Annotated in this window: 102 protein-coding genes and 3 pseudogenes (2 of these 105 only partly in view); 65 read left to right on the top strand and 40 right to left on the bottom strand. The window is 67.2% G+C overall.

Annotated features, from left to right (window positions below):
• From AC5P8J_RS06235 to AC5P8J_RS06225, 3 genes are all read left to right on the top strand, one after another.
• Positions 1-3,108 carry the 3' portion of a YadA-like family protein gene (locus tag AC5P8J_RS06235; RefSeq protein ID WP_495216702.1) on the top strand. The gene continues 1,899 nt to the left of window position 1, outside the view, so only the last 3,108 of its 5,007 coding nucleotides appear in the window; its start codon lies beyond the left edge, outside the window; its stop codon occupies positions 3,106-3,108.
• Between the two features lie 61 nt (positions 3,109-3,169).
• Positions 3,170-4,012: an OmpA family protein gene (locus tag AC5P8J_RS06230; protein ID WP_227853813.1), complete on the top strand. Its 843-nt coding sequence runs from the start codon at positions 3,170-3,172 to the stop codon at positions 4,010-4,012.
• 119 nt (positions 4,013-4,131) lie between these two features.
• Entirely contained in the window at positions 4,132-4,422 is a 291-nt protein-coding gene (locus AC5P8J_RS06225; protein ID WP_019659952.1) for a DUF6959 family protein, read from the top strand.
• A gap of 85 nt (positions 4,423-4,507) precedes the next feature.
• Here AC5P8J_RS06225 and AC5P8J_RS06220 read toward each other — a convergent pair whose 3' ends face one another.
• Positions 4,508-5,335 carry a class I SAM-dependent methyltransferase gene (locus AC5P8J_RS06220; RefSeq protein WP_021204280.1) on the bottom strand — a complete coding sequence of 276 codons (828 nt, stop codon included), beginning with the start codon at positions 5,333-5,335 and terminating at the stop codon, positions 4,508-4,510.
• A gap of 63 nt (positions 5,336-5,398) precedes the next feature.
• Here AC5P8J_RS06220 and AC5P8J_RS06215 point away from each other — a divergent pair, with 63 nt between their 5' ends.
• Positions 5,399-5,806 (top strand): MerR family transcriptional regulator, encoded by a 408-nt coding sequence (locus tag AC5P8J_RS06215; RefSeq protein ID WP_019659950.1) that lies wholly within the window; start codon positions 5,399-5,401, stop codon positions 5,804-5,806.
• A gap of 72 nt (positions 5,807-5,878) precedes the next feature.
• Here AC5P8J_RS06215 and AC5P8J_RS06210 read toward each other — a convergent pair whose 3' ends face one another.
• The 3 genes from AC5P8J_RS06210 to AC5P8J_RS06200 form a co-directional block, all read right to left on the bottom strand.
• Positions 5,879-6,595, bottom strand: coding sequence for an MgtC/SapB family protein (locus AC5P8J_RS06210; RefSeq protein WP_494539930.1), 717 nt, complete (start codon positions 6,593-6,595; stop codon positions 5,879-5,881).
• 128 nt (positions 6,596-6,723) lie between these two features.
• Positions 6,724-8,496 (bottom strand): chloride channel protein, encoded by a 1,773-nt coding sequence (locus AC5P8J_RS06205; RefSeq protein ID WP_494539929.1) that lies wholly within the window; start codon positions 8,494-8,496, stop codon positions 6,724-6,726.
• Between the two features lie 62 nt (positions 8,497-8,558).
• Positions 8,559-10,640: a TonB-dependent siderophore receptor gene (locus AC5P8J_RS06200; protein WP_134731552.1), complete on the bottom strand. Its 2,082-nt coding sequence runs from the start codon at positions 10,638-10,640 to the stop codon at positions 8,559-8,561.
• 130 nt (positions 10,641-10,770) lie between these two features.
• Here AC5P8J_RS06200 and AC5P8J_RS06195 point away from each other — a divergent pair, with 130 nt between their 5' ends.
• Positions 10,771-11,691, top strand: coding sequence for a M14 family metallopeptidase (locus AC5P8J_RS06195; RefSeq protein WP_134731554.1), 921 nt, complete (start codon positions 10,771-10,773; stop codon positions 11,689-11,691).
• A 68-nt stretch (positions 11,692-11,759) separates the two neighbouring features.
• On the opposite strand, the gene AC5P8J_RS06190 is transcribed toward AC5P8J_RS06195, so the two are convergent.
• On the bottom strand, positions 11,760-12,611 hold the full coding sequence (locus AC5P8J_RS06190) for a LysR family transcriptional regulator (RefSeq protein ID WP_495216701.1): 852 nt from the start codon (positions 12,609-12,611) through the stop codon (positions 11,760-11,762).
• A gap of 151 nt (positions 12,612-12,762) precedes the next feature.
• Between AC5P8J_RS06190 and AC5P8J_RS06185 the strand changes: the two genes are divergently transcribed.
• The 4 genes from AC5P8J_RS06185 (at position 12,763) to betT (ending at position 16,092) form a co-directional block, all read left to right on the top strand.
• A complete protein-coding gene (locus AC5P8J_RS06185; protein WP_134735563.1) occupies positions 12,763-13,116 on the top strand; it encodes an SMR family transporter in 354 nt (117 codons plus the stop codon).
• A complete protein-coding gene (locus AC5P8J_RS06180) occupies positions 13,116-13,439 on the top strand; it encodes a DMT family transporter (protein ID WP_134731558.1) in 324 nt (107 codons plus the stop codon). Before AC5P8J_RS06185 ends, AC5P8J_RS06180 begins: the two co-directional genes overlap by 1 nt.
• Before the next feature lie 96 nt (positions 13,440-13,535).
• Complete coding sequence (locus AC5P8J_RS06175; protein WP_058982339.1) at positions 13,536-13,916, top strand: VOC family protein; 381 nt, start codon at positions 13,536-13,538, stop codon at positions 13,914-13,916.
• Between the two features lie 196 nt (positions 13,917-14,112).
• The gene (gene betT / locus AC5P8J_RS06170) at positions 14,113-16,092 is read left to right on the top strand and encodes a choline BCCT transporter BetT (protein ID WP_227853819.1); all 1,980 of its coding nucleotides are present in this window, start codon (positions 14,113-14,115) and stop codon (positions 16,090-16,092) included.
• A gap of 76 nt (positions 16,093-16,168) precedes the next feature.
• Here betT and AC5P8J_RS06165 read toward each other — a convergent pair whose 3' ends face one another.
• On the bottom strand, positions 16,169-18,796 hold the full coding sequence (locus tag AC5P8J_RS06165) for a TonB-dependent receptor (protein WP_495216726.1): 2,628 nt from the start codon (positions 18,794-18,796) through the stop codon (positions 16,169-16,171).
• A gap of 259 nt (positions 18,797-19,055) precedes the next feature.
• On the bottom strand, positions 19,056-20,033 hold the full coding sequence (locus tag AC5P8J_RS06160; RefSeq protein WP_495216700.1) for a zinc-binding dehydrogenase: 978 nt from the start codon (positions 20,031-20,033) through the stop codon (positions 19,056-19,058).
• Positions 20,034-20,464: 431 nt separating this feature from the next.
• Here AC5P8J_RS06160 and AC5P8J_RS06155 point away from each other — a divergent pair, with 431 nt between their 5' ends.
• The 4 genes from AC5P8J_RS06155 to AC5P8J_RS06140 all read left to right on the top strand — a co-directional run bounded on the left by AC5P8J_RS06155 (position 20,465) and on the right by AC5P8J_RS06140 (position 24,759).
• Complete coding sequence (locus AC5P8J_RS06155) at positions 20,465-22,828, top strand: ribonucleoside-diphosphate reductase subunit alpha (RefSeq protein WP_495216699.1); 2,364 nt, start codon at positions 20,465-20,467, stop codon at positions 22,826-22,828.
• Positions 22,829-22,927: 99 nt separating this feature from the next.
• Complete coding sequence (locus tag AC5P8J_RS06150) at positions 22,928-23,968, top strand: ribonucleotide-diphosphate reductase subunit beta (protein WP_134731568.1); 1,041 nt, start codon at positions 22,928-22,930, stop codon at positions 23,966-23,968.
• 25 nt (positions 23,969-23,993) lie between these two features.
• Entirely contained in the window at positions 23,994-24,461 is a 468-nt protein-coding gene (locus tag AC5P8J_RS06145) for a flavodoxin (protein WP_111098153.1), read from the top strand.
• On the top strand, positions 24,433-24,759 hold the full coding sequence (locus tag AC5P8J_RS06140) for a thioredoxin family protein (protein WP_111098131.1): 327 nt from the start codon (positions 24,433-24,435) through the stop codon (positions 24,757-24,759). The genes AC5P8J_RS06145 and AC5P8J_RS06140 overlap by 29 nt, the downstream gene beginning before the upstream one ends.
• Positions 24,760-24,877: 118 nt before the next feature.
• On the opposite strand, the gene AC5P8J_RS06135 is transcribed toward AC5P8J_RS06140, so the two are convergent.
• Positions 24,878-26,209 (bottom strand): Nramp family divalent metal transporter, encoded by a 1,332-nt coding sequence (locus tag AC5P8J_RS06135; RefSeq protein ID WP_021204265.1) that lies wholly within the window; start codon positions 26,207-26,209, stop codon positions 24,878-24,880.
• Between the two features lie 117 nt (positions 26,210-26,326).
• Here AC5P8J_RS06135 and mntR point away from each other — a divergent pair, with 117 nt between their 5' ends.
• Positions 26,327-26,803, top strand: a complete 477-nt coding sequence (mntR, locus tag AC5P8J_RS06130) for a manganese-binding transcriptional regulator MntR (RefSeq protein WP_021204264.1) — start codon at positions 26,327-26,329, stop codon at positions 26,801-26,803.
• A gap of 63 nt (positions 26,804-26,866) precedes the next feature.
• Here the strand turns inward: mntR and AC5P8J_RS06125 are convergent, their stop codons facing one another.
• From AC5P8J_RS06125 to fabR, 3 genes are all read right to left on the bottom strand, one after another.
• Positions 26,867-27,427, bottom strand: a complete 561-nt coding sequence (locus AC5P8J_RS06125; protein WP_495216698.1) for a thioredoxin-like domain-containing protein — start codon at positions 27,425-27,427, stop codon at positions 26,867-26,869.
• Positions 27,417-29,576 carry a TonB-dependent receptor plug domain-containing protein gene (locus AC5P8J_RS06120; protein ID WP_227853040.1) on the bottom strand — a complete coding sequence of 720 codons (2,160 nt, stop codon included), beginning with the start codon at positions 29,574-29,576 and terminating at the stop codon, positions 27,417-27,419. Before AC5P8J_RS06120 ends, AC5P8J_RS06125 begins: the two co-directional genes overlap by 11 nt.
• 230 nt (positions 29,577-29,806) lie before the next feature.
• Entirely contained in the window at positions 29,807-30,463 is a 657-nt protein-coding gene (gene fabR, locus AC5P8J_RS06115) for an HTH-type transcriptional repressor FabR (RefSeq protein WP_021204261.1), read from the bottom strand.
• 92 nt (positions 30,464-30,555) lie between these two features.
• Here fabR and AC5P8J_RS06110 point away from each other — a divergent pair, with 92 nt between their 5' ends.
• Entirely contained in the window at positions 30,556-31,626 is a 1,071-nt protein-coding gene (locus AC5P8J_RS06110) for a ferredoxin reductase (protein ID WP_050563255.1), read from the top strand.
• Positions 31,627-31,637: 11 nt separating this feature from the next.
• A complete protein-coding gene (locus AC5P8J_RS06105) occupies positions 31,638-32,786 on the top strand; it encodes a fatty acid desaturase family protein (RefSeq protein WP_134731576.1) in 1,149 nt (382 codons plus the stop codon).
• A gap of 5 nt (positions 32,787-32,791) precedes the next feature.
• Here AC5P8J_RS06105 and AC5P8J_RS06100 read toward each other — a convergent pair whose 3' ends face one another.
• The 5 genes from AC5P8J_RS06100 to AC5P8J_RS06080 form a co-directional block, all read right to left on the bottom strand.
• On the bottom strand, positions 32,792-33,127 hold the full coding sequence (locus AC5P8J_RS06100) for a tetratricopeptide repeat protein (protein ID WP_053498539.1): 336 nt from the start codon (positions 33,125-33,127) through the stop codon (positions 32,792-32,794).
• Positions 33,124-33,702 carry a flavin reductase family protein gene (locus tag AC5P8J_RS06095; RefSeq protein WP_164144729.1) on the bottom strand — a complete coding sequence of 193 codons (579 nt, stop codon included), beginning with the start codon at positions 33,700-33,702 and terminating at the stop codon, positions 33,124-33,126. Before AC5P8J_RS06095 ends, AC5P8J_RS06100 begins: the two co-directional genes overlap by 4 nt.
• Positions 33,699-34,328, bottom strand: a complete 630-nt coding sequence (locus AC5P8J_RS06090) for a superoxide dismutase (protein ID WP_049480884.1) — start codon at positions 34,326-34,328, stop codon at positions 33,699-33,701. The genes AC5P8J_RS06095 and AC5P8J_RS06090 overlap by 4 nt, the downstream gene beginning before the upstream one ends.
• A 440-nt stretch (positions 34,329-34,768) precedes the next feature.
• Positions 34,769-36,289: a thioredoxin family protein gene (locus AC5P8J_RS06085; protein WP_227853849.1), complete on the bottom strand. Its 1,521-nt coding sequence runs from the start codon at positions 36,287-36,289 to the stop codon at positions 34,769-34,771.
• Between the two features lie 97 nt (positions 36,290-36,386).
• Positions 36,387-36,836 (bottom strand): GNAT family N-acetyltransferase, encoded by a 450-nt coding sequence (locus AC5P8J_RS06080; protein ID WP_021204255.1) that lies wholly within the window; start codon positions 36,834-36,836, stop codon positions 36,387-36,389.
• 66 nt (positions 36,837-36,902) lie between these two features.
• Here AC5P8J_RS06080 and AC5P8J_RS06075 point away from each other — a divergent pair, with 66 nt between their 5' ends.
• The 10 genes from AC5P8J_RS06075 to AC5P8J_RS06030 all read left to right on the top strand — a co-directional run bounded on the left by AC5P8J_RS06075 (position 36,903) and on the right by AC5P8J_RS06030 (position 48,626).
• Positions 36,903-37,838: a TIGR03571 family LLM class oxidoreductase gene (locus AC5P8J_RS06075; protein WP_021204254.1), complete on the top strand. Its 936-nt coding sequence runs from the start codon at positions 36,903-36,905 to the stop codon at positions 37,836-37,838.
• A gap of 145 nt (positions 37,839-37,983) precedes the next feature.
• Positions 37,984-38,295, top strand: coding sequence for a DUF3817 domain-containing protein (locus tag AC5P8J_RS06070; RefSeq protein ID WP_010485221.1), 312 nt, complete (start codon positions 37,984-37,986; stop codon positions 38,293-38,295).
• 154 nt (positions 38,296-38,449) lie between these two features.
• Positions 38,450-39,646, top strand: a complete 1,197-nt coding sequence (locus AC5P8J_RS06065; RefSeq protein ID WP_021204252.1) for an MFS transporter — start codon at positions 38,450-38,452, stop codon at positions 39,644-39,646.
• Positions 39,643-40,836 carry an isochorismate synthase gene (locus tag AC5P8J_RS06060; RefSeq protein ID WP_134732370.1) on the top strand — a complete coding sequence of 398 codons (1,194 nt, stop codon included), beginning with the start codon at positions 39,643-39,645 and terminating at the stop codon, positions 40,834-40,836. The genes AC5P8J_RS06065 and AC5P8J_RS06060 overlap by 4 nt, the downstream gene beginning before the upstream one ends.
• Positions 40,833-42,485 (top strand): (2,3-dihydroxybenzoyl)adenylate synthase, encoded by a 1,653-nt coding sequence (locus tag AC5P8J_RS06055; RefSeq protein ID WP_494539924.1) that lies wholly within the window; start codon positions 40,833-40,835, stop codon positions 42,483-42,485. The genes AC5P8J_RS06060 and AC5P8J_RS06055 overlap by 4 nt, the downstream gene beginning before the upstream one ends.
• Complete coding sequence (locus AC5P8J_RS06050; RefSeq protein WP_495216696.1) at positions 42,485-43,117, top strand: isochorismatase family protein; 633 nt, start codon at positions 42,485-42,487, stop codon at positions 43,115-43,117. Before AC5P8J_RS06055 ends, AC5P8J_RS06050 begins: the two co-directional genes overlap by 1 nt.
• Positions 43,117-43,374 carry a phosphopantetheine-binding protein gene (locus AC5P8J_RS06045; RefSeq protein ID WP_111102404.1) on the top strand — a complete coding sequence of 86 codons (258 nt, stop codon included), beginning with the start codon at positions 43,117-43,119 and terminating at the stop codon, positions 43,372-43,374. Before AC5P8J_RS06050 ends, AC5P8J_RS06045 begins: the two co-directional genes overlap by 1 nt.
• Complete coding sequence (locus AC5P8J_RS06040; RefSeq protein ID WP_495216695.1) at positions 43,371-47,261, top strand: enterobactin synthase subunit F; 3,891 nt, start codon at positions 43,371-43,373, stop codon at positions 47,259-47,261. The genes AC5P8J_RS06045 and AC5P8J_RS06040 overlap by 4 nt, the downstream gene beginning before the upstream one ends.
• Positions 47,252-48,010: a 2,3-dihydro-2,3-dihydroxybenzoate dehydrogenase gene (locus tag AC5P8J_RS06035; RefSeq protein ID WP_111102402.1), complete on the top strand. Its 759-nt coding sequence runs from the start codon at positions 47,252-47,254 to the stop codon at positions 48,008-48,010. The genes AC5P8J_RS06040 and AC5P8J_RS06035 overlap by 10 nt, the downstream gene beginning before the upstream one ends.
• 169 nt (positions 48,011-48,179) lie before the next feature.
• Positions 48,180-48,626: an REP-associated tyrosine transposase gene (locus tag AC5P8J_RS06030; protein ID WP_111102401.1), complete on the top strand. Its 447-nt coding sequence runs from the start codon at positions 48,180-48,182 to the stop codon at positions 48,624-48,626.
• A gap of 479 nt (positions 48,627-49,105) precedes the next feature.
• Here AC5P8J_RS06030 and AC5P8J_RS06025 read toward each other — a convergent pair whose 3' ends face one another.
• The 4 genes from AC5P8J_RS06025 to AC5P8J_RS06010 are packed head-to-tail and all read right to left on the bottom strand — an operon-like array spanning position 49,106 to position 53,027.
• Entirely contained in the window at positions 49,106-49,474 is a 369-nt protein-coding gene (locus AC5P8J_RS06025) for a DUF2894 domain-containing protein (protein ID WP_099487947.1), read from the bottom strand.
• Positions 49,464-50,102: an OmpA family protein gene (locus AC5P8J_RS06020; RefSeq protein ID WP_478435866.1), complete on the bottom strand. Its 639-nt coding sequence runs from the start codon at positions 50,100-50,102 to the stop codon at positions 49,464-49,466. Before AC5P8J_RS06020 ends, AC5P8J_RS06025 begins: the two co-directional genes overlap by 11 nt.
• Positions 50,099-52,363, bottom strand: coding sequence for a DUF802 domain-containing protein (locus tag AC5P8J_RS06015; protein WP_478435865.1), 2,265 nt, complete (start codon positions 52,361-52,363; stop codon positions 50,099-50,101). Before AC5P8J_RS06015 ends, AC5P8J_RS06020 begins: the two co-directional genes overlap by 4 nt.
• A gap of 10 nt (positions 52,364-52,373) precedes the next feature.
• Positions 52,374-53,027, bottom strand: a complete 654-nt coding sequence (locus AC5P8J_RS06010; protein ID WP_134732382.1) for a DUF3348 family protein — start codon at positions 53,025-53,027, stop codon at positions 52,374-52,376.
• Between the two features lie 146 nt (positions 53,028-53,173).
• Here AC5P8J_RS06010 and AC5P8J_RS06005 point away from each other — a divergent pair, with 146 nt between their 5' ends.
• Complete coding sequence (locus tag AC5P8J_RS06005; protein ID WP_206621428.1) at positions 53,174-54,094, top strand: M14 family metallopeptidase; 921 nt, start codon at positions 53,174-53,176, stop codon at positions 54,092-54,094.
• 18 nt (positions 54,095-54,112) lie between these two features.
• On the opposite strand, the gene AC5P8J_RS06000 is transcribed toward AC5P8J_RS06005, so the two are convergent.
• The 11 genes and pseudogenes from AC5P8J_RS06000 to AC5P8J_RS05950 all read right to left on the bottom strand — a co-directional run bounded on the left by AC5P8J_RS06000 (position 54,113) and on the right by AC5P8J_RS05950 (position 64,123).
• Positions 54,113-54,415 (bottom strand): hypothetical protein, encoded by a 303-nt coding sequence (locus AC5P8J_RS06000; protein WP_227853028.1) that lies wholly within the window; start codon positions 54,413-54,415, stop codon positions 54,113-54,115.
• Between the two features lie 61 nt (positions 54,416-54,476).
• Positions 54,477-56,303, bottom strand: a complete 1,827-nt coding sequence (gene eptA / locus AC5P8J_RS05995; RefSeq protein WP_227853830.1) for a phosphoethanolamine transferase EptA — start codon at positions 56,301-56,303, stop codon at positions 54,477-54,479.
• 73 nt (positions 56,304-56,376) lie between these two features.
• Positions 56,377-56,763, bottom strand: a complete 387-nt coding sequence (locus AC5P8J_RS05990) for a diacylglycerol kinase (RefSeq protein ID WP_021204238.1) — start codon at positions 56,761-56,763, stop codon at positions 56,377-56,379.
• A 59-nt stretch (positions 56,764-56,822) separates the two neighbouring features.
• Positions 56,823-58,055 carry a HAMP domain-containing sensor histidine kinase gene (locus AC5P8J_RS05985; RefSeq protein ID WP_111102398.1) on the bottom strand — a complete coding sequence of 411 codons (1,233 nt, stop codon included), beginning with the start codon at positions 58,053-58,055 and terminating at the stop codon, positions 56,823-56,825.
• Positions 58,052-58,726 carry a response regulator transcription factor gene (locus tag AC5P8J_RS05980; RefSeq protein ID WP_019659910.1) on the bottom strand — a complete coding sequence of 225 codons (675 nt, stop codon included), beginning with the start codon at positions 58,724-58,726 and terminating at the stop codon, positions 58,052-58,054. The genes AC5P8J_RS05985 and AC5P8J_RS05980 overlap by 4 nt, the downstream gene beginning before the upstream one ends.
• Before the next feature lie 117 nt (positions 58,727-58,843).
• Positions 58,844-59,065: pseudogene (locus AC5P8J_RS05975) on the bottom strand (nuclear transport factor 2 family protein); the annotation flags it as partial.
• A 72-nt stretch (positions 59,066-59,137) separates the two neighbouring features.
• Complete coding sequence (locus AC5P8J_RS05970; protein WP_021204235.1) at positions 59,138-59,485, bottom strand: RcnB family protein; 348 nt, start codon at positions 59,483-59,485, stop codon at positions 59,138-59,140.
• 134 nt (positions 59,486-59,619) lie between these two features.
• The gene (locus AC5P8J_RS05965) at positions 59,620-61,056 is read right to left on the bottom strand and encodes an efflux transporter outer membrane subunit (protein WP_111102397.1); all 1,437 of its coding nucleotides are present in this window, start codon (positions 61,054-61,056) and stop codon (positions 59,620-59,622) included.
• Complete coding sequence (locus AC5P8J_RS05960) at positions 61,053-61,937, bottom strand: HlyD family secretion protein (RefSeq protein WP_111102396.1); 885 nt, start codon at positions 61,935-61,937, stop codon at positions 61,053-61,055. Before AC5P8J_RS05960 ends, AC5P8J_RS05965 begins: the two co-directional genes overlap by 4 nt.
• 1 nt (position 61,938) lies before the next feature.
• A complete protein-coding gene (locus tag AC5P8J_RS05955) occupies positions 61,939-62,148 on the bottom strand; it encodes a DUF1656 domain-containing protein (protein WP_058981710.1) in 210 nt (69 codons plus the stop codon).
• A 4-nt stretch (positions 62,149-62,152) separates the two neighbouring features.
• Complete coding sequence (locus tag AC5P8J_RS05950; protein WP_495216694.1) at positions 62,153-64,123, bottom strand: FUSC family protein; 1,971 nt, start codon at positions 64,121-64,123, stop codon at positions 62,153-62,155.
• Positions 64,124-64,193: 70 nt separating this feature from the next.
• Between AC5P8J_RS05950 and AC5P8J_RS05945 the strand changes: the two genes are divergently transcribed.
• Positions 64,194-64,988 (top strand): AraC family transcriptional regulator, encoded by a 795-nt coding sequence (locus AC5P8J_RS05945; RefSeq protein ID WP_049426760.1) that lies wholly within the window; start codon positions 64,194-64,196, stop codon positions 64,986-64,988.
• Positions 64,989-65,023: 35 nt separating this feature from the next.
• Here the strand turns inward: AC5P8J_RS05945 and AC5P8J_RS05940 are convergent.
• A pseudogene (locus tag AC5P8J_RS05940) lies at positions 65,024-65,161 on the bottom strand (alpha/beta fold hydrolase); the annotation flags it as partial.
• On the opposite strand from AC5P8J_RS05940, the pseudogene AC5P8J_RS05935 reads away from it, so the two are divergent.
• Both AC5P8J_RS05935 and AC5P8J_RS05930 read left to right on the top strand, forming a co-directional pair.
• Positions 65,149-66,678: pseudogene (locus AC5P8J_RS05935) on the top strand (RHS repeat-associated core domain-containing protein); the annotation flags it as partial. The pseudogenes AC5P8J_RS05940 and AC5P8J_RS05935 overlap by 13 nt on opposite strands.
• A gap of 747 nt (positions 66,679-67,425) precedes the next feature.
• On the top strand, positions 67,426-67,716 hold the full coding sequence (locus tag AC5P8J_RS05930) for a DUF6984 family protein (protein ID WP_111098099.1): 291 nt from the start codon (positions 67,426-67,428) through the stop codon (positions 67,714-67,716).
• Positions 67,717-67,806: 90 nt separating this feature from the next.
• Here AC5P8J_RS05930 and AC5P8J_RS05925 read toward each other — a convergent pair whose 3' ends face one another.
• The 3 genes from AC5P8J_RS05925 to AC5P8J_RS05915 form a co-directional block, all read right to left on the bottom strand.
• Entirely contained in the window at positions 67,807-68,640 is an 834-nt protein-coding gene (locus tag AC5P8J_RS05925; protein ID WP_495216693.1) for a hypothetical protein, read from the bottom strand.
• On the bottom strand, positions 68,619-69,119 hold the full coding sequence (locus AC5P8J_RS05920; protein ID WP_111102394.1) for a hypothetical protein: 501 nt from the start codon (positions 69,117-69,119) through the stop codon (positions 68,619-68,621). Before AC5P8J_RS05920 ends, AC5P8J_RS05925 begins: the two co-directional genes overlap by 22 nt.
• 206 nt (positions 69,120-69,325) lie before the next feature.
• Positions 69,326-69,703, bottom strand: a complete 378-nt coding sequence (locus AC5P8J_RS05915; RefSeq protein ID WP_111102393.1) for a hypothetical protein — start codon at positions 69,701-69,703, stop codon at positions 69,326-69,328.
• Between the two features lie 574 nt (positions 69,704-70,277).
• Between AC5P8J_RS05915 and AC5P8J_RS05910 the strand changes: the two genes are divergently transcribed.
• A complete protein-coding gene (locus AC5P8J_RS05910) occupies positions 70,278-70,607 on the top strand; it encodes a hypothetical protein (RefSeq protein WP_005416862.1) in 330 nt (109 codons plus the stop codon).
• Here the strand turns inward: AC5P8J_RS05910 and AC5P8J_RS05905 are convergent.
• A complete protein-coding gene (locus AC5P8J_RS05905) occupies positions 70,601-71,005 on the bottom strand; it encodes a hypothetical protein (RefSeq protein ID WP_032954242.1) in 405 nt (134 codons plus the stop codon). The genes AC5P8J_RS05910 and AC5P8J_RS05905 overlap by 7 nt on opposite strands.
• A 194-nt stretch (positions 71,006-71,199) precedes the next feature.
• Between AC5P8J_RS05905 and moaA the strand changes: the two genes are divergently transcribed.
• From moaA to AC5P8J_RS05810, 19 genes are all read left to right on the top strand, one after another.
• Positions 71,200-72,180 carry a GTP 3',8-cyclase MoaA gene (gene moaA, locus AC5P8J_RS05900; protein WP_111098102.1) on the top strand — a complete coding sequence of 327 codons (981 nt, stop codon included), beginning with the start codon at positions 71,200-71,202 and terminating at the stop codon, positions 72,178-72,180.
• Positions 72,181-72,188: 8 nt separating this feature from the next.
• Positions 72,189-73,184, top strand: a complete 996-nt coding sequence (moaCB, locus tag AC5P8J_RS05895; RefSeq protein WP_111098103.1) for a bifunctional molybdenum cofactor biosynthesis protein MoaC/MoaB — start codon at positions 72,189-72,191, stop codon at positions 73,182-73,184.
• Positions 73,184-74,437, top strand: a complete 1,254-nt coding sequence (locus AC5P8J_RS05890) for a molybdopterin molybdotransferase MoeA (RefSeq protein WP_111098104.1) — start codon at positions 73,184-73,186, stop codon at positions 74,435-74,437. The genes moaCB and AC5P8J_RS05890 overlap by 1 nt, the downstream gene beginning before the upstream one ends.
• Positions 74,437-74,697, top strand: a complete 261-nt coding sequence (locus AC5P8J_RS05885) for a MoaD/ThiS family protein (protein WP_005416856.1) — start codon at positions 74,437-74,439, stop codon at positions 74,695-74,697. Before AC5P8J_RS05890 ends, AC5P8J_RS05885 begins: the two co-directional genes overlap by 1 nt.
• A 3-nt stretch (positions 74,698-74,700) precedes the next feature.
• Positions 74,701-75,201 (top strand): molybdenum cofactor biosynthesis protein MoaE, encoded by a 501-nt coding sequence (locus tag AC5P8J_RS05880; RefSeq protein ID WP_227853833.1) that lies wholly within the window; start codon positions 74,701-74,703, stop codon positions 75,199-75,201.
• A 213-nt stretch (positions 75,202-75,414) separates the two neighbouring features.
• The gene (gene mobA / locus AC5P8J_RS05875) at positions 75,415-75,957 is read left to right on the top strand and encodes a molybdenum cofactor guanylyltransferase (RefSeq protein WP_111096226.1); all 543 of its coding nucleotides are present in this window, start codon (positions 75,415-75,417) and stop codon (positions 75,955-75,957) included.
• A complete protein-coding gene (locus AC5P8J_RS05870) occupies positions 75,954-76,319 on the top strand; it encodes a DUF7009 family protein (RefSeq protein ID WP_099495776.1) in 366 nt (121 codons plus the stop codon). Before mobA ends, AC5P8J_RS05870 begins: the two co-directional genes overlap by 4 nt.
• A gap of 145 nt (positions 76,320-76,464) precedes the next feature.
• On the top strand, positions 76,465-77,883 hold the full coding sequence (locus tag AC5P8J_RS05865; RefSeq protein WP_111096227.1) for a NarK family nitrate/nitrite MFS transporter: 1,419 nt from the start codon (positions 76,465-76,467) through the stop codon (positions 77,881-77,883).
• A gap of 72 nt (positions 77,884-77,955) precedes the next feature.
• Positions 77,956-81,750: a nitrate reductase subunit alpha gene (locus AC5P8J_RS05860; protein ID WP_495216691.1), complete on the top strand. Its 3,795-nt coding sequence runs from the start codon at positions 77,956-77,958 to the stop codon at positions 81,748-81,750.
• On the top strand, positions 81,750-83,294 hold the full coding sequence (gene narH / locus AC5P8J_RS05855) for a nitrate reductase subunit beta (RefSeq protein ID WP_049439033.1): 1,545 nt from the start codon (positions 81,750-81,752) through the stop codon (positions 83,292-83,294). The genes AC5P8J_RS05860 and narH overlap by 1 nt, the downstream gene beginning before the upstream one ends.
• On the top strand, positions 83,294-83,974 hold the full coding sequence (gene narJ / locus AC5P8J_RS05850) for a nitrate reductase molybdenum cofactor assembly chaperone (protein ID WP_049439032.1): 681 nt from the start codon (positions 83,294-83,296) through the stop codon (positions 83,972-83,974). Before narH ends, narJ begins: the two co-directional genes overlap by 1 nt.
• The gene (gene narI, locus AC5P8J_RS05845) at positions 83,971-84,678 is read left to right on the top strand and encodes a respiratory nitrate reductase subunit gamma (RefSeq protein ID WP_010485313.1); all 708 of its coding nucleotides are present in this window, start codon (positions 83,971-83,973) and stop codon (positions 84,676-84,678) included. The genes narJ and narI overlap by 4 nt, the downstream gene beginning before the upstream one ends.
• A gap of 3 nt (positions 84,679-84,681) precedes the next feature.
• Complete coding sequence (locus AC5P8J_RS05840; protein ID WP_134729014.1) at positions 84,682-85,581, top strand: peptidylprolyl isomerase; 900 nt, start codon at positions 84,682-84,684, stop codon at positions 85,579-85,581.
• A 23-nt stretch (positions 85,582-85,604) separates the two neighbouring features.
• Entirely contained in the window at positions 85,605-86,936 is a 1,332-nt protein-coding gene (locus AC5P8J_RS05835; RefSeq protein ID WP_012480466.1) for an MFS transporter, read from the top strand.
• 218 nt (positions 86,937-87,154) lie between these two features.
• A complete protein-coding gene (locus AC5P8J_RS05830) occupies positions 87,155-88,369 on the top strand; it encodes an oxygen-independent coproporphyrinogen III oxidase (protein WP_010485316.1) in 1,215 nt (404 codons plus the stop codon).
• 11 nt (positions 88,370-88,380) lie between these two features.
• Positions 88,381-89,157, top strand: a complete 777-nt coding sequence (locus AC5P8J_RS05825) for a helix-turn-helix domain-containing protein (RefSeq protein WP_010485317.1) — start codon at positions 88,381-88,383, stop codon at positions 89,155-89,157.
• Between the two features lie 19 nt (positions 89,158-89,176).
• Positions 89,177-89,920, top strand: coding sequence for a molybdate ABC transporter substrate-binding protein (gene modA, locus AC5P8J_RS05820; RefSeq protein WP_227853834.1), 744 nt, complete (start codon positions 89,177-89,179; stop codon positions 89,918-89,920).
• Between the two features lie 3 nt (positions 89,921-89,923).
• Positions 89,924-90,607, top strand: a complete 684-nt coding sequence (gene modB / locus AC5P8J_RS05815) for a molybdate ABC transporter permease subunit (protein ID WP_019659885.1) — start codon at positions 89,924-89,926, stop codon at positions 90,605-90,607.
• Positions 90,597-91,265 (top strand): sulfate/molybdate ABC transporter ATP-binding protein, encoded by a 669-nt coding sequence (locus AC5P8J_RS05810; RefSeq protein WP_134729019.1) that lies wholly within the window; start codon positions 90,597-90,599, stop codon positions 91,263-91,265. The genes modB and AC5P8J_RS05810 overlap by 11 nt, the downstream gene beginning before the upstream one ends.
• Positions 91,266-91,358: 93 nt before the next feature.
• Here the strand turns inward: AC5P8J_RS05810 and AC5P8J_RS05805 are convergent, their stop codons facing one another.
• Positions 91,359-92,888 (bottom strand): diflavin oxidoreductase, encoded by a 1,530-nt coding sequence (locus AC5P8J_RS05805; protein WP_495216690.1) that lies wholly within the window; start codon positions 92,886-92,888, stop codon positions 91,359-91,361.
• Positions 92,885-93,313, bottom strand: a complete 429-nt coding sequence (locus AC5P8J_RS05800) for a PAS domain-containing protein (protein WP_134729023.1) — start codon at positions 93,311-93,313, stop codon at positions 92,885-92,887. The genes AC5P8J_RS05805 and AC5P8J_RS05800 overlap by 4 nt, the downstream gene beginning before the upstream one ends.
• A 439-nt stretch (positions 93,314-93,752) precedes the next feature.
• On the opposite strand from AC5P8J_RS05800, the gene glgA reads away from it, so the two are divergent.
• Genes glgA through glgX form a run of 7 tightly spaced genes read left to right on the top strand, consistent with a single transcriptional unit; the run spans position 93,753 to position 105,882 of the window.
• A complete protein-coding gene (gene glgA, locus AC5P8J_RS05795) occupies positions 93,753-95,279 on the top strand; it encodes a glycogen synthase GlgA (RefSeq protein WP_134735850.1) in 1,527 nt (508 codons plus the stop codon).
• The gene (locus AC5P8J_RS05790; protein ID WP_134735849.1) at positions 95,276-97,510 is read left to right on the top strand and encodes a 1,4-alpha-glucan branching enzyme; all 2,235 of its coding nucleotides are present in this window, start codon (positions 95,276-95,278) and stop codon (positions 97,508-97,510) included. Before glgA ends, AC5P8J_RS05790 begins: the two co-directional genes overlap by 4 nt.
• Positions 97,507-99,225, top strand: a complete 1,719-nt coding sequence (treZ, locus tag AC5P8J_RS05785) for a malto-oligosyltrehalose trehalohydrolase (protein WP_495216689.1) — start codon at positions 97,507-97,509, stop codon at positions 99,223-99,225. Before AC5P8J_RS05790 ends, treZ begins: the two co-directional genes overlap by 4 nt.
• Positions 99,222-101,066 (top strand): 4-alpha-glucanotransferase, encoded by a 1,845-nt coding sequence (locus AC5P8J_RS05780; protein WP_134729029.1) that lies wholly within the window; start codon positions 99,222-99,224, stop codon positions 101,064-101,066. The genes treZ and AC5P8J_RS05780 overlap by 4 nt, the downstream gene beginning before the upstream one ends.
• Positions 101,063-103,636 carry a malto-oligosyltrehalose synthase gene (treY, locus tag AC5P8J_RS05775; protein ID WP_227853837.1) on the top strand — a complete coding sequence of 858 codons (2,574 nt, stop codon included), beginning with the start codon at positions 101,063-101,065 and terminating at the stop codon, positions 103,634-103,636. Before AC5P8J_RS05780 ends, treY begins: the two co-directional genes overlap by 4 nt.
• Positions 103,605-103,775: a DUF2934 domain-containing protein gene (locus tag AC5P8J_RS05770; RefSeq protein ID WP_080352942.1), complete on the top strand. Its 171-nt coding sequence runs from the start codon at positions 103,605-103,607 to the stop codon at positions 103,773-103,775. Before treY ends, AC5P8J_RS05770 begins: the two co-directional genes overlap by 32 nt.
• Entirely contained in the window at positions 103,762-105,882 is a 2,121-nt protein-coding gene (gene glgX, locus AC5P8J_RS05765; RefSeq protein WP_155029670.1) for a glycogen debranching protein GlgX, read from the top strand. The genes AC5P8J_RS05770 and glgX overlap by 14 nt, the downstream gene beginning before the upstream one ends.
• Positions 105,883-105,934: 52 nt before the next feature.
• Here the strand turns inward: glgX and AC5P8J_RS05760 are convergent, their stop codons facing one another.
• The gene (locus AC5P8J_RS05760) at positions 105,935-106,249 is read right to left on the bottom strand and encodes an AzlD family protein (RefSeq protein WP_111102601.1); all 315 of its coding nucleotides are present in this window, start codon (positions 106,247-106,249) and stop codon (positions 105,935-105,937) included.
• The gene (locus AC5P8J_RS05755) at positions 106,246-106,977 is read right to left on the bottom strand and encodes an AzlC family ABC transporter permease (protein WP_227853838.1); all 732 of its coding nucleotides are present in this window, start codon (positions 106,975-106,977) and stop codon (positions 106,246-106,248) included. The genes AC5P8J_RS05760 and AC5P8J_RS05755 overlap by 4 nt, the downstream gene beginning before the upstream one ends.
• A gap of 127 nt (positions 106,978-107,104) precedes the next feature.
• Here AC5P8J_RS05755 and AC5P8J_RS05750 point away from each other — a divergent pair, with 127 nt between their 5' ends.
• The 8 genes from AC5P8J_RS05750 to gspK all read left to right on the top strand — a co-directional run.
• Positions 107,105-107,569: an Lrp/AsnC family transcriptional regulator gene (locus AC5P8J_RS05750; protein WP_005413654.1), complete on the top strand. Its 465-nt coding sequence runs from the start codon at positions 107,105-107,107 to the stop codon at positions 107,567-107,569.
• Between the two features lie 677 nt (positions 107,570-108,246).
• The gene (locus AC5P8J_RS05745) at positions 108,247-108,927 is read left to right on the top strand and encodes an STN domain-containing protein (RefSeq protein ID WP_155029668.1); all 681 of its coding nucleotides are present in this window, start codon (positions 108,247-108,249) and stop codon (positions 108,925-108,927) included.
• A gap of 16 nt (positions 108,928-108,943) precedes the next feature.
• Positions 108,944-109,474: an RNA polymerase sigma factor gene (locus AC5P8J_RS05740; protein WP_026347004.1), complete on the top strand. Its 531-nt coding sequence runs from the start codon at positions 108,944-108,946 to the stop codon at positions 109,472-109,474.
• Between the two features lie 69 nt (positions 109,475-109,543).
• Positions 109,544-110,524, top strand: coding sequence for a FecR family protein (locus AC5P8J_RS05735; RefSeq protein WP_227853839.1), 981 nt, complete (start codon positions 109,544-109,546; stop codon positions 110,522-110,524).
• A 58-nt stretch (positions 110,525-110,582) separates the two neighbouring features.
• Entirely contained in the window at positions 110,583-111,134 is a 552-nt protein-coding gene (locus AC5P8J_RS05730; protein WP_111098548.1) for a hypothetical protein, read from the top strand.
• 120 nt (positions 111,135-111,254) lie between these two features.
• Positions 111,255-111,836 (top strand): hypothetical protein, encoded by a 582-nt coding sequence (locus AC5P8J_RS05725; protein ID WP_227853840.1) that lies wholly within the window; start codon positions 111,255-111,257, stop codon positions 111,834-111,836.
• Between the two features lie 57 nt (positions 111,837-111,893).
• Positions 111,894-112,331: a type II secretion system major pseudopilin GspG gene (gspG, locus tag AC5P8J_RS05720; RefSeq protein ID WP_005416799.1), complete on the top strand. Its 438-nt coding sequence runs from the start codon at positions 111,894-111,896 to the stop codon at positions 112,329-112,331.
• 9 nt (positions 112,332-112,340) lie between these two features.
• Positions 112,341-113,221, top strand: the 5' portion of a protein-coding gene (gene gspK / locus AC5P8J_RS05715; protein WP_031270524.1) for a type II secretion system minor pseudopilin GspK. Its footprint extends 25 nt past the window's final position; the window shows 881 of its 906 coding nt (coding positions 1-881); its start codon is at positions 112,341-112,343; its stop codon lies off the right edge, out of view.

The following is a 113,221-nucleotide window of genomic DNA, read 5'->3' as shown; positions in this document are numbered from 1 at the left end:
CTCGGGCTGCTGCTGCCAACGGATTCGCCGGAATGGGCGGCGAAGTGCCTGGACATCGCGCTGGCCGACATCTCCTGCTGGGCCGTCAACGCGGCACAGGACTACCAGGTGCTGATGGGTGACGGCGCCTTCGCCAACGGTTCGAAGGAAGTGGTGATCGGCGCCAATGCACGGCACGAACTGCCCAGGGTCGATGCCAACGTTGCCTTCCCGGGCGATGGCGTGAACGATCCCACCAACCCGACCGGCGTCCCGACCGCAGACTACGCTGCGCGCATGGGCCATTCGGTGATCGTCGGTGACAGTGCCGTCGGTACCGCCAACGGCCAGACCCTGCTGGGTGCTGAAGCCACCTCCAACCAGGCGAACTCGGTCGCACTGGGCTACCGTTCGGCTGCACTGCGCGGCGCGCAGGCCAGCTACAGCGCTTATGGCCTCACTGCACCGCAGGTCTCGGCCGGCGAAGTATCGGTGGGCACCGCCGGTGGCGGCGAGCGCCAGATCACCAACGTGGCTGCCGGCAGCGTCAACACCGATGCGGTCAATGTGGCCCAGTTGAAGGGCGCCATCAGCCTGATCGATGATGTGGCGGCAGCTGCGGTGACCTACGATCTGGACGGTGCCGGCAACCCGAACTACCGTCGGGTGACGCTTGGCGCGGGCACTGGCACCACCACCATCGGCAACCTGGCCGGCGGCGCGGTCACCGCGGGCAGCCTGGAAGCAGTCAACGGTGGCCAACTGGCTGCGACCAACGCCGCCATCGCCAGCTTCTTCGGTGGCCGCGCCGCGTTCGATCCGGCCAGCGGTGCCTTCACTGCGCCGCTGTTCGAGATCAGCACGATCTCCACCACCGGCGCCATCGCCCAGGGCCTGTACACCAACGCCACCGATGCCTTCGCGGCGGTGGATGGTTCGCTGGTCAACCTCAACACGCAGATCACCGATATCCGCAACGGCGGTACCAAGTACCTGCGGGTGAACTCGACCGGTACCGAGGCCGTGGCCACCGGCGCCGACTCGATCGCGGTTGGTACCAATGCCCGCGCCACCGCCTCCAACAGCATCGCGGTGGGCGCCGGCAGCCTGGCTGACCGTCCCAACAGCGTATCCATCGGTGCCGCCGGTGCCGAGCGCCAGGTCACCAACATGGCGGCCGGTACCGCAGCGACCGATGCGGTCAACCTGGGCCAGCTGCAGGCCTCGGAGCAGGGCGCCCTGCGCTATGACCTCAACGGCGACGGCAGCGTCAACTACGCCAGTGCCACGCTGGGCCAGAGCGGCACCGCCACCACGCTGCGCAACCTGGGCCCGGGCCAGGTCAGTGCCACCAGCAGCGAGGCCATCAACGGTGCCCAGCTGTTTGCGGCCAACCAGGCCGTTGCCACCCACCTCGGAGGTGGCGCGGCGGTCAACGCCAGCGGCGTACTGACCGCGCCGACCTATTCGATCAATAACGTTGCCGCCAACGGCACGATCACCAAGGGCAACTACAACGACGTCGGTACCGCCTTCGACGCGGTCAGCAATTCACTGGCCAATGTGGCCGACCAGACCGGCGAGATCGACAAGCTGGCCGTGAAGTACGACGTCGACGGCAGCGGCAACGTGCTCAACAGCGTGACGCTGACGGGCACCGGCAGCGGTGCGGTGAAGATCACCAACGTCGCCGCCGGCAGCATCCTGGCCGGCAGCAGCGACGCCATCACCGGCGACCAGCTGTTCAGCACCCACAGCACCATCGCCAACTACTTCGGCGGCACCACTGCCTACAACGGCACCACCAACGCGTGGACCGCGCCGACGTTCAGCATCTCCAGCATCGCCACCGATGGCACCTTCAGCAGCGGCGATTACAACAACGTCACCGCCGCCTTCACTGCCGTCGATGGCTCGCTGAAGGTCCTCAACCAGCGCATCACCAACGGTGGCGGTGGCAGTGCCTACCTGGCGGTGAACTCGACGGCGGCCGCAGCCACCGCGGCCGGTGCGGAAGCGGTGGCGGTCGGCCCGCAGGCCAGTGCGGCCGGTGCCAACAGCGTGGCGGTCGGCAACGGCGCCAGCGCCAGTGCCGGCAACAGCGTGGCACTGGGTGCAGGTTCGGTGGCCAGCGTCGGTGCGCAGAGCGGCTATACCGGTGCCTACGGCCAGACCGGCGCCAGCAACTCGGCCGGTGAGGTCTCGGTCGGCAGTACTGGCAGCGAGCGCAAGATCACCCATGTCGCCGACGGCTCGGACACCTACGACGCGACCAATGTCGGCCAGCTGAAGAACGGCGTGAACTACGCCATCGACGAATCGAAGAAGTACACCGACCAGAAGATCCAGAACATCACCAACGTGGCCGGCAGCTTCCGCGCCAACAACACCAACAACCTGGCCGACCCGTCCGCCAGCGGTGCCAACTCGGCCGCCGGCGGTGCAGGCTCCACCGCCGCCGGTACCAACTCGACCGCGCTGGGCAATGGTTCACAGGCGCAGGCCGACAACTCGGTGGCATTGGGTGCGGGTTCGGTGGCGAACCGGGCCAACACGGTCTCGGTGGGTGCGAGCGGCGCCGAACGCCAGGTGGTCAACGTGGCTGACGGCTCGCAGGCCACCGACGCGGTCAACGTGCGCCAGCTGCAGGCCTCGCAGCAGGGTACGCTCCGCTACGACACCACGGTGAACGGTGCGACCAATTACAACAGCGTCACGCTGGGATCCACCGGCAGCGGCCCGACCACGGTGCGCAACGTTGCCGCTGGTACCGCCGGTACCGACGCGGTCAACGTGGATCAGCTGAAGTCGGGGATGGCGCAAACCCTGGACTGGTCCAAGGCCTACACCGACGAGCGCATGGGTGGCTTCGAGCGCGACCTGCGCAAGACCGACAACCGTGCTTCGGCCGGTATCGCCTCGGCGATGGCCACCGCGGCGCTGCCGCAGCCCAGCGAGGCGGGCCGCAGCATGGCCTCGATCGCGGCTGGCAGCTACAACGGCGAATCGGGCGTGGCGCTGGGCATCTCCGGTGTCTCCGAAGGCGGTCGCTGGATCTACAAGTTCAGCGGTTCGACCAACAGCCGTGGCGAGGCCGGCGTGGCCGTCGGTGCCGGCATCCAGTGGTGATCCCCGCCGCCGGGCCGCACGCGCGGCCCGGCATCGCGGAAACGTCTACAGGGGGAATGACATGAAACAGCATCGTATCGCCCGCGCCGGCCAACATGCCGCTACGCTGGGCCTGATCCTGGGGATGGGCCTGCTGGCCGCCTGCCGCAGCCATGCGCCGGCCACCGACGGTCCTGCCGAAGCCACCGCCGTGCAGTTCCCGGAGGCGTCGAAGGCTTCGTTGAAGGAGGGCATCTATCCCGACGTCGCCGACCTGCGCCGCTTCGCGCCGGGCATGAGCAAGCGGCAGTTGTACACGCTGCTGGGCACGCCGCATTTCAATGAAGGCATGTGGGGCGTGCGCGAGTGGAACTACCTGTTCAACTTCCGCACCGCGCAGGGCGCGGAGTACTTCACCTGCCAGTTCCAGGTCCGCTTTGACAGCAAGGGCATTGCCCAGGCGGGGTACTGGAAGCCGGAATCGTGCGCGGCCGTGCTGGAGCCGCCGCGGCCACCGGCCCCGCCGGCACCGGCACCGGCACCGCTGCCAGAACAGCCGCTGCGGCTGTCTGCCGACGCGCTGTTCGGCTTCGACAGCGCTGTACTCAGCGCCGAGGGCCAGCAGGCGGTGCAGGGCATCCTGGCGCAGGTGCGTGAAGCCGCACAGGTGCAGTCGATCCGGGTGACCGGCTACACCGACCGTATCGGCAGTGCCAGCTACAACCAGACCCTGTCGCAGCGCCGCGCCGAGGCCGTGCGCAGCGCGCTGGTGCAGGGCGGCGTGCCTGCAGCCAGCATCAGCGCCGAAGGACGCGGCGCGGCCGAGCCGATCGTGCAGTGCGAGCAGCGCAATCGGCGCGAGCTGATCGCCTGCCTGGCGCCAAACCGTCGCGTGCAGATCGCCGGAGTGGCACAGCCGCGCTGAAATTCCCTCACCGGGGCCAGGCCCCGGTCCCGAGTCCCCCCTGACCGCCGGCAGGCGTGGCAACGTCTCCCCCGTCGTCCACGCCTGCCTGCGGCTCAGGTTTTCTAACGGTGCACGCGATGAACGCTCAATTCCTGCCTCTTTCCATGAAGACGGAAACCACACTCAGCGTGTACGGCCAGCTCGGCAACCATGCCGTGGTACGCATTCCCGGCCGGCGCCTGCCAGGCCTGATCCTGCAGGCCGATACCGTGGCCGGGTTCCTTGCCCAGCTGCAGGAAGCCCAGGCCTGCCTGCGCAGCGGCCGCGCGCAGCGTACCGATGCGGAGCTGGACATGCTGATCGACGTGCTACAGCAGTGGTATGCGCTGATCGAATCGCGCCTGGCCGACGCCGGCGAGGCACTGTAGAAGAAAAAGGGGACGGAGGGGATTAAGTCGTTCCCGGCACGGCAGGGACATGGACGACTTAATCCCCTCCGTCCCCTTTTCTGTGTCATGCGCGTGCGCGGATCAACCAGCAGGCAGCACCCACGCGGACCCGATCGCCCTCGATGAATGGTGTGAATGCTGCCAGCGCCTGGTCGCGCAGCCCGGCGGCCTCCGCTTCGGGCAGCGCCCGCAGCGCCTGGCCCACCGGGCCCAGCTGGCCGACGTAGGTCGGCAGCTCATCGCGTGCGATCGAACACGGAAGGTCCACCGCAACCACCTCCACATCCTTCCAGCCGGCAGCCTGCAACAGGCGCTGCACGCGTTGGCCATCTGCGAAGGCGAACTGTCCCGGGGCACCGGGTGCGCGCGGCGGAAGCTCAAGCGCATCGCCGATCGCGCGCTCGGCCGTGGTCATGAATGGATTCTCGTCAGCGCTGCGCCAGGCAATGAAACGCAGGCCGGCACCGGGCCGCGTGGCGCGGTGCAGGTTGGCGAAGGCCGCACCGGTATCCTCGAAGAACATCACGCCCAACCGAGATTGGATCCAGTCGAAGTGCGCGGTGGGCAACGGATGCTGCTGTGCGTCGGCGACGATGAAGTCTGCGTCCAGCCCTGCCGCCTCGGCGCGTTGACGGGCCAGCGCCAGCATCGGCGCGGAGATGTCCAGGCCGGTGCAGTGCGCCGACGGGCGTGCGGCGGCTGATGCCAGCAGGCTGGCCCCGGTACCGCAGCCGATGTCGAGCAGTTGCGTGACGGTTTCCGGAAGTTCGGCCACGAGCAGGTCGGCCATCGGCTGGAACAGGCCATCGAGAAGGGCCTGCTGCGCAACCCAGACCTGGCCGCCAGGGCCGTTCCACAGGGCGTTCTGATCAAGGGGGGGGGTGCTGGCCATGGCCTTGCCTCGGTGGGTAGTTGCCCATAGGTTGGCGCTTGAAGGTCACTTGAGGTCAAGCCCGTGCGCGAACTGGATATTGGCGAGGTGGTCAAGCGCAGCGGCGTGCCGGCCTCGACCCTGCGCTACTACGAACAACTTGGGCTGCTGCAGGCACTGGGCCGTCGCGGCCTGCGCCGGCAGTACGACGAGCAGGTGCTGGAACGGCTCGCGTTGATCGGCCTCGGCCAGGCGGCCGGTCTGTCGCTGCAGCAGATCGGGGCATCGCTGCCACTGCAGCGCGGGTGCATCTCCCTGGATCGGGAGGCCCTGCTGGCGCAGGCCGATGTGCTGCAGCGGCAGATCACCCGGCTGCAACGGGTGCGCCGGCACCTGCAACGCGCGGCGGCCTGCCCGCAGGCGGAGGACGCCCGGAAGTGCGGTTCGTTCCAGAAACTGCTGCGTGCGCAGCAGCGCATGGCGGGTCGGTGAGAGATGCATCCACGCATGGCGTGGATCTACTTCACCACGACCTCGGTAGATCCACGCCATGCGTGGATGGAATCAATCGCGGGTACTGACTTCCCAGGTGGCATGCAGCACGCCCGGCACGTGCTCCATCCGCGCCAGCACCACGTCCAGCTCATCGGCACTCACCGCCGTACTGACCAGCACCGCGATCACATCGGTAGGCGCGTCGGCATGCTCGACCAGCTGCACATCACCGACCGGATACTGCGCTGCTTCCAGCGCGTCGACCAACCGCTCGCGCACGCGCGGCACGGCTTCGGCATCCACGCTCAGGCGCACTTCGTAGGTCGCCTCGGTGGCGGCCTCATTGATCGGAATGCGGTTGATCGCATTCACCAGCGGCCGCAGCAGGGTGTTTCCGGCGATGATCAGCACGGTCAGCAGCACGCCTTCGGCCAGCATGTCCGCGCCGGTGCAGCTGCCCACCGCCGCAGAGCACCACAGGGTGGCGGCGGTGTTCAGGCCGCGCACGTTCATGCCTTCCTTCATGATCACGCCGGCGCCGAGGAAGCCGACGCCGGAGACCACGTAGGAGATCACCCGCACCGCCTCGGCACTGCCGGCGATGAGCATGCCCAGGTCGACGAAGGCAGCGGCGCCGACGGCCACCAGCACATTGGTGCGCAGGCCGGCGGTGCGTTGCCGGTACTGGCGCTCGGCGCCGATCAGCGTGCCCAGCACGAAGGCGGCCAGCAGGCTGACCACGGTGTCGGCGAAGGGACCGGCCTGGAAGGTCTCAATGAAGCGCATGGCCGGAGTCTACCCGGTCGAGGTGACAGTAGATCCACGCCATGCGTGGATTTCCAGCGGTCCACGCCACGCGTGGTTAGTCAGCGTGCCAGAAACGACTTAATCCCCTCCGTCCCCTTTTTGCGGGGTCAGTCGGTGTCCTCGACGCGCTCGCCCATCAGCTCGCGCTGGCGCTTGTCCAGTTCCTCGGCGTAGCGCTTGCGCACGAAGGCTTCGGAGACGACGCCCAGCACCTGGCCGTCGGCGCCGACCACCGCCAGTTCGTCGGCCTGGGTCTGGTCGAAACGCTGCATCACGCTGACCACGTCCGCGGCCGGTGACAGTGAAACGTCACGGTTCTCGGCCAGCTCGCCGATCATGGTCTCCGGCTTCACGCCATCGCCGTAGACCCGTGGAATCTGCACGATGCCAGCGTAGTGGCCCTCGCTGTCGATCAGGATCACCCGGGTGCCCGAGCCCAGCGGGAAGCGCTGGCGGAACGCGGCGGCATCGAGATCGGCCGGGGCGGTCGCCACGCCCTTGCGCATCAGCCGGCCGGCGTTGAGGTTCTGCACCCAGCCCACGTCGCGGGCGCTCTTGATGGTCTCGCCGCGCAGGTGCATGCGCCAGGTCGAGAACGAGTAGCCGAACCACTGCCGCACCAGCGTGCTGGACACCAGTACCGCGCTCATCACCACGCTGGTCAGCAGGAAATCGTGCGTGCCTTCCAGCACCAGCATGGCCATGGTCATCGGCGCGCCAACGACGGCAGCAGCCAGCGCGGCCATGCCGGCCAGCGCGGCCGAGGTGGCGTCGATCACCGGAACGCCGGTGGCCATGCCCAGCAGTCCGGCGAACAGCGCGCCGACCAGGGTGCCCATGAACAGCGAGGCGAAGAACAGTCCGCCACGGAAGCCGAAGCCCAGCGAGATGCCCGAGGCCAGGCACTTCAGGGTCAGCAGGCCGCCGATCCAGATCAACGGCAGGTGGGTAGTCAGGTCCAGGTGCAGCGCGCCATGGCCGGACGACAGCACCTGCGGGCTGGCCAGTGCCAGTGGAATCAGCAGCAGCCCACCCACCACCGGCCGTCCCCACGCGGGCAGGGGGCTGCGCTTGACCGTGCCTTCGATTGAGGCGATCAGGCGCATGATGGCGATGCCGACCATCGCGCAGCAGCAGCCCAGCAGGCCGTAGATCGCGTAGTCGGCGGCGCGCACGTCGATGGTCGAGGCCGCTGGCAGTAGATAGGCTTCGATGCCGGCCTGGTCGGCCACGAACGCGCCGGCCAGCGCTGCGACGGCCACCGGTGCCAGCGCAGCGGGGGTGTAGGCGCCGATGACGATCTCGAAGGCGTAGAACGCACCGGCCAGCGGCGCACCAAACGCAGCGGCGATGGCACCGGCGGCACCGGCGCCGACCAGGATGCGCACGTCATTGCGGCGCAGGCGCATCACCCGGCCCAGCTGCGAACCACTGCCGGCGCCCATCTGCGTATACGAAGCCTCCAGACCCACCGAGGCGCCGCAGCCGTTGGACAGCAGGGTCTGGGTCAGCACGATCAGGTTGTCGCGCATCGACATGCGGCCGCCGTGCAGCGCATTGGCTTCCACCGCATCGAGCAGGGGCCGCTTGAGCCGGGTCGCGGCCAGGCTGACCAGGCCGACCAGCAGGCCACCCAGCGGCAGCACCAGCAGCGCGGTCCATGTCAGCGAGGGCAGGGAGCTCAGGCGCATACCGTCGTCCAGGCCATACAGCGTGCCCTGCAGCCAGCGCGCGATGCCCGACTGCAGCAGGGTCAGGTAGCCGGCGATCAGGCCGACCAGCAGGGCAAGCGCGATGAACCACAGGTCGCTGCCGCGCAGCCGCAGGCGCAGGCCCTGGAAGGCCAGATGCAGGCGCGATGGCGAAACGGGCGAAGACATGGTGGCGGCATGATACGCCGCCACCGTGAGCGCCACCGTCACCGCATCGGGTGGCTACCGGCTCAGAAGCGGTAGCGGCCCTGTACGTAGAAGGTGCGCGGCGCGGCCACCATGCGGCCTGCGTTGCCATCGACGTTGCGGGTGTACCAGCGCTTGTCGGCCAGGTTGTTCACGCCCAGCGCGATCTCGCTGTCGCCCAGGCCCGGCACCTGCCAGGCCACCTGCGCGTTCCACAGGCGCACGCCCGGCACGCGGCCCACGCGCGCATCGGCGGTTTCTTCCCAGGTGTTGGCGGCGTCGGAGAACTGGCCGCTCTGGTGGGTGCTGGAGACGTTGAAGGTCCAGCCGGCCAGCGCGTAGCGGGCGCCGATGCTGTCGGTGTCGCGCGAGTAGAACGGCACGTCCAGGCCACGGTTGTCGCCGGACTGCTGGATCGCCTTGGTCCAGGTGTAGTTGGCGTACAGCTCCAGCCCGGCCAGCGCGCCGTCCTCGGCGAAGTGGTACTCCAGTGCGCTCTCCACACCCTTGTGGTCGGTGGCACCAATGTTCTGGAAGGTGGGCGGGGTGATGCCCGGTACCTGCAGGATCTGGTTGTCGAAGCGCATCTTGAACACGGTCACTTCCGCGCGCAGGGCGCCGTCCTGCCAGCGCGCGCCCAGCTCGGTGGTCCTGGCGATTTCCGGGTTCAGCGGGTTGTTGGCCGTCTGCGAATTGAGCTGGATGTTCTGCACCGGCCCGAACGAGGTGGTGTAGTTGCCGAACACGGTCAGCTGCGGGGTCAGCAGGTAGGCGATGTTGAGCGAGGGCAGGGCCTTGTCGTTGCGGCTGCTGAAGGTTGCCGCGCCACCGGCCTGGCGGCGGTCCATGTCGATCCATTCCATGCGCACGCCCGGAGTGATCCGCCATTGGCCGATCGCGATGCGGTCGTCGATGTAGAACGCATGCGCATCGGTGGCGTTGTCGAAGCGGGTGGTGGCGCTGGCCACGCCGGTGCGGCGGGTGACGGTGTAGCTGCGGTCGTTGCCGCGCTCGCGCAGGAAGCGATAGCCCGCGGTGATGTCATGCACGCTGCTGCCCCAGTGCAAGCGCTGGGTGTAGCGCGGCTCGATGCCGAGCACGCGGTAGTCGCGCGGCTGCACGGTCAGCTGGGTATTGGCGGCGTTGATCAGCGAGCTGGCTCGGCTGCTTTCGTTGTAATAGGCCAGTACCTCGAACTCGCTGTTGGCCGACAGCGTGTTGGTGTAGCCCAGGTCGACGCCGGTGCGGTGGCCCTTCCAGAAATCGGTGGGGCGGGTGTTCTGGAACGGATCGGCCTCGTACTGGTTGCGGGTCAGGCCGCCCGGGGTCAGCGAGCGCACATCGTAGTAGGACAGCTTGGCGCGCAGTTCCTGCTGTTCGTCGATCGCGTAAGCGAACTTCAGTGCGAGATCGTTGAAGCGGTCATCGCTGCCCTGGCGCCAGCCGCGGCCGTCCTGGCCGGAGTAGAGCAGGGCGGCGCCCAAGCCGTTGTCGCCGGTGCCGCCGAGGAAGGCGTTGTACTGGGCGCTGTCGCCGCCGCCATGGTCGTAGGCGGTGTAGCGCACGCCGGCTTCGCCGTGCAGGCCGGCCTCGGTGGGAATGGCGCGGGTGCTGAAGTTGATGATGCCACCGACGTTCTGCGGCCCGTAGCGCACCGCGCCGCCGCCGCGCACCACGTCGATCGACTCGATGTTGGACAGGCTGGTCGGCGCGAACGACAGCTGTGGCTGGCCATACGGCGCCACCGCCAGCGGCACGCCGTCCAACAGGACGGTCGAGCGCGGCGAGTAGCGCCCGGTGAGGCCGCGCACGCCGATGTTCAGCGACACCGAACTGCCAGCGGTGCCGGAGTTGTCGGTGACCTGCACACCCGGAATACGGCGCATGGCATCGCCGATGCTGGCCGCGCCGCTGGCCTCGATGCGCTGGCGGTCGACCACGGTGCGCGCGCCGGCAAAGCGCTTGACGCTGTCATGCAGGCCGGTACCCAGCCAGCTGCCGGAGACCTGGATGCTGTCCAGCGTGGTGGCGCCGTCCTGGGCGAAGGCACGGGTGGTCGGGAGCAGGCACAGGGCGAGGGCGGCGGCCAGGGGCAGGCGGGCCGGTTGCAGGGCGAGGATGGGCATCGGTGCAGGCTGTGGAAGGTCGTAAATGAGAATTATTGCTGATTCCATTCGCTATTGGAATGCGCCTTCGGTTCATGCCGATGCCCGGTGATACAGTGGGCGATTGCTTTCTGACTCGCTGAGATCTGCCATGTCCCAAGCCGCTTTCTACCCCGTCGGAACCCCTGGCCAGCCGTGGGGAGCGGCGGAACGGGAGGTGTGGCGTGGCCGCCAGCAGCGCCTGCGTCGCTATGACGAGGAGGTGCTGCCCCGCATTGAGGCGCTGGCTTCGCGCTTCGACAAGGTGGCCTATGGTCAGCTCGACTACGCTGGCGAGACCTACACTCTGTTCGCCCTGCGCAGCCGCGATTGGAACCCGGCGCTGCCGGCTGCCCTGGTTACCGGTGGCGTGCACGGTTATGAGACCAGCGGCGTGATGGGCGCGCTGGAATTCCTCGAAAGGCACGCCGCCGACTACGCCGGCAAGGCCAATCTGCTGGTGGCACCGTGCGTGAATCCGTGGGGCTTCGAGCGCATCAACCGCTGGAACTTCGATGCGATCGACCCGAACCGCAATTTCCGCGCCGATGGCCCGGCCCGCGAGTCGACCGCGCTGATGGAGCTGATCGCACCGATCAAGGACCAGTTCGTGCTGCACATCGACCTGCACGAGACCACCGACAGCGACGAGAGCGAGTTCCGCCCGGCGCTGGCCGCGCGTGACGGCAAGCCGTTCGAGCCGGGCCTGATTCCGGATGGCTTCTACTTGGTGGACGACAGCGAGAACCCGCAGGCGGCGTTCCAGCAGGCAGTCATCGCCGCGGTGGAGAAGGTCACCCACATCGCGCCGGCCGACGACAAGGGCGAGATCATCGGTTCGCCGGTGGTGGCCCACGGCGTGATCGAGTACCCGCTGGTGAAGCTGGGCCTGTGTGCCGGCATCACCGGTGCGACCTACACCACCACCACCGAGGTCTACCCGGACAGCCCGCGGGCGACCCCGCAGCAGTGCAACGACGCCCAGGTGGCAGCGGTGTGCGCGTCGCTGGATTACGCGCTCGCCCATCGTTGACCGGTAGTGCCGGCCGCTGGCCGGCAACCACGCGACAACAGGATTGCCGGCCAGCGGCCGGCGCTACCTCACCCCAACGCGTCGGCCCACCACAGCGCCGCTGGCCCCGGCGGCGTGTCGCGGCGCCACAGCAGGTCGCTGTGGATGCGCCGCGGCCACCCGGGCAGGGTCAGTTCCACCAGTTGCCCGCGGTCGTAGCGCTGCACCAATGCGCGGGGCAGCTCGGCCCAGCCGATGCCATCCTCGGCCATCTCCATCACCATCAGGTAGTCGGTGGCGGTCCACGCCAGCCCGGTAACCGCCCGCGCATGGTCGACCTCCGCGCTCAATCGCACCTGCCGGTACCGTGCCAGCTGGGAAGCTGCGCGACGGCCGGCGTCGGCCAGCGCATGGTCGCGCGCCACATACACCGACAGTTCGCTGTGATGGGTCAACGGCCGTGCCACCAGACCATCCCGGTAGTTTTCCTGGCGCGGCAGCAGGCCCAGCGCGGCGCGACCACTGCCGACCAGTTCCAGCACGTCTTCGCCTTCGGCATCCAGCCATTCCAGTTCGATCTCGGGGAACGCTTCGGCAAAGCGCTGCAACACGCGCTGCTCCGGATCGAGCTGATACACGTCGGAGAACACCACGGTCAGCCGCGCTTCGACCGGCGCGGCCAGGCGCACGCTCAACTGCTGCAGGCGGGTATCGGCGGCGAGGATTTCCTGGGCATGGGCGAGCACCTGGCGCCCGGCTTCGGTCAGCTGCGGGTAGCGTCCACTGCGGTCGAACAGGCTGACGCCCAGGTCCGCCTCCAGGTGGGCGATGGCGGTGCTGACCGTCGATTGGGTCTTGCGCAGGCGACGCGCCGCCGCCGAGAACGATCCGAGCGCGGCCGCTTCGACGAACGCCTGCAGGGATTCAGGGGAATAGGGCATTTATCCATCGCTCCTATCGATGGTATCCATTTTGAATCGACCGTAAAAGGCGATGATACTGTCCGCCGTCGCCCCCTGTCTGCGGGGCATCCACGCACGGCGTGGATCTACTGAGGGCGGGGCGCTGTCCGCGTCCCGCAAGGAGTTTCACATGTCCCGTACTGTTCCCGCCCGTGGCGCGCTGGTCGCCTGGGCCTGCCTGACCGTGGCGATCGTTGCCGAAGTGGTCGGCACCTCGTTCATGGCCCATGCCGCCCGCGATGGTGGCTGGACCGGCTACCTGATCATGGCCGGCGCGCTGGCGTTGTCCTACTTCTTCCTGGCGCAGTCGGTGCGCCGCATTGCTGTGGGCGTGGCCTACGCGGTGTGGGAAGGCCTGGGCCTGACCCTGCTGACCGTGGTCGGCCTCACCGTGTTTGGCGAGAGTCTGTCGCTGCAGCAGCTGGCCGGCCTGATGCTGGCCGTGGCCGGCATCGTCTGCGTCACCCTCGGGGAGGCGCACTGATGAATACCCTGGCCCTGTTTTTCGTGATCTGCTCGGCGCTGATCGACGTTGCCGCCAACATGATGGTCGCCAAGTCGGAGGGCTTCCGCCGCTGGCGCTGGGGCGTCGGCGCGGTCGTCATGGTCTGGATCGCCTTCGCCCTGCTGGGCCAGGCGGTGCGCTACATGGACCTGGCCACCGCCTATGCGATGTGGGGAGCGATCGGCGTGATCGGTACCGCCACTTGCGGCCGCGTTTTGTTCGGCAACCGCCTGCGGCCGATCGGCTGGGTTGGCATCGCCCTGGTCACGGCGGCGGTACTGCTGCTCAGCACCGCCAAGTAGCAGCACGCCTTGTCGCGAGCTGGGCGGCGATTGTGCAGCGATTTGCGAAGTCGCCCCTGCTCATCGACACTGCGGTTTTCCACATGGAGTGCCCGCATGTTCAGCCACATCACCGTAGGAACGAACGACATGGAGGCCGCGCGTCGCTTCTACGACGCCCTGTTCGCCGCTATGGGGGCACGTGCGGGCGTATTCGACGAGAAGGGACGGCTGCTGTACTTCAAGGATGGGCGGATGTTCGGTGTAACCGCGCCGATCGATGGGCAGCCAGCGTGCCATGCCAACGGTGGCACCATCGGTTTCAGTCTGGGCAGTGCAGAGGCCGTGCGTGCCTGGCAGGAAGCTGGAGTGGCTCACGGTGGTACCGCCATCGAAGATCCGCCCGGCGTCCGCAACATGTCCGGTCGGCAGGTGTTCCTGGCCTATCTGCGTGACCCGGATGGCAACAAGCTGTGTGCGGTGCATGTAATGTCGTGATCGGACAGGATGCGCGTGGCCGCGCCGCAGGCGGTGCGCGCGGCCCGCGCAAGCAAGGGTGCGTCGCAGCGCGCGCGTGATACCACGGAATGAGCGGACGGGCCTGCGACCACAGGCCGCAACTTCATGCTCTGTCCACTGCGGTTCAGCCAGAATCGGTCGGCTAACCCTTTGATCTACCGGAGAACGCCGCCCCATGGAAGTACTGGAGCCGCAACAATCCCCGGTGCGCACCCTTCGGCCTGTGTTCGCCTTCGCGGCGATCGTTGTCGTGGCGTTCGCGCTGTTCGTCAGCCTGTTTCCGCTCGGCGCGGGCCGCCTTCTGCTCAAGGCACAGGACTGGGCCGCCCTCAACGTCGGCTGGTACTACCTGCTGGCCATGACCCTGTACCTGGTGTTCGTGGTGGGCGTGGCGCTGTCCAAGTACGGTGGCATCAAGCTGGGTGCCGACCATGACGAGCCGGAGTTCAGTTACCTCTCATGGGCCGGCATGCTGTTCGCCGCCGGCATCAGCATCACCCTGTTCTTCTTCTGCGTATCCGAACCGCTGACCCACTACCTGCAGCCGCCGCAGGGCGATCCGGCCGCAGGCGAGGCTGGCGCGCGCCAGGCCATGCAGCTGCTGTTCCTGCACTGGGGCCTGCACGGCTGGGGCGTGTTCGCGCTGGCGGCGATGGCGATGGCCTACTTCGCCTATCGCCACAGCCTGCCACTGGCCCTGCGCTCGGCGCTGTACCCGCTGATCGGCAAGCGCATCAATGGCCCGATCGGCTACACCGTGGATGCGCTGGGCATCGTCGCCACCGTATTCGGCATCGGTGCCGACATGGGCTTCGGCGTGCTGCACCTCAATGCCGGGTTGGCGCACCTGTTCAACATCCCGCATTCCAACCTGGTGCAGATCATGCTGGTGGTGGCGATGATGGGTGCGGCAGTGGCCGTGGCGGTCTCCGGCGTGGAGAAGGGCGTGCGCTGGATGGCCAACATCAACATGCTGCTGGCGATCGCGCTGGTGCTGTTCATGCTGTTTGCCGGGCCGACGCAGTACCTGTTCAGCACCTTGATGCAGAACCTGGGCGACTACCTGGGCAGCGTGGTCGGCAAGAGTTTCGATGTGTACGCCTATGGCGGCCGACCGGAATGGCTGGGCGGCTGGACGGTGTTCTACTGGGCCTGGTGGATCGGCTGGGCACCGTTCGTCGGCCTGTTCATCGCGCGCATCTCACGTGGCCGCACCATCCGCGAATTCGTGTTCGGGGTGCTGCTGATCCCGCTCGGCTTCACCCTGGCCTGGCTGTCGATCTTCGGCAACAGCGCGCTGGACCAGGTGCTCCACCACGGCCAGCAGCAACTGGCGCAGCTGGCGGTGGATGACCCACCGACCGTGTTGTATGCACTGCTGGATGGCTACCCGTGGAGCCGCACGGTGATCGCGGTGACGGTGCTGGTGAGCTTCATCTTCTTCGTGACCTCCGCTGACTCGGGGGCGGTGGTGTTGTCCACGCTGTCCTCGCATGGCGGCGCACCCGAGGATGATGGTCCGCGTTGGCTGCGGGTGTTCTGGGGCACGGTGATCGCGGTGCTGACCGCGGGCCTGTTGCTGGCCGGCAGTATCGACGCACTGAAATCGGCGGTGGTGCTGGCGTCGTTGCCGTTCTCGGCGATCCTGTTGTTGATGATGTGGGGGCTGACCCGCGCCTTCAGTGACGAATCGCACCGCAAGCGCGCGCTGCAGTACCGGCCATCGCCGTTGATCGGAGACGATCGCCATCACCAGGGCTGGCGCCAGCGCCTGAGCCAGGCGATGCATTTCCCGGTGCGCGACCAGGTCTACCGCTTCATGGATGACACGGTGAAGCCGGCGATGGAAGCGGTGGCCGAGCAGCTGCGCGGGCAGGGCTGGGACGTGGCCACGCGCTTCGAGGCGGGCGACATGGAGTTGACGGTCAACCATGGCGAGCAGCAGGACTTCCTGTACCGGGTGATCCTGAGCGGTTACCTGACCCCGTCGTTCGCCGCACAGCAGCTGCGCAACCAGCGCTACTACCGCGCCGAGGTGCACCTGTTCGAAGGCAGCCAGGACTACGACCTGGTGGGCTACAGCCGCAAGCAGATCATCAACGACATCATCAGCCAGTACGAACGGCACCTGCAGTTCCTGCACCTGAGCCGGTGATGCACATTGATGGTAGTGCCGGCCGCTGGCCGGCAACGCGTACGGGGCGGCGCATCACCGCCGCCCCGTTGGTGCATCAGAACCGGTAGCGCGCGCCCAGCGAGACGAACTGCCCGCGCAGGTTGTACTGGCTGATGTCGAAGCCGTTGGAGCCACCGGCCGGGTCGAACGGCGGGTCCTTGTCGGTCAGGTTCAGCACCGACAGCGACAGCGTGGTGTTGGCAATCCCTTCGTACGCCACGTACAGGTCCAGCTGGTGGTACGGCTTGACGCGGTCGCGCAGGCCCGGGTTGCTGGTCGCCGTCGCCACGCGCTGGTCGTAGCCGCTCACGTACTGCAGGCTCAGCGTGCTGCTCCAGTCACCGACCGCCCAGTTCAGCGACGTGGTGCCGCGGGTGCGCGGCAGCGCGCCGTGGCGGTTGTTGCCGGCCCCGTCATAGGGCGACTGGCCGGCCACCAGCGGCTGCTTGAAACTGAGCAGGTGGGTCCAGCTGCCGGCCACGGTGAAGTTGCCCCAGCCGTCGGTACGGAAGATGCGGCTGGCGTCCAGATCCAGGCCCGAGGTGGTCAGTTCGCCCTGGTTGGCGTACTGGTTGGTGATGAACTGGATGCGTCCCTGCGCATCACGTTGCACGCGACCGGGGAACAGCGTCGGGTTGTCGACGATGAACTGCGCGCTGTCCGGCTTGACCAGGTTGTCCTGCTCGATGCGGTACCAGTCCACGCCGATGCTGGTATCACCATCCGGCGACCACACTGCACCCACGTTGAAATTGCGCGAGCGCTCCGCCTTCAGATCCGGGTTGCCGGTGCGGATATTGGTCACGCCACGGCTGCCGCCCGGTTGCAGCGGATCCAGCGGATCGATCACCGAGCCGTAGCTGACGGTCTGGCCCGGCGCGATCTCCGGCAGCGAGGGGGCGCGGAAGCCACGCGAGAACGAACCACGCAGCAGCAGGCTGTCCAGCGGCTGCCAGCGCAATGCCACCTTCGGCGAGAACGCCTTGCCGAAGTCATCGTAGTGGTCGCCGCGGCCCGCAACCTGCAGTTCCAGCGTGCGGTGCAGCGGCACGCTCAGTTCGGCATAGGCGGCGCTGATCTGTCGTTCGCCGTTGACCACGTTGATCGCCGGGCGCAGTTCGGTGCCCGACAGCACCTGTGCACTGGTACGCGCATCCAGCGACTCCTTGCGGGACTCGGCGCCCCAGGCGAAGCCGACCGCACCGGCCGGCAGCTCCCACAGCGAGGTCGAGGCCTTCACGTTCAATGAGTGCAGCCTGTACCAGCCCGGGCGCTTGGTCTGCAGGCGCAGTGCATCCAGCGCGCCCGGCGTGCTGGACGGGTTGAGGAAGTTGTAGCTGCCATCGCGCAGGATCTGCTCGAACGCATAGCGATTGACGAAGTTGTCGACGTACTCGCGCTGTGCACTCTGCGAGGTCAGCGCTGCCACTTCCCAGTCCCAGCGTTCGCCGCTGCCGCGCACGCCCGCCAGGGCACGGTAGAACACCTGCGTGTTGTGCTTCAGGCGCGGGCCGAGGTCGAAGAAGGTGTACTCGAACGGCAGTGGCGTGCTGCCAGGGTTGTTGGGATGGCCGACCGGCAGCACCGCCGGCACGTCGATCAGCGTGCCGGTGGCCGGGTTGTAGGCACGCAGGCCGGGGCCAAAGGTCAGCGGCGCACTGAAGATCTGGTCGGCCTTGTTGTGGCTGTACAGCACGTCGGCGAAGGCTTCGACGCTGTCGTTGAAGCGGTAGGTCGCGCTCAACGACGCCTGCAGGCGCTCGGCGCCGGGCTGCAAGGTCTTGAACGGCTGCGCGTTGAAGGCGCAGGCCTGGCCGGGCAGGGTGCTGCCGAAATCGCTGTAGGGACGCAGCTGACTGCCATCCGGGCAGTTGGCGAACGGTTGCGGCGCGCGCGGGTTGGACAGCCAATTGCCACCGGCGGTGGACCAGCCGGCCAGGCGTCCGCCGGGCTTGTCGCGGAAATCGCCGCTGCGGGTATAGGCGCGCTGGTCGGCGTCGAGGCGATCACGCTTGAGCAGGTCCAGCCCGAACAGCACGTTCCAGCCCTGCTGCTCCAGGTCGCCGAAGCCGGCCAGCAGGTTGGCCTTGCGTTCGTCCAGGCCGCCCTGGGTGGCGGTACCGAAGCCGCCGCCCACTTCCACGCCCTGGAAGTTCTTGCGCAGGATGATGTTGATGACACCGGCGATGGCGTCGGAGCCATACACCGCCGAGGCGCCGTCCTTCAGCACTTCGATGCGTTCCACCGCGCTGATCGGCAGCGCGTTGAGGTCGACGAAGGTGTCCTGGGTATTGAGCGCGAAGCCGAAGTTGGACACGCGGTAGCCGTTGACCAGCACCAGTGTGTTCTTCGGCGACAGGCCACGCAGGCCGATCGAGGCGGAGCCGGCGGCGAAGCTGCCGGTGTACTGCTCGTCGAAGCTGTTGCCGGCATTGGCCGACAGGTTGCGCAGTACGTCGGTGAGGGTGGAGCGGCCGGTCTGCTCGATCTGTTCGCGGCTGACGATCTGCACCGGGTTCGGCCCGGCGGTATCGCTGCGCTTGATGTTGGAACCGGTCACCAGCACGGTGCCCAGGGTGGTGCTGTCCTTGCCGGTGTCGGCGGATTCAGCGGCGCTGGCAGCGCCGGCGGTGAGGCCCAGCGCGATCGCGCCGGCAAGCAGGTTCAGGGTGGTGCGGTACATGGAAGCGACAACGCCGAACGGGGGAGGAGCCGTCAGTACCGCATGCAGGTACATGCACCTTCCAATGACGAAAGCGCATTCAGTTATACATCACAGGTTCTTAACGAAAGTAAGCGCTCTCGGCGGCGCGGTCTGTGCTTCGGTGGGTGCGGACCGTCGGTCCGCACGCCCCTGTAGAGCCGAGCCTACGCTCGGCTCCACACACTGGCCGGAAATCAGCCGAGCATGGCTCGGCTCTACAGAACGCAATGTCAGACGATCACGGCCGCAGCAGCACCTTGCCGTTGCGGCCCGAACCGGCCCCGGCCTTCGCCGCTTGGGCGATGTCGTCCAGCGCGAAGATCTGCTCCACCGGCAAGGTCAGTTCGCCGCTCGCCGCACGCTTCAGCAGTTCGCCAACCAGCCGGCGCTTGTCCTCCACGGCCATCGCCTGGCTGACCTTGCTGCCCCAGAAACCCTTCACCGTGGCCTCCTTGTAGATCAGGCCGCCGGCTGGAATGTGCATCGGCTCGCCGCTCATCACCCCGAACGACACCAGCGTGCCGTGGTGGCCGAGCAGGTCGACCAGGTCACCGCTGGCGTCGCCGCCGATGGAATCCACGGCGGCCGCCGCCTGTGCTTCGCCGGTCGCTTCACGAACGCGATCCTTCCAGCCGTCCACCGAGGTGTCGAACACATGATCGATGCCCAGCGCCTGCAACTGCGCGACCGCATCGGCGTTGCGCACCAAGTTGGCCACATGCACGCCACGCGCCTTTGCCAACATGGCCAGCGACTTGCCGACCGCGCCGTTGGCGGTGTTCTGCACGATCCACTGGCCCGGCTCGACGTGCAGGAACTCCAGCAGCATCAGCGCGCTCAGCGGCATCGCAATCAGCTGCGCGGCCATTTCGTCCGGGATCGCCTCCGGCATCGGAATCACCATGCGTACCGGCGCGATGAAGGCCTCGGCCCAGGTACCGTGTACCGAGGCTGCGGCGACGCGCTGGCCGATCTGCAGGCCGTCGACACCATCGCCGAGTGCATCGACCACGCCCAGCGCTTCACTGCCACCGATCGCCGGCAGGGTCGGCTTGTAGCCGTAGAGGCCGCGCACGGTCAGCAGGTCGTGATTGTGGATCGAGGCCAGCACGGTGCGGATGCGCACCTCGCCGGGACCAGGCTCGGGCAGGGCGGCATCGGCAATGGCGAGGACGTCGGCCGGGTTGCCGAAGGAGGAGTACTGGGCAGCGCGCATGGGCGGTGTTCCGGGGAAAGTGGATGTTGTACCGAACTGGGGACGCAGGGCATGTCGACAAGGCGTCGCTGCTGCAACACGGCATCCTGCGACTGATCGTCGCGACATGTGCTGATTACCGCATCTTGTGTTGACGGTTCGGGATATCCCCACTATGTTGTGGCCGTCACTCCCGGTCAGCCGCCGCCGCCGGACATGCAGCAAACGTCCCGCGGCCCGCCCCTGAAGGCTTGCCGTGTCGACGCGGCCGCCATCGTGCGGACGCAGGTCGCCCCCACGGCCCGGATACCGGCCGCAGGCGCAGGCAGATGCCGACGACCTACGTTCCCGTGCCCTGGCAATCCACCCGTTCGCCCCGTGCGCCGGTATCGCGTTCAGGGCCGCCATGGCATCGACCGCCAACGCGCGTGCGAGCCTGGAGTTTCACCACCATGACCGACAGTACCTTCCGCGTGGCCGATCTGGCCGGCGCCGGCGACGCCTTGCGCGCCGGTGGCGAGCGCGTGCCGACCTGGATCACCAAGGAGGCCGGCAACCGCCGCCTGCCGTTCGAGGCCGAGCGCCTGCAGCGCAGCATCGACGCCGTGCATGCCGAGTTCCCGCAGCTGGACGTGAGCGACTATCGCCGCGTGGTGCAGGCGATGGTCGAGCGCAAACCGAGCATCAGCGCCGACGACCTGGTCGATCTGCTGATCCGTGAGGCCGAATCGCGCGTGGACCTGGTTGCACCCGAGTGGGAACAGTTTGCCGCGCGCATCTACCTGCGTCGCCTGTACAAGCGCGCCAGCCGCAACCGCTTCTACGATGTCGGCCTGAAGTACGGTTCGTATGTGGGCCTGCAGGAGAGCCTGGCTGACCGCGGCATCTACAGCAACGACATCCTGCGCTGCTATTCCAAGGAAGAGCTGCAGCAGGCCGGCGAGATGATCGACCCGGAGCGCGACCGCCTGTTCGCGTACAACGGCCTGTACCTGCTGGCCACGCGCTACCTGGCCAGCGATCGCAGCCGCGAGGTCTACGAACTGCCGCAGGAGCGCTGGCTGACCATTGCGCTGTACCTGATGCAGGAGGAAAAGCCGCGCGAACGGCGCATGCAGCTGGTCGGTGAGGCGTACTGGGCGCTGTCCAACCTGTACATGACGGTGGCCACGCCGACCCTGGCCAACGCCGGCAAGGTCGGCGGCCAGCTGTCCAGCTGCTTCATCGACACGGTGGACGACAGCCTGCAGGGCATCTATGACTCCAACACCGATATCGCCCGCGTGTCCAAGCACGGTGGCGGCGTCGGCGCCTACCTGGGCTATGTGCGCAGCAGCGGCGCGCCGATACGGGGCGTGGCCAATTCCTCCGGCGGCGTGGTGCCGTGGATCAAGCAGCTCAACAACACCGCGGTGTCGGTCGACCAGCTTGGCCAGCGCAAGGGCGCGGTGGCGGTGTACCTGGACATCTGGCACCGCGATATCGAGGCCTTCCTGGATCTGCGCCTGAACAACGGCGACCAGCGCCTGCGCGCGCACGATGTGTTCACCTCGGTGTGCGTGCCCGACCTGTTCATGGAAGCGGTCGAGCGCCGCGCCGACTGGTACCTGTTCGACCCGCACGAGGTGAAGCAGGCCAAGGGCTGGTACCTGCAGGACTTCTACGATGAGACGCGCGGCGCGGGCAGCTTCCGCGACCGCTATGCCGAGTTGGTGGCCGATGAGCGCATCAGCCGCCGAACGGTGAAGGCGATCGATCTGTTCAAGCGGATCATGCTCAGCCAGTTGGAGACCGGCAATCCGTTCCTGTTCTACCGCGACGAGGTCAACCGCCGGAACCCGAACAAGCACGCGGGCATGATCTATTCCAGCAACCTGTGCACCGAGATCCTGCAGAACATGAGCCCGACGCGGATGATCCAGGAGATCGTCAGCGGCGACCAGATCGTCACCACGCGCCGCGCCGGTGACTTCGTGGTCTGCAATCTGTCCTCGATCAACCTCGGCCGGGCAATCAGTGCGCCGGATGACCTGCTGGCCACCGACGTGCTGGAGCGCCTGATCCCGATCCAGGTGCGCATGCTCGACAACGTGATTGACCTCAACGCGCTGCCGGTGCCGCAGGCCACCATCACCAACCGCAAGTACCGCGCCATCGGCCTGGGCACGTTCGGTTGGCACCACCTGCTGGCGCAACAGGCGATCCAGTGGGAATCACCGGATGCCGAGGATTTGGCCGACCGTCTCTACGAGCGCATCAACTTCCTGACCATCCAGGCCAGCGCGCAGCTGGCGAAGGAGAAGGGCAGCTACCCGATGTTCGCCGGCAGCGATTGGCACAACGGATGCTATTTCAGTGACCGCGGCTACAGCGGCGCCGCGTGGGACAGCCTGGCCCGCGAGGTTGCCACGCACGGCCTGCGTAACGGCTGGCTGCTGGCCGTCGCGCCGAACATGAGCACCGCGCAGATTGCCGGTTCCACCGCGTCGATCGACCCTATCTACAGCGCGTTCTACTACGAGGAAAAGAAGGACTTCCGGCGGCCGGTGGCGGCTCCGGGCCTGTCGCTGGAAACCTGGCCGTACTACGAGAAGGGGGCGTACAAGGTCGACCAGTTCGCCAGCGTGCGCCAGAACGCGCGCCGCCAGCGCCATGTCGACCAGTCGATCAGCTTCAACCTGTATGTGCCGAGCACGATCCGCGCTAGCACCCTGCTGGAGCTGCACCTGAGCGCCTGGCGCGAAGGCCTGAAGACCACCTACTACGTGCGCTCCAACGACATCGACATCAGCGATTGCGAGTGGTGCGCCAGCTGACCATCCACGGTAGCGCCGGGCCACGCCCGGCGAGCGCATCGCGCGGCCGTCGCACATTCCGCCGGGCATGGCCCGGCGCTACCCCCTGCAGGTAAGACCATGGCAACTCCCCTCGACCGCATCAAGATCCTCGAACCGCGCCATCCCAACCGCAGCACCGGCATCATCAACGGCCGTACCAGCGGCATCCTCAACTGGAACGATATCCCGTATCCGTCCTTCTATCGGGCCTACAAGGAGCTGTCGACCAACTTCTGGATTCCCGACGAGGTCGACATGAAGCTCGATGCCCGCCAGTACGGCGAGCTCAACGCACGTGAAAAGAACGCCTACGATTCGATCATCGGCCTGCTGGCCACGCTCGACTCACCGCAGACCCGTTTCATCTACAACGTCGCCGAGTACATCACCGACCCGGCCGCGCACGCCAATGCCGCGATCATCGGCCAGCAGGAAGTGATCCACAACGAGAGTTACAGCTATGTGCTGGCCTCGATCACCGACCTGCCGAACCAGAACCGCATCTTCGAGATCGCCCGCACCCACCCGACCATCATCAAGCGCAATGCGCCGATCATGGGCGCGTATGACGATTTCATGCGCGAGAAGACCGCCGAGACCCTGCTCAAGTCGCTGATCCAGTCCTCGATCCTGGAGGGCATCAATTTCTATTCCGGGTTCGCGTACTTCTACAACATGGTGCGGCAGAACCGCATGAACGGCACCGGCAAGATCATCAGCTTCATCAACCGCGACGAGCTGGCGCATACCAAATTCATCAGCGAGCTGATCCGCGCCATCATCGGCGAGAATCCCGAGCTGCAGACCAACGAGCTGACCGCCTACGTACACCAATCGTTCGAGCATGCCATCGAGCTGGAGACGCAGTGGTCGTCGGAGGTGCTGGATGGTATCGACGGCATCGACGTGGACGAGATGGTGCGCTACGTGAAGTACCGCGCCAACAAGATGGCCGGCATGCTCGGCATCGAGCGCCTGTACATCGACACCACCGACAACGTGATGCCGTGGATCAAGGCCTACGCCGACAACTTCACCGAGACCAAGACCGACTTCTTCGAGATGCGCAATGCAAGTTACAAGAAGACCAACGTCGACAACGGCTTCGACGATCTCTGAGCCTGGCGCCGTGCTGAGCATCCTGGTGGTGGTCGCCTCCCTGAGCGGCAACACCCGCGAACTCGGCCGGCAGATTGCCGAACGCTGCCGCGTTGCCGGTCATGCGGTGTACTGGCAGGAGGCCGACGACCTGCGCCAGGCACCGCCGCTGGCGGCCGATGAGGCCGACCTGGTGCTGCTGGGCTGCTGGACCGACAACGCCGGCCGCACGCCGGCGGAGATGAAGGCATGGGTGGCCGGCATCGCCGAGCGCGGCGAGCGGCCACGGCAGCTGGCGGTGTTCGGCACCGGCGAAACGCAGTGGGGGCAGGAGTACTACTGCGGCGCCGTGCACCGGCTGATCCGCTATTTCCGCAGCGACTATCCGCCGCTCGAGATCGAGCAGATGCCGCATGGCGAGCGTCACGCCGCAGCCATCGACGCCTGGACCGATACGGTCCTGGCCCACTACTGGAGCAACCCCGATGCAGATCATCGACGCCACCACGCCTGAGCAGTTCCAGCAGCTGCTGGCCGAACATCCGCGGGTGCTGGTGGATTTCCACAAGGACCAGTGCCCGGGCTGCCGGATGCTGGAGATGTCGTTGCATCGCGTGGCCAACAGCGTGGCGGGACAGGGCACGACCCTGCTGCGCGTGCAGCTGGAGGTGCTGGGTGAGGCGTTCTTCAGGGAGCTGGGACTGCGGCAGACGCCGACGCTGTCCCTGTTCCGTGATGGTAACGAACGCACGCGCCTGGCCGGGTTCCAGTCGCCGCAGCAGATCGAGGCCGCGATCGCGTTGCATTTGTAGAGCCGAGCCCATGCTCGGCTGCCGTTCGCGCGGTGAGCGATGAGTCGAGCATGGCTCGACTCTACAAGGGCATCCACGCGTGGCGTGGATCTACCGGGGCAGGGTCCGTGGTTTGGCGTCAGGCTCCGCTGAAGGTATCCACCAGCAGCTTCACGTTCAACACCACGATCACCAGCGCGATCACCCAGGCGATCGCGCCGAGCCAGCGCGGTGCCACCAGCGCCCCCATCGTCACCTTGTCGGTCACGATCCGCACCAGCGGGATGATCGCAAACGGCAGCTGCATCGACAGCACCACCTGGCTCAGCACCAGCAGCTTCACCGCGCCCTGGTCGCCGAACAGCAGGATCACCACCACCACCGGAATGATCGCCAGCGCGCGCGTGATCAGCCGACGCAGCCACGGCGGCAGGCGCAGGTGCAGGAAGCCTTCCATCACGATCTGGCCGGCCAGCGTGGCGGTCACTGTCGAATTCAGGCCCGAGGCCAGCAGGGCAATCGCAAACAGTGTCGCCGCCGCGCCCACGCCCAGCATCGGCGCCAGCAGCTGGTGCGCCTGCTCGATGTCTTCCACATCGAAACGGCCATTGGCATGGAACACCGCCGCCGCCAGGATCAGGATGCTGGCGTTGATGAACAGTGCCAGCGTCAGCGCGAGGGTGCTGTCGGTCACCGCCCAGCGCAGCGCGCTGCGACGGCCCTCGTCGGTGCGCGGATAGGCGCGGGTCTGCACGATGGAAGAATGCAGGTACAGGTTATGCGGCATAACCGTGGCGCCGATGATGCCGATGGCGATGTACAGCGCGTGCGGATCAGTCACTACCTGCGCGCGCGGAATGAATCCGCCCAGCACGTCCATCACCGGCGGTGCGGCCAGCGCGATCTGCACCATGAAGCAGCCGAAGATCACCATCAGCAGCGCGATCACGAAGGCTTCCAGCGCACGGAAGCCGCGGTTCATCAGCAGCAGGACCAGCAGCGTATCCAGCGCGGTGATCACCGCGCCCCACAGCAGCGGCAGGTCGAACAGCAGCTTCAATGCGATCGCGGTGCCGATCACCTCGGCCAGGTCGCAGGCGATGATCGCTGCCTCGCACAGCGCCCACAGCGCCAGGTTCACCGGCTTCGGGTACCGCGCGCGGCAGGCCTGCGCCAGATCCATGCCGGTGGCGATGCCCAGCCGTGCCGACAGCGCCTGCAGGATCACCGCCATCAGGTTGGAGATGAGGATGACCGACAGCAGCAGGTAGCCGAAGCGCGAACCGCCGGCGAGGTCGGTGGCCCAGTTGCCTGGGTCCATGTAGCCGACCGAGATCATGTAGCCCGGGCCGAGGAAGGCCAGCAGGCGGAACCACCAGTGCCCCTTGTCGGGTACCGCCACCGAGGCATTGAGCGCGCCCAGGCTGGCCGGGGTGGAGGCCGAAGGGTCGTGGGGCGCCAGGGTGTTCATGGGTCCGAATATAGCTCCTGCTATAGTCATTAGCAATGTGAAACAATCGTCTTTATCGCGTTACTGGTCCAGAATTCAGTTTCAAACCCGGAGTAGACCGGAAGGACAGGCGCAGGCGTGGGCAAGACCGACGATTCGACATCGCTGAAAAGCACCCCCTTGATCGAGGCTGAGCGCCAGGTCGAGAGCTTCCGGCAAGTGCGCGAAGCGCACCGGATGGAGCTGGTGGAGGACTATGTCGAGCTGATCTCGGACCTGCTGGCCGACGGCGGCGAGGCCCGCCAGGTCGACATCGCCACCCGCCTGGGCGTGGCCCAGCCCACCGTGGCGAAGATGCTGCGGCGCCTGGCCCGCGATGGCTGGGTGGTGCAGCGACCGTATCGCGGCGTGTTCCTGACCCCGGAAGGCGAGGCGCTGGCCCATGCCAGCCGCCAGCGGCACCAGACCGTGGAGCGTTTCCTGCTGGCGCTGGGCGTGGACCCTGACACGGCACGGCGTGATGCGGAGGGTATCGAGCACCATGTGAGCGAGCAGACGCTGGCGCTGTTCGAGGCGTTCGTGCGCAAGGCCGAGGGCGAGGCGCCGTATCGTTAGCGCCGGGCCATGCCCGGCGGGCGCGTCGCCGTGTTCATGCCTTTCGCCGGGCATGGCCCGGCGCTACCGTGGTTGGATGGCGCCGTTGGGGCAGCGCGCCTGTTCCTGCGCGCAGGCCCGTTTCGTCCATTCCTTCAACACCGCTTGCAGGCCTTCATAGCGCAGGCCTTGCCAGCCATTGGCCAGCACCGTGCCGTCGGCATCGATCAATACCAGATTCGGCGGTGCCAGCCCGGCCAATGCCTGCAGGGCCGGCATGCGCGCAGCGCGGCGCGGGTCAAGCACCGGCCACGGCATGTCCTGCGCGTGCATGTAGCGGCGCAGCGCGCTCTCGCTCTCATCCTGGCTGACGTACACCGCTTCGGTATCGGCGCCGGCTTGGCGCAGGGCATCACGCACGCTGCGCAGCGTGGGTACGAAGGCATGGCACGGTGCACACCAGTCGGCACCGAAGTACAGCGCCACCAGTTTCGGCGGCTGTGTCCATTGCATCGGTCGCAGCGAGCGCTGTTCCGGCCGCATCAGCGAGGCCGAGACCTGCGCGTGCAGGTCCGCAGCCATCGCCGGTGCGGCCAGCAGCACGGCACAGGCCAGCAACAACGCTCGCAGAGCTTCAGAACGCATAGCGCAGGTTGACGTACCACGAACGCGCGAAGCGCGGCCCGTAGACATAGTCGCTGTCACGCAGCGCGCCCACTTCCAGATCTTTCTGGCGCTGATCGAACACGTTCTTGACACCCGCGGCCACCGACACTTCCTGCTGCGCCTGCGCGCCCAGATGGCGGTGCCAGCGAGCACCAAGATCGGTGACCAGGAAGGAACGCGTACGGTGCAGCTCGCCCAACCGGTTGTTCAGCACCGACATCGGCCCGGTATGGCGCAGCGCGACGAAGGTTTCCCACGGCTCGGCGGGCATCCAGCTGAGCTGCGCCAGGCCGGTCCAGCGCGGGGTCTTCAGGTAGTCGCGGCTTTCGATGATGGTGTCGCCACCGTCGCCGGTGTCGTCGAAGATGCGCTGCGGTTCGCGGAAGCGCGAGCGGTACCACGAGGCACCGGCGGTCAGGCGCCACTGCGGCGACGGCTGCCAGCCGAGGTTGGTTTCCGCCCCCAGCACGTTGGAGCCGGAGGCGTTGTAGCGCAGCTGGCTCAGTTGTCCGTCATCGCCGCGCTGGATCTCGCCCAGCGCGAAGGTGTCGCGGATGCGTGCATAGGAGGCGGTAGCATCCCAGCTCCACACTGGATTGGCCGGGTCCGAGCGCCAGTCGAAGCCGAACAGGGTGGTCAACGCGCGCTCTTCCTTCAGGCCATCGGTGTTGCGCACGCGCACCTGCTCGCCACCCAGCGTATCGACGTGCACGTCCTCGACGAAGATCTCCGGTGCACGGAAGCCGGTGGCGATGCCGGCGCGCCATTTCAGGTTGGGCGTGGCCTGCCAGGCCAGGGCGATGCGCGGCGAGAACACCGCGCTGTCCAGTTCCGAGCTCTTGTCCACGCGTGCGCCCAGTACCAGGTCGACGTTGTCACGCAGGCTCCATTCGTCCTGGATGAAGGCGCCCAGGTTGTGGAAGGTTGCATCTTCCAGCACCGCCAGGCGCTGCCCGTCACCGGTGCGGTTGTCGTCGCGCAGCGCCTCGTGCTTGTACTGCACGCCGAAGGCCAGCGCGTGCGCGCCCAGCCGCCAGTTCAACTGGCTGTCGATGTAGTGCAGCGGGTTGTGGGTGCGGCCGTATTGGCGCCACGAACGCGAGGCCGCGCTGCCGGCCACGTTGGGATCCAGCTGCGACGGGTCATAGCCGGGTGCAGACGGATCGGTAACCACGTCGCCAAGACCGCCGTAGAAACTGTCGCGGTCGATGTCGGCGAAGGCGTAGGCCAGGCGGAAATCGACGTCGGCATTGACTTCCTGATCCCACGATACGCTGCCGCGCCGGTATTTCGTATCCAGCGATTCGGCGATGTTGGCCAGGTATTCGGGCTGATCCAGTCGATTGCCGCCACGCCGGGTTTCATCGGTCACCTGCAGGTCCAGGCGCAGCCGCGTGCCCGGCGTGGGCGCGTACCAGGCCTGCAGCCCGCCGACCTTGAGGTTCTTGCGGGTGATCTCGGTGTAGCCGTCACCGTTGTAGTCGATGCCGCTGTTCCAATTGCGCTGGGCAATCACTGAAAGCCCGGCGTCGGCATCTTTCGCCACCAGGTCCAGGCGCACGTCGGCATTCTTCTGCGGTGTGCCCTTCAGGACATCCACGCCGGCCTGCACATGGCCGCCGCTGCGCGCCGGCAGCGGCGGAATCAGGTTGATCACACCGGCCACCGCACCCGGGCCGTACAGCGCCGAGCCGCCGCCCTTGACCACTTCGATGCGGTCGACGAACCCGGCCGGGATCTGTTCCAGGCCGTACACGCTGCCCAGCGTGGACAACAGCGGGATGCCATCGAACAACAGCTGGTTGTAGGAACCGGGCAGGCCCAGCAGCTGTACTTCGCTGGTGTTGCAGTTCTGGCAGTTGCTTTCCACGCGCAGGCCGTTGATCAGTTCGGCGGCGCGCGAGAAGTCGGTGGCCGCGCGCAGCGCGATGTCTTCCTTGCGCAGCACTTCGGTGCGGATCGGGACATCGGATAGCAGGCGTTCGCTGCGGGTGGCGGTGCTGACCTTGACCTGCACGCGGTCCAGCTCGGTCGGCTTCGAGGTGGCGGCCAGTGCAGGCAGCGGCGCGGCCAGGGCAATGGCGGCGGCCACGGGCAGCCGATGGAAGAGGGGCGTGGCAACGGGCATGAGGGCGTCGTCCTTGGGAGAAGAAAGGCGGCGAGGGCGACCTGGCTGACGCATATTAAAGCAGCGGCTTATTAACATAGCAATTGCTATATAACGAGGCCGAGGCCATTGCGCGTGGGGCACCAGTCGAGTCAGATCATGCGAGTGTTATAACATTACATAATGCAACCACACCCCTGCCGGTGGTCATGTCCATAGGATGGAGTTGCCGTGTAGGCGCGGTCGGATCGTCAGCCGCGACGGAATGCGGCGGGGGTCCGGGCGCCAACGATGATCATGCGGATCATCGTGGAGATCTGTTCGACCAGTTCCGGATCCTTCTCCGGCGGCAGGTCCATGGCGGTGGCACCCATCGCGAACACCAGCCGGGTGATGGCCTTGGCCACCAGTTCCGGGGCATGCAGCACGGCGCCGTCCAGTGCAGCCAGGCGCACCAGGTCGTGCTGCAGCTCTTCTTCGAAATAGTGCAGTTCGCGTTCGACCGCATGCTTGAAGTCGTCCGAGCCGACCGCGCCTTCGCGCAGCAGCACGTGCAGCAGCTTGTCGTCGGCGCGCAGCTGTTCCATGAAGGTCTCCACGGAAACGCGCACCACGCTGGTGGCGGTAGACGTGGCGCGCTGGCGGGCCTCGCCGATGATGGTGCGCAGCGAGCGGCCGGCGGCGTCGATCAGCGCCACGGCCAGTTCGTCCATGTCGCGGAACTGCCGGTAGAAGCTGTTCGGCGCAATGCCGGCCTCACGTGCCACTTCGCGCAGGCTGAGCGTGGACAGGCTGCGGTGCGGCCCGATCAGCTTCAGGGCGGCGGCCAGCAGATCCTCGCGGCTCACCGTACGGCGGGCCGGGCTGTTGGCATCTTCAGACGTCGACAAGGCAGTGGCGGCGGCCATGGGGGTTCCGGTGGGGCGAGGCTGAATCATACCCAATCCGGTTCAATATACACATGTATACACAGGTGTATGTGCGCCCGTATAGTGCGCCCATGAGCGCTGTCGTCCGTCCGTCCCTGTTCTCTCCGTACCGCTGGGTCTCGCCGTCGCTGTTCGATTTCTGGGCGGGCCAGCTCAATCCCCTGTGGACCCTGCGCGAGCCGGTGGCCCGACTGGTCCGGCGCGAGCCGGCCGGCGAGGGCGCGGCGACCCTGGTCCTGCGCACCAACCGGCACTGGGCCGGCATGCGCGCCGGCCAGCACGTCACCCTGGGCGTCGAGATTGAGGGGCGCCTGTGGCAGCGCAGCTACAGCCCTACCGCACTGGGTCGGCGCGAGCTGGCGATCACCGTCAAGGCGATCGATGGCGGCCGGGTCAGCCAGCATCTGGTAAACCATGCACAGCCGGGCGAACTGTTCCGCCTCGATGCCGCCTTCGGCGAGTTCCATATGCCGGCCGCGGCGCCGGTGCTGCTGCTGGCTGCCGGCAGTGGCATCACGCCGATGCGCAGCCTGTTGCGCGACGCCTGCCAGCGCCCGCTGGCAGCACCGGTGGACCTGTTCTATTGGGAGCGCACCGCCGCCCATCTGCAGTTCCGTGATGAACTGCAGGCGCTGGCCGCGGCGCATCCGAACCTGCGCGTACATCTGCTGACCACCCGCGAGGGTGAGGCGCCGGCCGCGCGCATCGATACCCATGATCTGCAGGTGGCCGGCGATGACACGCCGCTGGCGCAGCGCCATGTGTTGGCCTGCGGTCCGGATGGCTTCGTTGCCGCTGCGCGTGAACGCCTGGCGCACCAGGTGGCTGGCTTCCAGGCCGAAGCCTTCACCCCGCCGGCGCCGCTGCGCGATGCCAGCAGCGAAGGCGAGGTGTCGCTGACGCTTGCGCGCAGTGGCCGCCAGCTGAGCGTGCCGCGAGGCCGCTCGCTGCTGGAAAGCCTGGAAGCGCATGGCATCAAGCCCAAGCACGGTTGCCGCATGGGCATCTGCAACACCTGCACCTGTGATCGCGTCAGTGGCGCCACCCGCCACCTTCGCACCGGCGACCTGCAGTCCGAATCGGCACAGCCGGTGCGGATCTGCGTGAGCGCACCGACCACCGACCTGACTCTGGATCTCTGAGGACGCCTGCCATGACCCGCGCTACCGACCGTGCCCTGAGCACCGCCGAGATGCATGCCTTCGGTGAGGAACTCGATGCGATCCGCGACCGTGTGATCGGCAGCCTCGGCGCCTCCGATACCCGCTACATCCGCCGTGTGGCTGCCGCCGTGCGATGGTTCGGCGTGGGTGGCCGTGGCCTGCTGTTCCTGGCAGCATTCTCGCCGCTGTTCTGGATGCCGCTGCTGTGGCCGGCCGCGATCACTGGCACGCTGCTGCTGGCGCTGTCGAAGATCCTGGAGAACATGGAGCTGGGCCACAACGTGATGCACGGCCAGTTCGACTGGACCGGTGACCCCAAGCTCAATGGCAACACCTACGAGTGGGACATCGTTGCCACCGCCGACAACTGGCGCAAGACCCACAATTTCCGCCACCACACCTACACCAATGTGCGTGGCATGGACGATGACATCGGTTATGGCCTGCTGCGCATCTTCCCGGAACAGCGCTGGAAGCCGTTCTACCTGCTGCAGCCGATCATCGCGCCGATCTTCGCGCTGCTGTTCCAGTGGGGTGTGGCCGCGCAGGACCTTCGCCTTGGCCGCTGGCTGAAGGGCCGCATCAGCGGCCGTGCGATGTGGCTGCAGACCCGCCCGGTGGCGCGGAAAATGGCTCGCCAGGTGCTGAAGGACTACGTGTTCTTTCCGCTGCTGGCCGGCCCGTTCTTCCTCACCGTGATGCTGGGCAACCTGGTGGCCAACGGCCTGCGCAACATCTGGACCTACGTGATCATCTTCTGCGGCCACTTCACCGCCGAGTCGGAAACCTTCCCCAAGGAGTGCCTGCGCAATGAGTCGCGCGGCCACTGGTACCTGCGCCAGCTGCGCGGTTCGTCCAACATCAGCGGTGGCTTCCTGATCAACGTGCTGTCGGGCAACCTCAGCCACCAGATCGAGCACCATTTCTACCCGGATCTGCCGGCCAACCGCTATGCGGCCATCGCCAAGGAAGTGAAGGACATCTGCCGCCGTTACGGCCAGCACTACAACAACGGCTCGCTACCGCGTCAGTTCGGCCAGGTGGTCTGGCGCATCCTGCGTCACGCGTTCCCGAGCAAGCCGCGCCGCCTGCCGATGCCGGACATCATGTCCGCACCGGCATCGGCCAACGCGGGCTGATCGACTCAGCCCGCCTTCGCCAGGGCCGCCTGTTCGCGGTCCAGGCGTCGCAGGAACACCTGCATTTCCTTGCGTGCCTGCTGGTCGCCCTTGCTGCCGGCCACGCTCAAGCCACGCTGCCATGCTTCGCGCGCCGCCTGCGGCTGGCCACTGGCCAGCCAGGCCTTGCCCAGCAGCTTCCACGCCGCCGAGTACTGCGGATCAAGCACCACGCAACGGCCCAGATGGGTGGCCGCGCGCACAGGGTTGCCGGCATCCAGCCAGCCCTTGCCCAGGCCGAAGCGCAGCAGCGCGCCGTCCTTGCCGGCGGCGAGCATGCATTCCAGGGCTTCGATGTTCATCCGCGCACCTCCACCAGCAGTTCGGTGGGGCCGGGCTGGAAGCGGCCACGATGGAACAGCAGCGGCGCGCCGCCGTTCTCGTGCACTTCGATGATGCGGCCAGCCAGCAGCAGATGATCACCCACCGGCCACTGTGCGTGGCGGGTACAGGTGAGGTGGGCGACCGCACCGGCGATGCGTGGTGGGGCATCCTCGTCATCATCCAGCAATGCCAGGCCGTCGAAGCGGTTGCGTACCTGCGGATCGGCAAAGCGCCGCGCCAGTGCTTCCTGGTCGGCCGCCAGCACGCTGATCGCAAAGCGGGTGGCGCGCTGGAAGGTGGACAGGCTCTGCGCGTGCAACGCCAGGTTCCACAGCACCAGCGGCGGCTGCAATGACACCGGCACGAACGAATTGATGGTCAGGCCGATGGGTTTGCCCTGCGCATCGCGGGTGCAGACGATGGCCACGCCGGTAGGAAAGTGGCCGAGCAGCCGCCGCAGGGCCCGCGGCGGCATCTCGACCGACGGCACCGGGGCCGGGGAGGGGAAGACCCCCGCCCACGGCCCGGCGTACGGCAGTGTCTCGCCGCTCATGAGGCCCTGGCCTGGCGGTAGCGCCGGCCGACCTCGGCCCAGTTGATGATGTTGAAGAACGCACCGATGTAGTCCGGGCGACGGTTCTGGTAGTGCAGGTAGTAGGCGTGTTCCCAGACATCCAGTGCGAGGATCGGGGTGTTGCCGGACAGGCCCACGGCTGCACCCATCAGCGGGCTGTCCTGGTTGGCGCTGCTTTCCACCTGCAGGCGGCCATCGCGATCGCTGGTCAGCCAGGCCCAGCCGCTGCCGAAGCGGGTCTGCGCCGCCTTGGTGAAGGCCTCCTTGAAAGCATCGAAACCGCCGAGGTCACGGTCGATGGCGGCGGCCAGTTCGTCATCGGGTGCACCACCGTTGGTGCTGAGCACGGTCCAGAACAGGCTGTGGTTGGCGTGGCCGCCGCCGTTGTTGCGGATGGCGCCGCGCTGCGCCTCGGGCACGGCATCGAGGTTGGCGATCAGCGCCTCGACCGGCTGCTCGGCGATGCCGGCCTGCTCGATGGCGGCGTTGAGGTTGTTGACGTAGGCCTGGTGGTGCTTGCTGTGGTGGATCTCCATCGTGCGCGCATCGAAATGCGGCTCAAGGGCGTCGTAGGCGTAGGGGAGCGGGGGAAGCGAGTACGACATCGAAGCAATCTCCGTGGGGAAGGCCAGAGGGCAGGCCGTGGGGAGACTGTTATCGCACCTCAACATTGGTTGAGGTCAAGGGGCGGGATTGAGGTGCGTGCGCGTTCATCGCTTTGATTCTTCCTGCAGGACAGCACGAGCGAAATGGTAGTGCCGGCCGCTGGCCGGCATGCCGGCAAGGTCGGGTTGCCGGCCAGCGGCCGGCACTACCAGAACCCGCTTTTCGAACCTCACCGGCGCGCTGAAGTGCTGCCCGCGCTCGCAGGAAACGGTCCGGTGGCGGGGGGGGAGGGGCTGGCCGGGACCGTTGGCGCCATGGATGGCGCCATCGAGCCCCCAAGGATGGGATTACGGCGTGTCCCGGCCAGCCCCTTCCCCCGCCACAACCGGTATCAACAAAGGCGCCGGCAGGCGAACCAGCCGCCGGCGTTTTCATCAACTCAACTCAACCAATCCTTGCAGGCGCCATCCACCTGCTCCCCGCACGCCTGCTGCATCCGCTGCTGCAACCGCGCCAGCGTCTCCGCGCCCTGGTGCTTGCCGCTCCACGCCTTCAACTGCCCGGCCAAGCGCTCGAAGCGTTGGCGGGTGCGCTGGTGGTAGCCCGACGGCTGTGCCTCCAGCTCGGCGATCAGCGAGGCGGTCGCCTGCTCGATGCGTGGTGCATCGTCCGGTGCCAGCTTCAGCAGGCCTTCCACATACAGCACGCCCCACTGCACGCGGGTGGCCGGGCCCTGCGCACCGTCGTAGGCACGCTTCAACCACTCCAGCGCACCGGCGGTGTCGCCGCGCTGCTCGGCCAGTTCGGCCAGCTCGGGCATGTAGTAGTACGGCTGTTCGCTGCGCTTCAGTTCCGCCAGCAACAGCGACTCGGCGCCTGCGTCGTCGCCGACCTGGCGTAGTGCGTAGACCGCGCTGCTGATCGTGGCCTGGCGCGCATGCGCATCGGTGGCGGCAGCGTCGGCAGCAGCCACGCGCTGCTTGACCCGATCAACCAGGGCCGCGGGCAATGCGCCCTTCGGCTGCTGCTGGCGGGCCAGCGACACTTCGGTCAACGCACGCGACAATGCGTCGTCGGCGCGGTCGCCGCGCTCGGCGTCTGCCCGCTCCAATGCCACCAGCAGCTGCTGTCCCAGCGTGTTGCTGGTGGCCGGCCCGGCACTGGCCTGCTTGACCAGCTGCACGCCTGCATAGCCCAGCAACTCACGGTTGCGGCGGACTTCGGCGGGCTGCGCCAGCACGGCCTGCAGCAGCTCGCGTACTTCGGTGGGCGAGGCATCGGGCTTTTCGGCCGTTGCCAAGGCCAGCAGGGCGAAGCGGCGCTGCAGGGCAGCGTCGGGTGCGGCCTTGGACAACTGGCGCAGCACATCCTCGCTGCTGCGCTCGCCGGCCAGGCGGTTGGCGTCCACTTCCCAGCCGTAGTCGCCCAGCACCTGCCAGTCTTCTGCGGCCAGTCGGTCCGGCGTTGCCAACGCGGTGGCCAAGGTGGCGGCAACAGCACTGCGGCGGCCTGCGGCGACGGTCAGTGCCCGGGTCAGTTCGGTGGCATCATTGCCGCCGGCCACGCGGGTGATTTCGTTGCGCTTTGGGTCCAGCACGATCAGGGTCGGATAGCCGCGTACGCCGAAGCGCTCACCCCAGGCTTGCGCACCTTCCTCGTCGCCATCCAGGTAGACGGGAACGAATTTGCTGGTCAGCGCGATGAAGGCCGGGTCCTTGAACAGGCCGGCCTTGAGCTGGTTGCACGGCGGGCACCAGACCGCGCCCCAGTACAGCAGCACCGGCTTGCCGCTGTCGGTGGCCTCGGCGAAGGCATCGTCCACATCGTCTTGGCGCCAAGCGATTGCCTTGGCCGGCGCGGGCACCTCGGCGGAGTTGGCGATGGAAACCGGGGCCGGGGTGCAGGCGCTCAGCGCCGAAGCCAGCAGCAACACGGAAAGCGCGACGCGCATCGGCGGCATCTCGAAGGGGGGACAGTCCATTGTAGGAATGGCCGGGGAGTGTGCTGATTCAGTTTGTTTATATCGGCCGTGCAGCGGGGCATGACACCCGCTGCCCTCAGGCGGCTGCCCGCACCATCTGCTGGTACACCAGCCCGTTGAACTCGCCGACATCACCATCCAGCACGAAGCCATAGCGCAGGTAGGTAGGCACTGCGTTGAGCGAGGCGCGCACGGTCAGCACCGGTGTGCGCAGGTGCGGCAGCACGGCTTCGAACAGGGCATGGCCGATGCCCTGGCCCTGGCAGGCGGGATCGACGAACAGCATCGCCAGGTGGCGGCCTTCCTTCAGCTCTACCACGCCGACGATGCGGCCATCCTGCTCCGCCACCAGGATGTGGTTGTCACCCTGCAGGCGTGCAGCGAACGCATCGGCGGCGGCGACACCGCCGAACGTAGCAATGCCGGCCGCGCTGAGCGAGGGCGCGACGGCCGCAGTGAATGCGGCCAGGCATACCGCGCTCATCGCGGGCAGGTCATCGATGTGGGCGGGGCGGATCCTCGGCATGCAGCGTTTTTCCTGTGGCGTGTGGCGTGTCATCGTCGCCGGTTGCCTGCACGCTAAGCTGGTCCCATGAGTGAATTCAATCTCGCCTACGATTCGTTGTTTCCGCAACAGGGACTGAGCCTGGGCCTGATGACGCCCGTTGCGGCGCATGGGCTGGCCGATCCGCGTGAGGCGCGACGTATCGCGCGACTGGCCGATGACCTGGGCTTTGCCGCGTTGTGGACGCGCGACGTGCCGCTGATGGTGCCGCAGGGTCCGGACGCGACAACGAGCGCGTTGGACGACCCGTTCCTGTGGCTGGGCATGCTGGCTGCGGCGACCGAGCGCATCGTGGTCGGCAGCGCGGCCATCGTGCTGCCATTGCGCCATCCGCTGCAGGTGGCGAAGTCGGCCTTGAGCCTGGACCGGATCAGCGACGGCCGCTTCGTGCTGGGCCTCGGGTCTGGCGATCGGCCGGAAGAGTTCGCGGCATTCGGCGAATACCTGGAGGGCAGGGCGGCGACGTTCCGTGAGCGCTGGACCTTGTTGCGCGCGGCGTTGTCACCGGAGGCTGAAGAAAGGGTCGCGGTAGTGCAAGCCACCGGTGGCTTCGACGTACTGCCGGCCCCGGCCACGCGCATTCCGATGCTGGTGGTGGGCACTGCGCGGCAGAGCCTGCAGTGGATCGCACGCGAAGCCGAAGGCTGGGCCACCTATCACCGCGAAGAGGCCGCGCAGGAAGGGCGCATCGGCCTGTGGCAACAGGCGCAGGCGCAAGGCGCTGGGCCAGGCAAGCCGTTCGTGCAGTCGATGCTGCTGGATCTGCAGGCCGATCCGCACGCACCGCCCGAGCCGCTGCCACTGGGCCTGAAGGTCGGCCGCGACGGCTTGCGTGACTACCTGCTGCGCGTGCATGCGCAGGGCGTGGGGCACGTGATGTTCAACCTGGTCGACAACGGGAGGCCGATGGACGCGGTGCTGCGCGAAATTGGAGAGCAGGTGCTGCCGGATGTGCTTCGGTAGGTGTCCACCTTGGTGGACACGCCGTGTTGCTGATGACGGTGCGCCCGCCGGGCATGGCCCGGCGCTACCTGCCGCGGCGTGCATCTGCGTATCATTTGCATTTGATATCCCGATGCCGGAGTCCCTTGTGACCCAACGTTCCCCCATGCACCCGACCGGACGCCTGTTCGCAGCGGTCGCTTTCATCGAGGCCGTAACCTGGGCCGGCCTGCTCATCGGCATGTGGATGAAGTATGGCCCCATGACCAACGTGGCGCTGGTGAAGCTGTTCGGGCCCCTGCACGGCGTGGCCTTCCTGGTGTACGTGGCGGTCACGCTGTTTGCGGCGGTGCGCCTGCGCTGGCCGTGGTGGGCCAGTGCCTTGGCCCTGCTGGCGGCCATCCCGCCGTTGGTGACGCTGCCGCTGGAGTGGTGGTTCAAGCGCCGTGGCCTGCTGGGCCTGCGTGCAATGCGCTGAACCCACTGTTGCATGCTCATTCAAGAGAATGGGTATCAAATGCAAATACGAGCCGTTATCATTTGAGGGTGGCATCCGGTCCTGAGTGGGGCGGGTGCCGGGCGGGGCGTGCAGACGCGCCCGGCCAATCCTTTCCTGTTACGGCTGGTGTTTCATGCACGCACGTCCCGTCGTTCCCGGCTTGCCGGCGCTGGTGTTGGCTGCCCTGATCGGCACCATGGCGATGATGTCCTTCGTCGCTGTGATCGGTCCGGTGGTCCGCATGCTCGGGCTGTCCGAGTGGCATGCCGGACTGTCGGTCACCGCCGCGGGCGTGTTGTGGATGCTGGCCGCGCGCCCCTGGGGCCAGCTCAGCGACCGCATCGGCCGCAAACGCGTGCTGATGCTGGCGATGAGCGCCTACACCGTGGTCTATATCGCGCTGGCGGTGTTCATCGATGTCGCCCTGCAGGCAGTGCCGCCGGTGCTGGTGTCAGTGCTGGTGCTGGTCGGTGCGCGTGGCCTGATCGGCCTGTTCTACGCGGCTGTGCCTCCTACCGCAGCGGCGCTGATCGCCGACAGGGCACCCACCGGACAGCGTGCAAAATTCCTCGCCCGCCTGGGCAGTGCCAACGCGCTGGGCATGGTGCTCGGCCCGGCCGCCGCGGGCTGGCTGGCCTATACGAACCTGTCGCTGGCGCTGTACGTGGCCGCGCTGCTTCCGTTGCTGGCACTGGCATTGCTGGCCTGGCGCCTGCCGGCTACACCGCCCGTGGTGGGCGCGTCCGCACAGCGCCGCACGCCGATGAGCCGCCTCGACGCGCGCCTGTGCCTGCCGCAGCTGGCAGCGTTCATCGCCATGGTCTCGGTGACCATCGCGCAGGTCACGGTCGGCTTCTTCGCAATTGATCGCCTGGGTCTGGATGCGGCGACCGGCGCGCGCATGGCCGGCATTGCACTCACCGCCGTTGGCGTCGGCCTGATCCTGGCGCAGGCGCTGGTGATGAAGCTGGAGGTGCATCCACGTCGCTGGATCGTCCTCGGCGCTCTCATTTCCGGCATCGGCTTCACTTCGGTGGCGGGCGTGCAGCAGGCCTGGCAATTGCCTGCGGCGTATGCGCTGGCTGCGTTCGGCATGGGCTTCGTATTCCCCTCGTTCCAGGCGCTGGCCGCCGATGCGGTAGAGGCGCACGAGCAGGGCGCCGCCGCAGGCACCGTGGCGGCCGCGCAAGGGCTGGGCATGGTGGCCGGGCCGATGCTCGGCACGCTGTTGTATCGCGGCGGGCCAAGCCTGCCTTACCTGCTGGTGGGCGCGCTGCTGCTGTTGCTGTGCGCGCTGGCTGCAGCGCATCGGATGAAGGAGACCCCATGAACGATTCCCTGATGCAGGGCGCGTGGCCGGAGGCTGCGCCAGCACCACAGCAGAGCACCGACGACGCGTCGCTGTTCCTGCTGCAGCATGCCGGCCAGCACGTGCACGCCCGCGGTTGCCGCGCCACGTTGCCAGCCGGTGCACTGGCGACGTTGGCAGAACGCGTTTCGGCGTTCTTTGCCCAGCAGCGTGGCGGCCCGGGCCTGCTGGTTGGCGCGGTGCCGTTCGAGCCGCGTGCCGACGATGCGCTGTACCAGCCCGAGCGCCTGCTGCCGGCGCTGGCACTGCAGCCGCAGGCCGCACCGCCGCTGGACGGCGCCCTGCGGGCCGAACCTGTGCCGCAGGACTATGCCGCTGCAGTCGCTGCGGCAGTGCAGGCCTTGCGTGCGCCCGAGCAGAACCTGCACAAGGTGGTGCTGGCGCGCAGCCTGCTGGCACGCACCCGCCAGGCGCTTTCTCCGGACGTGCTGCTGGCACGCCTGGGCGCGGATCCGTCGGTGGCGACCTACGCGGTGCCGCTTCCGGTGGAGCTGGGCCAGGCGCCGGCCTGGCTGGTGGGCGCGACGCCGGAACTGCTGCTGCGCAAGCGAGGCGCCGAACTGTTGTCGCATCCGCTGGCCGGTTCCGCGCGGCGCAGTGCCGATGCCGCCGAGGACGAGCATGCGGCGCAGGCGCTGCTGGCCTCGACCAAGGACCACGACGAGCACCGCCACGTGGTCGAAGCCATCGTCGAAGGCCTGGCACCGTACTGCAGCCACATCGATGCACAGCCGCGCCCGTTGCTGCATGCCACCGCCAGCATGTGGCACCTCGGCACCCGCATCCACGCCACGCTGAAGGATCCGCAGACGTCAGCCGCCGAACTGCTGGCGCAGCTGCACCCTACGCCGGCGGTCTGCGGTACGCCGCGGTTGGCGGCGCTGCAGCGCATCCGCGAGCTGGAACCGGTGCCGCGTGGCTTCTATGCCGGCGCCGTGGGTTGGTTGGACGCGCAGGGTGACGGCGACTGGTACGTGGCGATCCGCTGCGCGCGCCTGCAGGGCACGCAGCTGCGCCTGTATGCCGGTGCCGGCATCGTCGCCGAGTCACACCCCGAGGCCGAGGTGGCCGAAACCGCAGCGAAGTTCGCTGCCCTGTTGAACGCGCTGGGTGTCCATGAATCCGCGCCCGCCATCGAGCCTGCCGCATGAGTACCTCCACTGACGCTTCCCGCCTGCCGCTGCAGCAGGTGTGGCCCGACACGCTGGTGGCGCGCTATCGCGAAGCCGGTCACTGGCGTGGCGAGACCTTCCCGGGTTTCCTGCGCGAGCGTGCAGAACGCTATGCCGATGACATCGCGGTGGTCGCCGGCGACGTACGCCTGAGCTATGCGCAGCTGTGGCATGAGGCTGGCCGCATCGGTGCGGGCCTGCTGGCGCTCGGCCTGCAACCTGGCGAACGGGTGCTGGTGCAGCTGGGCAATACCGCCGGGTTCATCGCCACGGTCTGCGGCCTGTTCCGCGCCGGCCTGGTGCCGGTGTATGCGTTGCCGGCGCACCGCATCACCGAGCTGGTCCACTTCGCCAACAAGGCGGAAGCCAGTGCCTACATCACCACCACACTGCACGATGGCTTCGATCATCGCGGGTTGGCAAGGGCGCTGCAGGCCGAAGTGCCGGCGGTTCGCCATGTGGTGATCGACGGCGATGCGGCGGAGTTCATCGCGCTGGAGGCACTGCAGGGCGATCGCAGCCAGCTGCCGTCCGATCCGGACCCGCAGTCGGTGGCGTTCCTGCAGATTTCCGGAGGCAGCACTGGGCTGTCCAAGCTGATTCCACGCACGCACGACGACTACATCTATTCGTTCCGTGCCAGCAATCAAATCTGCGGCATCGACCGCGACAGCGTCTATCTGGTCGCGCTGCCGGCCGCGCACAATTTCCCGATGAGCTCGCCCGGTTTCTTCGGCGCGTTGTACGCCGGCGCCCGCGTGGTGCTCAGCCCGGGCCCCGGCCCGGATGCGGCCTTCCCGCTGATCGCACGGGAGCGGGTGACCTGCTGTGGGCTGGTGCCGCCGCTGGCGTTGCTGTGGGCGCAGGCCGCCGCCACCAGCAGGCATGACCTGACCAGCCTGCAGGTATTGCAGGTAGGCGGCGCCAAACTGGTGCCGGAAGCCGCACGACGGGTGATCGATGGCCTTGGCTGCACGCTGCAGCAGGTGTTCGGCATGGCCGAAGGCCTGGTCAACTACACACGGCTGGATGACCCGGAAGAACTGATCGTGGCCTGCCAGGGGCGACCGATCAGCCCGGATGACGAGGTGCGCGTGGTCGATGACCATGACCAGCCGGTGGCCGAAGGCGAGGTGGGGCGCCTGCTCACCCGTGGCCCGTACACCATCCGTGGCTACCACAACGATGCGGTGGCCAATGCGCGCTCGTTCACCGACGACGGCTTCTATCGTACCGGCGACCGTGTGCAGCAGCTGCCCGGAGGCTACCTGGTGGTGCAGGGCCGTGCGGGTGACCACATCAACCGCGCTGGCGAGAAGATCTCCGCCGAAGAGATCGAAGATCATCTGCTGGCGCACCCCGGCGTGTTTGACGCCGCCGTGGTCTCCATTCCCGATGAGTATCTGGGCGAGCGCAGCTGTGCCTTCGTGATCGCGCAGGGCGAGCCGTTCAAGGCCCCGGCACTGAAGGCCTGGATGCGCGGGCGCGGCCTGGCGGCGTTCAAGGTGCCCGACCAGGTCGTGTTCGTCGACAGTTTCGATACCACTGCGGTCGGCAAGATCAGCCGCCGCGAACTGCGCGCGCAATTGCGTGCGCGTCATCTGCAACAGACAGGAGGAACGCGCTGATGGCGCTGCCCCGTATCACCGATTATCCCTTGCCGACTGCCGCCGAACTGCCGCAGGCGCGTGGCCCGTGGCGCCCGCAGCGCGATCGTGTCGCGCTGTTGGTGCACGACATGCAGCGTTACTTCCTGGCCGCCTTCGACGCCGGCAATGCACCGCTACGGCCGGCCGTGTACAACATCGCACGGCTGCTGGCGCATTGCCGCGCGCACGGCATTCCGGTGTTCTACACCGCCCAGCATGGCGACCAGGACCGCCGTGACCGTGGCCTTCAGGCTGACCTGTGGGGGCCGGGCATGCGCCGCAGCGCCGATCACGAACCGATCATCGAAGCACTGGCACCGCAGCCAGGGGAGCACGTGCTGGTGAAGCACCGCTACAGCGCGTTCCAGCGCAGCAACCTTGAAACGCTGATGCGGGTGCGCGGCCGTGACCAGCTGCTGGTGACGGGCGTGTATGCCCATATCGGCTGCACCGCGACCGTCGTCGAGGCCTTCCAGCGTGATATCGAGGCCTTCATCGCCGCCGATGCGGTGGCGGACTTCTCGCGCGCCGACCACGATCAGGCGCTGCACTGGATCGCACGCACCAGCGGGGTGCCGATGACCACCGGCCAGCTGCTGGAGGTGCTGTGATGGCTGCCACGGGTGAGGTGCTGGATCTGGAGCGGATGCGTGCCGATGTGGCGCGCGTGCTGGAGTGCACACCGGCCGAGATCGGTGACGACGACAACCTGATCGACCTGGACCTGGATTCGATGCGCATGCTCGGCCTGGTCCTGGCCTGGGGCAACACCGGCCTGCCGCTGGAGTTCTCGCAGTTGGCCGAACACACCACGCTGCGCCAGTGGTGGAACGTGGTGCAGGCGCTGCAGGCCGCGCAGAACGCATGAACGCCGCCGCGCTGGCCACGCCGGTGGCATTGACCGAGGCCCAAGCGGGACTGTGGTTCGCACAGCGGCTGGCACCGGACAACCCGTCATTCAATACCGCGCACGCGGTGTGGATCGATGGCCCGCTGGACGTGGCCGCGTTCGTCGCAGCGGCAGACCAGGCTGCAGGCGAGGCCCAGGCCTTAGCACTGCGCTTTGCTGAAGGGGCCGGTGGCCAGCCGCTGCAGTGGCATGACCCCGCACACGTGCCGTTGCTTTCGGTGCGTGATGTGTCCACCGAGACGGATCCCGCCGCTGCGGCACGCAACCTGATGCACGCCGACCGGCTGAGCCCGGTCGATCCCACCCGCGACCGGATCAGCCAGCAGGTGCTGCTTGAACTGGGCGGGCAGCGTTGGGTCTGGTACCTGCGCGTGCATCACCTGGCGGCCGATGGTTACGGCATGGCGCTGTTCACTGATCGCGTGTGCGCGTTGTATGCCGGTCGTACGGGTGAGCCTCTGCCGGGGCTGGCGGGGGTGCTGGCCGACGATGCTGCTTATCGTGCCGACCCGCGCCGCACGCAGGCCGGGCAATGGTGGCGCGAGCACATGCAGGGTGCACCGGCGGGCATGGGCCTGGCCGGTACGCTCGCGGCCAGTGACGACGCGCTGCGCTGGGTGCAGCCGCTCGATGCGGCATTCCGTGAGCAGTTGCTGCAGGCATCGGTACGTTGGTTGCAGCCCTGGCCAGACGTGCTGGCCGCGTTGTCGGCCGAGTACCTGCGGCGGATGAGCGCGGCCGATGAAGTGGTGCTGGGCGTGCCCTACATGGGCCGGCTCGGCAACGCGTCGGCACGGGTACCGGCGATGGTGATGAATGTGTTGCCGCTGCGCGTGGCCGCCGGCGAGGGCAGCGTCGAATCCTTTACCCGCAGCCTGGGCCGGCAGCTCAGCCAAGGGCGCAAGCACGGCCGTTACCGAGGCGAGCAACTGCGCCGGGATCTGGGCCTGGTGGGCGCGCAGCAGCGCCTGCACGGTCCCATGGTGAATGTGCAGCCGTTCTACAAGCCGCTGGCGCTGACGGGCGTGCAGGCGACGCTGGAGGTGCTCTGCACCGGGCCGGTGGATGACCTGACGCTGGGCTTCCGTGGCGATGGCCAGCGTCTGCTGGATCTGGAGATCGAGGCCAATCCCGCGCTGTACAGTCGCGAGGATGTCGAGGCACACGCGGCACGGTTGCTGCATTTCGTGTCGGCGGCACTGCAGGCTGACGATATCGCAGCCGTGCCTCTGGCAACGCCCGAGGAGGCGCAGCAGGTGCTGCAGGAATTCAATGCCACCGCGCACGCGCTTCCTGAGACCACACTGGTTGAACTGCTGCAGCAGGGCATGGATCGGGACCCGCACGCGCCTGCGCTGGTGTTCGGCGACACTACGCTGGACTACGTAGCGCTGGAAGCGCGCAGTTTCGCGCTGGCGGCACAGCTGCGGGCGATGGATGTCGGCCCGGGCAGCGTGGTGGCGGTGGCATTGCCGCGCTCGCTGGAGCTGGTGACCGCGCTGGTCGCGGTGCTGCGCGCAGGCGCGGCCTACCTGCCGTTGGACCTTGCTCATCCGGACGAGCGCCTGGCGCGTATTCTCGCCTCGGCACAGCCGGTGTGCGTACTGGCTGCGGCGGACGTATCGGCGCGCGTGGCCGGCGTACCGGTGCTCGCGCCGGAGCAGTGGACTGCGCTGAGTTTTGCCGCACCGTGGGCCGATCCGGCACCTGACGATGCGGCCTACGTGATCTATACCTCCGGCTCGACCGGCGAGCCCAAGGGCGTGGTCATCGAACACCGTGCCATCGTCAACCGCCTGCTGTGGATGCGCGAGCACTACGACATCCGCGCCGATGACCGCGTGCTGCAGAAGACCCCGGCAACCTTCGATGTGTCGGTCTGGGAGTTCTTCCTGCCGCTGCTGTGCGGGGCCACGCTGGTGGTCGCCGGGCCGGACGCGCATCGCGATCCCACTGAACTGGCGCGGCTGATCCGCGAGCATGGCATCACCACGGCGCATTTCGTGCCATCGATGTTGGATGCCTTCCTCGCTGCACCGGCCTCCGAAGGGCTGCAGCTGCGACGGGTGTTCACCAGTGGCGAGGCGCTGGATGCTTCGTCCCGCGACGGCTTCCACGCGCGTGTGCACGCCGAGCTGCACAACCTGTATGGCCCGACCGAAGCTGCGGTGGACGTCAGCTACTGGCCGGCGTCGGCGCAGGATCGTTCGCGGCCGGTGCCGATCGGCTTCCCGGTCTGGAATACCCGACTTTACGTGCTGGACGCGCGGATGCAGCCGGTGCCGGTCGGGGTGGCCGGTGACCTTTATCTGGGCGGTGTGCAGCTGGCGCGCGGCTATCTCGGTCGCGAGGACCTGACCGCCGAGCGCTTCCTCGCCGATCCGTTCCTGCCTGGCGAACGCATCTATCGCACCGGCGACGTGGCGCGCTGGCGCGCCGATGGCGCGGTCGAGTACCTGGGCCGCAGCGACCATCAGGTGAAACTGCGCGGCCTGCGCATCGAGCTGGGCGAGATCGAGGCGGCACTGCGCGAGCTGCCTGGCATGGAGCGCGTGGAAGTACTGCTGCGCCAGGACGCGCCCGGCGATGCCCGGCTGGTGGCCTATGTGCCAAGCGCGCTTGCCGACCCCGTCATGCTGCGCAGCCACCTGGCCACGCGCGTGCCGGATTACATGGTGCCTTCGGCGTTTGTCGGCGTGGACTACTGGCCGGTGACCGCCAACGGCAAGCTCGACCGCAACGCATTGCCGAAGCCACCGCAACTTGAAGTTGCCGGCTTGGCGCCGCGCACGCCGTTGGAAGAGGAGCTGGCGTTGCTGTTCGCACAGGCGCTTGGGCGTGAGGCGCCGGTGGTGGTGGATGCGGACTTCTTCAGTCTCGGCGGTGACTCGCTGTCGGCGGTGCACCTGCTGCTGGCCATCGAGCAGCGCTGGCGCTGTGATCTGGGTCTGGGTGCCTTGTTTGCCCAGCCCACCGTGGCCGCGCTGGCAGTTCGCATTGCCGAGCCGCCCGCGCTGGCCGATCACGCACTGGGGCCGGTAATCGCGCTGGCCGCGACCGAAGCGGCCGGGTCCACGCCGCTGTTCGTGCTGCACCCGGCCGGTGGCATCGCCTGGAACTACCGCACCCTGGCCCGGGCACTGCAACCAGCCCGCCCGGTGTATGGCCTGCAGTCGCCGGCACTGGACGCGCGGCTGCCACTGCCGAGCAGCATCGAGGCGATGGCCAACGATTACGTACAGCGCGTGGTCGCACTACAGCCGAAGGGGCCGGTGCATCTGCTGGGCTGGTCGGTGGGCGGCATCCTGGCCCAGGCGATGGCGGTGCGGCTGCATGAGATCGGCCGCGACGTCGGAGAGCTGGTGCTGCTGGACGCCTATCCCAGCGAGTGCTGGCGGGCCGAGCCGGAACCCGATGCCATCGCTGCATTGCGGGCACTGCTGGCGATTGCCGGTCATGACCCGGATGCGCATCCGGAACTGGACAGCCGGGAACGCATTCTCGCGTTCCTGCGACGTGGTGGCAGTGCACTCGGCAGCTTGCCGGATGTGGTGCTCGATGGCGTGGTGCGCGCCGTGACCGGCACCAATCGACTGATCCGTGAACATATCCACCGGCCGTTCGATGGCACGCTGGTGCATGTGCGTGCGGGCCGGGATCACCAGGCGCGGCCACAGTTGCAGTCGGCGTTGTGGCGGGCACACGCGCGCAGGGTGCAGTCGTTGGAACTGCCGTTTCTGCATGCAGAACTGACCGGCCGCGATGCGGTGGCGCAGCTGGCGCCGTGGTTGTCGGCGCGGTTGCGCCAATGGGACGAGCAGCAGGAGATCGCAGCATGCAGTTGACCGGCTTTGAAGGCCGCGTGGCACTGGTGACCGGCGCTGCCGGCGGCATCGGCGAGGCACTGGTACGGTTTCTGGCCGTGGCCGGTTGCACCGTGGTGGCGACCGATCGCGAGGCGCCGCGCGTGTCAGATACCCGGGTGACGTCGTTTGCACTCGATGTAACCGACAGCGCCGCGGTGGACGCCCTGGTGGACCAGGTCGAGTCCAGCATCGGACCGATCATGTTGGCCGCCAGCGTGGCCGGCGTACTGCATGTGGGCGGTGTCACCGAGACCGGCGACGACGACTGGCGCCGTGTATTCGCGGTCAATGCCGATGGCGTGTTCCATGTCGGTCGTGCGCTGGCGCGGGTGATGTCACCGCGCCGGCAGGGCGCAATCGTTACCGTCAGCTCGAATGCGGCTGCCGTGCCGCGGCACGGCATGGCGGCGTATGCTGCGTCCAAGGCCGCCGCCACGATGTTCACCCGCTGCCTTGGGCTGGAGCTGGCGCCGTTGGGCATCCGCTGCAACATCGTCGCCCCGGGGTCCACGCTGACCCCGATGCAGACCGGCATGTGGCAGGACGAGCACGGCGCCGAACGGGTGATCGTCGGCAGCCTTGAGACCTACAAGGCCGGCATTCCACTGCGCAAACTCGCTACGCCGGAAGACATCGCGCAGTCGGTGATGTTCCTGCTCTCCGAGCAGGCCGGGCACGTAGCGATGAGCGACCTGTACGTGGACGGTGGCGCCACCCTGCGCGGCTGAGCCCCGACGGCCGCGGGCCGGCAGTGGTAGTGCCGGCCGCTGGCCGGCAACCCACAGCCCCGGTAGTGCCGGCCGCTGGCCGGCAACCTCATTCACCTTCAGACATCTCCCAACCACTGTCGAGCCATGGCCCGACAGCCAACGCGCAGTGATCGACCCACCATGGGGCATGAGCAGCCATCGCCTTCGCCTGGGCCGTCACTCGATCATCGGCCAGGTCTACGTTCTGACAACCACGACACACCAGCGCAGCCGGCTCCTTGAAAGCGAAGCTGCAGCAGCATGTGTAATCGACCAGTTCCACTACATCGAACAGCGCGGGCTCGTACGGTCACACGCATGGGTCGTCATGCCGGATCACGTCCACTGGATGTTCGAGCTACGTGCAGCTGACCTTCCCGACATCGCGCGCCGGATGAAATCGTCAAGCGCCCTTTCCCTGAATCGCCTGGCGGGCCGTCGATGTACGGTGTGGCAGCCCGGCTACTTCGATCATGCAGTGAGGACCGAAGAGTCGCTGGCGCGGCAGGCGCTGTACATCCTGGGGAATCCGGTACGCGCCGGTCTTGCTGGGCAGATTGGCGAGTATCCGTATGCGTGGTCGGCCTGGGGGTGATGCCGGCCAGCGGCCGACACTACCACAGCGCAGATCCCGTTCCGGTGCACAGAGCATCCGTAAGGGTAGTGCCGGCCGCTGGCCGGCAACCGCAGGAACCCGCGAGGAGATGCGTAGCTGCCGGCCAGCGGCCGGCGCTGCCATTCAGTGTTCAGCGCGGCCATTCGCTGTTCAGCGGCGCTTGCGCGCGCTTTGGGCGTGGTCGGCCTGGATGTGATGCCGGCCAGCGGCCGGCACTACCAATCAATGTTCGGCACGGCCATTCGTTGTTCAGCGCCGCGTGCGCGCTTCGGCCGTGGTCAGCCTGGATGTGATGCCGGCCAGCGGCCGGCACTACCACAGCAGAACGGAAGCGAAGCGCAGATCGCGTTCCGGCGCACAGCGCCCGCGATGGTAGTGCCGGCCGCTGGCCGGCAACCGCACGAACCGACGCGGAGATGCGTAGCTGCCGGCCGGCGACCGGCACTACCATTCAGTGTTCAGCGCGGCTTGCGTGTCCGTTTCGGCTTTGCGGTCTCACCGCCGCTGGCGGCGCCATCCTGCAGCGCCTGCAGCCAGGACAAGGTGTCCACATAGTCGATGAAGTGGCGCAGGTAGCCGGGGCTGGTGGCCTGCATCGTGTCCAGCATGCGCTGCACCAGCACCGCCGAGTTCAGCGGGCCGCCGTCAGCCGGGGCCTCGGCGCGTAGCGAGCGGCGCACCTGCAGTTCGCTGCGCAGCTCCGACCATTCGCGCTGCACCTGTTGCAGCATCGGCACCTGCGGGTAATGCGGCAGCGAGCGCGACCCCGCATCGAGGTCACGCACCAATGCGCGCAGGCCTTCCAGGGCGGGCGGCTTACTTGCCATCCGCCGCCTTGGGCTTGGGAATCGGCGCGATCTCCACGCGACGGTTGCGTGCGCGGCCTTCCTCATTGGCATTGGAACTGACCGGCTGCTCGCTGCCGAACGCGGCGGCGAACACGGCATCAGCGGGTACGCCGTCGGCAATCAGGGTGCGGGTCACGGTCAGCGAACGCTGCGCGGACAGCTCCCAGTTGTCGGCAAAGCGGCGGTTGCCTTCGCGCACGGGCGCATCGTCGGTGAAGCCGCTGACCATCAGGATCTCCTCGCGGCTGCCCAGGTAGGCGGCCAGCGGTGCCGCCAGGCTGCGCAGCAGCTCTTTGCCTTCCGGCTGCAGCTGGTCGGAGTTGAGCGCGAACAACACGCTGCCGCTGATGCCGATGCGGCCGTCGACCAGCGTCACGCGACCGGCAGCCAGCGGGCCAGCCAGTGCCTGTTCGAGCGTCTGCAGGCGCTTGGCTTCGGCCTGGCGCTGCTTCACTTCCTGGTCCAACCGCTGCGACAGCTCCAGCTGCACCGCGACCACACCCACCAGGATCAGCACGAACGCGCCCAGCAGCACCGACATCAGGTCGCCGAAGGCGGCCCAGATCGGGGCATGCGAGCCGCCATCGACCTCCAGCTCGTCGCTCATGCGCTGCCGGCCTTGCCGCGGCGCGTGGCCAGCTGCTGCAGTTCTTCCATCACTTGCTTCTGCGACAGCAGGCTGAGGTCGACCACCTCGCGCGCCTGTGCCACGTAGTACGCCAGCTGCTCATCGCTGCGGGCCAGCGAGGCGTCCAGTGCGCCGCCAATCTGTTCCAGGCGGCCGGAAAGCGCGGTGGCGGCACTGCCGAACTGCGCGACTGCTTCACCAAAGGTGCTGGCCAACTGGCCCACTTCACCGGCGCTGCCGTGGAGCGCTGCGGCGATGCCGTCCAGCTTCCCGGTCTCGGCGGCGATATGGTCGGTAAAGCGATTGCCAACGCGCTCCAGCAGCTCGGCCGAACCGCCAACCAGCGCGTCCACGGCGGTGCGCTGTTCGTGCGACGCATGGTTGACCGCATCGAGCAGCGTCTGCACGGTGGCCAGCAGGCGGCCGCGTTCTTCCAGCATTGCGTTGTCGCGTACCAGGCTCTCGGACAGCGTGCTGCGCAGCTCGTTGATGACATCGGCGGCAGCCTTTGGCGCGGCCGCGGCGGTCTGCAGCAGGGTAGACACCTCGGCCAGCGTGGCACTGGCCTGCGCGCGACCGTTCTCGCCGATCTGCTGTGCGGTGGCCGCCAGCGCGTCGCAGACCTGTTGCTGCTGTGCAGCCAGGCGTTCGCCATTGGCCTGCAGGCGCTCGGCCAGCTCGGTGGAAACATGCTGCAAGGCATCGCTCCAGCGCCGCAGGCGCTGTTCGTCGCCAGCCTGCAGTTGCGTCTGCAGGGCGGCGTGGGCCTGCTGCAACTCGGCGCTGACCGCGTCCCAGCGCGCCTGGCGCTGCTGCTCGCGGCTGTCCAGGTTGGCCTGCAGTTCGGCGTGCGCAGTCGCGGCGGCGGCCTGCGCGGCCTGCCACTGCTGCGAGCGCTGCGCTTCATGATCCTGCAGCAGTGACTGGTTGGCGCTGTGCTGCTGTTCCAGTGCCTGCAGCAGCGCCTGCGCACGCGCATCCAGATGTTCGCTGGCGGCGATCAACGCCTGCTGCTGGCGCTCGACCAGCGCGCTGTTGAGGGCCTGCTGCTGCTCGGCGGCGGCACGCAAGGCGTCTGCATTGCTCTGTGCATCGGCCTGCAGGCGCTCGCCGATACGCGCGACGAGTGCTTCGGCGTGCGTGCCCTGGCCATCGCTGAAGGCCTGCAGGTGCTGGCGCAGATCACTCACCAGCGCCTGCTGCGCCTGGGTCTGTTCACTCACCACCTTGGCCCAGCTGGCTTCGGTGGCGACCCGGCTGCGTTCGAAACCGTCGCTCAGGCCCGCCAGCTGCTGTTGCACGGCCCGTTCGACACGGGCATGCAACGCTTCGCCATGGTGAGCCAGACCGGCCAGGGTGGTTTCAGCCATCGGCTGCAGCGCGCTACCGATGGCCGCGGCACTGGCTTCGGCACCTTCGCGCAGCGACTGCTGCAGCGACAGGGCCAGGCGTTCCTGCAGCGCTTGGCTCTGGGTCAGGAACTCGGCCTGGCCGGCCAGCAGGCGCTCATTGGCGGCCGCACTGTGCTGTTCAAAGGTGCTGGTCATCGCCTGCAGGCGGTCGACCAGCGCCGGCAGCGCGGCGGACTGTGCCTGCAGCAGGCGCAGCGATTCGGCGCGCTGCCAGGCCTGCGAGTACGGGTGCAGGTCGCCGGCAATGGCGCGGTCCAGCTGCTGCACGGCCTGCAGGCGGTCGCGGCGCAGCAGCGCGGCCAACAGGCCGAGCATGGCCGAGCTGGCCACGCCCGCGATCGAGGTACCGAAGGCCACCGCCAGGCCCTGCACCGGCGAGGCCAGCGAGCCGCGGATCGCGGCCATGTCGGTCGCGCTCTGCAGGGCCAGTCCGGTGCCACGCAGCGTGTCCATCATGCCCAGCAGGGTACCGAGCATGCCCAGCAGCACCAGCAGGCCGACCAGGTACGGGGTCAGCACCGGTGCGGGCAGGGCGGTGCGCTCGCCTTCCACGCGCAGGCGCACGGCGTTGCGCAGGCCTACCGGCACGCGCTCCAGCCATGGGGCGAGGCTTTCCTTCGCGCTGGACAGGTCATTCAGTGCGGCGCGCAGGCCGTTGCTGGCCTGGCGGTAGCGGTACAGCTCCACGCCGCCGGCGATGTAGCAGGCCGCGATGATCGCCGCCACCGCTGCACCCAACGGATGCACCGAAACGTAGCCAATGCCGATCCAGCACACGGCCAGCAGGCCGACAAGGAAAACAACGACATGGAAAGCAGTTCTGGACATGGTGTTCCGGTCAGTGGGAGCGCAGGGCGTCTTGCAGCCCTTCGATCGGGTGAAAGCGCAGCTGCAGCTCGGCGAGCAGCAGGGTGCGCATGTCATGGCGGAAGGCCGCGCGCCAGCCGGGCTGGCCGTGCACGCGGTCGAAACGGGCGCCGAGCACTGCCGGCGCCGTGGCCAGCAGGCTGTGCTCGCGCGGGGTGAGGGTCTGTTCCATCACTGCATCGACCTCGGCCAGCCGCGCCAGCTCCGGCGAGACCTGTACCAGCTGGTCGCGCAGGCGGCCGCGCAGGCGCCCGGTGGCGGTCTGGATGGCCTGCTGCAACACCCGGTAGCGCTGGCGCAGCGAGGCGAAGTTGGGTGCGGCAGCGGCCTCGGCCAGGTCCAGCAGGCGCTCGGCCTCGGCGTCCTCACTGATCGAGGCGCGCAGGCTGGCGTGCGCCTGGGCGCAGTCGGCCAGCACATCCTCGACCGCTTCGACGGCTTCACCGGGCTCGGGCAGGCGTCCTCCGAGCGCCCCGGACAGGGCCACGGCACGGCTCCAGTCCACCCACTGGCCGAGGCGATCGGTCAGGGCGGGACTGCTGGCCGGCATCGCGCCGTCGCTGAGACGGGCGAGCAGGCGGAGGAACTCCGGTCCACCCAGGACCGGCTGCGCTGCGTTCGCCATCAAGGGGTGAGGGGCCAAAAACCGTTGATTTTACAACCAGATGACCCCGGCTGGATGAAGGCGGGGCCTGGGGGGCGGTACCCGCAGGCGCGACAAGGCTTAGAATGTCCGGCTGCATCCACCCGTTCGATCCTTGGAGTACCCCCATGACTGTTGCGCAGTTCTACCCGATCGGCACCCCCGGACAGCCCTGGGGCGACGCGGAACGCGCACAGTGGCGGGCCCGCCAGCAGCGCCAGCGCAGCTACCATGATGACGTGGTGGCCGCCCTTGAGCGCCTGGACGACAGCGTTTTCGACGTGATCCAGTACGGCCAGCTGGACTATGCACCGGACCATTACCCGCTGTTCGCGGTGGTCAACCACGACTGGAACCCGGCGCTGCCGACCGCGCTGATCACCGGCGGCGTGCATGGCTACGAGACCAGCGGCGTGCACGGCGCCCTGCAGTTCCTGGAACAGGAGGCCGAGCGTTACCTGGCCCGGATGAACCTGATCGTGGCGCCGTGCGTCAGCCCGTGGGGCTATGAGCGCATCCAGCGCTGGAACCCGGATGCGATCGACCCGAACCGCAGCTTCCGTGACGGCGGCCAGATCGAGGAAGCCGCCGCGCTGATGCGCTGGGTGGCCGAGCGCAAGCCGAACCTGCTGGTGCATCTGGACCTGCACGAGACCACCGACAGCGACCTGAACGAGTTCGATCCGGCGCGCTGCGCCCGCGACGGCAAGCCGTTCGAGCGCGACACCATTCCCGATGGCTTCTACGTGATCGGCAACAGTGAAGATCCGCAGGCCGAGTTCCAGAAGGCACTGATCGCCGCAGTGGCGCCCATCACCCACATCGCCCCGGCCGACGCCGAAGGCAATCTGGTCGGCCTGCCGTTGCAGTCGCCGGGCGTGGTCTGGGGCGAATCCCGTTCGATCGGCGCCTGCGCTGGCTTCACCGATGCGCGCTTTGCCACCACCACCGAGGTCTACCCGGACAGCCCGCGCACCAATCCGCAGGAATGCAACGACGCCCAGGTGGCGGCGGTGTGTGCGGGCCTGGATTTCGCCCTGGCCAACTAAGATCCGGCAGCGCCGCCCTCACCACATCGGGCCGGGGGGCGCGCCCTTGCGCCAGCAGACCAGCACAAGCGCGACTACGATTGTCCAAGTGTAGATCTGGAAGGCAACAGGGTTGCGAAAGGGTGAGAACAGGAACGGACCGCCGAGCAGAAGCGCAAAGGCGATCGCATAGACCACCCAGCCCTGCCACGCGCAGGGCAGTCCCCAGCCCCATCCGTGACTGCGCGCTGTAAACCAGTACTTTCTGTCGGCCATATCCTTTGCCCTGTTGCCAGTAGACCGGTGCCGGAAATGCGCCAAGCGGCCGATCAGGAGCAGCACTCTGCCGGGACCTTAGCAGCGCCCGCCAGGTGCATCAAGATGATCAACGTCATCAAGGTGATCACCCCCCGCGCCCAGCGGTGCCGCGAACCCATCCGAAGGCGACGCCTCGCCAGCAGCCCAGAGCATCGCGTCGCCGCAGCTGCGGACTTCTGACGAGGCTCAGCCTGGCCCAGCAACGCCGGGTCCTCGCTGGCAGCGCGGCAACAGGCGCGCTGACAACCGCGGGCCCGGTAGTCCTCTGGGCCGTTCCCGTGCGGCAACCGGCGAACACATCCAGATCGCGCTGGTATACCGTGCTGCTGACCCCGAACAGGCCCAGCAACGAGTGGAAGACGTTGTCATGGCTGTACGCGCGGTGCAGCGCATTCCCACGCATGCAGGCCAGGTCCAGGCCCGCGTTGTGGCTGAACTCCGTTGAGAACCACATCACCATCGGCACCTGGGTCTGCTCGCGCGGGGCGATGAAGTAGGGCGTGCCGTGCAGGTACATCCCGCGTTCGCCCAGCGACTCGCCATGGTCGGACACATAGATCAGTGCGACATCACGCTGGTCCGCATAGCCCTGCAGCAGGTCGATGGCCTTGCCCAGCAGGTGGTCGGTGTGGACCAGAGTGTTGTCGTAGGTGTTGACCAGCGCCTCGTTGCTGCAATGCTGGATCTGATTGCTGTCGCAGGTCGGGCTGAAAGCCCGCGACGCTGCGGGATACCGTTCAAAGTAGGTCGGCCCATGACTGCCGAGCTGATGCAGCACGATCAGGGCGTCGCCGTTGATGGCATCGATGCGTGCGCCCAACTGGTGCAGCAGCACGTCGTCGTAGCAGGTGCCGTCGGCGTTGACGCACTGGCCGGCCACCTTCAGCGCAGGCATGTCCTCGGTCGGTACGCGTTCGCACACGCCCTTGCAGCCGCCGTTGTTGTTGTTGCGCCAGAGCACGCTGATGCCGGTGCGCTGCAGGATGTCGAGCACGTTCTCCTCGGTTGCGGCGCGCACGTCGTCGTACTGGCCTCGGGTCATCTGCGAGAACATGCACGGCACCGAGATGGCCGTGGCGGTCCCGCATGAGGAGACATCATTGAAGCTGATGACGCCTTCCTTGCGCGAGAGCCGGGGATTGGTCGCGCGTGGGTAGCCGTTGAGCTGGAAGTTCTGTGATCGCGCGGTCTCGCCGACGACCAGGATCACCAGCTTCGGGCGCGGGCCCGGCGCGCGCTGTGCGTCCATGCCAATCGCGCGCAGCGGTTGCTGGCGGGTGCTGTAGAGACCTTTCAGATAACCGTGGGTATGCCGCACCACGTTCAACGGCAGCACCTGGTCGCGGATGTGGCGGTTGTTGCGCAGCAGTGAGGAATAGTCCTTGTAGAACGCGAAGCCGATTGCCAGCAGTACCAGCAATGACGCCAGAACGCTGACTGGCCACACCAGCAGCGAACGTATCGAACCGGCCCCGCTGGTGGTGCGCACCAGGGCCAGCCCGGCAGCGGGCAGCACGCCCAGCGCCAGCAGGGTCAACAGCAGTGGCAGCGACAGATAGGCGTTCAGTTCGGCCTGGTTGGTCTCGAACACGTTCTGCACCATGCTGCGATCGATCAGCACGTTGTAGTGCAGCATGAAGTAGCTGCAGGCGGCGCTGACGACAACGAGCAGCACCAGCAGCGGCCTGCGCAGGAACGGCAGTGCCAGCAGTGGCGTCAGCATCAGGTTGAACAGGCAGAAAAGCACCAGCGGCAGGCTGGCCAGGAACAGCACGCTGCGCAGGCTGTTGAGGTCGATCAGCCCCCACAGCGTCTTCCAGAGGGCGATGTTTCCAATCGTGGTGAAGAAAAACGCTGCGGCCCAGACCAGGATGATCGGATGGGGCCGTGGAAAACGGAGGCATTGGCGCACGAGCAGGTTCCGCGGAACAGGAGTGCGCGCAGTATCGAAACGGCTTTATCAGGAAGTTGTCAGCCTTGCCGGGCTAGCCCAGCAGGATCACGCCCCACACTGCGCCGACCATCAACAACGCGGTGGTCTGCGCGGCGCTGCCCATGTCCTTGGCGTTCTTGGACAGCGGATGCTGCTCCAGCGAAATGCGATCAACCACGGCTTCAATCGCCGAGTTGAGCAGTTCCACCAGCAGGCTGATGAAGCAGACCGCCAACACCAATGCGCGCTCGACCGCGCTGATGTCCAGTACGAACGCTGCAGTGATCAACAGCGCGTGCAGGAGCAGCAGCTGGCGAAAAGCAGCCTCGCCACGAAAGGTAGCGATGAATCCGTCTCGCGAATGGATCAGGGTGTGGAAGATGCGGCCCAGGCCGGTCTTGCCATGCGGGTACTTGCCGCTGTCCTTGGGGTGCTGCATGCCGTTTCCGCCGTGAAGTGAGCAATCCCCAGCATGTGCACGCGCGTGTCAGGAAACCGTCAGGCGGGCCATTCCAGGCTGAACCGGCATCCCTGCTGCGAGGAGTGCACCGTCATCCTCCAGCCCAGGTGCTCGACGATGCGCTGCACGATGGACAGCCCCAGTCCCTCGCCATTGTGCGGGCTGCCGGGCACGAAGCGCTGGAACTGCTGTGGGTCGATACTGGAGGGCAGGCCGGGTCCGGTGTCGGCGACGGTGAGTGCGGTGTCGTGGAGGGTGATCCTCACTTCGCCCCTTTCGGTGTACTGGCAGGCGTTGCGCAGCAGGTTCCAGATCACGCTGTGCGCCAGATCTGCGTTGGTGTCCAGCACGGCGTCATGCCGGGCATCAAACGCAACGATCACCGGCTTGCCGGAAATCCACGGTTGGCAGCGCTCCATGCAGGATTCGATCAATGGGCGCAGGGCCACCTTGTTGCGCGGCACGGAGCCGGGGGTACGTGAGAGCAGCAGCAGGCAGGACAGCTGGCGCTGCATCTCCTGGGTAGTGCGCAGGATACGCTCCGCGCTGGGGACCAGGTGGCTGTCGGACGGAAGCTGGCAGGCAAGGGTTTCCGCAGCGCCGCCGATGATGGCCAAGGGCGTGCGCAGCTCATGGCTGGCATCGCCGCTGAAGCATTGCTCGCGATGCAGGAACCGTTCGAGCTCATCACTGTGCCGGGCGAAGGCACGGGCGAGTACACCGATCTCGTCGCCGGCGTCCTGACAGGGAAAGGGCTTCCGCCCGCTCTGCACGGCATCGGCCAACTGCGTGATGGGCGCGATGACGTGCGATGCCACCCTGCGACCGATCAGGAAGGCGCCGAGCACGCAGATCGAAATGACCACCGCGGCAAAGGCATTGATCAGGTGTTCCAGGTAGCCATAGGGTGCAGCGTCCTGCAGCAGGTAGTAGCGCTGGCCGCCACTGTCGAACACACGCAGGTGCCACTCGTCGGGTCCTGCTTCGCCGTGGTAGCCCAGGCCGTACTGGCGCAGCACCATCGGCACGCTATGGCTGTCGTACAGCTGGCTGCCCGGGGGCAGGGCGGGGCGCTCGCCACGGGCCAGCGCTGCCTGCAGCTTGTGCACGGCACTGTCCTGGGTCCGGGCGATGACCGCGGCCCTGACCTGGTCGTAGTCCACCTGTTCGGCCAGGACGATGAAGCCCATCGCGCCGGCCATCAGCAGCACGAACGAAATCGTGATGCGGGTACGCAGGGCCAGGCGGCGGTAGAGAGCGGCAGGGGTCACGCCGGCATGCGCCAGCCGACGCTGTGCACCGTGGCGATCAACGTGGTGTCGAAGCTGCGGTCCACCTGCAGGCGCAGCTCATGGATGTGGGTACGCAGCGCGCCGCTGTCCGGTGGCTCGTCGCCCCAGACCAGGTATTCCATCTCCTGCTTGCGCACCACGGCCGGGGCCGCGCGTACCAGGCACATCAGCAGTTTGTGCGACGTAGGCGTCAGCGCGATGCAGCGCCCCTGTCGCCAGGCCTGCGGCGAGCGCGTATCTACCTGCAAGTCCTTCCACGCCAGTACGCTGTCGACCTGACGGCCCTGGGCGCGTCGCACCAGGGCCTTGATCCGCGCATCCAGTTCCTTCAGCGAGAACGGTTTGACCAGGTAGTCATCGGCGCCGAGAGCGAGGCCCTGCACGCGGTCCTCGACCGGATCGCGCGCGGTCAGCATCAGGATCGGCACCGGGTTCTGGAATTCCCGGCGCAGCTTTCGGCACAGCGTCATGCCATCCAGGCGCGGGAGCATCAGGTCCAGCAGGATGGCGTCGTAGTCGTGCTGCGTGGCCCGGCGCAGGCCGCTGGCACCGTCGCGGGCGTCGTCCAGCACGTAGCCGATAGGCTCAAAGAAAGCGTACAGGTTGGCTACGAGCTCGGGGTTGTCTTCGATGATCAGCAGGCGGGTCATGGCGTGCGTCCTTGCGCGTGGCCGAACTGTGCCCGATCCCTGACTGATTGCCAATGCGCATGCTGAATGGTTCGCGGCCTGGGTTCGGCCGCGTCAAGCGACGTTCAATCGGCCGGCATCTTCGGAAACGAACTGCCAGCCGATATCTTCCGGTCTGTCCGAAAAGAACAGGCTCATGTAGGTCGGCTTGTCCTTGTTGATCAACGAGGTGCGGAACGATTCGACCACCTGTTCGATGGCATTCACATCAGCCGATGATGGGCGCTGGCTTGCATGGGCCGGCAGGCCTGCGGCGAGGCACGCAGCGAGAAGCGCGTTCTGGATTCCGGTGGTTCGCATCGTTCATGACGGCCTTCGTAGGGTGGAAGCGCCGCCGGGGCCACGGCTACAGGGCCCCAGCGCGCTCCGCATTCAACGATGCAGCGCGTCGATGATCAAGCCGGTCGCGATCTCCACCAACAGGTACTCGGTGTCGGACTGGCGCACCCAGCGCTGGCCGCGACCCGGATTGCGCAGGTCATAACGCGCGTAATCATCCACCCAGTAGCGGCGGTCCACTTCGGCCCAGGGCAGGCGGTCGCCACGACGCCAGGCCTTCTTCTGCCAGCCGGGCGGCGGCGCATCACGGTTGTGCGGGCCGCCGGCATGCGGCGGCGGGCCGTTGCCGCGGGCGTGATGCGGCGGGTCAGCGAAGGCGGGGGCCGCAGCCAACGCGGTGGCGGTGGTCAAAGCGATGGCAAGCAAACGTGTGGTCTTCATGGAAGTGCCTCCGTCATGGCCGCAGCATGCGGCGCTGTGGCGGGAATATAGGGCAGTCAGTGTGAATGAATACGGGTTTGGGCGGCACTTTTCTGAACAGACGGCGCGGCCTGCAGCCGCTGCCAGGCAACAGGTCACTGGACCCCGCCCAGGGCTGAATCTGTTGCAGCCCAGCCTCCACCCAACGACAGGAAAAGATCCATCTGCCGGTCAATGCGCTCCGCGCGCGAGACGGCCAATGCGGACTCCGCATCTGCCAGCGCGGCCTGGGCCGAAAGCAGGTTGAGAAAATCGATCCTGCCGAAACGGTAGAGCTGCTGCGCCTGCCCGGCGGCCCGCGCTGCATCCCCACGCGCCTGCGCCAGGCTGCGCTCGCGTTCAAGTTCCTGCGTGCAGGCAGAAAGCGCGGTCTCGGTCTGGCGCAGTGCCTGCAGCACGACGCCGTCAAAGGACGCGAGCGCGGTATCTGCATTGGCACCTGCCGCTGCGACGCGGGCCTTGGCCACGCGGCGGTTGGGCCAGTGCCATGACAGCGCGGGACCGATACTCGCACCGAAGCCGTCGGCCGACAGTAGATGCGCCGGTGTGCCGGCCACGCCCGAAGAGGCGCCCAAGGTGATCTGCGGATAGAGACCCGCCGTCTCGACACCGATCATTGCAGTCGCGGCGGCCAGGCTGCGTTCGGCTGCGCGTACGTCGGGGCGCCGCTGGAGCAGTTGCCAACCATCACCGACCGGCAGCGCCTGCTCCAGGTCCGGGGGGCCTGGGCAGGCTTCGGCCTCCCTGGGATAGTCCGCCGGGAGCCTGCCCATCAATGCGGCCAGTTCGAACAGTGCGGCCTGGCGTTCCGCCAGCAGGTGCGGTATCCCCGCCGCGCTGCGGTTGACGGCGGCACCGGCACGGCTGACATCGAAGTCCGTTCCGCGCCCTCCGGCAGCCAGGCGTCGGGTTGCCTCCAGGGTGGCGCGCTGCACCGCCAGCACCTGCCGGGTTGCAGCGAGCGTGTGATTTCGGGTGCACACCTGGAGATAGGCCCGGGTGACGGCCGCAGCGACGACCACGCGGACCTGGTCCCGCGCCGCAGCGACGGCCTCGGCGTCCGCGTTCGCGGCTTCGATGCCGCGGCGGATACCGCCTGCAAGATCCAGTGGATAGGAGAGGTGAAGGCCCAGCGCGTACGACTGCGGCGCGGCCGACGCCTGGGTGTAGCCACCGGCATGGATGAGCGTGCCCGACGCATCCACGTCGGTCTGTACGGCACCGCGCGCGCGGTACTCCAGCACGGTAGCGCTGGCGCGCCGGAGGTTGGCATCGGCAGCGCGTAGGTCGGTGTTGGCCGCCAGTGCTTCGCGCACGTAGCCGTCAAGCTGGGGGTCGCCATACAGTTCCCACCACCGATCCGGTGGCGCGTCGTGGCTGAACGATGCCTCCCCGCCCGAGACGAATGCCCGCGCTGCCCGTGGCGTGGCAGCGACGGCATTCGCAGGCAGGTGATAGTCGGGGCCGGAGACGCAGGCCGTCATCGGCAGCAGCAGGGCAAGCAGCCCACCGCGTAGTGTTCGCAGGCTCACTTGCAGGCTCCCGCTGCCGAGGGCGCGATGGTCACGCTCGCAGTGCGACCCACGATCAGGCGGGTGTCCGACGGCGCATCATCGATGCGGATGCGTACCGGGATGCGCTGCGCCAGCCTCACCCAGGTGTAAGTTGGCGCCACGGCGGGCAGCAGGTTGTGTGTGCTTGAGCGCTGATCGTCGGCAATGCCGGCGGCGATGGTTTCCACGTGCCCGCGCACGTCGTGGTTGTCGCCCATCAGCCGGGCCACGGCGGCATCGCCCTCGGTGATGCAGCCCAGCTTGGTTTCCTCGAAATAGCCCTCGATGCGCAGGCTGCGGGTGTCGATCAGCGCCAGCGCCTGTGCCCCCGGCTGCAGGTAGTCGCCCGCGTGCAGGTCGAGGTTGGTGATGATGCCATCGGTGGTTGCGCGCACCTCGGTGCGTTGCACGTTGAGCTGGGCAACGCGCTGTTCGGCCCGTGCCTGCGCCAGCGCGGCCAGCTCGGTATCGACCTTGGCGGCGTTGCGTTCGCGGGTTTCCGAAGCGACCAGGTTGCCAAGTGCGTTGTCCCGCGCCGATTCGCGGCGAGCCAGCGCCAGCGTGGCATGCGCGCTCCTGACCGCCGCGTCTGCCTTCTCCAGCGTGGCGGCGAAGCGTGGCTGATCGAGCACCAGCAGCAGCTGGCCGGCACTGACCCGCTGGTTGTCGTGCACGAGCACTTGGGTGACCAGCCCCCCCATGTCCGACGCAACGCGCACCACATCGGCGCGCACCCGTCCATCACGCGTCCACGGGCGTGTTTCGTAACGATTCCAGAGGGAGAACGCGGCAATGGCGGCAAGCGCACACACGACCAGCGTTGCGCTCCAGCGCCCGATAACAGCAAGCAGGTCTTTCATTTCATTTCTCGAGCAGGGGCGAGAGCCGGATCATCAGCTCCGCCAGGATCACGAACAGGGACAGGCCCACCAGCGGCCGCGCGGCGAACAACCGGTACAGGCCGAGGCTGGCGAGCAGACGTGAGGTCAGCATCGACAGCACCAGCGCGGCGGCGGCCACAGCGAGCAGGCCGGGGATCAGCACGCCATCAATGGAAAGATCAGGAAGCATGAGGTCAGCGCCGGTGGGTGAGCGGAGGTACGAGCAGGTCGCAGCGCAACCCGCAGAGCAGGTGCAGCAGATGCTCTCGATCGACCCCGCTGCTGGCCGCAGCTACCTCGCGCATGCGGTCCAGCAGTACCAGAAGATGGATGTCGACACTGCGTGCCGAGTGGACGCGAACCCCGAAATGTGCAGCGATGCGTTCGACCAGCGCCGCATGAAGCGTCCGAACCTGCGGGTTGTGCAGCCGCTTTTCCAGCGCGCGGAGTTGGCTGGATGCTCGTGCCGCACGCACGTCCGCAAACAATGCCCGCAGGTCGTGAGCGGCGCTGGAACGGCCCTGCAGCCTGGGAGCGAGCAGCCCTATTCGATCCAGCATGCGGCTGAGCCACGCGCGGCTCGCACCGCCTTGTCCGGCGGCGTAGCGTGCGATGTCCCGACGGATCGACCGCTCCAGCCGAGCGCGGTTGCGGACCGCATCGGCGGTCTGGAACAGCTGCATGCTGCACAGTGCCACCGTCGTACCGATGAACAACGCAACGCTGTTGTTGAGCGCGCCGACGATGTTGGTCGTATTGGTCGCGCCCAGGCTGGCAATGAGCGGAAACGTCAGCACCACGCCCAAGGCAGCCATGGTGAATGGCGGCCGGGCCAGGAACGATCCGCACAGCAGCAGCACCGGCGCGAGCGCGGCAATCAGGCCGGTGATATCGGACAACGCGGGGAAGATCAGCAGACCGTAGAGCAGACCGACGGCCACGCCGATGCACGATCCCACCAGGTAGCGCATGACATGCGGTGCCGGCGCTTCGATCGTGCCGAACAGCACGCACGCCGTGCCGATGATGGACACCGCCGTGGCGCCCTCCGACCAGCCGGTAGCGATCCATAGAACGCAGCTCAGCAGGATGCCGACGAACGCGCCCAGCGCGCTGCGCAGGGCAAGCCGATGATCCCGGTGAAGTACCGCACCCTGCACATGTCGTGCAAGGCGGGCAGGTACATGCCGACGCCAGTCGGGACGGGTAGTGTGCAGTTGCGCCTGCAGCACGCGGCAGTCGGCGTAGGCGAGGTCGAGCTCGGCCTGTTGCGCGGCGAGGCCGGCCTGCAGCAGATCGCGCCAGCCCGTTGCATCCATCGCGCCGGCCTGTGGTGAACGCAGCCGGTCGATGGAATCTTCCACCGCGCTGGACAGCATCAGGACGTCCAGCATCCGGTCGTGCAGGGCGCGCAGGATCTGCACCTGCGCCACGCCGTGGGCGCTGTCGTAGGGCAGGTGGATCGACAGCACGTGCAGCTCGAGCAGGTCGGCGGCCACTTTCGAGCGGTCCGTCGCCAGCACCGTGTCCGATGCGCCGGCGCGCATGTCCCGTGTCCATCGTTCCGCGTCATCCAGCACGGCAGCGACCCGTGCGTGCACGCGCATCGAGACCCGGCGCGGCAGCACCAGCGCGTGTACCAGCGTTGCGGCCAGGATGCCGATGGCAATTTCCTGCACCCGCGTGATGGCAATGGTGAACACGTCTCCCGGCACCATCACCGCAGGAAAGCCGATCAGGCTGGTGGTATAGCCGGCCAGCAGGAACGCATAGGCACGCGGCGTGCGGTCGAGCATCGCCAGATACAGGCACAGCGCCATCCAGGTGGCGAGCGCGGCGCTCAGCACCAGGGGTGCATTGGCGAAACGCGGCACCAGCACGACGGTGGCGACGGCCCCGCCCACGGTACCGAGCAGGCGGAACAGGCCGCGGCTGAGTGTCGCCCCGGACAGAGGCTGCGATACCAGATAGACCGTGCCGATCACCCAGAACGGGCGATTCAGGCCGATCCATAGAGAGACATACAGCCCCAGCGACGCGGCGAGCAGGCATTTGAGCGAGAAGAGCACCGCCTCCTGATCGGTCCTGAGGGCAGGGCTTTTCAACCGGGCGAATGCCTGGAACACGTGGGGACGGGCAGGAGAGGGGGAGTGCATGCGGCTCATGCTAGTGATCGGCCGCACTGGCGAATTTCGCTACAATGACAGTCAATCGCTAAAACCGGTCAATGTGAGAATGGCTCGCATTTCGCTCCCCGGCTTTGACCTGGACCCGGACGAGACCGATCGCCCGGCGGTTGCCAGCCGCCTGCAGGTGGCCGAGCACGACGCGGAAATTCCGGTGCATGAGCATCGAAAGGGTCAGCTCATTCTTGCGCTGCATGGGGCGGTGACCTGCGAAGTGGCCAATGCGCTGTGGATCGTGCCGCCGCAGTGTGGCGTCTGGATTCCGGGCGGCATGCCGCACAGCAACCGCGCCACTGCCAACGCGCGCCTGTGCTATCTGTTCGTCGAACCCGGCATCGTCGATCTGCCCATGCAGTGCGTGACGCTGGCGATCTCCCCAATGCTGCGCGAGATGATCCTGCACCTGGCCGACGCGCCGCTGGACTACCCGCATGGCAGCCACACCGACCGGTTGGCGCGGGTGTTGCTGGACGAGCTGGTACAGATGCCGGCCGAGCACCTCTCGCTGCCGGTCAGCCATCACCCGAAGGTGCGTGCGCTGGCGGCGGCGCTGTCGGCGGATCCGGCAGACCGCAGCACCATCAGCCAGTGGGCTGTGCGCCTGGCCCTGGGCGAGCGCACGTTGACCCGGCTCATCGAACGGGAAACGGGACTGTCCTTCGGGCGCTGGCGGCAGCAACTGCACCTGCTCATCGCCATTCGGGAACTCGCCGCCGGTGCACCCGTACAACGCGTTTCCGAGACGCTGGGCTATGAGTCGGTGACGGCCTTCATCACGATGTTCAAGAAAGCGCTTGGCCTTTCCCCGGCGCGGTACTTTGCGGTGCGCCTGCGTGGGCAGTAGCAGGGAACAACCCGGAAAGCCATTGCCTGGAACGGCTACTTCAAAGTGCCGGAGACGGATTGAATCGCGGCCACCACTGCAGCAGGATCCTCGCGCTGGAGGGTGTGCCCGGTCGCCAGGTAGCGATGCGAGCCGCGCGTGAATCCCGAGAAGAGCAGGCTATGCCTACAACGGTTTCGGTGATCTGACCGGGCAAGTCAGCCCGGACAGTGGCGCCAGCAGCTTCACCGTGGATGCCGCCGGCAACCGCAAGACGGCTACCGATGCGCGTGGCGTCACCGCCACCTATCACTACGATGCACTCAACCGCCTGATCGGCATCGCCTACCCGGATCCCAATCTGGACGCGGGCTACAGCTATGACGTGGCGCCTGCCGCCTGTGCCGCCGACGAGCGCTTCGCCAAGGGACGGCTGGGGCAGGTGCTGCACGCCAATGGCAGTACCCAGTACTGCCATGATCGCTTCGGCCAGGTCACCCGCAAGGTACAGACCGTCAACGGCGTTGCCAGCACGCTGCGCTACGCCTATAGCAAGTCGGGCCGCCTGACTGCGTTGACCTACCCCGACGGCAGCGTGGCCGACTACGTCCGCGATACCCAGGGCCGCATCAGCCAGATCGGCCTGACCCGCCCCGGCCAGGCCCGCCAGATCGTGGTGAACAACCTGACCTACGCGGCTTTCGGCCCGGCGACCGGTTGGGCCTACGGCAACGGCCGCCAGCTGCAGCGTCCGTTGGATCTGGATTATCGCCCGCAGGCGGTGCATGACCCGGCTGCAGGCGGCCTGTCGCTGGGCTATGGCTATGATCCGGTCGGCTCGATCACTGAGCTGAAGAATGGCGCAGGCTCGACGGTGCTGGCCAAGTACGCCTACGACACGCTGGGTCGCCTGACGCAGACCCAGGACGGGACGACAGGCACCCCGATCGAAACCTATGCGTATGACGCCACCGGCAATCGCACCGCGCTGACCACCTCGGCAGGCACCGCCAGCTACACCTATCCCGCAACCAGCCATCGGCTGATTGCGGTGGATGCCGAGGCGCGCAACCATGACGCGGTGGGCAACACCACCAGCATCGGCGGCAAGACGTTCACCTACAACGATGCCAACCGCATGAACGCAGTGAAGCAGGGCGATGCTGTACTGGAAAGCTACGCCTACAACCATCGCGGTGAGCGCGTACTGCGTACCCCGGCCGGTGGCGCAGCGCAGATCACCTTGTACGACGAAGCAGGGCAGTGGCTGGGCAACTACTCGGCCACGGGCCAGGCGCAGCAGCAGGCCATCTGGCTGGACAACTACCCGGTGGCGTTGATCAACATGCCGGCCACCGGCGTGCCGGAACTGGCCTACGTGCAGCCGGATCACCTGGGCACACCGCGCGTGGTGATCGATCCGGTACGGAATGTCGCGATCTGGGAGTGGAGCAACAAGAGCGAGGTGTTCGGCAACCAGATTCCGAGTGCAGACCAGGACGGGGATGGTGTGGCGTTCGAACTGGCGCTGCGCTTCCCGGGCCAGCAGGCGACGGATGCGAGTGGGCTGTTCTACAACTACCAGCGGGAGTATGACCCTGCGGTGGGTCGTTATTCGCAGAGTGATCCGATTGGGCTCGCAGCGGGGCCAAATACCTTTGGCTACGTGATGGGAAATCCGATGAGTTGGATTGACCCTGAGGGCTTGGAAGTACTTGTATGTAGTCAGCCGGCCTTTGGAGTATCCAACAATCCAATTGATCACCAATGGATTCGTACGGATACAGTTGAGGCAGGCATGGGTGGCACTCGTGGAAACGTACCTGGTAACGACAGTGGAGACATGCCGGGCGATCCCGTGCAGGTGACCAACCATGTCGGTCGTAGCAATGAGCCTGGAGCATCATGCAAAGTGGTTAAAAATGTCGACGAAGCGAGAGTCAATTCCCAGCTTCAGATAGGGAGATCACTTGGTAGGTGGGGGCCTGCCAACCATTGCCAATCATTTGTAGCCAAGACACTTTGGAATGCTAGTACAGTCGAACTGCAGCAAGAGCAGAACAAACGATTGCTCAACTCGAAGGTTCCTGGGCTGAGGTAGGTATGAAGAGATACATGACATGCGTCCTGCTGGCGTCACTTTCTTCGGCATGTGCGGATCAGAAGCAGGGCGCAACGACGAATTCGTTCGACGATGAGCTGATAGAATGTGTTGAGCCCGCTCGACTGAAGACCGAGCCGTGGGGAAAAGCGGGCTCTTTGAAGGGGTGCGAGATTGCTGATGGTCCATTTGTCGCCGCAGATGATGGGTATATTCGTATGCGTGGACCGTTTAAGAATGGGCATAAGGCCGGTGTGTGGCGATGGTACGACCGAAGTGGAAATGTCACTAAAGAAGTCAATTACTCACAGTAGTCTTTGCGGGGGAGGCTGGATGCAGTGCCCTGAAGGACATCCCGTGCCCAGATTCCTCACCCCCGACGAGGTCTCCCTCATCCACAGGCTGCTGCCCGAGACGAACGAGCTGTCCGAACGGTTGTTGAAGGATCTGGCGCTCGCCCAGGTGGAGGACGTGGAGGTCGTCGGATTCGGGGGCGTGGTGTTCCTGTCCAGCACGACCCAGGTCTTCGGAAGCGACATTGCCACGGCGATGCTTGCCGATGCCGACGGCGTGCCGGTGAGAGTCACCCTGTGCCTGGACAATCACGATCAGCTCTTCGAGCTGGAGCTGTGGAAGGTCGACTTCTAACCGATCATCGGCGTCGATCTGAGGAGCGCTTTCAGCGAACACTGACGCCTGCTGAAAGCGATCCAAGCTGAAGGGCGTTGCGCATCGCCTTCACCCTTCGGAATCGGACAAGGCCTGGCGCCGCGCTTCGGCAGCCATCCGGATTGCCTGCAGTTTCGCGTGATTCGGCCAGCTGTAAGCTTCGAACGAATTGCTGCCATCTGGATAGTAGTAGATCGTCCTGTTGCCTTTGGCTTTGACTTTAGGCCCCACGGATCGCGTGAGGAACTGCGAATGCAGGATGGGTTCGAAATGGACATTGCGGGCATCAGGTGCCTTGTAAATTAGGTAGAAATATCCGTTCGTGATCAGGCTCATTGACCTTGTATGGCCTCCAAGGAACCTCTCACTGAGCCATGGGTAGTAGTCCCGCACAACTGTCAGATCTCCGTCGGCTTTGATATCCCAGCGGCCGTTGGGCGAATTGTTGTCATCAAAAATGACAATCATGCCGGCAGGAAGGCCGGATCCAATGCCCTCGCCAAACGCGGAGGTGTCTTTGTATTTTGCGCCGAACGTGACATTGCTCAACGTCCAGTTGCAGCTGCCACCACCATTCACTGGCACTTTGGCCTCGAAAATTCTGCTCTGCTCCTGCTGGATGGGATTCAAGTCCATCTGCTGATAGCCATCTCGATCATAGGGGATTCCGGAGGCAGTGTAGTCGGTGAAGGTGCAAGTCTTTGATCGGTAAATGACTCGCATGTCCATCGCTTCGAGCTCTGTGGGGACTTTGATGGCCACATTGACCACGCCTGCGTCGGTGGTGGGCGATAGGCTTCGGTCCGGCAACGCCCGGTCCGGGGTGTGGCCGCAGCTGCTCAGAAGCAGGAGGGCCAGGATTGTCGCTGAGACAGGAAGTTTCATCTGCTGAAGTCGGGGCATGCTGATTTCTTCTGAATGCTCAGAGTGCCATCGGCATCCGATTTGAGACAGAATGTAGATTCATATATTGCGGTACGAAAGTACCAGAGAGTTGGAATGTGTCGGATTGCTTGAAAGTAGTAGGTTGTGTTCAATTTCAATTGAAAATTCTCCCTATTGTCTTTTGGCCCATCCCGCTCGTATCCGTCTGGTACTGAGTCGTATGCAATGCAATGGCCACGCTTTAGCCTCGTTGGCTTGGCGTCGTCTTTCAGGCTGATGGCCCATCTTTCGGATTCGAGCGTGTAGTACTCCATCAGTAGCAAGTTGGCCACCGGGAACGAACCCTTCGCTTTTTGCGGGATGCAGAGCGCGGGTGTGCCATCCACAAGCCTGATATCTGCCTCTTCTCTGACCAGCTGGAACGCGTGCGCCATGTCTGGGGCCACGCAGCAGCCGGCGGCCACGAGCAGTGCCAAGGTGCTTTTGAAGTTCTGCATTGGTTTCTGATGCCTCCGTCTGCACAGCTCTGAAAGTGCGAGTGATTCAATTGCTCTGATCACCCTTGCCAGCATGGTCGTGTCGTCAGGAGGATGGGCGCGCGCCAGTCTGGAGCGCCCATCGCAGGCCGAGTAAAGAGAAGGGCGTCACATCTGTGCGGGCGAACGCCGGGGCGAAAAGGGGGCAAAGGCGACATCGATAGGGGCTACTGCTCACCCATCTGCAACCGCCCTACCGCCTGGGCGCACAACGACTGGCAGGCCATGACCAATCCCTCCATCACCCGGTCGCCCACGTACTCTTCCGGTTCGCCATTCTGCCGGGTGCGTTCGGCCGCCAGCAGCATTTCCAGCACTACCCGCAACCCGTTCAACGCACAATCGGCGTCGGCCAGGGCCAGGCAGCGCCCGGGCAGCTGATACCGCTCCGGCCAGGGTTGTCCGTCGGCCGCCGCACCGGAGCCGATGCGGTGGAGATTGGCAATGAAGGTGTTCCTGTCCACTGTTGGCTTAGCCTGTGGCGAACCGTCGTCGCCGGCGGTGCCGCGGTAGGCGTGCAGATGCGGGAAGTCCGATTCATTCATGGCAAGGCTCCGTGCAGGGCAATCGGTAGCCGCCACCCATAAAAGTGGCGGACGGCACGTGGTTCGAACACCGGGTTGATGTCAGTCCGGCGGGCCCGAAGGCCCCCACGCACCGCCCGCCATAGCCGGCAGACGGATTGCCAGCCGGCGCCACGCTGAGGTGGCGCCGGCTGGCAAGCGCATACATCAACATCAACTCGGGTGTTCGAAGCCCGGCCACCCTTTTCCGGTGGCACGCCATCTGAGCCCCTGGCGCTGTGCAATGCCAATCAGAAGAGTTGTAAACATCACTCGATTGGAGACGCTTTCGGCATTCTCCCATGCTGTTAAGCACTGCCAGCGCTGGCTGGCGCGGCGGTCCGCCCGCACCGTGCAATCTGCGACAGATGTCGAGGTTGGGGGGCGTTAGGGAACAAGGGGGGGAGGGGCGATGACGACAGGCTCTGCGGGGAGCGACCTGTGTCGAGCTCGGCCCGCGTCTACAGGTGCCAAAGCGTGACGTGCGACTCGGGTTGACGTTCCCAGCCACCAAGCGCAGGCTTGCTCAGCACGTTTCCTAAACAGAAGGAGACTTATGACCGCCACCGCTTCGCTGCACCCCACCCCCGACACCCAAGGCCGTTCCCGCCTGTGGAGTGTGTTCTGGCTGCAGGGCGTCATTCCCAGCAACATTCTGTGGGCGGTGGCCCTCTGGGCGCTGGCCAACCAGCGCACCACGCTGCTGCTGGGGGTATTTGCCGTGCTGCTGCTCTATACCGGCTGGATCATCCCGGCGGTCTGGCGGGCGGCGCCCACCGCGCACAACCCCAACCTGGGCGTGGCGGCGCGCGGGCTGACCGTGGCCTGGGGGCTGAACACCGTGCTGGTGATCTTCTTCCTGACCCTGCAGCTGGTGGCTCAATAGAACTGAACGGGCTCGCCGCCACGGTCGAAGGCGGCGAAGCGGCCGATCTGACCGTCATGGATGGCGTTGACCATCAGCCGCAACGGGCGCGCGGCTTCGTCGCTGTTCGGCGCGAAACCGCCACGGCCATCCAGCGCCGCTACGAACACCAGGTCCCAGTCGATGCCGGTGGTGGTCGATTCGGCCGCCAGCGCCTGGAAGCTGGGCACCTCGGCCGGCAGCTTGTCCACGCACAGCACCGGCGACAGGGTGCCGCCCTCGCGGCGGTCATGACGGTCGCGCTGGTCGCTGGTGGGCGATTCGGGCAGCTCGGCGCGCACGAATACGAACAGCAGGCGTTGCGGTTCAGCCTGCTCGCCGGCGGCGTGCAGCAGTTGCTGGAAATCGTTCATCATCATGAGGGTTGTCACACGCCCGCTGCACGGAAAGCCGCATGCTGCCACAACGCCTGCCGCGCGGGGCCGAACGCGATTGATTTAAGTCATGCCGATGGAACTGAAGGCCGCGTACTCTGGCAATCGTTCCAGCAGGCGAGGGTATCCGGGCCGTTCCGGGCACAGGCAAGACGGTGGAGCAACAAGGTGGACCAGCCATGAGCCAACTCACCGACGGTTTCGGACGCAGCTTTCCGTACCTGCGCCTGTCGCTGACCGAAGCCTGCAACTTCCGGTGCAGCTACTGCCTGCCCGACGGTTACCAGGCCGATGGCCGCCCGCGCTTCCTGCAGGTGGAGGAGATCGGCCGCCTGGTGCGGGCCTTTGCGGCGCTGGGGATGAGCAAGATCCGCCTGACCGGCGGTGAGCCCAGCCTGCGCAAGGACCTGGACGAGATCATCGCCACCGTGGCGGCGGTGCCGGGCATCCGCAAGGTGGCCATCACTACCAACGGCACGCTGCTGCCGCGGCGCCTGCCGGGCTGGCACCGGGCAGGCCTGACTGCGCTGAACGTGAGCATGGACAGCCTGCAGCGCGAACGCTTCAAGACCATCACCGGCCATGACCGCCTGCCGGAGATCCAGCAGGGCCTGGCCCTGGCGCAGGCGTTGGGCCTGCCGGCGATCAAGCTCAACGCGGTGCTGCTGCGTGGCCTGAACGACGACGAGCTGCCGCAGTGGATGGACTACCTGCGCGACCGCCCCTTCAGCGTGCGCTTCATCGAGCTGATGCGCACCGGCGACAACGAAGCTTATTTCCAGCGCCACCACCTGCGCGCCGATCGGGTGATCGAGCAGCTGCTGGTCGCGGGCTGGCACGAGCGCCCGCGCGCGGCCGATGCCGGCCCGGCGCGCGAGTTCGGCCACCCCGACCATCGCGGCAGCATCGGCATCATCGCGCCGTATTCGCGTGACTTCTGCAAGGGCTGCAACCGCCTGCGGGTGACCGCCAGGGGCGACCTGCGGCTGTGCCTGTTTGGCGAGTTCGGCGTGCCGCTACGCCCGCTGCTGCAGCGCGACGATGACCATGACGCGCTGCTGGCACGCATCACCACCCAGCTTGGCCTGAAAGCGGCCGGGCATGGACTGCACCAGGGCCAGACCGGGCTGACCCCGCACCTGGCCTCCATCGGAGGATGAGCAACACGATGAGTGGGGAATTGAATGCGGCCTTCCATATGGCCGATGTCCGTGACAAGCGCATCACCCGCCGCCGTGCGGTGGCGGTGGGCGAGTTGCATGCCGGTCCGGTGGCGTATCCGCTGATCGTCGAGCGCCGCCTGCCCAAGGGTGATGCGCTGGTGATGGCCGAGATTGCCGGCCTGCAGGGCGCCAAGATGGCGTCGATGCTGATGCCGCTATGCCATCCGCTGCCGCTGGAACTGGTGCAGGTGTTCTGCGCGGCGGTGCCGGAGCGGCAGGCGATCCGCGTGTGGTGCGAGTGCGCCAGCGAGGCGCGCACCGGTGTGGAGATGGAGGCGCTGGCCGGCGTCAACGCCGCGCTGCTGACCCTGTACGACCTGAGCAAGCCGGTGGAACCGGCGCTGCGCATCGAAGGTATCCGCCTGCTGTTCAAGGAAGGCGGCAAGCGCGGTGTCTGGTTGCACCCGGATGGCATGGACGAGGCCGAGCGTGAGAGGTTCAAGCCGCGTGCGCCGAAGGGGCTGCAGGGGGCGGCCTGCGCGGTGATCACGCTGAGCGATCGCGCCAGCGAAGGCACCTATGAGGATATCTCTGGCCCAACCCTGGTGACCGGGCTGAAGAAGCTGGGGGGCGAGGTGGTAGCCGCCGAGGTACTGCCCGATGGCATCGAGCCGTTGGCGGGCCGCCTGCAGGCCTTGGCCGCCGAGGGCGTGCGCCTGTGCCTGTGTACCGGCGGGACCGGGCTGGGCCCGCGAGACCTGACCCCGGAGGCGTTGCGTTCCTTGAACGCGCGGCCGGTGCATGGCCTGGCGCAGATGGTGCGTGCACTGAGTGCACAGCACACGCCGATGGCCTGGCTGAGCCGCGCCGAGGTGGTGCAGCTGGGCAACATGCTGGTGTTTGCATTGCCGGGCAGCCCGAAGGCGGCGGCGCAGTGCCTGGACATCCTGGCGCCGGTACTGGGCCACGCACTGGCAATGGTCGAGGGTGGTGGCCACTGATGATTGCCTATAGCGAAGCCTTGCAGAACCTGCTGGACGCGGCCATGCCGCTGCCGGCTGAACATCTGCCGCTGCATGAGGCCGGCGGCCGCACTCTGGCCAGTGACATCATCAGTGGGCAGTCGTTGCCGCCGTTCGACAATTCGGCGATGGACGGCTTCGCGCTGCGCGCCGACGGCGCGACGTTCGAGGCCGGTACCGAATTCGGGGTGCAGGGCTGGCAGGCGGCCGGCGATGCTGGCGCCGAAGGCGGCGAGGGTGCCTGGGAAGTCATGACCGGTGCGCGCATGCCGGCCGGGTTGGATACGGTGGTACCGGTCGAGAACGTGGAGATCCTCGCCAGCGAGGACGGCCGCCCGACCCGCATTGCCCTGAAGGCATTGGTGAAGCCGGGCCAGAACGTGCGCCTGCGCGGCGAGGATGTAAGCGACGGCGAGCGCGTGCTGCGGGCCGGGCAGGTGCTGGATATCAACGCGCGCACCCTGCTGCATGCGATCGGCGTGGGCGAGGTGGCGGTGGTGGCAAGGCCAAGGGCCGCGGTGATCGCCACCGGCAAGGAGCTGGTGACCGAGGCGGCGCAGACGCTGGCGTCCGGGCAGATTCGTGACAGCAACCGGCCGTACCTGGTTGGCCGCCTGCAGGCCGCCGGTGCCGAGGTGGTCTGGCAGGGCACGGTGGGCGACGACGTGGCCGCCTTCAATGCCGTGCTGGATGAAGCGCTGGACGCGGGTGCGCAGCTGTTGATCAGCACCGGCGCGGTGTCGGCCGGCCGCTACGATTTCGTTCCCGACGCGCTGCGCGGCCGGGGTGCGCGCATCGTGTTCCACAAGGTGGCGATCCGCCCCGGCAAGCCGTTGCTGTTCGCGGTGCTGCCCAATGGCGCGCTGTATTTCGGCCTGCCGGGCAACCCGGTCTCCGCTGCCGTGGGCCAGCGCTTCTTCGTCGAGCCGGTGCTGCGCCGCCTGCTGGGGCTGGCACCAGAGCCGGTGCTGACGTTGCCGCTGCAGGCCGACGTGCGCACGCCGCCGGGCCTGCGCTTCCACGCGCGGGCGCGGGTGGAAGTGGACGCGCAGGGTCGCCTGAGTGCGCGCGTGCTGTCCGGGCAGGAATCATTCCGTTTGATGTCCATGCTGCAGGCCAACGCCTGGGTGGTGTTGGAGTCCGAGGGAGACCTGGCCAGCGCGGGCACCTATGTGCGGGTGCAGGGCTGGGGTCACCACGAACCGGTGCAGCTGGTGAGCCAGGAGTCATGATGAAACAGGTAAATCTGCAGTTGTTCGGTGCGTTCTCCGATCTGGATGCCAGCCGCGAGATTGCCGTGGAGGTGGCCGGTGGCACCGTGGCCGATCTGCGCCAGGCGCTGCGCGAGCTGCTGCCACTGCGTTGGCCGGGTTTCCGTGCCGGCCTGCTGGATTACTCGGCATTCGCCGATCAGCAACGCGTGCTGCGCGACCACGAGGCGCTGCCCGACGATGGCCGGGTGGCGATCCTGCCGCCGGTGAGCGGGGGCTGAGCGATGAGCGAGACGATCATTGCCAAGGTGGTGGACCGCGCGCAGGCGGCGATCGATCCGGCCGAGGGCATCGCGGCGGTCTCCGATCCGGGCTTCGGTGGCATCGATGTGTTCATCGGCAAGGTGCGCGATGTAAACATCGGCCGGCCGGTGACCGGGATCACCTACGACCTGTTCGAGCCGCTGGTATTGAACGAGTTCAAGCGCCTGGCGGCCGAGGTCGAAGGCACGTTCGGGCCGAAGCTGAAGCTGTATGTGGCCCATGCCAAGGGCCGGCTCGGCATCGGCGATGTGGCGGTGGTGGTGGCTGCCGGCAGTCCGCACCGGGACGAGGCGTTCCGCGCGTGCCGGCAGCTGATCGAGGTGGTGAAGCACCAGTGCCCGATCTGGAAGCAGGAGCATTACGAAGACGGCGACAGCGAGTGGAGCGAGGGTTGCAGCCTGTGTCACGCGGACAGCGAACCCGCACATGCCCATGATCATGCGCACGACCACGGGCATTGACCCCACCCTTCAGGGCAGCGCGGGGTTCAGTAGATCCACGCCATGCGTGGATGAGGGCTTTCCCGCGCATCCGGCCGGCGCAGCCACGCATGGCGTGGCTCTACTGCGGGGCATTCGGGCGGCCATGGGATTCAGTAGATCCACGCCGTGCGTGGATGAGGCGTTCCCGATGAATCCGGCCGACGCAGCCACGCATTGCGTGGCTCTACTGCAATGAGCATCAACGGCATCGTGCTGGCCGGTGGCCTGTCCACCCGGATGGGCCGCGACAAGGCACTGCTGCCGTGGCAGGGCCGCACGCTGCTGGAGCACATGCGGGGCCTGTTGATGCAGGCTGGTGCCGAACGGGTATGGGTAAGCGGTGACTATCCGGCCTTCGGTGGCATCCCCGATCAGATTGCGCGCTGCGGCCCACTGGGTGGGTTGCACAGCGTGATGCAGCAAATGCCCGATGGCCAGGCCTGGGTGGTGGCGGTGGACACGCCGTTGCTGGCACCACGGCTGCTGCAACGGCTGGCTGGGGTGGGTATGGGCGCATGCACGATCTTTGACGGGCATCCCTTTCCCATGCTGTTGAATGTGGACAATGCCACTCGTAGCGTGCTGGCCGCGATGCTGGATGATCCAGAAGGGCCCCGCTCGGTACAGGCTTTCCAGCGTCGCCTGCAGATGCACGTGCTGGCGTTGGAAAGCGTTGACGAAGCCTGCCTGGTCAACTGCAATACCCCCGAACAATGGGAGGATGTTGCGTCATGAAAGTGCAGTTGCAGGACCAATCGGTACGGCTTCGCCTGGACGAGGCCGAACTGGCGCGCCTGCTGGCCGGTGAATCGGTCGAGAACATGACCCGCTTCGGCGGTATCGAGGGCTGGGGCATGGCGGTGTCGCTGCATGGCGGCGAGCAGCCGGTGCTGCTCGATGGTGGCAACTTCTGTCGCCTGGTACTGCCGCGCCCGGCCGTCGAGGCCTTGGCGGGACGGCTGCCGTGCCGCGATGGCCTGCCATTCGAGATTGCCCTGGAAGATGGCAGCCAGCTTCAGCTGCAGTTCGATGTGGACGTGCGCGACAGCGTGCGCCAGCGCGGGGTGACCCGCCGCAGCACCGCTTCATCGGTTTGACATTTGTCAGGGGCAGGGTGGAAACCGGCCCTTGATTGATCCAGATCAACCCCGTCGTCCGTGCTGCACGGCCTAATGGCTGCATGACGACGGGTCACAACTTGAAACGCAGTACCCACGTCATTCCACAGCCTTGGAGCCATGTATGACCGTCGGTAGCGATCCTGTTGTCCGCAGCACTGCCAGTCCCGGTCGCGTCATCAGCGACTGGACGCCGGAGGACCCCGGCTATTGGGAGCGCACCGGCAAGCGGGTCGCCACCCGCAACCTGGTCATCTCGATCCCCTCGCTTCTGCTGGCCTTCTCGGTCTGGGTGCTGTTCTCGGCGGTGTCGATCAGCCTGCCGAAGATCGGTTTCAACTTCAGCACCGACCAGCTGTTCTGGCTGGTGGCGCTGCCCAGCCTGTCCGGCGCGACCCTGCGCATCTTCTATTCGTTCGTGATCCCGATCTTCGGCGGCCGCCGCTGGACCGCGCTGTCCACCGCCTCGCTGCTGGCGCCGACGCTCTGGCTCGGCTTTGCGGTGCAGGACCCGGCCACCCCGTACTGGGTGTTCGTGGCCATCGCGATCCTGTGTGGCTTCGGTGGCGCGAACTTCTCGTCGTCGATGTCCAACATCTCCTTCTTCTACCCCAAGCAGAAGCAGGGCCTGGCGCTGGGCCTGAACGCCGGCCTGGGCAATGTGGGCGTGTCGGTGGCGCAGGCGGTGATTCCGCTGGTCATCACCGTGGGCGTGTTCGGTGCGCTGGGTGGTGCACCGCAGCCTGCAGTGGAGGGGGGCGCGCCGCTGTTCCTGCAGAACGCCGGCTTCATCTGGGTGCCGGCCATCGCGCTGTGCGCCATCGCGGCCTGGTTCGGCATGAACGACCTGACCAGTGCCCGCTCGTCGTTCTCCGAGCAGGCGGTGATCTTCCGCCGCAAGCACAACTGGTTGATGTGCTGGTTGTACATCGGCACCTTCGGTTCCTACATCGGTTTCTCGGCCGGCTTCCCGATGCTGGTGAAGAGCCAGTTCCCGGACGTGAACCCGCTGGCCTACGCCTTCATCGGCCCGCTGCTGGGCGCACTGATGCGCTCGGTGGGTGGCAGCATGGCCGACCGCTGGGGCGGCGCACGCCTGACCTTCTGGGTGTTCGCGCTGATGATCGCGGCAGTGTTCGGCGTGCTGCATTTCCTGCCCAGCGATGGCCAGGCCGGCAACTTCCATGGCTTCCTGCTCAGCTTCATGGCGCTGTTCGTGCTCAGTGGCATCGGCAACGGCACCACCTTCCGCATGATCCCGGTGATCTTCCGCACCCTGCATGAGCGCTGGTCGGCCAACGACAACGCCGAGGGCAAGGCCACGGCCGCGCACCAGGCCAGCATCGAATCGGCCGCGGTGGTCGGCTTCTCCGGTGCGATCGGCGCCTACGGCGGCTTCTTCATTCCCAAGAGCTACGGCTCGTCCATTACGTTGACCGGCAGCCCCGACATGGCGCTGTACGGATTCGTTGTTTTCTATGTCACCTGCCTGGCCGTGACCTGGTGGTGGTACTACCGGCGCGGTGCCGAGACACCCTGCTGACGACATGAAAACGCACCGCAGCCAGATGACACACACAGCCACGATGCCGATGTCCGCAAAGGGAGATCCCCGATGAGTTATTTCCTCGATCGCTTGCAGTTCTTCAAGCGTGACCCCCAGACCTTTGCCGATGGCCATGGATTTGCCAAGAGCGAGGGCCGTGACTGGGAAAACAGTTACCGCGCCCGTTGGCAGTACGACAAGATCGTACGTTCCACCCACGGCGTGAACTGCACCGGCTCCTGCAGCTGGAAGATCTACGTCAAGAACGGCCTGGTCACCTGGGAAACCCAGCAGACCGATTACCCGCGCACGCGCCCGGACCTGCCCAACCATGAACCGCGTGGCTGCCCGCGTGGCGCCAGCTATTCCTGGTACCTGTACAGCGCCAACCGTCTGAAGTACCCGCTGATCCGCGGCACGCTGCTGCGCCTGTGGCGCGAAGCGCGCAAGAGCAAGGCTCCGGTCGATGCCTGGGCCAGCATCGTGGAGGACAAGGAGAAGGCGCGTTCGTACAAGACCCGCCGCGGCATGGGCGGCTTCGTGCGCCTGCAGTGGGAGGAGGCCAACGAGATCATCGCCGCCTCCAACCTGTATACGGTGAAGCAGTACGGTCCGGACCGCGTGGTCGGGTTCTCGCCGATTCCGGCGATGTCGATGGTGTCCTACGCCGCCGGTGCGCGATATTTGTCGCTGCTGGGTGGCGCCTGCCTGTCCTTCTACGACTGGTACTGCGACCTGCCGCCGGCCTCGCCGCAGATCTGGGGCGAGCAGACCGACGTGCCCGAATCGGCCGACTGGTACAACAGTCGCTACATCATCGCCTGGGGCTCGAACGTGCCGCAGACGCGTACGCCCGATGCACATTTCTTCACCGAGGCGCGCTACAACGGCACCAAGACGGTGGCGATCTGCCCGGACTATTCCGAGCTGGCCAAGCTGACCGACCACTGGCTGCACCCCAAGCAGGGCACCGACGCGGCGCTGGCCTTTGCCTTCGGCCATGTGATCCTGCGCGAGTTCCATGTTGATTCGCCCTCGCAGTATTTCCAGGACTACTGCCGCCAGTACTCGGACATGCCGATGCTGGTGCGTCTGGAGCGTCGCGACGATGGCCGCCTGGTGGCGGGCCGCTTCCTGCGTGCCAGTGAGCTGGGCGGGCTGGGTGAAGCCAACAACCCGGACTGGAAGACCCTGGCCTACGACGAGAACAGCGGCCAGATCGTGGTGCCCAACGGCTCGATCGGTTTCCGCTGGGGCGAGAAGGGTCGTTGGAACATCGAGGAGAAGGCCAGCAATGGCGCCGATACGCGCCTGCGCCTGAGCTTGTCCGAGGCCAACGACGGCATCGAGGCAGTGAGCTTCCCGTACTTCGGTGGCATTGAAAGCGATGGCTGGACCGCTGCACCGGCCGAAGAAGTACTGGACCGCAACATTCCGGTGCGCCGGCTGGCCACGGCCGATGACGGCGAGACGCTGGTGGCCACGGTCTACGACCTGCTGCTGGCCCAGTATGGCGTCGACCGTGGCTTTGGCGGCGGCAACGTGGCATCGAGCTTCGATGACATGGTGCCGGGCACGCCGGCGTGGCAGGAGCGCATCACCGGCGTGTCGCGCGCCGAGGTGATCGAGATCGCCCGCGAGTTCGCGCGTACCGCCGACAAGACCCACGGCCGATCGATGATCATCGTCGGCGCGGGCATGAACCACTGGTTCCACAACGACATGAACTACCGCGGCCTGATCAACATGCTGATCATGTGCGGTTGCGTGGGCCAGACCGGTGGCGGCTGGGCGCATTACGTGGGCCAGGAAAAGCTGCGCCCGCAGACCGGCTGGCAGCCGCTCGCGTTCGGGCTGGACTGGAGCAAGCCGCCGCGCCACATGAACGGCACCTCGTTCTTCTACTTCAACACCGGGCAGTGGCGTTACGAGAAGCTGCAGGTGGATGAACTGCTGTCACCGCTGGCCGATGCCAGCAAGTACGGCGGCAGCCTGGCTGACCTGAACCTGCGCGCGGTGCGCATGGGCTGGCTGCCGAGCACCCCGCAGCTGGACCGTAACCCGCTGCAGCTGGTACGCGAGGCCGAAGCGGCCGGCGTGGCCCCGGCGGACTACGCGCTGGGCAAGTTCAAGGATGGCTCGCTGGACTTCGCCTTCGCCGACCCGGACGCCAGCCAGAACCACCCGCGCATGATGTTCATCTGGCGCTCGAACCTGCTCGGTTCCTCGGGCAAGGGCCATGAGTACATGCTGCGGCACCTGCTGGGTACGCGCCACGGGCTGCAGGGCAAGGACCTGGGCGAAATGGGCGCAGTGAAGCCGCAGGAGGTGAAGTGGCGCGACGAGGCGCCGGAAGGCAAGCTGGACCTGCTGGTCACGCTCGACTTCCGCATGTGCACCACCGCGCTGTACTCGGACATCGTGCTGCCGACCGCGACCTGGTACGAGAAGGACGACCTCAACACCTCGGACATGCACCCCTTCATCCACCCGCTGTCGAAGGCGGTGGATCCTGCCTGGGAATCGCGCAGCGACTGGGACATCTTCAAGGAGGTGGCCCGCACCGTGAGCGAGATGGCGCCGGGCGTGCTGGGTGTGGAGAAGGACCTGGTGCTGGTGCCGACCCTGCACGACACCCCCAACGAGCTGGGCATGCCGTTCGGCGTGGCCGACTGGAAGAAGGGTGAGTGCGAGGCCATCCCGGGCCAGACCATGCCGTCGATGACGGTGGTGGAGCGTGACTACCCGAACCTGTACCGCAAGTTCACCTCGCTCGGCCCACTGCTGGACAAGCAGGGCAACGGTGGCAAGGGCATGAGCTGGGACACGAAGCACGAGGTCGAGTTCCTCGGCAAGTTGAACCACACCGTGCACGAAGAAGGCGTAAGCCAGGGCCGCCCGGCCATCTCGACCGCAATCGACGCGGCCGAAGTGATCCTGCACCTGGCGCCGGAAACCAACGGCCACGTGGCGGTGAAGGCCTGGGAATCGCTGGGCACCTTCACCGGTCGCGAGCATACGCATCTGGCGGTGGGCAAGGAACACGAAGCAATCCGTTTCCGTGACATCCAGGCGCAGCCGCGCAAGATCATCTCTTCGCCGATCTGGTCGGGCCTGGAAGACGACAACGTCAGCTACAACGCCGGCTATACCAACGTGCACGAGCTAATTCCGTGGCGCACGGTGACCGGTCGCCAGCAGTTCTACCAGGACCACGAGTGGATGATCGACTTCGGCGAGGCCTTCATGAGCTACCGGCCGCCAGTCAACACGCGCACGGTGGAGCCGCTGCTGAACCAGCGCCCGAACGGCAACAAGGAGATCGTGCTGAACTGGATCACCCCGCACCAGAAGTGGGGCATCCACAGCACCTACAGCGACAACCTGATCATGCAGACGCTGTCGCGCGGTGGTCCCATCGTGTGGATCAGCGAGGATGACGCGCGCAGTGCCGGCATCGTCGACAACGACTGGATCGAGCTGTTCAACGTCAACGGCGCGATTGCCGCCCGTGCGGTGGTCAGCCAGCGCGTGATGCCGGGCATGGCGATGATGTACCACGCCCAGGAACGCATCATCAACGTGCCGGGCTCGGAGATTTCCGGCACCCGTGGCGGCATCCACAACTCGGTGACCCGCATCGTGCTCAAGCCGACCCACATGATCGGTGGCTACGCGCAGCTGGCCTATGGCTTCAACTACTACGGCACCTGCGGAACCAACCGCGATGAGTTCGTGATCGTGCGCAAGATGGACAAGATCGACTGGCTTGACGATGAACAAGGAAGTTCGAGTGTCGCGGGCGCAGGACGCGCAGGAGCGACGGGTGAGGCTGTTCCTGCGGCTGCGAAGGAGGTGGTGTGATGAAGGTCCGTGCACAGATCGCGATGGTGCTGAACCTGGACAAGTGCATCGGCTGCCATACCTGCTCGATCACCTGCAAGAACGTCTGGACCTCGCGCGAGGGCGTCGAGTACGCCTGGTTCAACAACGTGGAAACCAAGCCCGGCATCGGTTACCCGAAGGAATGGGAGAACCAGGACAAGTGGAACGGCGGCTGGGTGCGCACCCGCGCCGGCAAGCTGGTGCCACGCGCGGGTGGCCGCTGGCGCATGCTGGCCAAGATCTTCGCCAACCCGGACCTGCCGCAGATCGACGACTACTACGAGCCGTTCGATTTCGATTACCAGAACCTGCATACCGCCAAGGACAGCCAGCACCAGCCAACCGCGCGCCCGCGTTCGCTGATCAGTGGCGAGCGCATGCAGAAGATCGAGTGGGGCCCGAACTGGGAGGAGATCCTCGGTTCGGAGTTCAGCAAGCGCTCGCGCGACTACAACTTTGACCAGGTGCAGAAGGAGATCTACGGCGCCTTCGAGAAGACCTTCATGATGTACCTGCCGCGCCTGTGCGAGCACTGCCTGAACCCGGCGTGCGTGTCGGCGTGCCCCTCGGGCGCGATCTACAAGCGCGAGGAAGACGGCATCGTGCTGATCGACCAGGACAAGTGCCGCGGCTGGCGCATGTGCGTGTCGGCCTGCCCGTACAAGAAGATCTACTACAACTGGAAGAGCGGCAAGTCGGAGAAGTGCATCTTCTGCTACCCGCGCATCGAGATGGGTGAGCCGACCGTGTGCTCGGAAACCTGCGTGGGCCGCATCCGCTACCTGGGCGTGATGCTGTACGACGCCGACCGCATCGCCGAGGCCGCTTCGGTGGCCGCCGAGAAGGATCTGTACCAGGCCCACCTGGACATCTTCCTGGACCCGAACGATCCGGCGGTGATCGCCGCCGCGCGCAAGGAGGGCATCCCGGACAGCTGGCTGGAGTCGGCCAAGCAGTCGCCGGTGTACAAGCTGGCGATCGACTGGAAGCTGGCGCTGCCGTTGCACCCGGAATACCGCACGCTTCCGATGGTCTGGTACGTACCGCCGCTGTCGCCGATCCAGTCCGCCGCCGAGCGTGGCCGCGTGGGCATGAGCGGCGAGCTGCCGGACGTGGCGTCGCTGCGCATTCCGATGCGCTACCTCGCCAACCTGCTGACGGCCGGTGACGAGGCACCGGTGGTACGCGCGCTGGAGCGGCTGATGGCGATGCGTGCCTGGCGCCGGGCCAAGAACGTGGACGGCGTGGAAGACACCGCGGTGCTGGAGCAGACCGGGCTGAGCATCGCCCAGGTGGAAGAGATGTACCGCTACCTGGCCATCGCCAACTACGAGGACCGTTTCGTGATTCCGACCGGCCACCGCGAGTACGCCAACGACGCCTTCGGCGAGCGCGGCGGCTGCGGCTTCACCTTCGGCAACGGCTGCAATGGTGACAGCCCGGCCGACCTGTTCGGCCAGCGCAAGAGCACCACCTTCGTGGTGGACAAGGGGCCGAACCACCGCCGCAAGGAGGTGGTGTGATGAGCGTGCTCAAGCTGGTCGGGGTGCTGCTGGACTACCCCCGCGAAGAACTGTGGGAGCACGGCGAGGAACTGCTCGCCGCCTGTGACGACCCGGCGCTGAACGCCGCCCGCCGCCAGCAGTTGCGCAGCTTCGTGCAGCAGCTGCTGGCCACCGATGCGCTGGATGCGCAGGCGGCGTGGCTGGCCAGTTTCGACCGCGGCCGCTCGATGAGCCTGCTGCTGTTCGAGCACATCCATGGCGAGTCGCGCGACCGTGGCCAGGCCATGGTCGATCTGGTCGAAACCTACCGCCGCAACGGGTTCGAACTGGATGCACGCGAGCTGCCGGATTACCTGCCGCTGCTGCTGGAGTTCCTGGCCCATCGCCCCGGCAGCGAGGCCCGCGAGTGGCTGCACCACATCGGCCATATCGCCGGGATGCTGGCGGCACGTGCTGCCGAGCGTGAGCTGCCGCACCGGGTGCTTTTCGAGATCCTGGTCGAAGCCGGTGACGGCAAGGCCGATCTGCAGGCGCTGCGCCAGCGTGCCAGCGAGGAAGTCCGCGACGATACCGCCGAGGCCATGGACCGCTTGTGGGAGGAGGAGGCGGTGCGCTTTGGTGCCGAAGCCCCCGCCGAAGACTGCAAGCCGCCCGTGCGTTCGCCGGCCCGTCCTTCGCATCGAGAGGTCCAGCCATGAGTTATTCCCTGCATCAATTCGCCTTCCAGTACTACCCGTACATCGCCGTGGCGGTGCTGCTGATCGGCAGCTGGGCCCGCTATGACAAGGCCATGTACACCTGGCGCACCGGCTCCAGCCAGATGTTGTCGGACAAGGGCATGCGGATCGGCAGCAACTGCTTCCACATCGGCATCCTGGCCATCCTTGGTGGCCACCTGGTCGGCCTGCTGACCCCGCACGCGGTGTACGAGCACTTCATCACCTCGTCGCAGAAGCAGATGCTGGCGATGGTGGTCGGTGGTGTGTTCGGCGCACTGTGCTTCATCGGCATCAGCATCCTGCTGGTACGCCGCCTGTTCAATGCGCGTGTTCGGGCTACCGGCAGCTTCGGTGACACCCTGGTGCTGGTGTTGCTGTTCGCCCAGCTGTGCCTGGGCCTGTACAGCATCCGCATCTCGTCCGGCCACCTGGACGGAGGGGTGATGGTGCAGCTGGCCGAGTGGGCGCAGCACATCGTGACCTTCCGTGCCGGTGCCGCTGATTACATCGAGGGCGTCAGCTGGGTCTACAAGATGCATATCTTCCTGGGCCTGACCCTGTTCCTGATCGCGCCGTTCACCCGCCTGGTGCACGTGTGGAGCATTCCGATCAGTTACCTGTGGCGGCCCTACCAGGTGGTGCGCCGCCGCCAGGCCACGCTGCGCTACGGTCCGCGGGAGTAAGCCATGGGCAGCCTGCCGAAATTCCTGCCGATCACCGTGATCGACTCCGCCGCACCGGTTCCCGCCGAGGCGCATTCGCACCACCATGACGCGGCGGCACAGGGGCCGCGCGCGCTCGGGCAGCCGGCACCGTGCCGGCTGTTCGTGGACGAGACCGCGATCAGCGAGGCTGACATCGCCCGCGAGATGCAGCACCACCGGGCGATGCGCCCGGAGCAGTCTCGTGCTGAAGCGGCACGTGCACTGGTGGTGCGTGAGCTGCTGCGCCTGGAAGCGCAGCGGCTTGGGCTGCAGGCGCCGGAGGGCAACCGGGTAAGCGACGAGGAAGTGCTGATCCAGCAACTGCTGGAAGATGCGATCGAAGACCGCGTGCCGACCGATGAGGACTGCCGGCGCTACTTCGAGCAGAACCCGGAGCGCTTCCGCTCGCCCGACCGCGTGCGCCTGCGCCATATCCTGCTGGCAGCGCCGGCCGACGACGTGGCCGGGCGCTTCGCCGCACGTACCGAGGGCGAGCGGCTGGTCGGGCTGCTGAAGGAGTCGCCGCACCTGTTCGCCGATCTCGCCTTGCGCCATTCGCGTTGCCCATCCAGCAGCGAAGGCGGCGACCTGGGCTGGCTGCAGCGCGGGCAGACCACGCCGGAGTTCGACCGCCAGGTGTTCCGCCTGCGCGAGGGCCTGGCCGGTTTCCCGGTGGAATCACGCTGGGGCTACCACGTGGTCTGCGTCGATGCCCGCGAGGAAGGCCAGCCGCAGCCGTTCGAGGCGGTGCTGCCGCAGCTGCGTGACTACCTGGAGCTGCAGGTGCGCCAGCGTGAAGTGCAGGCCTACCTGCTGCAGCTGCAGGAACGCTACCCGGTGCGCGGGCTGGATGAGATCGAAGCCGAAGCGGATAACGGCTGAACCCCCTTGAACGAGGAGAATTCATGAACCAGGCTCTTGCCCCCGCCAGTGCCGGGCAGCAGCAACGTGCGCTGTGGCTGAGCACGTTCGCCTTCACCGTGTGCTTTGCGGTGTGGATGATCTTTTCGATCATCGGCATCCAGATCAGTCAACAGCTCGGCTTGAATGACACCCAGTTCGGCCTGTTGATCGCCACCCCGGTGCTGACCGGCTCGGTCAGCCGGGTCTTCCTCGGCATCTGGTCCGATCAATTCGGTGGCCGCAAGGTGATGGTGCTGGTGATGCTGTGTGGCGCAGTGGCCACCTGGATGCTGACCTATGCGCAGACCTACACCCAGTTCCTGATTGCCGCGTTGTGCGTGGGCATCGCCGGCGGCAACTTCTCGGTGGGCGTGGCCTACGTCTCCAAGTGGTTCCCGGCCAGCAAGCAGGGCACCGCGCTGGGCATCTTCGGTGCCGGCAACATCGGCTCGGCGGTGACCAAGCTGCTGGCGCCGCTGGTGATGGTGGCGGCCGGCTGGACCATGGTCGCCAAGGTCTGGGCCGTTGCGCTGGCCGTCACGGCGGTGCTGTTCTTCCTCTTCAGCAAGGAAGACCCGTCGCTGGAGCAGCGCCGTCGCGAAGGCGTGAAGCCGGTGCCGTTCGCCGAGCAGATGGCGCCACTGAAGAACCTGCAGGTGTGGCGGTTCTCGCTGTATTACTTCTTCGTGTTTGGTGGCTTCGTGGCGCTGGCGCTGTGGCTGCCGCACTACCTGGTGGGCGCCTATGGCATGGACGTGGGCCACGCCGGCATGCTGGCGGCGTGCTATTCGATCCCGGCCAGCCTGTTCCGCGTGGTCGGTGGCTGGATGTCGGACCGGATGGGCGCGCGCCGGGTGATGTACTGGACCTTTGGCGTGTCGGCCATCTGCACCTTCCTGCTGGCCTACCCGGATACCGAGTATGTGGTGAAGGGCATCCATGGCCCGATCCACTTCCATCTGGCCATCGGGGTGGTGATGTTCACCGTGCTGGTGTTCGTGCTGGGCTTCTTCATGTCGTTGGGCAAGGCCGCGGTCTACAAGCATATTCCGGTGTACTACCCCAAGCACGTGGGTGCGGTGGGCGGCGTCGTCGGCATGATCGGTGGCCTGGGTGGCTTCATCCTGCCGATCGTGTTTGGCGCGCTGAATGACGCGGTGGGCATCTGGAGCAGCTGCTTCATGCTGCTGTTCGTGCTGGTGGCGGCTGCACTGGCGTGGATGCACTTTGCGATCCGTCGCATGGAACGCCGCCACTTCCCGCAGATCGATCGCGAAACCGATCTGCCCGAAGCCATCGATGCGGCCGCCGCCGAGCGGGTGCGCGGCGGGTGAAGGTGTTTGCCGGCCAGCGGCCGGCACTACCAGGACGGTGCGCCGTGCGTCCGTTGATCGGGTGCGCGGCGGGTGAGGGGTGCTGCCGGCCAGCGGCCGGCACTACCGAGTGGTGGGTGCAGGGGTAGTGCCGGCCGCTGGCCGGCAGGAACCATCAGATGCTCCGCGCTTGATTTCAATCAGGGCCACGCGAAGAGGAACGCCCGAAGATGTCTGCCATGAGCTTCCACGTTGACGAGAGCGAGGACACTGCGCTGCAGGCGGCATTGCTGCGGCAGCCCCGGCACGTGCTGTTTCCGCCGGCTGACCAGTTCAGCACCGGCTTTGGCGAAAGCGGGTGGCGCGCCGCCGTGCGCGCCAGCAACGAGCACCTGATTCCGCGTGGCTTGACGCTCGGCTTCCAGGCCGGCCGTGGCGGACGCGATGCGCCACCGCAGGCGTATCTGGATACCTTGCTGCTGGCGCTGCGGCTGCAGGCCGACGCGCTGGCCGAGGACCGTGAAGTGGTGGCGATGGTGCTGCAGCTGGGGCTGGCCGAGACGTTGCCGCCGCCGCAGCTGGGCCAGCTGCTGGATGCGGTGCCGCAGCACCTGCGCACCGTGGCGCGGCCCCAGGTGGAGGTGCGGCTGGACGCAGGCAGCGCGCTGGCGCCGGCGCAGCTGCGTGCGGTGGGCTGCACCCGCTTGAACGTGATCGATCGTGCCGATGCACCGGGGCCGACCCTGCTGGCACAGGCGCGACAGGTGGGCTTCACCGCGCGCTACTACCAGTTGCGGGTACCCGGCAGCGAGGACGCCGGCTTCATTGAACGGCTGCACGAGGTGCTGGCCGAGGCGCCGGAGCGCATCCTGCTGCCGGCGCCGTGTGCGCTGCCGGAACACCCCTCGGCCGTCCATTGGCTGCAGGCCTGGCGCCTGCTGCGCGCTGCGGGTTACGAACCGATTGGTGGCGATCACTATCAGCGCGGCGATCTGCCGAACCCGCACGGTCCGGGCGATGGCCAGCGCCATTGCGATCTTGCCGGTGTGCCACGCCGCGACCGCAGCGATTTCATCGGCCTTGGGCTGTCCGCCTGCAGCCAGATCGGCGAGGTGTTCTACCGGCTGGAGGACGAACTGGGCGAATGGCGTGCGCGGCTGCAGGCGGGTCACATGGGAGTCTCCGCCGGGCTGATCCTGTCCGAGGACGAGCGGTTGGTGGCCGAAGTGGCGCAGAGCATCGCCTGTGACCACGCCCTCGATGCGGCTGCCTTCGAGTGGCGCAACGATGAACCGTTCGAGGAATGTTTCGCCGAACAGCTGCCCGCGTTGTCGCCGTTGCTGGCACGCGGCTGGGCGCAGTGGGATGCGCGCGTGCTGCGCCTGGCCGAAGAAGGGCGCCTGCTGTGGCGTATGATGGCCGCATGCTTCCGGCCGGCGGCCGCCATCGCTTGAGTCTTGCCCCGATGTCTTCAATCCCGCCTTCGCAGGGCCGTCTCGGCCGGGCCACACCCAACCCCGCCGCCGCCGATGATGGCGACGCACTGCACTTCTGCAGCACCTGTGCGTTCTCCGACGCATGCATGTCGCAGGGTTACGACAAGACCGCACTGGGCGATCTGCACGTGCTGGTCGACCATGTCGGTCCGTTCCATGCGGGTGACTACATTTTCCGCGCCGGCGAATCGTTCGATTCGATTGCTGCGGTGCGCGCGGGCATGGTCAAGACCTTCGTCGATGACAGCCAGGGCAACGAGCAGGTGCTGGGCTTCAGCCTGCCGGGTGAAGTGATCGGCCTCAACGCGATCCACGGTTCACGCTTTCCCTGCAATGCGGTGGCGCTGGACACCGTGCACCTGTGCCGCATCTCGTTCCCCAAGCTCAGCCTGTTGGCCACCCGCATGCCGGGGCTGCAGGCCAAGCTGTTCAGCCTGCTCAGCGCGGAGATCGGCAAGGTCGCGACCCTGGCCGCCAACCACCGTACCGAAGAACGCATGGCCGCGTTCCTGCTGGACATGTCCGAGCGCTACGCGCGGCGCGGCTTTTCCGCCACGCGCTTCAACCTGACGATGGCGCGTACCGAGATCGCCAATTACCTGCGGATGGCGCCGGAAACCGCCAGCCGCGTGCTGCGCCGCCTGAGCGATGATGGGATCATCGCGGTGAAGCAGCGCGAGATCCTGTTGCTGCAGCCCGAGCGCCTGGCAGCGCTGGCGGTGGCCGACGAATCCGATCCGAACTGAACCTGGCCGGGAGCCGACGATGAAGCGAGCTGGACTGTTGGTGCTGGGACTGCTGGCCATGGTGCCGGCCTGGGCGGCCGACCTGACGGTGTCGGCGGCTTCGAGCCTGACCGAGAGCTTCCGCGAACTGGGTGCGGCCTATGAGAAGGCACACCCGGGAACCAAGGTCGATTTCAACTTCGCCGCGTCCGGCGTGTTGCTGCAACAGATCAGCCGCGGTGCGCCGGTGGACGTGTTCGCCTCGGCCGACGAAACCACGATGGACCAGGCCCAGCAGCAGAACCTGCTGGCGGCCGGCACCCGCGAGGTGTTCGCGGTGAACGCGCTGTGGGTGGTGGTGCCGCCGCAGGCCAAGGCGGCGCCGCGTACCTTGAAGGACCTGGCCGGTGCCGGTGTGCAGCGCATCGCACTGGGCAACCCGGACAGCGTGCCGGTCGGCCGCTATGGCAAAGGCGCGCTGGAAGCGGCGGGCCTGTGGCCGTCGGTGCAGGGCAGGATCATGACGACGCAGAACGTGCGCCAGTCGCTGGATTACGTGGCGCGGGGTGAAGTGGATGCCGGCTTCGTCTATGCCACCGATGCGCAGGCAATGCCCGACCGGGTGCGCCGTGCGTTCGTGGTGCCGGTGTCCGGGCGCATCGCCTATCCGCTGGCGGTGACCAAGGCCAGTACGCAGCCGGTGGAGGCCAGGCGCTTCGCTGCCTTCGTGCGTTCGCCGCAAGGCCAGGCGATCCTGGCCAGGCACGGGTTCGGCAAGCCCTGAGGCATGGATCTGGACTGGAGCGCATTGGGGTTGTCGCTGAAGGTGGCCGGCTGGGCCACCGCGATTAATCTGGTGCTGGGCGTGGCACTGGGCGCATTGCTGGCGCGGCGGCGATTTCCCGGCCGTGAGCTGCTGGATTCGCTGCTGACCTTGCCGATGGTGCTGCCGCCGACGGTGCTGGGCTACTACCTGCTGGTACTGATCGGTCGCAACGGCCCAGTCGGCGCATGGCTGCAATCGTGGTTCGGCATCAACCTGGTGTTCACCTGGCAGGCCGCGGTGATCGCGGCGGCGGTGGCCTCGTTGCCGCTGGTGTTCAAGCCGGCGCGCGCGGCGTTCGAGGAAGTGGACGGGCAGCTGGAGCAGGCCGCGCGTACGCTTGGAGTGTCCGAAGCAGCGGTGTTCTTCCGCATCACGTTGCCGCTGGCCTGGCGCGGCATTCTTGCCGGGCTGCTGCTGGCATTCGCACGCGCCATGGGCGAGTTCGGCGCCACGCTGATGGTGGCGGGCAGCATTCCGGGCCGCACGCAGACGCTGTCGATCGCCATCTACGAGGCGGTGCAGGCCGGCCAGGACGGCAAGGCCAATGCGCTGGTGATCCTGACCTCGGTGGTCTGCATCGTGATCCTGTTGCTGGCCGCGCGGCTGGTGGGCGGGCGTCGCCGGGAGCTGCGCGATGTGGCTTGACCTGCAGGTGCAGCGTCGCCTGCAGGCGGCCGGCCAGGATTTCGTGCTGGATGTATCGCTGCAGTGCACGCAGCGCCAAGTGGTGTTGTTCGGGCCCTCGGGCGCGGGCAAGAGCCTGACCTTGAAGGCGGTGGCCGGGCTGCTGCGGCCGGGCCAGGGTCATGTGCGCGTGCAGGGGCAGACCCTGTTCGATGCGGCCACCGGCGTGGATCTGCCGCCGCAGCGCCGCCGGTTGGGCTATGTGTTCCAGGATTACGCGTTGTTCCCGCACCTGAGCGTGCGCCAGAACGTGGCGTTCGGGCTGCAGAAGGGCTGGTTGAATCCGGGGCTCGGCCAGCGTTTCGATGCCGTGGAGCAGTGGTTGCACGCCTTCCGCATCGACACGGTGGGCGATCTGCTGCCCTCGCAGGTCTCCGGTGGCCAGCGCCAGCGCACTGCATTGGCGCGGGCGCTGGTGACGCAGCCGCAGGCGCTGCTGCTGGATGAGCCGTTCTCCGCACTGGACCATGACCTGCGCCAGCACCTGCGTCAGGAGCTGGAAACGGTGCTGGACCGGACCGGCATCCCGTTGCTGTTGATCAGCCATGACCCGCAGGATGTGGCCATGTTCGGCCAGCAGGTGGCGCGCGTGGTGGACGGCCGGATCGTCGGCGATTGACCTGCACCTGTAGAGCCGAGCCCATGCTCGGCTGCTCTGCTCGACACCGCCAACAGCAGCCGAGCATGGGCTCGGCTCTACAGGATCAAAGGATCAATACAATTCGCAGTGCGTGCGGCCTTCACCGCGCAGCGCGTCCCAGCGCCCTTCGCCAGCGACGGCATCGATGGCCTCGCGCACCGCGCTTTCCAGGTGGCGCTTGTTGCCGCACAGGTACATATGCCCACCGCGGGCCAGCACATCGCGCACTTCATCGCCGCGCTGCCGCAGTACATGCTGCACATAGACCTTTTCGGCGCCATCGCGCGAGAACGCGGTATGCAGGCCGGCCAGCACGCCCCGGGTATGCCAGTCCTGCAGCTGGTCGCGGTACAGGTAGTCGCGCTTGCTGTGCTTCTCGCCAAACACCAGGTGCACCTCGCGTTCGCAGCCGTTGGCCTGCAGTTCCTGCATCAGGCCCATCAGCGGTGCGATGCCGGTGCCGGTGCCGACCAGCAGCAGCGGCGTCTGGCCGGTATCGGGCAGGTGGAAGCCAGGGTTGGAACGGCAGTACACACGGGCGTGGTCGCCACCGTGCAGCAGGCTGCCGGTAGCGGTGCCGAAGCGCTCGCGGCCGCGCAGGGTGTAATGCACTTCGCGCACGCACAGGCTCAGCTGGTCGTCGCGCGGGCGCGAGGCGATTGAATAGGCACGCGGCAGCCGCGCTGACAGCAGTTCACGCAGCCGCGGCAGCGGCATGCTGTCCGGGGTGGCGTGGTCCTGCAGCACGTCCAGCAGGTCCAGGCCGTGCAGGTAGGCGTCCAGCTCGCGCTTCTGGCTGACCTTCAGCAGGCCCTTCAGCGTTTCGCTGCCACCGAGCCGGGCCAGCTCGCGCAGCACGCTCTTGCTCAGCAGGCGCAGCTCGCGGTCGCGCAGGGCGGCCACGGCGGTGCTGTCGCCGTACCAAGTGGCCAATGCCTGCAGCAGGGCAGGATCGTTCTCCGGCACCACGTGCAGGGTGTCACCCGCGCGGTAGGCCATGCCACTGCCGGCAATGTCCAGCTGCAGGTGCCAGGCAGCGGGGGCGCTGCTGTTCAAGCGGCGGCGTTCGAGAATGCGGGCGGCAAAGGCATTGTCTTCACCATAGGCGGTGACCTGCAGGTGCAGGTCTTGGCCAGCGCTGAGGTCGCCACCCAGCACCTGGCTTAGCACCGGCTGCCATTGCTGGAAGAACTGCTCGTAACCCAGGTCGGCGTCCACGCGGTGCAGCAGCGGCTGCGCCTGGCGCTCGCTCAGCGCAGCATCCAGCGCCTTGGTGAAGCCACAGAAGCTGGGGTAGCCGGTGTCACCCAGGCCGAACACCGCATAGCGCAGGCCGCTCAGCGTCGGGGTCTGGCGCAGGGTTTCGAAGAACCGCTCGCCATTGGCCGGCGGTTCGCCATCGCCGAACGAGCTGGAAATCGCCAGCAGCACATCGCCGTGGCCGAGACTGGCCACGTCGATGTCGTTGAACGGGAGCACCTGCGGCGCGTGCGGCTGCAGGTCCGCGCCCAAGCGCTGGGCCAAGGCGCGGGCATTGCCCGACTCGGACGCGAAACCCACCAGCAGGCGGCTGAAGGGCGTACTGGTCGGGAGGGCGTTCACGCGGCCTCGTAGAAGTCGTCGAACTTTTCCTTGCTGAACTCGACCAGGTCGTAGTTCTGCATCAGGTCGTTCACCACGCGGCGGATGCTGATGTAGGAGGTGATGTTGCCTTCGCCGTCGAACAGCGGTTGCACGGTGGTGTCGACCACGTAGAGCACGCCGCCCTTGCCGAGGTTGGGCACGATGCCGGTCCAGGTCTTGCCGGCCTTGATGGTGTCCCACATGTCCTTGTAGACCGCCTTGGGCACATCCGGGTGGCGCACGATGCTGTGCGGCTGGCCGATCAGTTCCTCGCGGGCGAAGCCGGTGAGCGTGCAGAACAGGTCATTGGCGTAGGTGATGTTGCCCTGCAGGTCGGTGGTGGAGATCACCATGACGTTCTGCAGCGCATTCACGAGCTGGGCGTTGTCGGGGGAGTAGCTCATCGCAGGGTCCTTGTAGAGGCCGGCAGCGCCGGCGTGTTCGGGTTCTGCATAGGAATACGCCCGCGTGGCAGCGGGCGGTTTGACATTGGTCAAGCGCGTAGCGCGAAGGCCTGCGACCGGGTGTCGCAGGGAGAATCTCTGTAAAGCCGAGCCCACTTCGGCTCGAGCGGCAACGGGACTGCCCGCAGCCGAGCGTGGGCTCGGCTCTACAGGAGAGGCACGGGCGGCTGGCGGGCGTACCTCATGCGTACTGAGCTCATGACGCCTTGTCACAAAGAAATCGCCATGGCTTCACGGTTGATTGATCGCATGGAGGGCTATTGTCGTCCTGAGCCTCTCGCTGGCGTCCCCCACGTCCTGCGTCGACTTCCTTCCCAGCACCAGCGCCCGTCCGGGCGCCGCTGGCGTCTGTCTGCCTGAAGCATCCGAGATCATCCCCATGGCCCGCGCCGCCCAGTCCGCTTCACCCGTTGCGATCTCTCCCGTCACGCCCGTGCCGATCGGCACGCGCCGCGGCCATTCGCAACCGTTGGATCTGCCGGAACTGGTGCAGCGCGTGTTGTTCGTTGCCACCGAGATGGCGGACTTCGTCAAGGCCGGTGGCCTGGGCGACGTCGCTGCGGCCCTGCCGCGTGCGGTGCGCGGTGCGTGTGATTCGCGCGTGCTGCTGCCCGGCTACCCGGAGGTACTGCAGCGCCTGCCACAGCTGCAGCGGGTGGGGCACGTCAGCGCGCGGGCCGGCTTGCCAGCGTGCACGATCGGCATGGCGGTGCAGGCCGACGGCCTTCCGATCTACGTCTTGCTGTCGCCGGAGCTGTACGAGCGTGAGGGCTCGCCCTACGTGGACGGGCAGGGGCAGGAGTGGAAGGACAACGCGGTTCGCTTCGCGACGCTTTCGCATGCGGCTGCGGAGATCGCGGCAGGGCGTGCCGGGCTGGACTGGTCGCCGCAGCTGCTGCACCTGAATGACTGGCCGGTGGCCATGGCGGCCGCCTACGTACGTTGGGACCGGACCGCCGTGCCGACCCTGCTGACGATCCACAACCTGGCTTACCAGGGGCTGTTTCCGTACGCGCTGGCACCTGTGCTGGGCGTGCCGGCCGAACACCTGGATGAACTGCACTTCCACGGTCAGATGTCGTTCCTGCAGGGCGGCATCACCAATGCCACGCGGCTGAACACGGTCAGCCTGCGCTACGCGCAGCAGATCACCGCCCCGGATGACGGCTGCGGGTTGCATGACCTGTTGGCACGGAGGGCGGCCGGCGGGCACCTGAGTGGCATCGTCAACGGTATCGATGCCAGCTGGGACCCGCGCCGCGATATCCATCTCAAGGCCCACTTCGGCATTGGTGAGTGGACCGGGCGCGCCACCAACGCGCATGCGGTGCGCAAGGCGTTCGGCCTGGCGCCGTCGACCGGCCCGCTGTTTGCGGTGGTCTCGCGGCTGGTGCACCAGAAGGGCCTGGACATTACCTGCGACGTGGCGCCCCAGATCGTGGCGGCCGGCGGCCAGCTGGTCATCATCGGCGGTGGCGAGCCGCAGGTGGAAGCCCAGGTGCAGGCGCTGGCCCGCCGCTACCCGGGGCGGGTGGGCGCCTTCATCGGGTTCGAGGAAGCGCTGGCCCGCCAGATGTTTGCCGGCGCCGATTTCCTGCTGATGCCTTCACGCTTCGAACCCTGCGGGCTGAGCCAGATGTACGCACAGCGCTTCGGCTGCCTGCCCATCGCGCACGCGACCGGCGGGCTGGTGGATACCGTCGAGGATGGCGTGACCGGATTCCTGTTCCATGGCGCCAACGCTGATGGACTGCGCCGCTGCGTGGAACGGGCGATGCGCACCTTCCGCCTGCCGGGCCTGCTGCAGGCCATGCGCCGCGCGGCCATGCTGCGGCCGGGTGGCTGGGATGCGGCCGGACGCGCCTATCTGGCCCTGTACCAGCAGACCTGCCAGGTGGCTGCATGAGCCACGACAGCCTGCATCTGGTCGCCCTGGAGGATGAAGCGATCACGGAGACGGGATTGGATCAGCGTATCGCCCCGGCGCTGCAGGACCTCGTCCACGCGCGCCCGGCCGATGCATTTGCCTGGCTGGGCCCGCATCGCCAGCCAGAAGGCGGACGCCAGCTGCGCGTGCTGGTGCCGCACGCGCAGCGCGTCGAGGTGATTGCAGACGATGGGCAACGCTGGGACCTGTCTCCTGGCCCGTTGCCCGGCCTGTTCGAGGGCGCGGCCGGTGACGCGGCGATACCGTTGCTTGCCCTGCATTTCGAACAGGGCGTGGAGCAGGTGCACGATGCCTATGCGTTCGGTCCACTGTTGGACGAAGCACTGCTGCAGCGGTTCCATGCCGGTGATGCCGATGCGGCGCGGCAGCTGGGGGCGGTGCCGATGCAGGTGCAGGGCATCGCGGGCGTGCGCTTCGCGGTGTGGGCACCCAACGCCCAGCGGGTCGCGGTGGTTGGCGATTTCAATGGATGGGATGGCCGACGCCATCCGATGCGGCTGCGTCACACCGCCGGCGTGTGGGAGCTGTTCCTGCCGGGCGTGCAGGCCGGTGCCCGCTACAAATTCCGCATCGTCGGCGCCGACGGCCGGGTGATGCCCGACAAGTTCGACCCGATGGCGCGCTGGGCCGAGCTGCCACCGGCCACCGCTTCGCGGGTGCCTTCGGCGGCGCCGATGCAGTGGCACGATGACGCCTGGTTGGAGGCCCGGCGCCAGGCCGGAACCTGCGCACCGCTGTCCATCTACGAAGTACATGCGGGCTCCTGGCAGCGCAGCGACGAGGGTGCGCCGCTGGACTGGGACGCCCTGGCCGACCGGTTGATTCCGTACGTGGCCGGACTCGGCTTTACCCACATCGAGCTGCTGCCGGTCAGCGAGCATCCCTTTGGCGGTTCCTGGGGCTATCAGCCGCTGGGCATCTACGCGCCGACGGCGCGCCATGGCACGCCGCAGGCCTTCGCACGCTTCGTGGACCGCTGCCACCAGGCCGGCGTGGGGGTGATCTTGGACTGGGTGAGCGCGCACTTCCCGAACGATGCGCATGGCCTGGCCGGGTTCGATGGCACCGCGCTGTACGAGCATGCCGACCCGCGCGAAGGGGTGCACGCCGACTGGGACACGCTGATCTACAACTACGGCCGCAACGAAGTGGCTGCCTACCTGATCGGCAGTGCCTTGGAGTGGGTGGAGCGGTTCCATATCGACGGTCTGCGCGTGGATGCTGTGGCGTCGATGCTGTACCGGGATTACAGCCGTGCCGAGGGGGAGTGGATACCCAACGAGCAGGGCGGGCGCGAGAACCTGCAGGCGGTCGCGTTCCTGCGGCGGATGAACCAGGCGCTGCGTGAGCGTTTCCCGGATGTGCTGGTGATCGCCGAGGAATCCACCGCGTGGCCGGGGGTGACCGCGCCGGTGGAGGAGGGCGGGCTTGGCTTCACCCACAAATGGAACATGGGCTGGATGCACGACACCCTGCAGTACCTGGGACGCGATCCAGTCCATCGCCAGCATCACCACAGCGAGATCAGCTTCGGCCTGGTCTACGCCTTCTCCGAACGGTTCGTGTTGCCGCTGTCGCATGACGAGGTGGTGCATGGCAAGGGAGCGCTGCTGGCCAAGATGACGGGCGAGCCGGCGCAGCGGCTGGCCCAGCTCCGCGCGTACTACGGTTTCATGTGGGCGCACCCGGGTAGCAAACTGCTGTTCATGGGCGGCGAGTTCGGCCAGGGCCACGAGTGGTCGCACGATGCGGTACTGGACTGGGCACAGGCGGCCAGCAGTGAGGGCCAGGGCCTGTCGCGCCTGGTGCGAGACCTCAACAGCGTGCTCCGCGCCGAACCCGCGTTGCATCGCGACGAGCGCGACGAACGCGGTTTCGATTGGAGCGTGGCCGACGACAGCCGCAACAGCGTTTACGCGTTCATCCGCCGGGATCCGGCCGGCAGCGGCCGCACCCTGCTGGTGGTGAGCAACTTCACTCCGGTACGTCGCGACGGCTACCGGGTCGGCGTGCCGCACCCGGGGCGTTGGAGCGAACGGCTCAACACCGACAGCGCGTATTACGGTGGCGGCAATGCGGGAAACCTCGGTGCAGTGCATACCGAGCCGAGGCCGATGCATGGTCACGCCCAGTCGCTGCGGCTGACCCTGCCGCCGCTGTCCACGCTGTATCTGCAGGTTGATGCATGACGGCAGTAACGCCGCGCCTGGGCGCATGGCCTGTGGCTGGTGACAGGGTGGAGTTCCGTGTGTGGGCACCGGACGCAAGGACGATGGCGCTGTGCCTGCGCGGCACGCAACAGCCGATGCAACGTGACGCGGACGGCTGCCACTGGCTGCGGACACCGGCATCGCATGGCGACCGCTACCGTTTTCGCCTTCCTTCCGGTCAGGACGTGCCCGACCCGGCCTCGCGCTGGCAGCCGGACGGCATCGACGGAGACAGCGCGGTGGTGCTGGACACGGCCATGGCGCAACCCGCTTGGCGCGGGCATGCCTGGCAGGATCTGGTGATCTATGAAGCACACATCGAGGCCGGCGGCGGCTTCGCGGCGTTGCCCGCGCAGCTGCCGATGCTGGCCGCGCTGGGCATCACCGCCATTGAACTGATGCCGGTCGCGCAGTTTCCCGGCCAGCGCAACTGGGGCTACGACGGCGTGTTCCCGTATGCGCCGGCCCATGCCTATGGCGGGCCGGCAGCGCTGAGGGCCTTCATCGAAGCGGCGCACGATGCAGGGCTGTCGGTGCTGCTGGATGTGGTCTACAACCACTTCGGACCACAGGGCAACCACCTGCGCGACTACGCGCGCGGGTTCTTCCGTGACGACCGCAGCACGCCGTGGGGCGAGGCCATCGACTTCCGCCAGCCCTGGGTGCGGCGCTTTTTCATCGACAACGCGCTGATGTGGTTGCGCGACTACGGCTTCGATGGCCTGCGCCTGGACGCGGTGCACGCCATTGACGATGACCGTTTCCTCCAGCAGCTGGCCGATGAGGTACGTGCGGTGGCCCCGCACGCGCACCTGGTGCTGGAGAACGAGCGCAACCAGGCGCGGTGGCTGCGCGGCGCCTACCAGGGGCAGTGGAACGATGACTTCCACAATGCGCTGCACGTGATGCTGACCGGCGAGCAGGAGGGCTATTACGCGGCCTATGCCGGTCGCGCCGAAGCACTGCTGGCGCGCTGCCTGGCCGAAGGATTCGCCTGGCAGGGTGAACCGGACCTGCGCGGCGATCCCCGCGGCGAACCCAGCGCCGACCTGTCGCCCGCGCGTTTTGTGGTATTCGCGCAGAACCACGATCAGGTAGGCAACCGCGCTCTCGGCGAGCGCCTGTCGATGCTGACCGATCCTGCGCGGCTGCGTGCGGCGCTGGCGTTGACCCTGCTGACGCCGATGATCCCGCTGCTGTTCATGGGCGAACCGTGGCAGGCGCAATCGCCGTTCCTGTTCTTCACCGACTACGCGCCGCCGCTGGACGAGGCGGTGCGCGAAGGGCGTCGCCGCGAGTTCGCTGGTTTCAGCGCCTTTGCCGACGCCGCCTCGCGCGCGCGTATTCCCGACCCGAACGACCCGGCCACCCTGCAGGCGTCCTACACGTCGCCGCCCGGCGATGATCCCTGGTCGCAGGACTGGCTGCGCTGCACGAGCGGGTTTCTGGCACTGCGCAGGCGCTATCTGCAACCCGGGTTGCTGCAGGCGCGGTCGTTGGGTGCGCGCGTGCTGGGCGAAGGCGCGGTGCAGGCGGGCTGGCAGCTGCCGTCGGGCCAGTGGTGGATCGCGGTCAATGTCGGCCCGTCGCCGGTGGTGCATGCGATGCCGGCCGGGGAGCACGTTGTAGGGCCGGACGCTGCCACGTTGCTGCCCGCAGGCGGCGGCGTGCTTGCCTGTTGGGTCGCCGCATGAGGACCGATGCGGCGGTTCTGGAGGCGGCACGGCGCGCGGGCCTGCTGGTTCGCTGGACCGACGTGGCCGGTGTCGAGCGCGAAGTCGCACCGGACGTGCTGCGCGCGGTGCTGGAGGGGCTGCAGGGCGATGCAGCGCCCGAGCACGGTGGCCTGCGCACGGCCTGCTGTGGACAGCTGCTGGCGATGCCGGACGCAGCCGGCGCAGCGTGCTGGGTGGATGAGCATGGCGCAGTGCTGCCGGCACGCGCCGATGCGCAAGGGCGCTGGCGCGTGCCGGACCAGCCGGGTTACTGGCAGTGGCGCCGGGGCGACCGGCAACAGGCGGTTGCGGTGGCGCCACAACGTGCCTGGTGGCCGCAGGGCACGCTGCGCGGCTGGGGCCTGTCGGCGCAGGTCTACAGCCTTCGCGCCTCTTGCGACGCTGGCATCGGTGACAGCGCCGGCTGTGCACGATGGAGCGAACTGCTGCACCGTCACGGCGGCGATGCAGTGGCGTTGAGCCCGCTGCATGCCGGCTTGCCACCTGGGCCAGGCTACAGCCCCTATTCGCCCAGCGACCGGCACTGGCTCGATCCACTGCAGGTGTCCCTGCCGCAGGTACTGCCGGAGGCAGCCGACGCCGTGCTGGCTGAAGACCAAGCACTGGCAACGGCAGTTGCAGCCGCCACCGCAGCGCGCCGCATCCACTGGCCGCACTCGGCGGCGTTGAAGTGGCGCTGGCTGCGCCAGGTGCACCAGTGGCTGCGGCAGCAGGCGCCGGCACAGTGCGAACAGATGCAGACGTGGCGCGATGCGCAAGGCGAACCCCTGCTGCGCTATTGCCAGCACGCCGCCGACCGGTTCACTGGAAGCGCCGACGACCATGCGTTTGCGCAATGGTTGGCGCGGCAGGGCTGGGCGCAGGTGCAGGCGGGATTGCGCAACGACGGCGCGTCGATCGGGCTGATCGCGGATCTGGCGGTGGGTTGCGCACCGCAGGGCGTCGAGGCGCGGACCGGCGGCGACCAACTGCTGCAGGGTCTTGAACTGGGCGCGCCGCCGGATGCGTTCAATCCGCTGGGCCAGGCCTGGGGTATCACCAGCTGGTCACCCTTCGCCCTGCAGCGCGAGGGCTTTGAGCCGTTCATCCGCGTGCTGCGCGCTGTGATGGCCGGCCGTGGCGGGCTGCGCATCGACCATATCCTTGGCCTGCAGCGCCTGTGGGTGCTTCCCCGCGGGGCGGGCGCCGGGCAGGGCGTTTACCTGCGCTATCCGTTCGATGATCTGATCAACCTGCTGGTGCTGGAATCGTGGCGGCATCGCTGCGTGCTGATTGGTGAAGACCTGGGCGTGGTGCCGCCGGGCGTTCGCCAGCGGCTGGCAGCCCGCGGCATCCTGGGCATCGAGGTGCTGCCGTTCGCCCGCAACGGTGAGCGCTTCCTGCCGGCGCCACGGTGGCGCCGCGATGCGGTGGCCATGCCCTCCACCCATGATCTGCCACCGCTGTCCGGCTGGCTGCACGGGCGCGACCTGCGCTGGCGCGCCCGCCTGGGTGAGCTGAGCGGGCTTCCGTCGGCGCTGCACGCGCGCTCCAGAGAGGTCCAGGCGCTGTCCGCAGTCGCCCGGGGCGAGGGGGCCACGCTTGAAGCGCGTGCGCTGTCGCTGGTCGCGCACGCATCGTCACGGCTGGCGCTGCTCCCGCTGGAAGACGCCCTGGGCAGTCGCGCGCAGGTGAACCTGCCGGGCACCGTCAACGGCCATCCGAACTGGCGCCGGCGGCTACCGCTAGCGTGGGACCAGGACGCGGTTGACGCACGTATTGCCCGCTTCAGCGCCACGCGGCGGAGGGAGCGGCGATGACTCCATTGCGTGCCACCGTACGCCTGCAATTGCATGCAGGCTTCGACCTCGAGGCCGCCGCGACGCAGCTGCCGTACTACGCCGCGCTGGGCGTCAGCCACCTTTACCTGTCGCCGATCACCGCTGCGCTGCCCGGGTCTACGCATGGCTACGATGGCATCGACCCGGCCCGCATCAATCCGGAACTGGGCGGCGAAGAAGCCTTCCGGCAACTGGCCACAGCGACGCGCGCGCACGGCATGGGCCTGATCCTCGACATCGTACCCAACCATCTGGCGGCGTCCGCGCACAGCCATTGGTGGAACGATGTGCTGATGCACGGGCGTCGAAGCCCGCACGCAGAATGGTTTGACATCGACTGGGAGGCGCCGGGCTGCGAGGGCCGGCTCTGGCTGCCTGCACTGGACCGGCCGTTGCACGACGCGGTGCGCGATGGCGTAGTGCGCGTGGTGGTGGACAACGCGCGTCCCGTGCTGCGCCACCATGGTCTGGCGTTGCCCTTGTCGCCGCGCAGCCATCCACTGGACCCCGCGCAGTGGCCGGCGTGGGCCGAGCGCTGCAACCGCAGCGTTGAACGGCTGCATACGCTGCTGCAGCGGCAGCACTACCGGCTGGCCTGGTGGCGCACGGCGGGCGATCAGGTGAACTACCGGCGCTTTTTCGATATCAATGAACTGGCCGCGCTGCGGGTGGAGCGCGACGACGTGTTCGAGGCGGTGCATGCGCTGCCGCTGCGGTTGGTACGCGCGGGACGGGTGGACGGCCTGCGTATCGATCATGTGGATGGCCTGTCCTCCCCGGGCGCCTACCTGCGGCGCCTTCGTGAATCGCTCGACGCAGCCTGTGCGGCCGGCGGTCGTGATCCGCAGGCGGTGAGCCTGCATGTGGAGAAGATACTGGCCGAGGGCGAGCAGCTGCCCGACAGCTGGGCCTGCGACGGTACCACCGGCTATGACTTCATGGACCAGACCGGTGCCTGGTTGCACGATCCGGCGGCTGCCCCCGCGCTCTCGCGCACGTGGCAGGCGCTGGGCGGTGACTCGCGCAGCTTTGACCGGATTCAGCAGGACGCTCGCGGCATGATGTTGCGCCAGGGCCTTCACGCAGACTTCCAGCGGCTGCTGCGCAGTGCGCAGCAGGTCCTGCAGCCCCGGCTGGCCGAGGCCGATATCGGAGTGGCTGCGCTGGCACGCGCATTGGCTTCATTGCTGCGGCATTACCGCACCTACCGGCCCTATTCGCTGGAGGGGGCGGGTGAACGAAAGGCGCTGGTGGACGCTGCCGGTGCTGCGCGCGAGGCGCTGGACGGTGCCGCACGCGCCGCGCTGGATCTGCTGCTGCAGGCACTTCCCGGCCAGGCGCCGGCTGAAACCGAGCTGCGCGTACGGTTCGGGCAGCTGGCCGCGCCGCTGAATGCCAAGTCGGTGGAAGATACCGGGTTCTATCGCTATTTCAGGCTGCTGTCGCGCAACGAAGTCGGCAGTGATCCGCAGCGGCTGGGCATGGAAGGGCGCGAGCTGCTGGAACATGCAGCCGGGCGCCTGCGGCGCCATCCCAGGGCGCTGCTTGCGCTGGCCACCCACGATCACAAGCGCGGGGCCGACAGCCGGGCACGGCTGGCGGTTCTCAGTACCTGCACGGTCGAGTGGCGGGACGCGGTGCGGCGCTGGAGCCGGATGGCGACCCACGCCGGCGCGCCGATGCCGTTGCCGGGTGCCGAGACCTATGCGCTATGGCAGGCGCTCGTCGCCGCGTGGCCGATGCACGGTACCCCCGGCGCCGACTTCGCATCGAGGATGGTGCAATGGCTGACCAAGGCATTGCGCGAGGGTAAACGGGTCAGCAGCTGGTCCGATCCCAACGTGGCCGTGGAGGAGGGCGCCGCGCAGTGGCTGCACGCGCTGCTGGATGGAGCGCCGTTGCAGCCGGTGCGGGAGGCGCTGGCGACGTTCGTGGCGCGCATCGCGCCGGCGGGCGCCTGCAACGGCCTGGCACAGCTGTGCCTGCAGCACTGCCTGCCCGGCGTGCCCGACCTCTACCAGGGCGGCGAAGGCTGGGACCTGAGCCTGGTGGACCCGGACAACCGGCACGCGGTGGACTATCCGGCGCGGCACGCGTGGCTGCGTGATGCGCGCGGGTGGCCCGCGCTGCTGGATGACTGGCGGGACGGTGGGATCAAGGCATTCCTGCTCCGGCAGTTGCTCGATTGCCGCCGCAGGCACCCGCATCTTTTCCTGCACGGCGCGCTGCAGCCGCTGTCCGCGCCTGCGCGCTCGCCGTGGCTGGCGTTCACGCGCAGGCATCAGGCGCAGGTGCTGCTGGTGGTCGTACGGCGAAGTTCGCCCACCACCATGCCGGGGCCCAGCCTGCACATTCCGCGCGACGTCGGCAGCGGCGTGACGCTGCGTGGGCTGCCGGCAGGCCCCATGCGCAATGTCCTGGACGGGCGCATCGAACATTTCAACGCAACCGCGGACGTGGCCGGGCTTCTGGCTGGCAGCCCGTTGGCGATATGGATCAACGAGGAGACAGGTAGGGATGGACAGCAGGGAACGACGGCAGCGGATTGAGGCACTTGCCCACCAGATCTGGGAGGCAGAAGGGCGCCCGGACGACCAGCAGCAACGGCACTGGCACATGGCCGAGCGGCTGGTGGAAGCCGAGATTGCCGCCGCGCGCGGGGAGGAGGGCACTGATGGCGAGCCGTAAGTGGACGCAGACCTCGCGCGTGCGCGAAGGCCGGCCCTTCCCGCTGGGGGCGACCTGGGACGGGTTGGGTGTGAACTTCGCACTGTACTCGCGGCATGCCACACGGGTGGAACTCTGCCTGTTCGATGGACGCAACCGCGAAGTGGAACGCATCGCGCTGCCCGAGTACACCAACGAGATCTGGCATGGTTACCTGCCGGACGTGCGGCCCGGGCAGCGTTACGGCTACCGGGTGCACGGCCCGTATGCGCCGGAAGAGGGCCATCGCTTCAATCCCAACAAGCTGCTGCTGGACCCCTACGCCAAGCAGATCGTCGGCGAACTGAAGTGGGCCCCCCACCTGTTCGGCTACACCCTGGGTCACCGCGATGGCGATCTCAGTTTCGACCGCCGCGACAGCGCCAGCTACATGCCGCGCTGCGCCGTGATCGACCCGGCCTTCAGCTGGGGTGTCGAGCGTGCACCTGCCACGCCCTGGGACCGGACCGTGATCTACGAAGCGCATGTGCGCGGGCTGACCATGCAGCATCCCGATGTCCCGCAGGCCGAGCGTGGCACCTTCTCTGCCCTGCGCCATGACGCAGTGGTCGACCACCTCAGCCATCTGGGCGTGACCGCCATCGAACTGCTACCCGTGCACGCATACGTCGATGACCAGCAGCTGCTCGAGCGCGGGCTGCGCAATTACTGGGGGTACAACACCATCGGCTTCTTCGCGCCGCAGCCTCGCTACCTGTCGCTGGGCATCGTGGCCGAGTTCAAGCAGATGGTCGCGCGGTTGCACAATGCCGGCATCGAAGTGATCCTGGACGTGGTCTACAACCACACCGCCGAAGGCAATGAGCTGGGCCCTACGCTGTCCTTCAAGGGCATCGACAACGCCAGCTACTACCGCCTGGCCGATGATCGCCGCTACTACATCAACGATACCGGCACCGGAAATACGTTCGACCTGACCAATGCCGGTGCGCTGCGCATGGTCATGGACTCTCTGCGCTACTGGGTGACCGAGATGCGGGTGGATGGGTTCCGCTTCGACCTGGCAACCATCCTCGGCCGCGAACGGCATGGCTTCGACGCCTCGGGCAGCTTCCTCGATGCGGTACGCCAGGACCCGATCCTGAGCCAGGTGAAGCTGATTGCCGAGCCATGGGACATCGGCCCGGGCGGCTACCAGCTGGGCCAGTTTCCGCCGGGCTGGGCCGAATGGAACGACCGCTTCCGCGACACGGTGCGCGCGCTGTGGCGTGGCGATGGCGGGCAGCTGGCGGAGTTTGCCACGCGCTTCACCGGCTCGGCCGACCTGTTCGAACACCACGGCAGGCGGCCGTCGGCCAGCATCAATCTGGTGACGGCGCATGATGGATTCACCCTGCACGATCTGGTCAGCTACAACGATCGCCACAACGAGGCCAACGGCGAGGACAACCGTGACGGCCACTCGCACAACCTTTCCAGCAACCACGGCGTGGAGGGAGACACCGATGATGCGGCGATCCTTTCGTTGCGTGCGCGGCAGATGCGCAACCTGCTGGCCACGCTGCTGCTCGCGCAGGGCACGCCGATGCTGCTCGCCGGGGATGAGTTCGGCCATTCGCAGCAGGGCAACAACAACGCCTACTGCCAGGACAATCCACTGAGCTGGATCGACTGGGAGCGCGCAGCATTGCCGGCTGCACAGGCGCAGGTGGCGTTCGTGCGGCGGGCGCTGTCACTGCGCCGGCGCTACGGCCTGCTGCGCCGGAACCGGTTCCTGCGCGGCGAGTACGATGAGTCGCTGGGCCTGCGCGATATCGACTGGCGGCATCCCGATGGTCGCGGCATGGAGGAAGCGGACTGGCATGACGCAGGGCTGCGTGCGCTGCTGATCGTGCTGGACGGTCGCAGTCCGGACAGTGGCCTGCGCGAGCCCGGGCGGCATGTCAGCCTGGCCCTGCTGTTGAACGCCGGCGAGCAGCCGCAGCGGTTCTGTGTGTCAGACGACGCCCTGTCGTTCCGGCGCGTACTCCTGCAGACCGACGAAACGCCGTTGGAGCCGGATGAGGAAGGCGCCTGGACGCTGCCGCCGCGCAGCCTGTGCCTGCTGGCGGCAAGCAGCAGCGCGTGATTGCACTGCTGCGCCACTACGGTGCGCCGGGCGTTGCCCGGCGTACCGGTAGCTACCCCACCAGATAGCGCAACACACCCGCCGAGACCACGCCGATCAGCACGGTCGGGAGCATCGACAGCCGCGTGGCGGCCAGCAGGGTAATGGCCAGCGCGGCCAGGTCGGCGGGTTTGTCGGCAACGAAGTCCGGGGCGATCACCGAGATCAGCACGCAGCCCGGCGCGGCTTCCATCACCGTCACCGCACGTTTGCTCAGGGTGCGATTGCGCAACGCCAGGAAGCCGACGATGCGGGTCAGGTAGGTGGCGGCGGCCATCAGCACGATGGTCAGTACCGAGGTCCAGTGGATCAGGCCATTGAAGATCATGCTGCGTCCTCCGCCAGCAGCCAGGCGGCGGCCAGGCCGGCCAGTGCGCCGCTGGCCACGTACCACGCGCCCGGGACCAGCAGATAAGTGGCGGCGGCCACGACCAGGCTGACCAGCCACGGCCGCGCCGCCTTCATGCCCTGCCACATGCCGCGCAGCAGCACCAGGAACACGGCGGGGAAGGCCATGTCGAAACCATAGGCGTGGATGTCGCCCAACAGCGGCCCGATGATCGCGCCGAGTGCGGTGCAGGCCACCCAGACCGTGTACAGGCCTGCCGACACGCCCAGGTAGTAGGCCAGGCTGAAGCCAAGCGCGCGCCGGCGCGCATCGGCCACGCCCATCGCCCAGCTTTCGTCGCACATGAAGAACAGGGCCGGCAGCACGCGTCGGCGCGGCAGGTGCTGGAGCAGCGGGGCCAGGCTGGCGCCCATCAGCAGGTGGCGGCTGTTGACCAGGGCGGTGATGGCCACGATCAGCGCGATGTGCGGTGGCGAGGTCCACAGTTCGACGGCGGCGAACTCCGAGCCACCAGCGAAGTTGAGACCGGTCATCAGCGGTACTTCCAGTGCGCTCAGGCCCTTCTGGGCCGCCTGCGCACCGAGCACCAGGGCAAACGGAATGAAGCCGATCATCACCGGCACGGCGGCGCGCAGGCCGCGCAGGAATTCGGCACGCGAGGCGGTATCGCAGGTGGCGGGCGGGGGGAGGGTGGTACGGGCGTCCATGGAACGGCACAACAAGGTGGGGGTGGCCCATGCTAGCGGTCCAATCACGAAATCGGGTTGCGTTGATGCCACTTGATTCTGGATGATTGATATTTCATGCGGCCAGAAGCGAAACGGGTGAAATTCCATGCAGTACCAGCTCGACAACCTCGATCGGCGCATCCTCGACGCCCTGCAGCGCGACGGTCGCCTGCAGAACCTGGAGCTGGCTCGCCTGGTCGGGCTGTCGCCGTCGGCCTGTCTGCGCCGGGTGCGGTTGCTGGAGGAGGGCGGCTACATCGACCGCTATGTGGCCTTGTTGAACGAGGCCAAGGTGGGCCGTGGCTTCACGGTGTTCGTGCGGGTGTGGCTGCGGGGGCAGGACGAGGACACCACCAATCACTTCATCAACAGCATCAAGTCGTTCCCGGAAGTGCTGGAATGCCATCTGATGGCCGGTGACTGCGATTTCCTGCTGCGGGTGGCGGTGGCGGACCTTGATGCCTACCGGCAGTTCCAGATGCAGCACCTGAACCGGATTGCCGGGGTGCAGAACACCAAGACGGAGATTCCGATGCAGCGGATCAAGCAGACGACCCAGCTGCCGCTTTGAGGGATGAGGTTTGCGGCCGGGTTGCACCCGGCACCCGCGGGTAGTGCCGGCCGCTGGCCGGCAACCTCAACAGCAACAGCAACAGCGGGCCTGCTGAGGGATGGCGGGGTGGGTCCGGTTGCGGGGGACGCTGCAAGTCCCCCTCCGGGGCCCGGCCCAGCCGCTGGCGGCTGTGCGTTCGGGCGCTTGCGAAGCAGTGCTTCGCAAGCAAAGCGCCCTCACCCATGTAAGCTCGGTCGCCGCTTGCTCGTGTGCGCTGTCTTGCGCACACGGCAAGACCGGGGTTGGGCGTCCTGCCCAACCCGCCCGAGGCATGCCTCGGGCCCATGCGGCTCACGCCCCCGCAACCGGACCCACCCGCCTTCGACAGATTTCCACGATCTGCCGGAACGGCATGAGCTGCTATTGGTGGGTGTCGACCTTGGTCGACACGTCTGGGTCGGCACGGGGTCGGATCCCGTTGCTGCGCAACGGGCTCTGACCCCAGGCGTGGATGAGGTGGTCTGTTCGATCTATTGATTCCTGATGGGTGACTGGCTTCAGGTCGGCTGTAGGCGGCGGTCATCGCAATGACATGTGACCCCGGTACGGTTTGAGCCCGCTTGCGGGTCGCGCGCGGGCCGAGGTTCCGGTCTTGGCGCGCGTCCACTGCAGCTGCTGTCGCTGCCGAGGGTCATGTGTTCTACGTCAGGGGGCTGAATGGACACCATGCGGTCAGAACTTGGAAGGTGGCCATCGCGGCATGGCTGCTGCTGTCCTTTGCCGCTGCCGGGCAGGACGGCGTTCATGCCTACGACATCCCTGCGCAGCCACTGGAACAGGCGGTCGAGCGCTTCAGCGTCATCAGTGGGTGGTCCGTGATGTACCCGGGCGATCTTGCCGCGGGCCGCAGCAGCCGTGCGCTGCGCGCCAGCCTGCCGCCGCTGCCCGCCCTGCAGGCGCTGCTGCAGGACTCCGGCGTCGAGGCCGAGGTGATCGGCAAACAGCGTGTGGTGCTGCGCCGGAACACGCCCTTGGCTGCCGAACCCGGTGTCGGCGCGGAACTCGCCGATGCGGAACGTCGACGTCGCTATGGTGGGCTGCAGCAGCGGCTGCGTGGGGTGTTCTGTGACGACCCGGAGATCGCTCCCGGCCGCTATGCCGCGATGCTGCGTTTCCGTGTCGACAGCGAGGGCCAGGTGCATGCGCCCGAGCTGCTGTCAGGCAGTGGCAGCGAGCGCCGCGATGCGCGCCTGCTGCAGGCGCTGCAGCACTTGGTGCTGGCGCCCGATGCCGCTGCGCTGCCGCAGCCGGTAACGCTGCAGATCCGACCTTCCGGCACCGACCACGACTGTGGCGGGCGCACGCCCCTTCCATGACTTCAAGGATTCGAACATGAGCAACGGTACGGCTGGGGCAGTTGACCTGATGGACCACCTTCTGGGTGCCTACGATGAACTGAAGCGCCGGCTGGTGCGCAAGCTGGGCTCGGAGGAGCTGGCCGGCGACGCGCTGCAGGACACGTGGATGCGCCTGAGCGCGCGGCGTGACCGCCTGGATGCCGTGCAGAACCCCGCGGCCTACCTGCTGCGCATGGCAATGAATACCGTGATCGACCGCCAACGTGCTGACCACCGCCTGCTGAGCCTGGAGGAGGTGGATACGCTGATGGACATGGCCGACCCTGCACCCGGCCCGGCGCAGGCGGCTGAACTGGACTTCGCGCTGGAAGACATGGTCGGCCTGCTGCAGCGCATGCCCGAGCGCCGTCGCCGCATCCTGCTGGCGATCCGTGTCGACGGCCTGCAGCAGCGCGATGTCGCCGATCACCTCGGTGTGTCGCTGCGGCTGGTGCAGCGTGAGCTGAAGGCCGCCCAGGACTATCTGGCCGAGCGCAGCGGAACGGGGCGCCAGGTGCGGTTCTGAACGGCGGCATCCGTCTACACTTTGACGCCGAGCAGAACCCCGCAGCGTGCGGGTCCGGCATGAGCCCCCATGGATCCTGACGATCGCCCGCAACGCCCGCTGGATGCCGTCGAGCGTCAGGCGCACGCGTGGGTGGTGCGGCTGACCTCGGGCGAGGCGACCGCCGCCGACGGGCGCCGGTTCCGCGCGTGGTGTGAGGCTGACCCGCGCCATCGCGAAGCGTTTGGCCGTGCGCGCCGGCAGTGGGAGCAGGTGCGGCTGGCCGGCGAGCAGCTGCCAGCGGCCGCGCGTCAACCGGTCGCGCCGACGCCGGCCCAGCGCTGGAGCCGACGCGCCTTCATGGGCGCCGCGATTGCCGCCCCGGCCAGCCTGGTAGTGGTGGCGGCCATCCGCCCGCCGATGGGCCTGTGGCCCTCGGTGACAGCCATGGCAGCCGATTTCCATACCGGCACCGGTGAGCGACTGCAGATCGCGCCCTCGCCGCAACTGAAGATCGAACTGGATACGCAGAGCAGCCTGCGCCGCCGCGCGCACACGCAGGGCGAAGGCTTCGAGCTGGTGCAGGGCCAGGCCGCGATCGAGACCCAGGCCGGTCTGCGCCTGGCGTTGTTCGCGGGCCCGGGCTGCGTGATTGCCGATGAGGGCGCGGTGCGCCTGGACGTACGCAACACCCAGGGCCAGGTGCGGGTGACCTGCCTGCAGGGCAGTGCCCGCATTGAGCATCCGCAGGGCCGGCTGCGGCTGCAGGCGGGCCAGCAGACCCGGTACGACGAGCGCCTCAGTGGTGTGGTGGCCGAGGCCGTGGCGTCGGAAGTGAGTGCCTGGACGGAGGGCATGCTGGTGTTCCGCCGCGCACCGCTGCGTGAGGTGGTGGAGGAGATCAACCGTTACCGCCGCGGCAAGGTACTGCTGGGCGAATCGGCATTGGCGCGCGCCCCGGTCAGCGGCCGCTTCCGCATCGATGATCCGGACGCGGCGCTGGAGCAGCTGCGACGGACGATGTCGCTGGATCTGCGTCGCTTTCCGGGTGGCATCGCCGTCCTTGGATAGATGAAGGCGCTGGCCGTGCGCGCCGCGCCGGGCTGTTGCAAGCAAGGAGAATCCAAGGATGCGCAACGAGACCATCGGTGTGCTCGATCTGCGCCGCAATCTGTCTGCATTGCTGGAAACCACCCAGCGAAGGCCCCTGATGGTGCATCGCTATGGTTCGCCCTGGGTGTGCGTGGTGTCTGACGCGCAGTGGCAGCAGCAGGCGGTGCTGCTGGACTTCAATCCGCAGTCACACCCATTGGCGATGCTGCTGCGGCTGCAGCAGCAGGAGATGCCTTTGGTCGAATCCGGGGCGCTGCCGCCTGCGGTGCTCGCACGCGCACTGCTGTTGGCGGGCATGCATGGCATCGACGATCTCACGCAGCTGCATGAGCAGGTACTGCATCATCGGCTCTGGCACTGGTTCGTGGCGGGCGCCCATGGGGTGATGGAGGGCTGGCAGCTGCCCGCACTGCGCGTTGCGCTGGCGTCATGGTGCGATGACGTGGACATGACCGATGCACTGGTCGCATTCGCTGCCCGCAGCGACGTGGCGGTACTGGCCCGCCGTTGTGGGGGTGACGCACCGCGGCTGCAGCGCGAAGCCTGCAGGCGGATGACGCTGCGATGACGTTGCCGGTGAAGCGCCACCCCGTGCACAGAGTTGCATTCGCGGTGTCGCTTCACCTGCCTTGCTGACGTCTTCTCCAGAGTACGACGCACCACGCGTCGTGGAGCACGGGCGGCGCAGATGGAAGACAGTCGCAGGATCAGCATGCTGGAGCTGGATCGCCACCTGAGCCAGTCGCTGGAGCAGGCACGGCACACGCCCCTGAACGTACAGCGCTATGGGCGCTCGTGGGTCTGGGTGCTGTCCAGTGACGCCTGGGCGGATGCGGCGCGCTGGGCGGCACTGGACAACAGTGCGCATCCACTGGCGGCACTTCGAAAGGCCCTCGACCTGCGGCTGTGGCCCTGGCCCGACGCGGCCATGAGCGCGCTGCCGCTTGGCGCAGCCGATGCGCGACTGCTGCAACGTGCGGCCCTGCTGGTGATCGTGCGTGATCTCAACACTGCGCAGCGCGTGTACGACGACCTGCGCTACCACCAGGCCTACCGCATGTTCATCGGCCTCGACCACGGCACCGCGTGGTCGCCGACGCAGTGCGTGCGTCTGCTGCAGGCGTGCGTGCATCCGTTGCTGCGCGAGTGCATCAACCAGACACTGGCCAGCGTGCCGCCGCACCTGCTCGAGGCGGCACGCGCGCCGGCTGCACGTGCGCCCGCACAGGCAACCGCGCAGCGAATCGCAGGCGGATGTTTATCGTACTGACACATGCACCGCTGACCATGGTGCAGCGGTCTCTTCCAGGATGACGAGGGCGGAACAATGGCAAGGCAGGCAGGTGGTCGCAGGGCTCGGCAGCAGGGCTTCAGCCTGATCGAGATCATGGTGGTGGTGGTGATCATCGGCATCCTTGCCGCGCTGATCGTGCCGCGGTTGATGGACCGTCCGGACCAGGCGCGTGTGGTGGCGGCGCGCCAGGACATCGCGGCGCTGATGCAGGCGCTGAAGTTGTTCAAGCTGGACAATGGGCGCTATCCCAGTGCCGAACAGGGCCTGCAGGCGCTGGTGAAGCCGCCGCAGGGCAGCGGTGCGTTGCCGGTGACGCCGTATCTGGATCGCCTGCCGAATGATCCGTGGGGCCATCCGTACCAGTACCAGGTTCCAGGCACTCATGGCGACATCGATGTGTTCTCGCTGGGTGCGGACAGCAAGCCCGGTGGCGACGCCGGGAACGCAGACATCGGCTCCTGGCAGCTGTGAGGCGTGCTGATGGCAGCCCGGACGCGTTCGATTTCATGCATCCACCAGCGTGGCGTGGCGGTGATCGTGGCCTTGCTGGTGGTGGCATTGGTGGCCGTGATTGCCACTGCGCTGCTGACCCGGCAGTCGGCGCAGCTGCGCGCGCTGCGCGGCGACCAGTTGCGCGCACAGGTACGCATGGCGGTGGATGCGACGCTGGAGCGTGCGGCGCAGCAGCTGCGTGAGGATGTCAAGGAACAGCTGACCACGGTGCGCAGCGGGCGCTGGGCGCGCCCGTTGGAATTGCAGGCGCCATTGCCGGTGCAGCTGCAACTGGTCGATGCGCAGTCGATGTTCAACCTGCGCAACCTGCTGGCACAGGGCAGGCCGGACCCCGAGGCGCGGGGCGCGTTCGTCGCGTTGTGCGCCGGGCAGGGGCTGGGCCAGGGCACCTGCGCATCCGCGGTGGACCACATCCAGGCGCGCCTGCGCGACGGCGATGTGCAGGCGCAGGCACCGCTGCCGCGCGAATCACTGATCGAACAGGCGCTGGTCGGCGCTGACCCGGTGGCGTTGCAGGCGCTGGCGCGGCGCACCGTGGTGTTGCCGGCGCAGACCCTGGTCAACGCCAACACCTGCGACCTGAGCGTCCTGCAGGCGGTCGCGCCTGCGGTGGAACCGGCAAGGCTGCAGGCGCTGCTCGCTGAGCGCGACGCTGGCCACTGGCTGCTCAACCGCGGTGACATCGCCAACCGACTCCAACTGAGCAACGAACAGATGGCCGTGCTTCCGCTGGGTATCCATAGCGAGTGGTTCCTGGCCGTGGGCCGGGTGCAGGCTGACGGCAGCGCGGTTGATTTTCGCGCGCTGCTCTGGCGTGAGTACCGCGACGACGGGGTACGTGTACAACG

This window comes from Stenotrophomonas sp. YJH_SMC_37, from assembly GCF_059370035.1.
The sequence above is the reverse complement of the archived record's forward strand: the minus strand, read 5'-3'. Positions and strand labels throughout refer to the sequence as shown.

Excerpts from the sequence above, each read along its gene's own strand:
- glgA (WP_134735850.1), top strand. The coding sequence starts at position 93,753 with ATGGCCCGCGCCGCCCAGTCCGCTTCACCCGTTGCGATCTCTCCCGTC.
- treY (WP_227853837.1), top strand. The coding sequence starts at position 101,063 with ATGACTCCATTGCGTGCCACCGTACGCCTGCAATTGCATGCAGGCTTC.
- AC5P8J_RS05740 (WP_026347004.1), top strand. The coding sequence starts at position 108,944 with ATGAGCAACGGTACGGCTGGGGCAGTTGACCTGATGGACCACCTTCTG.
- AC5P8J_RS06180 (WP_134731558.1), top strand. The coding sequence starts at position 13,116 with ATGAATACCCTGGCCCTGTTTTTCGTGATCTGCTCGGCGCTGATCGAC.
- AC5P8J_RS06060 (WP_134732370.1), top strand. The coding sequence starts at position 39,643 with ATGAACGATTCCCTGATGCAGGGCGCGTGGCCGGAGGCTGCGCCAGCA.
- AC5P8J_RS06220 (WP_021204280.1), bottom strand. The coding sequence starts at position 5,335 with ATGGCCAGCACCCCCCCCCTTGATCAGAACGCCCTGTGGAACGGCCCT.
- AC5P8J_RS05800 (WP_134729023.1), bottom strand. The coding sequence starts at position 93,313 with ATGAGCTACTCCCCCGACAACGCCCAGCTCGTGAATGCGCTGCAGAAC.
- AC5P8J_RS06075 (WP_021204254.1), top strand. The coding sequence starts at position 36,903 with ATGAGTGAATTCAATCTCGCCTACGATTCGTTGTTTCCGCAACAGGGA.
- fabR (WP_021204261.1), bottom strand. The coding sequence starts at position 30,463 with ATGGCCGCCGCCACTGCCTTGTCGACGTCTGAAGATGCCAACAGCCCG.
- AC5P8J_RS05960 (WP_111102396.1), bottom strand. The coding sequence starts at position 61,937 with ATGAAAGACCTGCTTGCTGTTATCGGGCGCTGGAGCGCAACGCTGGTC.
- AC5P8J_RS06090 (WP_049480884.1), bottom strand. The coding sequence starts at position 34,328 with ATGTCGTACTCGCTTCCCCCGCTCCCCTACGCCTACGACGCCCTTGAG.
- AC5P8J_RS05825 (WP_010485317.1), top strand. The coding sequence starts at position 88,381 with ATGTCTTCAATCCCGCCTTCGCAGGGCCGTCTCGGCCGGGCCACACCC.
- AC5P8J_RS06045 (WP_111102404.1), top strand. The coding sequence starts at position 43,117 with ATGGCTGCCACGGGTGAGGTGCTGGATCTGGAGCGGATGCGTGCCGAT.
- AC5P8J_RS06005 (WP_206621428.1), top strand. The coding sequence starts at position 53,174 with ATGACTGTTGCGCAGTTCTACCCGATCGGCACCCCCGGACAGCCCTGG.
- AC5P8J_RS06185 (WP_134735563.1), top strand. The coding sequence starts at position 12,763 with ATGTCCCGTACTGTTCCCGCCCGTGGCGCGCTGGTCGCCTGGGCCTGC.
- narJ (WP_049439032.1), top strand. The coding sequence starts at position 83,294 with ATGAGCGTGCTCAAGCTGGTCGGGGTGCTGCTGGACTACCCCCGCGAA.
- gspG (WP_005416799.1), top strand. The coding sequence starts at position 111,894 with ATGGCAAGGCAGGCAGGTGGTCGCAGGGCTCGGCAGCAGGGCTTCAGC.
- AC5P8J_RS05905 (WP_032954242.1), bottom strand. The coding sequence starts at position 71,005 with ATGATGATGAACGATTTCCAGCAACTGCTGCACGCCGCCGGCGAGCAG.
- modA (WP_227853834.1), top strand. The coding sequence starts at position 89,177 with ATGAAGCGAGCTGGACTGTTGGTGCTGGGACTGCTGGCCATGGTGCCG.
- AC5P8J_RS06140 (WP_111098131.1), top strand. The coding sequence starts at position 24,433 with ATGCAGATCATCGACGCCACCACGCCTGAGCAGTTCCAGCAGCTGCTG.
- moaA (WP_111098102.1), top strand. The coding sequence starts at position 71,200 with ATGAGCCAACTCACCGACGGTTTCGGACGCAGCTTTCCGTACCTGCGC.
- AC5P8J_RS05735 (WP_227853839.1), top strand. The coding sequence starts at position 109,544 with ATGGATCCTGACGATCGCCCGCAACGCCCGCTGGATGCCGTCGAGCGT.
- AC5P8J_RS06035 (WP_111102402.1), top strand. The coding sequence starts at position 47,252 with ATGCAGTTGACCGGCTTTGAAGGCCGCGTGGCACTGGTGACCGGCGCT.
- AC5P8J_RS06055 (WP_494539924.1), top strand. The coding sequence starts at position 40,833 with ATGAGTACCTCCACTGACGCTTCCCGCCTGCCGCTGCAGCAGGTGTGG.
- AC5P8J_RS06205 (WP_494539929.1), bottom strand. The coding sequence starts at position 8,496 with ATGTCTTCGCCCGTTTCGCCATCGCGCCTGCATCTGGCCTTCCAGGGC.
- AC5P8J_RS05760 (WP_111102601.1), bottom strand. The coding sequence starts at position 106,249 with ATGATCTTCAATGGCCTGATCCACTGGACCTCGGTACTGACCATCGTG.
- AC5P8J_RS06195 (WP_134731554.1), top strand. The coding sequence starts at position 10,771 with ATGTCCCAAGCCGCTTTCTACCCCGTCGGAACCCCTGGCCAGCCGTGG.
- AC5P8J_RS06210 (WP_494539930.1), bottom strand. The coding sequence starts at position 6,595 with ATGCGCTTCATTGAGACCTTCCAGGCCGGTCCCTTCGCCGACACCGTG.
- AC5P8J_RS06010 (WP_134732382.1), bottom strand. The coding sequence starts at position 53,027 with ATGGCGAACGCAGCGCAGCCGGTCCTGGGTGGACCGGAGTTCCTCCGC.
- AC5P8J_RS06110 (WP_050563255.1), top strand. The coding sequence starts at position 30,556 with ATGAGCGCTGTCGTCCGTCCGTCCCTGTTCTCTCCGTACCGCTGGGTC.
- AC5P8J_RS06085 (WP_227853849.1), bottom strand. The coding sequence starts at position 36,289 with ATGCCGCCGATGCGCGTCGCGCTTTCCGTGTTGCTGCTGGCTTCGGCG.
- modB (WP_019659885.1), top strand. The coding sequence starts at position 89,924 with ATGGATCTGGACTGGAGCGCATTGGGGTTGTCGCTGAAGGTGGCCGGC.
- AC5P8J_RS05990 (WP_021204238.1), bottom strand. The coding sequence starts at position 56,763 with ATGCAGCACCCCAAGGACAGCGGCAAGTACCCGCATGGCAAGACCGGC.
- AC5P8J_RS05750 (WP_005413654.1), top strand. The coding sequence starts at position 107,105 with ATGCAGTACCAGCTCGACAACCTCGATCGGCGCATCCTCGACGCCCTG.
- AC5P8J_RS06165 (WP_495216726.1), bottom strand. The coding sequence starts at position 18,796 with ATGTACCGCACCACCCTGAACCTGCTTGCCGGCGCGATCGCGCTGGGC.
- glgX (WP_155029670.1), top strand. The coding sequence starts at position 103,762 with ATGGCGAGCCGTAAGTGGACGCAGACCTCGCGCGTGCGCGAAGGCCGG.
- AC5P8J_RS06160 (WP_495216700.1), bottom strand. The coding sequence starts at position 20,033 with ATGCGCGCTGCCCAGTACTCCTCCTTCGGCAACCCGGCCGACGTCCTC.
- AC5P8J_RS05730 (WP_111098548.1), top strand. The coding sequence starts at position 110,583 with ATGCGCAACGAGACCATCGGTGTGCTCGATCTGCGCCGCAATCTGTCT.
- AC5P8J_RS06105 (WP_134731576.1), top strand. The coding sequence starts at position 31,638 with ATGACCCGCGCTACCGACCGTGCCCTGAGCACCGCCGAGATGCATGCC.
- AC5P8J_RS06125 (WP_495216698.1), bottom strand. The coding sequence starts at position 27,427 with ATGCGTTCTGAAGCTCTGCGAGCGTTGTTGCTGGCCTGTGCCGTGCTG.
- AC5P8J_RS05870 (WP_099495776.1), top strand. The coding sequence starts at position 75,954 with ATGAAAGTGCAGTTGCAGGACCAATCGGTACGGCTTCGCCTGGACGAG.
- AC5P8J_RS05880 (WP_227853833.1), top strand. The coding sequence starts at position 74,701 with ATGAGCGAGACGATCATTGCCAAGGTGGTGGACCGCGCGCAGGCGGCG.
- AC5P8J_RS05920 (WP_111102394.1), bottom strand. The coding sequence starts at position 69,119 with ATGCAGAACTTCAAAAGCACCTTGGCACTGCTCGTGGCCGCCGGCTGC.
- AC5P8J_RS05840 (WP_134729014.1), top strand. The coding sequence starts at position 84,682 with ATGGGCAGCCTGCCGAAATTCCTGCCGATCACCGTGATCGACTCCGCC.
- AC5P8J_RS05980 (WP_019659910.1), bottom strand. The coding sequence starts at position 58,726 with ATGACCCGCCTGCTGATCATCGAAGACAACCCCGAGCTCGTAGCCAAC.
- AC5P8J_RS05755 (WP_227853838.1), bottom strand. The coding sequence starts at position 106,977 with ATGGACGCCCGTACCACCCTCCCCCCGCCCGCCACCTGCGATACCGCC.
- AC5P8J_RS06020 (WP_478435866.1), bottom strand. The coding sequence starts at position 50,102 with ATGAGCGACGAGCTGGAGGTCGATGGCGGCTCGCATGCCCCGATCTGG.
- AC5P8J_RS05790 (WP_134735849.1), top strand. The coding sequence starts at position 95,276 with ATGAGCCACGACAGCCTGCATCTGGTCGCCCTGGAGGATGAAGCGATC.
- AC5P8J_RS06070 (WP_010485221.1), top strand. The coding sequence starts at position 37,984 with ATGCACCCGACCGGACGCCTGTTCGCAGCGGTCGCTTTCATCGAGGCC.
- AC5P8J_RS05910 (WP_005416862.1), top strand. The coding sequence starts at position 70,278 with ATGACCGCCACCGCTTCGCTGCACCCCACCCCCGACACCCAAGGCCGT.
- AC5P8J_RS06025 (WP_099487947.1), bottom strand. The coding sequence starts at position 49,474 with ATGGCAAGTAAGCCGCCCGCCCTGGAAGGCCTGCGCGCATTGGTGCGT.
- AC5P8J_RS06155 (WP_495216699.1), top strand. The coding sequence starts at position 20,465 with ATGACCGACAGTACCTTCCGCGTGGCCGATCTGGCCGGCGCCGGCGAC.
- AC5P8J_RS05915 (WP_111102393.1), bottom strand. The coding sequence starts at position 69,703 with ATGAATGAATCGGACTTCCCGCATCTGCACGCCTACCGCGGCACCGCC.
- AC5P8J_RS05835 (WP_012480466.1), top strand. The coding sequence starts at position 85,605 with ATGAACCAGGCTCTTGCCCCCGCCAGTGCCGGGCAGCAGCAACGTGCG.
- AC5P8J_RS06120 (WP_227853040.1), bottom strand. The coding sequence starts at position 29,576 with ATGCCCGTTGCCACGCCCCTCTTCCATCGGCTGCCCGTGGCCGCCGCC.
- AC5P8J_RS05770 (WP_080352942.1), top strand. The coding sequence starts at position 103,605 with ATGGACAGCAGGGAACGACGGCAGCGGATTGAGGCACTTGCCCACCAG.
- AC5P8J_RS05885 (WP_005416856.1), top strand. The coding sequence starts at position 74,437 with ATGAAACAGGTAAATCTGCAGTTGTTCGGTGCGTTCTCCGATCTGGAT.
- AC5P8J_RS05725 (WP_227853840.1), top strand. The coding sequence starts at position 111,255 with ATGGAAGACAGTCGCAGGATCAGCATGCTGGAGCTGGATCGCCACCTG.
- narH (WP_049439033.1), top strand. The coding sequence starts at position 81,750 with ATGAAGGTCCGTGCACAGATCGCGATGGTGCTGAACCTGGACAAGTGC.
- AC5P8J_RS06015 (WP_478435865.1), bottom strand. The coding sequence starts at position 52,363 with ATGTCCAGAACTGCTTTCCATGTCGTTGTTTTCCTTGTCGGCCTGCTG.
- AC5P8J_RS06175 (WP_058982339.1), top strand. The coding sequence starts at position 13,536 with ATGTTCAGCCACATCACCGTAGGAACGAACGACATGGAGGCCGCGCGT.
- AC5P8J_RS06190 (WP_495216701.1), bottom strand. The coding sequence starts at position 12,611 with ATGCCCTATTCCCCTGAATCCCTGCAGGCGTTCGTCGAAGCGGCCGCG.
- AC5P8J_RS06030 (WP_111102401.1), top strand. The coding sequence starts at position 48,180 with ATGAGCAGCCATCGCCTTCGCCTGGGCCGTCACTCGATCATCGGCCAG.
- AC5P8J_RS05780 (WP_134729029.1), top strand. The coding sequence starts at position 99,222 with ATGAGGACCGATGCGGCGGTTCTGGAGGCGGCACGGCGCGCGGGCCTG.
- AC5P8J_RS06050 (WP_495216696.1), top strand. The coding sequence starts at position 42,485 with ATGGCGCTGCCCCGTATCACCGATTATCCCTTGCCGACTGCCGCCGAA.
- betT (WP_227853819.1), top strand. The coding sequence starts at position 14,113 with ATGGAAGTACTGGAGCCGCAACAATCCCCGGTGCGCACCCTTCGGCCT.
- AC5P8J_RS05970 (WP_021204235.1), bottom strand. The coding sequence starts at position 59,485 with ATGAAGACCACACGTTTGCTTGCCATCGCTTTGACCACCGCCACCGCG.
- AC5P8J_RS06100 (WP_053498539.1), bottom strand. The coding sequence starts at position 33,127 with ATGAACATCGAAGCCCTGGAATGCATGCTCGCCGCCGGCAAGGACGGC.
- AC5P8J_RS05830 (WP_010485316.1), top strand. The coding sequence starts at position 87,155 with ATGAGCTTCCACGTTGACGAGAGCGAGGACACTGCGCTGCAGGCGGCA.
- AC5P8J_RS06065 (WP_021204252.1), top strand. The coding sequence starts at position 38,450 with ATGCACGCACGTCCCGTCGTTCCCGGCTTGCCGGCGCTGGTGTTGGCT.
- moaCB (WP_111098103.1), top strand. The coding sequence starts at position 72,189 with ATGAGTGGGGAATTGAATGCGGCCTTCCATATGGCCGATGTCCGTGAC.
- AC5P8J_RS06080 (WP_021204255.1), bottom strand. The coding sequence starts at position 36,836 with ATGCCGAGGATCCGCCCCGCCCACATCGATGACCTGCCCGCGATGAGC.
- AC5P8J_RS05865 (WP_111096227.1), top strand. The coding sequence starts at position 76,465 with ATGACCGTCGGTAGCGATCCTGTTGTCCGCAGCACTGCCAGTCCCGGT.
- AC5P8J_RS06040 (WP_495216695.1), top strand. The coding sequence starts at position 43,371 with ATGAACGCCGCCGCGCTGGCCACGCCGGTGGCATTGACCGAGGCCCAA.
- AC5P8J_RS05810 (WP_134729019.1), top strand. The coding sequence starts at position 90,597 with ATGTGGCTTGACCTGCAGGTGCAGCGTCGCCTGCAGGCGGCCGGCCAG.
- AC5P8J_RS06150 (WP_134731568.1), top strand. The coding sequence starts at position 22,928 with ATGGCAACTCCCCTCGACCGCATCAAGATCCTCGAACCGCGCCATCCC.
- narI (WP_010485313.1), top strand. The coding sequence starts at position 83,971 with ATGAGTTATTCCCTGCATCAATTCGCCTTCCAGTACTACCCGTACATC.
- AC5P8J_RS06095 (WP_164144729.1), bottom strand. The coding sequence starts at position 33,702 with ATGAGCGGCGAGACACTGCCGTACGCCGGGCCGTGGGCGGGGGTCTTC.
- AC5P8J_RS06200 (WP_134731552.1), bottom strand. The coding sequence starts at position 10,640 with ATGCCCATCCTCGCCCTGCAACCGGCCCGCCTGCCCCTGGCCGCCGCC.
- AC5P8J_RS05950 (WP_495216694.1), bottom strand. The coding sequence starts at position 64,123 with ATGAGCCGCATGCACTCCCCCTCTCCTGCCCGTCCCCACGTGTTCCAG.
- AC5P8J_RS05955 (WP_058981710.1), bottom strand. The coding sequence starts at position 62,148 with ATGCTTCCTGATCTTTCCATTGATGGCGTGCTGATCCCCGGCCTGCTC.
- mobA (WP_111096226.1), top strand. The coding sequence starts at position 75,415 with ATGAGCATCAACGGCATCGTGCTGGCCGGTGGCCTGTCCACCCGGATG.
- AC5P8J_RS05945 (WP_049426760.1), top strand. The coding sequence starts at position 64,194 with ATGGCTCGCATTTCGCTCCCCGGCTTTGACCTGGACCCGGACGAGACC.
- AC5P8J_RS05860 (WP_495216691.1), top strand. The coding sequence starts at position 77,956 with ATGAGTTATTTCCTCGATCGCTTGCAGTTCTTCAAGCGTGACCCCCAG.
- AC5P8J_RS06225 (WP_019659952.1), top strand. The coding sequence starts at position 4,132 with ATGAACGCTCAATTCCTGCCTCTTTCCATGAAGACGGAAACCACACTC.
- AC5P8J_RS06230 (WP_227853813.1), top strand. The coding sequence starts at position 3,170 with ATGAAACAGCATCGTATCGCCCGCGCCGGCCAACATGCCGCTACGCTG.
- AC5P8J_RS05925 (WP_495216693.1), bottom strand. The coding sequence starts at position 68,640 with ATGCCCCGACTTCAGCAGATGAAACTTCCTGTCTCAGCGACAATCCTG.
- treZ (WP_495216689.1), top strand. The coding sequence starts at position 97,507 with ATGACGGCAGTAACGCCGCGCCTGGGCGCATGGCCTGTGGCTGGTGAC.
- AC5P8J_RS06135 (WP_021204265.1), bottom strand. The coding sequence starts at position 26,209 with ATGAACACCCTGGCGCCCCACGACCCTTCGGCCTCCACCCCGGCCAGC.
- AC5P8J_RS05890 (WP_111098104.1), top strand. The coding sequence starts at position 73,184 with ATGATTGCCTATAGCGAAGCCTTGCAGAACCTGCTGGACGCGGCCATG.